Origin of the sequence: Serratia sp. J2, assembly GCF_046269175.1 — a bacterium.
GTDB lineage: Bacteria > Pseudomonadota > Gammaproteobacteria > Enterobacterales > Enterobacteriaceae > Chania > Chania fonticola_C.
Genome location: NZ_JBKABN010000011.1, coordinates 1 through 115343, shown reverse-complemented (window position 1 = coordinate 115343; position 115343 = coordinate 1). Strand labels below are relative to the sequence as shown.

Annotated in this window: 99 protein-coding genes, 5 tRNA genes and 2 pseudogenes; 71 read left to right on the top strand and 35 right to left on the bottom strand. The window is 55.5% G+C overall.

Annotated elements, in window-relative coordinates; genetic code table 11:
• Nucleotides 1-123: 123 nt before the first annotated feature.
• Together eptB and ACKWMY_RS13520 are read left to right on the top strand one after the other, a co-directional pair.
• The gene (eptB, locus tag ACKWMY_RS13525) at nt 124-1818 is read left to right on the top strand and encodes a kdo(2)-lipid A phosphoethanolamine 7''-transferase (RefSeq protein WP_024527770.1); all 1695 of its coding nucleotides are present in this window, start codon (nt 124-126) and stop codon (nt 1816-1818) included.
• 125 nt (nt 1819-1943) lie between these two features.
• A tRNA-Pro gene (locus ACKWMY_RS13520) sits at nt 1944-2020 on the top strand.
• Between the two features lie 291 nt (nt 2021-2311).
• Here ACKWMY_RS13520 and ACKWMY_RS13515 read toward each other — a convergent pair.
• The 4 genes from ACKWMY_RS13515 to ACKWMY_RS13500 all read right to left on the bottom strand — a co-directional run bounded on the left by ACKWMY_RS13515 (nt 2312) and on the right by ACKWMY_RS13500 (nt 4399).
• The gene (locus tag ACKWMY_RS13515) at nt 2312-2659 is read right to left on the bottom strand and encodes a glycosyl transferase family 1 (protein ID WP_024484222.1); all 348 of its coding nucleotides are present in this window, start codon (nt 2657-2659) and stop codon (nt 2312-2314) included.
• A 2-nt stretch (nt 2660-2661) separates the two neighbouring features.
• Entirely contained in the window at nt 2662-2952 is a 291-nt protein-coding gene (locus ACKWMY_RS13510; protein WP_233169418.1) for a DUF6516 family protein, read from the bottom strand.
• Between the two features lie 243 nt (nt 2953-3195).
• Complete coding sequence (locus ACKWMY_RS13505; RefSeq protein WP_211135689.1) at nt 3196-3660, bottom strand: hypothetical protein; 465 nt, start codon at nt 3658-3660, stop codon at nt 3196-3198.
• A gap of 1 nt (nt 3661) precedes the next feature.
• Nucleotides 3662-4399 carry a winged helix-turn-helix domain-containing protein gene (locus tag ACKWMY_RS13500; RefSeq protein WP_309047676.1) on the bottom strand — a complete coding sequence of 246 codons (738 nt, stop codon included), beginning with the start codon at nt 4397-4399 and terminating at the stop codon, nt 3662-3664.
• A 382-nt stretch (nt 4400-4781) separates the two neighbouring features.
• On the opposite strand from ACKWMY_RS13500, the gene ACKWMY_RS13495 reads away from it, so the two are divergent.
• The 14 genes from ACKWMY_RS13495 (at nt 4782) to dppF (ending at nt 20139) form a co-directional block, all read left to right on the top strand.
• Entirely contained in the window at nt 4782-5309 is a 528-nt protein-coding gene (locus ACKWMY_RS13495) for a fimbrial protein (protein ID WP_202671632.1), read from the top strand.
• A 91-nt stretch (nt 5310-5400) separates the two neighbouring features.
• On the top strand, nt 5401-5943 hold the full coding sequence (locus ACKWMY_RS13490; RefSeq protein WP_024527775.1) for a fimbrial protein: 543 nt from the start codon (nt 5401-5403) through the stop codon (nt 5941-5943).
• Nucleotides 5944-5996: 53 nt separating this feature from the next.
• On the top strand, nt 5997-8525 hold the full coding sequence (locus ACKWMY_RS13485) for an outer membrane usher protein (protein ID WP_409486427.1): 2529 nt from the start codon (nt 5997-5999) through the stop codon (nt 8523-8525).
• Between the two features lie 54 nt (nt 8526-8579).
• Nucleotides 8580-9347, top strand: a complete 768-nt coding sequence (locus ACKWMY_RS13480) for a fimbria/pilus periplasmic chaperone (RefSeq protein ID WP_409486426.1) — start codon at nt 8580-8582, stop codon at nt 9345-9347.
• Between the two features lie 177 nt (nt 9348-9524).
• Entirely contained in the window at nt 9525-10025 is a 501-nt protein-coding gene (locus tag ACKWMY_RS13475; RefSeq protein WP_024527778.1) for a fimbrial protein, read from the top strand.
• Nucleotides 10026-10037: 12 nt separating this feature from the next.
• Nucleotides 10038-10538 carry a fimbrial protein gene (locus ACKWMY_RS13470; protein ID WP_024527779.1) on the top strand — a complete coding sequence of 167 codons (501 nt, stop codon included), beginning with the start codon at nt 10038-10040 and terminating at the stop codon, nt 10536-10538.
• A 55-nt stretch (nt 10539-10593) separates the two neighbouring features.
• A complete protein-coding gene (locus ACKWMY_RS13465) occupies nt 10594-11112 on the top strand; it encodes a fimbrial protein (RefSeq protein ID WP_409486455.1) in 519 nt (172 codons plus the stop codon).
• Complete coding sequence (locus ACKWMY_RS13460; RefSeq protein WP_024527781.1) at nt 11105-11479, top strand: hypothetical protein; 375 nt, start codon at nt 11105-11107, stop codon at nt 11477-11479. The genes ACKWMY_RS13465 and ACKWMY_RS13460 overlap by 8 nt, the downstream gene beginning before the upstream one ends.
• A 1803-nt stretch (nt 11480-13282) precedes the next feature.
• Nucleotides 13283-13885 (top strand): response regulator transcription factor, encoded by a 603-nt coding sequence (locus tag ACKWMY_RS13455; protein WP_074030052.1) that lies wholly within the window; start codon nt 13283-13285, stop codon nt 13883-13885.
• Nucleotides 13886-14454: 569 nt separating this feature from the next.
• Complete coding sequence (dppA, locus tag ACKWMY_RS13450; RefSeq protein WP_024527785.1) at nt 14455-16062, top strand: dipeptide ABC transporter periplasmic-binding protein DppA; 1608 nt, start codon at nt 14455-14457, stop codon at nt 16060-16062.
• A gap of 162 nt (nt 16063-16224) precedes the next feature.
• Nucleotides 16225-17244 (top strand): dipeptide ABC transporter permease DppB, encoded by a 1020-nt coding sequence (gene dppB, locus ACKWMY_RS13445; protein WP_024527786.1) that lies wholly within the window; start codon nt 16225-16227, stop codon nt 17242-17244.
• Nucleotides 17245-17255: 11 nt separating this feature from the next.
• The gene (gene dppC / locus ACKWMY_RS13440) at nt 17256-18158 is read left to right on the top strand and encodes a dipeptide ABC transporter permease DppC (protein WP_074030054.1); all 903 of its coding nucleotides are present in this window, start codon (nt 17256-17258) and stop codon (nt 18156-18158) included.
• Between the two features lie 14 nt (nt 18159-18172).
• The gene (gene dppD / locus ACKWMY_RS13435) at nt 18173-19153 is read left to right on the top strand and encodes a dipeptide ABC transporter ATP-binding protein (protein ID WP_409486425.1); all 981 of its coding nucleotides are present in this window, start codon (nt 18173-18175) and stop codon (nt 19151-19153) included.
• Nucleotides 19150-20139 (top strand): dipeptide ABC transporter ATP-binding subunit DppF, encoded by a 990-nt coding sequence (dppF, locus tag ACKWMY_RS13430; protein ID WP_021181580.1) that lies wholly within the window; start codon nt 19150-19152, stop codon nt 20137-20139. The genes dppD and dppF overlap by 4 nt, the downstream gene beginning before the upstream one ends.
• Nucleotides 20140-20297: 158 nt before the next feature.
• Here the strand turns inward: dppF and bcsG are convergent, their stop codons facing one another.
• The 3 genes from bcsG to bcsE are packed head-to-tail and all read right to left on the bottom strand — an operon-like array spanning nt 20298 to nt 23715.
• A complete protein-coding gene (gene bcsG, locus ACKWMY_RS13425) occupies nt 20298-21953 on the bottom strand; it encodes a cellulose biosynthesis protein BcsG (RefSeq protein WP_409486424.1) in 1656 nt (551 codons plus the stop codon).
• Between the two features lie 2 nt (nt 21954-21955).
• Nucleotides 21956-22153, bottom strand: coding sequence for a cellulose biosynthesis protein BcsF (gene bcsF / locus ACKWMY_RS13420; protein ID WP_199061551.1), 198 nt, complete (start codon nt 22151-22153; stop codon nt 21956-21958).
• Nucleotides 22150-23715, bottom strand: coding sequence for a cellulose biosynthesis protein BcsE (gene bcsE, locus ACKWMY_RS13415; protein WP_409486423.1), 1566 nt, complete (start codon nt 23713-23715; stop codon nt 22150-22152). The genes bcsF and bcsE overlap by 4 nt, the downstream gene beginning before the upstream one ends.
• Before the next feature lie 194 nt (nt 23716-23909).
• Here bcsE and bcsR point away from each other — a divergent pair, with 194 nt between their 5' ends.
• The 9 genes from bcsR (at nt 23910) to ACKWMY_RS13370 (ending at nt 40149) form a co-directional block, all read left to right on the top strand.
• Nucleotides 23910-24104 (top strand): cellulose biosynthesis protein BcsR, encoded by a 195-nt coding sequence (bcsR, locus tag ACKWMY_RS13410; protein ID WP_024527790.1) that lies wholly within the window; start codon nt 23910-23912, stop codon nt 24102-24104.
• A gap of 3 nt (nt 24105-24107) precedes the next feature.
• Nucleotides 24108-24845, top strand: a complete 738-nt coding sequence (bcsQ, locus tag ACKWMY_RS13405) for a cellulose biosynthesis protein BcsQ (protein WP_409486422.1) — start codon at nt 24108-24110, stop codon at nt 24843-24845.
• A complete protein-coding gene (bcsA, locus tag ACKWMY_RS13400) occupies nt 24842-27445 on the top strand; it encodes a UDP-forming cellulose synthase catalytic subunit (protein WP_024527792.1) in 2604 nt (867 codons plus the stop codon). Before bcsQ ends, bcsA begins: the two co-directional genes overlap by 4 nt.
• A gap of 64 nt (nt 27446-27509) precedes the next feature.
• Entirely contained in the window at nt 27510-29819 is a 2310-nt protein-coding gene (bcsB, locus tag ACKWMY_RS13395; RefSeq protein ID WP_409486421.1) for a cellulose biosynthesis cyclic di-GMP-binding regulatory protein BcsB, read from the top strand.
• A gap of 8 nt (nt 29820-29827) precedes the next feature.
• Nucleotides 29828-30940, top strand: coding sequence for a cellulose synthase complex periplasmic endoglucanase BcsZ (bcsZ, locus tag ACKWMY_RS13390; protein ID WP_409486454.1), 1113 nt, complete (start codon nt 29828-29830; stop codon nt 30938-30940).
• Nucleotides 30922-34395, top strand: coding sequence for a cellulose synthase complex outer membrane protein BcsC (bcsC, locus tag ACKWMY_RS13385; RefSeq protein WP_409486420.1), 3474 nt, complete (start codon nt 30922-30924; stop codon nt 34393-34395). The genes bcsZ and bcsC overlap by 19 nt, the downstream gene beginning before the upstream one ends.
• Before the next feature lie 318 nt (nt 34396-34713).
• Nucleotides 34714-36726 carry a biofilm formation regulator HmsP gene (hmsP, locus tag ACKWMY_RS13380; RefSeq protein WP_261161895.1) on the top strand — a complete coding sequence of 671 codons (2013 nt, stop codon included), beginning with the start codon at nt 34714-34716 and terminating at the stop codon, nt 36724-36726.
• Nucleotides 36727-37040: 314 nt separating this feature from the next.
• Nucleotides 37041-38333: a dicarboxylate/amino acid:cation symporter gene (locus ACKWMY_RS13375; RefSeq protein ID WP_024527797.1), complete on the top strand. Its 1293-nt coding sequence runs from the start codon at nt 37041-37043 to the stop codon at nt 38331-38333.
• 319 nt (nt 38334-38652) lie between these two features.
• Entirely contained in the window at nt 38653-40149 is a 1497-nt protein-coding gene (locus ACKWMY_RS13370) for a M16 family metallopeptidase (RefSeq protein WP_024527798.1), read from the top strand.
• 191 nt (nt 40150-40340) lie between these two features.
• On the opposite strand, the gene ppiC is transcribed toward ACKWMY_RS13370, so the two are convergent.
• The gene (ppiC, locus tag ACKWMY_RS13365; RefSeq protein ID WP_021181563.1) at nt 40341-40622 is read right to left on the bottom strand and encodes a peptidylprolyl isomerase PpiC; all 282 of its coding nucleotides are present in this window, start codon (nt 40620-40622) and stop codon (nt 40341-40343) included.
• A gap of 114 nt (nt 40623-40736) precedes the next feature.
• Here ppiC and rep point away from each other — a divergent pair, with 114 nt between their 5' ends.
• Nucleotides 40737-42761, top strand: coding sequence for a DNA helicase Rep (gene rep, locus ACKWMY_RS13360; RefSeq protein ID WP_409486419.1), 2025 nt, complete (start codon nt 40737-40739; stop codon nt 42759-42761).
• Nucleotides 42762-42839: 78 nt separating this feature from the next.
• Here the strand turns inward: rep and ppx are convergent, their stop codons facing one another.
• Both ppx and rhlB read right to left on the bottom strand, forming a co-directional pair.
• Entirely contained in the window at nt 42840-44333 is a 1494-nt protein-coding gene (ppx, locus tag ACKWMY_RS13355) for an exopolyphosphatase (protein ID WP_065684894.1), read from the bottom strand.
• 9 nt (nt 44334-44342) lie between these two features.
• Nucleotides 44343-45632, bottom strand: coding sequence for an ATP-dependent RNA helicase RhlB (gene rhlB / locus ACKWMY_RS13350; protein WP_024484189.1), 1290 nt, complete (start codon nt 45630-45632; stop codon nt 44343-44345).
• A 131-nt stretch (nt 45633-45763) separates the two neighbouring features.
• Here rhlB and trxA point away from each other — a divergent pair, with 131 nt between their 5' ends.
• From trxA to ACKWMY_RS13255, 19 genes are all read left to right on the top strand, one after another.
• Nucleotides 45764-46090, top strand: coding sequence for a thioredoxin TrxA (gene trxA, locus ACKWMY_RS13345; RefSeq protein WP_024484188.1), 327 nt, complete (start codon nt 45764-45766; stop codon nt 46088-46090).
• Between the two features lie 447 nt (nt 46091-46537).
• The gene (rho, locus tag ACKWMY_RS13340; protein WP_021181558.1) at nt 46538-47797 is read left to right on the top strand and encodes a transcription termination factor Rho; all 1260 of its coding nucleotides are present in this window, start codon (nt 46538-46540) and stop codon (nt 47795-47797) included.
• A 278-nt stretch (nt 47798-48075) separates the two neighbouring features.
• On the top strand, nt 48076-49173 hold the full coding sequence (gene wecA / locus ACKWMY_RS13335; protein WP_024527801.1) for a UDP-N-acetylglucosamine--undecaprenyl-phosphate N-acetylglucosaminephosphotransferase: 1098 nt from the start codon (nt 48076-48078) through the stop codon (nt 49171-49173).
• A 20-nt stretch (nt 49174-49193) separates the two neighbouring features.
• Entirely contained in the window at nt 49194-50246 is a 1053-nt protein-coding gene (gene wzzE / locus ACKWMY_RS13330; RefSeq protein WP_021181556.1) for an ECA polysaccharide chain length modulation protein, read from the top strand.
• A gap of 86 nt (nt 50247-50332) precedes the next feature.
• Entirely contained in the window at nt 50333-51463 is a 1131-nt protein-coding gene (wecB, locus tag ACKWMY_RS13325) for a non-hydrolyzing UDP-N-acetylglucosamine 2-epimerase (RefSeq protein ID WP_024527803.1), read from the top strand.
• Nucleotides 51460-52722 (top strand): UDP-N-acetyl-D-mannosamine dehydrogenase, encoded by a 1263-nt coding sequence (gene wecC / locus ACKWMY_RS13320; RefSeq protein ID WP_024484184.1) that lies wholly within the window; start codon nt 51460-51462, stop codon nt 52720-52722. The genes wecB and wecC overlap by 4 nt, the downstream gene beginning before the upstream one ends.
• On the top strand, nt 52719-53786 hold the full coding sequence (rffG, locus tag ACKWMY_RS13315; RefSeq protein ID WP_037434473.1) for a dTDP-glucose 4,6-dehydratase: 1068 nt from the start codon (nt 52719-52721) through the stop codon (nt 53784-53786). Before wecC ends, rffG begins: the two co-directional genes overlap by 4 nt.
• 117 nt (nt 53787-53903) lie before the next feature.
• Entirely contained in the window at nt 53904-54785 is an 882-nt protein-coding gene (rfbA, locus tag ACKWMY_RS13310) for a glucose-1-phosphate thymidylyltransferase RfbA (protein ID WP_024527805.1), read from the top strand.
• The gene (rffC, locus tag ACKWMY_RS13305) at nt 54763-55482 is read left to right on the top strand and encodes a dTDP-4-amino-4,6-dideoxy-D-galactose acyltransferase (RefSeq protein ID WP_065684893.1); all 720 of its coding nucleotides are present in this window, start codon (nt 54763-54765) and stop codon (nt 55480-55482) included. Before rfbA ends, rffC begins: the two co-directional genes overlap by 23 nt.
• Entirely contained in the window at nt 55469-56599 is a 1131-nt protein-coding gene (rffA, locus tag ACKWMY_RS13300; protein WP_024484180.1) for a dTDP-4-amino-4,6-dideoxygalactose transaminase, read from the top strand. Before rffC ends, rffA begins: the two co-directional genes overlap by 14 nt.
• Before the next feature lies 1 nt (nt 56600).
• Nucleotides 56601-57851 (top strand): lipid III flippase WzxE, encoded by a 1251-nt coding sequence (gene wzxE / locus ACKWMY_RS13295; RefSeq protein ID WP_059199111.1) that lies wholly within the window; start codon nt 56601-56603, stop codon nt 57849-57851.
• Nucleotides 57848-58933, top strand: a complete 1086-nt coding sequence (locus ACKWMY_RS13290; RefSeq protein ID WP_074030090.1) for a TDP-N-acetylfucosamine:lipid II N-acetylfucosaminyltransferase — start codon at nt 57848-57850, stop codon at nt 58931-58933. Before wzxE ends, ACKWMY_RS13290 begins: the two co-directional genes overlap by 4 nt.
• Nucleotides 58930-60297 (top strand): ECA oligosaccharide polymerase, encoded by a 1368-nt coding sequence (wzyE, locus tag ACKWMY_RS13285; protein ID WP_024527809.1) that lies wholly within the window; start codon nt 58930-58932, stop codon nt 60295-60297. The genes ACKWMY_RS13290 and wzyE overlap by 4 nt, the downstream gene beginning before the upstream one ends.
• A gap of 8 nt (nt 60298-60305) precedes the next feature.
• On the top strand, nt 60306-61046 hold the full coding sequence (gene wecG, locus ACKWMY_RS13280) for a lipopolysaccharide N-acetylmannosaminouronosyltransferase (protein ID WP_024527810.1): 741 nt from the start codon (nt 60306-60308) through the stop codon (nt 61044-61046).
• 346 nt (nt 61047-61392) lie between these two features.
• Nucleotides 61393-62796, top strand: coding sequence for a bifunctional threonine/serine APC transporter ThrP (gene thrP, locus ACKWMY_RS13275; RefSeq protein ID WP_024527811.1), 1404 nt, complete (start codon nt 61393-61395; stop codon nt 62794-62796).
• A 135-nt stretch (nt 62797-62931) separates the two neighbouring features.
• Nucleotides 62932-63008 (top strand) — tRNA-Arg (locus ACKWMY_RS13270).
• Between the two features lie 70 nt (nt 63009-63078).
• A tRNA-His gene (locus tag ACKWMY_RS13265) sits at nt 63079-63154 on the top strand.
• Between the two features lie 47 nt (nt 63155-63201).
• Nucleotides 63202-63288, top strand: a tRNA-Leu gene (locus ACKWMY_RS13260).
• A gap of 76 nt (nt 63289-63364) precedes the next feature.
• A tRNA-Pro gene (locus ACKWMY_RS13255) sits at nt 63365-63441 on the top strand.
• A gap of 782 nt (nt 63442-64223) precedes the next feature.
• On the opposite strand, the gene ACKWMY_RS13250 is transcribed toward ACKWMY_RS13255, so the two are convergent.
• The 5 genes from ACKWMY_RS13250 to hemC all read right to left on the bottom strand — a co-directional run bounded on the left by ACKWMY_RS13250 (nt 64224) and on the right by hemC (nt 68774).
• A complete protein-coding gene (locus ACKWMY_RS13250; RefSeq protein WP_409486418.1) occupies nt 64224-64469 on the bottom strand; it encodes a hypothetical protein in 246 nt (81 codons plus the stop codon).
• A gap of 282 nt (nt 64470-64751) precedes the next feature.
• The gene (hemY, locus tag ACKWMY_RS13245; RefSeq protein ID WP_199061528.1) at nt 64752-65945 is read right to left on the bottom strand and encodes a protoheme IX biogenesis protein HemY; all 1194 of its coding nucleotides are present in this window, start codon (nt 65943-65945) and stop codon (nt 64752-64754) included.
• Nucleotides 65946-65948: 3 nt separating this feature from the next.
• Nucleotides 65949-67073: a uroporphyrinogen-III C-methyltransferase gene (gene hemX, locus ACKWMY_RS13240; RefSeq protein WP_024529530.1), complete on the bottom strand. Its 1125-nt coding sequence runs from the start codon at nt 67071-67073 to the stop codon at nt 65949-65951.
• Nucleotides 67074-67095: 22 nt separating this feature from the next.
• Nucleotides 67096-67836: a uroporphyrinogen-III synthase gene (hemD, locus tag ACKWMY_RS13235; RefSeq protein WP_024529531.1), complete on the bottom strand. Its 741-nt coding sequence runs from the start codon at nt 67834-67836 to the stop codon at nt 67096-67098.
• Complete coding sequence (hemC, locus tag ACKWMY_RS13230; protein WP_021807759.1) at nt 67833-68774, bottom strand: hydroxymethylbilane synthase; 942 nt, start codon at nt 68772-68774, stop codon at nt 67833-67835. Before hemC ends, hemD begins: the two co-directional genes overlap by 4 nt.
• 314 nt (nt 68775-69088) lie before the next feature.
• Here hemC and ACKWMY_RS13225 point away from each other — a divergent pair, with 314 nt between their 5' ends.
• Nucleotides 69089-71647 (top strand): class I adenylate cyclase, encoded by a 2559-nt coding sequence (locus ACKWMY_RS13225; RefSeq protein WP_024529532.1) that lies wholly within the window; start codon nt 69089-69091, stop codon nt 71645-71647.
• Between the two features lie 37 nt (nt 71648-71684).
• On the opposite strand, the gene cyaY is transcribed toward ACKWMY_RS13225, so the two are convergent.
• Nucleotides 71685-72005: an iron donor protein CyaY gene (gene cyaY / locus ACKWMY_RS13220; RefSeq protein WP_024529533.1), complete on the bottom strand. Its 321-nt coding sequence runs from the start codon at nt 72003-72005 to the stop codon at nt 71685-71687.
• A 78-nt stretch (nt 72006-72083) separates the two neighbouring features.
• Between cyaY and lptM the strand changes: the two genes are divergently transcribed.
• The 6 genes from lptM (at nt 72084) to uvrD (ending at nt 77737) form a co-directional block, all read left to right on the top strand.
• The gene (gene lptM, locus ACKWMY_RS13215) at nt 72084-72278 is read left to right on the top strand and encodes an LPS translocon maturation chaperone LptM (protein ID WP_282440812.1); all 195 of its coding nucleotides are present in this window, start codon (nt 72084-72086) and stop codon (nt 72276-72278) included.
• 69 nt (nt 72279-72347) lie between these two features.
• Nucleotides 72348-73172, top strand: a complete 825-nt coding sequence (gene dapF, locus ACKWMY_RS13210; protein ID WP_021181537.1) for a diaminopimelate epimerase — start codon at nt 72348-72350, stop codon at nt 73170-73172.
• A complete protein-coding gene (locus ACKWMY_RS13205) occupies nt 73169-73873 on the top strand; it encodes a DUF484 domain-containing protein (protein ID WP_024529535.1) in 705 nt (234 codons plus the stop codon). The genes dapF and ACKWMY_RS13205 overlap by 4 nt, the downstream gene beginning before the upstream one ends.
• A complete protein-coding gene (gene xerC / locus ACKWMY_RS13200; RefSeq protein WP_409486417.1) occupies nt 73870-74781 on the top strand; it encodes a tyrosine recombinase XerC in 912 nt (303 codons plus the stop codon). Before ACKWMY_RS13205 ends, xerC begins: the two co-directional genes overlap by 4 nt.
• Nucleotides 74781-75497: a 5-amino-6-(5-phospho-D-ribitylamino)uracil phosphatase YigB gene (yigB, locus tag ACKWMY_RS13195; RefSeq protein ID WP_409486416.1), complete on the top strand. Its 717-nt coding sequence runs from the start codon at nt 74781-74783 to the stop codon at nt 75495-75497. Before xerC ends, yigB begins: the two co-directional genes overlap by 1 nt.
• A 77-nt stretch (nt 75498-75574) precedes the next feature.
• Entirely contained in the window at nt 75575-77737 is a 2163-nt protein-coding gene (gene uvrD / locus ACKWMY_RS13190) for a DNA helicase II (RefSeq protein WP_021181533.1), read from the top strand.
• 194 nt (nt 77738-77931) lie between these two features.
• Here uvrD and ACKWMY_RS13185 read toward each other — a convergent pair whose 3' ends face one another.
• The gene (locus tag ACKWMY_RS13185) at nt 77932-78405 is read right to left on the bottom strand and encodes a WbuC family cupin fold metalloprotein (protein WP_024529537.1); all 474 of its coding nucleotides are present in this window, start codon (nt 78403-78405) and stop codon (nt 77932-77934) included.
• A gap of 190 nt (nt 78406-78595) precedes the next feature.
• Here ACKWMY_RS13185 and ysgD point away from each other — a divergent pair, with 190 nt between their 5' ends.
• The 3 genes from ysgD to ACKWMY_RS13170 all read left to right on the top strand — a co-directional run bounded on the left by ysgD (nt 78596) and on the right by ACKWMY_RS13170 (nt 80997).
• Nucleotides 78596-78685, top strand: a complete 90-nt coding sequence (ysgD, locus tag ACKWMY_RS13180; RefSeq protein ID WP_367651464.1) for a YsgD/CorL family protein — start codon at nt 78596-78598, stop codon at nt 78683-78685.
• A gap of 167 nt (nt 78686-78852) precedes the next feature.
• On the top strand, nt 78853-79803 hold the full coding sequence (gene corA, locus ACKWMY_RS13175; RefSeq protein WP_024529538.1) for a magnesium/cobalt transporter CorA: 951 nt from the start codon (nt 78853-78855) through the stop codon (nt 79801-79803).
• Between the two features lie 132 nt (nt 79804-79935).
• Nucleotides 79936-80997 carry an AbrB family transcriptional regulator gene (locus ACKWMY_RS13170; RefSeq protein ID WP_074030106.1) on the top strand — a complete coding sequence of 354 codons (1062 nt, stop codon included), beginning with the start codon at nt 79936-79938 and terminating at the stop codon, nt 80995-80997.
• Here ACKWMY_RS13170 and rarD read toward each other — a convergent pair.
• Nucleotides 80989-81876, bottom strand: coding sequence for an EamA family transporter RarD (gene rarD, locus ACKWMY_RS13165; protein WP_021807769.1), 888 nt, complete (start codon nt 81874-81876; stop codon nt 80989-80991). The genes ACKWMY_RS13170 and rarD overlap by 9 nt on opposite strands.
• A gap of 92 nt (nt 81877-81968) precedes the next feature.
• On the bottom strand, nt 81969-82439 hold the full coding sequence (locus ACKWMY_RS13160; protein WP_074030108.1) for a thioesterase family protein: 471 nt from the start codon (nt 82437-82439) through the stop codon (nt 81969-81971).
• A gap of 202 nt (nt 82440-82641) precedes the next feature.
• On the opposite strand from ACKWMY_RS13160, the gene pldA reads away from it, so the two are divergent.
• Genes pldA through rhtC form a run of 3 tightly spaced genes read left to right on the top strand, consistent with a single transcriptional unit; the run spans nt 82642 to nt 86052 of the window.
• The gene (gene pldA, locus ACKWMY_RS13155) at nt 82642-83520 is read left to right on the top strand and encodes a phospholipase A (RefSeq protein ID WP_024529541.1); all 879 of its coding nucleotides are present in this window, start codon (nt 82642-82644) and stop codon (nt 83518-83520) included.
• A 60-nt stretch (nt 83521-83580) separates the two neighbouring features.
• Entirely contained in the window at nt 83581-85413 is a 1833-nt protein-coding gene (gene recQ / locus ACKWMY_RS13150; RefSeq protein ID WP_024529542.1) for an ATP-dependent DNA helicase RecQ, read from the top strand.
• A gap of 12 nt (nt 85414-85425) precedes the next feature.
• Nucleotides 85426-86052: a threonine export protein RhtC gene (gene rhtC / locus ACKWMY_RS13145; RefSeq protein ID WP_024529543.1), complete on the top strand. Its 627-nt coding sequence runs from the start codon at nt 85426-85428 to the stop codon at nt 86050-86052.
• Nucleotides 86053-86085: 33 nt separating this feature from the next.
• Here rhtC and rhtB read toward each other — a convergent pair whose 3' ends face one another.
• Nucleotides 86086-86706: a homoserine/homoserine lactone efflux protein gene (rhtB, locus tag ACKWMY_RS13140; RefSeq protein ID WP_021181524.1), complete on the bottom strand. Its 621-nt coding sequence runs from the start codon at nt 86704-86706 to the stop codon at nt 86086-86088.
• A 105-nt stretch (nt 86707-86811) separates the two neighbouring features.
• On the opposite strand from rhtB, the gene pldB reads away from it, so the two are divergent.
• The 3 genes and pseudogenes from pldB to ACKWMY_RS13125 form a co-directional block, all read left to right on the top strand.
• On the top strand, nt 86812-87849 hold the full coding sequence (pldB, locus tag ACKWMY_RS13135; protein WP_065684873.1) for a lysophospholipase L2: 1038 nt from the start codon (nt 86812-86814) through the stop codon (nt 87847-87849).
• Nucleotides 87850-87860: 11 nt separating this feature from the next.
• Nucleotides 87861-88661: a sugar/pyridoxal phosphate phosphatase YigL gene (gene yigL / locus ACKWMY_RS13130; protein WP_065684874.1), complete on the top strand. Its 801-nt coding sequence runs from the start codon at nt 87861-87863 to the stop codon at nt 88659-88661.
• Nucleotides 88662-88723: 62 nt separating this feature from the next.
• Nucleotides 88724-88896, top strand: a pseudogene (locus ACKWMY_RS13125) (IS6 family transposase); the annotation flags it as partial.
• A gap of 37 nt (nt 88897-88933) precedes the next feature.
• On the opposite strand, the gene alsS reads toward ACKWMY_RS13125, so the two are convergent.
• Both alsS and budA read right to left on the bottom strand, forming a co-directional pair.
• Nucleotides 88934-90613, bottom strand: a complete 1680-nt coding sequence (gene alsS / locus ACKWMY_RS13120; protein ID WP_199061518.1) for an acetolactate synthase AlsS — start codon at nt 90611-90613, stop codon at nt 88934-88936.
• A 28-nt stretch (nt 90614-90641) separates the two neighbouring features.
• A complete protein-coding gene (gene budA, locus ACKWMY_RS13115; protein WP_409486415.1) occupies nt 90642-91421 on the bottom strand; it encodes an acetolactate decarboxylase in 780 nt (259 codons plus the stop codon).
• A 430-nt stretch (nt 91422-91851) separates the two neighbouring features.
• Between budA and ACKWMY_RS13110 the strand changes: the two genes are divergently transcribed.
• Nucleotides 91852-92754 carry a LysR family transcriptional regulator gene (locus tag ACKWMY_RS13110; protein WP_074030112.1) on the top strand — a complete coding sequence of 301 codons (903 nt, stop codon included), beginning with the start codon at nt 91852-91854 and terminating at the stop codon, nt 92752-92754.
• A gap of 123 nt (nt 92755-92877) precedes the next feature.
• Here ACKWMY_RS13110 and glpQ read toward each other — a convergent pair whose 3' ends face one another.
• Nucleotides 92878-93957, bottom strand: coding sequence for a glycerophosphodiester phosphodiesterase (gene glpQ / locus ACKWMY_RS13105; RefSeq protein WP_024529558.1), 1080 nt, complete (start codon nt 93955-93957; stop codon nt 92878-92880).
• A 104-nt stretch (nt 93958-94061) separates the two neighbouring features.
• Nucleotides 94062-95414 carry a glycerol-3-phosphate transporter gene (glpT, locus tag ACKWMY_RS13100; RefSeq protein ID WP_021181519.1) on the bottom strand — a complete coding sequence of 451 codons (1353 nt, stop codon included), beginning with the start codon at nt 95412-95414 and terminating at the stop codon, nt 94062-94064.
• 361 nt (nt 95415-95775) lie between these two features.
• On the opposite strand from glpT, the gene glpA reads away from it, so the two are divergent.
• From glpA to glpC, 3 genes are read left to right on the top strand one after another with little or no spacing between them, the layout of a single operon-like run.
• On the top strand, nt 95776-97425 hold the full coding sequence (gene glpA, locus ACKWMY_RS13095) for an anaerobic glycerol-3-phosphate dehydrogenase subunit A (RefSeq protein WP_409486414.1): 1650 nt from the start codon (nt 95776-95778) through the stop codon (nt 97423-97425).
• Nucleotides 97415-98686, top strand: coding sequence for a glycerol-3-phosphate dehydrogenase subunit GlpB (gene glpB, locus ACKWMY_RS13090; protein ID WP_409486453.1), 1272 nt, complete (start codon nt 97415-97417; stop codon nt 98684-98686). The genes glpA and glpB overlap by 11 nt, the downstream gene beginning before the upstream one ends.
• On the top strand, nt 98683-99882 hold the full coding sequence (glpC, locus tag ACKWMY_RS13085; protein WP_024529561.1) for an anaerobic glycerol-3-phosphate dehydrogenase subunit GlpC: 1200 nt from the start codon (nt 98683-98685) through the stop codon (nt 99880-99882). The genes glpB and glpC overlap by 4 nt, the downstream gene beginning before the upstream one ends.
• A gap of 36 nt (nt 99883-99918) precedes the next feature.
• On the opposite strand, the gene ACKWMY_RS13080 is transcribed toward glpC, so the two are convergent.
• From ACKWMY_RS13080 to ACKWMY_RS13070, 3 genes and pseudogenes are all read right to left on the bottom strand, one after another.
• A complete protein-coding gene (locus ACKWMY_RS13080; protein ID WP_024529562.1) occupies nt 99919-100485 on the bottom strand; it encodes a DcrB family lipoprotein in 567 nt (188 codons plus the stop codon).
• Between the two features lie 46 nt (nt 100486-100531).
• Nucleotides 100532-100639 (bottom strand): annotated as a pseudogene (locus ACKWMY_RS13075) (GNAT family N-acetyltransferase); the annotation flags it as partial.
• 64 nt (nt 100640-100703) lie between these two features.
• A complete protein-coding gene (locus ACKWMY_RS13070; protein ID WP_024529563.1) occupies nt 100704-101369 on the bottom strand; it encodes a 7-cyano-7-deazaguanine/7-aminomethyl-7-deazaguanine transporter in 666 nt (221 codons plus the stop codon).
• A 198-nt stretch (nt 101370-101567) separates the two neighbouring features.
• Between ACKWMY_RS13070 and tusA the strand changes: the two genes are divergently transcribed.
• Entirely contained in the window at nt 101568-101819 is a 252-nt protein-coding gene (tusA, locus tag ACKWMY_RS13065; protein ID WP_074030134.1) for a sulfurtransferase TusA, read from the top strand.
• Between the two features lie 15 nt (nt 101820-101834).
• Here tusA and ACKWMY_RS13060 read toward each other — a convergent pair whose 3' ends face one another.
• The 5 genes from ACKWMY_RS13060 to ACKWMY_RS13040 all read right to left on the bottom strand — a co-directional run bounded on the left by ACKWMY_RS13060 (nt 101835) and on the right by ACKWMY_RS13040 (nt 108431).
• Nucleotides 101835-102953, bottom strand: a complete 1119-nt coding sequence (locus tag ACKWMY_RS13060; RefSeq protein WP_409486413.1) for a DUF4056 domain-containing protein — start codon at nt 102951-102953, stop codon at nt 101835-101837.
• Nucleotides 102953-104089 (bottom strand): BamA/TamA family outer membrane protein, encoded by a 1137-nt coding sequence (locus ACKWMY_RS13055; RefSeq protein WP_024529566.1) that lies wholly within the window; start codon nt 104087-104089, stop codon nt 102953-102955. The genes ACKWMY_RS13060 and ACKWMY_RS13055 overlap by 1 nt, the downstream gene beginning before the upstream one ends.
• Entirely contained in the window at nt 104089-105006 is a 918-nt protein-coding gene (locus ACKWMY_RS13050; protein WP_308871993.1) for a hypothetical protein, read from the bottom strand. Before ACKWMY_RS13050 ends, ACKWMY_RS13055 begins: the two co-directional genes overlap by 1 nt.
• A gap of 320 nt (nt 105007-105326) precedes the next feature.
• Complete coding sequence (locus ACKWMY_RS13045; protein ID WP_409486412.1) at nt 105327-107663, bottom strand: zinc/cadmium/mercury/lead-transporting ATPase; 2337 nt, start codon at nt 107661-107663, stop codon at nt 105327-105329.
• Nucleotides 107664-107804: 141 nt separating this feature from the next.
• Nucleotides 107805-108431, bottom strand: coding sequence for a lysoplasmalogenase (locus ACKWMY_RS13040; RefSeq protein WP_409486411.1), 627 nt, complete (start codon nt 108429-108431; stop codon nt 107805-107807).
• A 164-nt stretch (nt 108432-108595) separates the two neighbouring features.
• Here ACKWMY_RS13040 and ACKWMY_RS13035 point away from each other — a divergent pair, with 164 nt between their 5' ends.
• Entirely contained in the window at nt 108596-108955 is a 360-nt protein-coding gene (locus ACKWMY_RS13035; RefSeq protein WP_021181509.1) for a DUF2500 domain-containing protein, read from the top strand.
• A gap of 5 nt (nt 108956-108960) precedes the next feature.
• On the opposite strand, the gene ACKWMY_RS13030 is transcribed toward ACKWMY_RS13035, so the two are convergent.
• From ACKWMY_RS13030 to rsmD, 3 genes are all read right to left on the bottom strand, one after another.
• A complete protein-coding gene (locus ACKWMY_RS13030; protein WP_029711276.1) occupies nt 108961-109566 on the bottom strand; it encodes a hypothetical protein in 606 nt (201 codons plus the stop codon).
• A 67-nt stretch (nt 109567-109633) separates the two neighbouring features.
• Entirely contained in the window at nt 109634-109906 is a 273-nt protein-coding gene (locus tag ACKWMY_RS13025; RefSeq protein WP_261161087.1) for a DUF1145 family protein, read from the bottom strand.
• Nucleotides 109896-110519: a 16S rRNA (guanine(966)-N(2))-methyltransferase gene (gene rsmD, locus ACKWMY_RS13020; protein WP_202671667.1), complete on the bottom strand. Its 624-nt coding sequence runs from the start codon at nt 110517-110519 to the stop codon at nt 109896-109898. Before rsmD ends, ACKWMY_RS13025 begins: the two co-directional genes overlap by 11 nt.
• 228 nt (nt 110520-110747) lie before the next feature.
• On the opposite strand from rsmD, the gene ftsY reads away from it, so the two are divergent.
• The 4 genes from ftsY to rpoH all read left to right on the top strand — a co-directional run bounded on the left by ftsY (nt 110748) and on the right by rpoH (nt 115100).
• Nucleotides 110748-112307: a signal recognition particle-docking protein FtsY gene (gene ftsY / locus ACKWMY_RS13015; protein ID WP_409486410.1), complete on the top strand. Its 1560-nt coding sequence runs from the start codon at nt 110748-110750 to the stop codon at nt 112305-112307.
• Nucleotides 112308-112312: 5 nt separating this feature from the next.
• Nucleotides 112313-112984 (top strand): cell division ATP-binding protein FtsE, encoded by a 672-nt coding sequence (ftsE, locus tag ACKWMY_RS13010; RefSeq protein WP_024529572.1) that lies wholly within the window; start codon nt 112313-112315, stop codon nt 112982-112984.
• Nucleotides 112974-113927, top strand: coding sequence for a permease-like cell division protein FtsX (gene ftsX, locus ACKWMY_RS13005; protein WP_024484638.1), 954 nt, complete (start codon nt 112974-112976; stop codon nt 113925-113927). Before ftsE ends, ftsX begins: the two co-directional genes overlap by 11 nt.
• Before the next feature lie 315 nt (nt 113928-114242).
• Nucleotides 114243-115100, top strand: coding sequence for an RNA polymerase sigma factor RpoH (rpoH, locus tag ACKWMY_RS13000; RefSeq protein WP_021181503.1), 858 nt, complete (start codon nt 114243-114245; stop codon nt 115098-115100).
• The last annotated feature ends 243 nt before the right edge of the window (nt 115101-115343 follow it).

Below are 115343 nucleotides of genomic sequence, written 5' to 3'. Positions count from 1 at the left end.
CGTTTGATGAGATTTTTCTTGATTCTGTTCTGCAGAATAGTGCTTATTGCCCATCGGCTGAACCTGAGGGCATATCGACTGTCTGATGGTTTCAGAACTTGAAGCCCGGAGCCACTGCGTTACATGAACAAAGTTAAATCGCTATCACAGCAGAATTTATCGTTATTGTTAGCGATCTATATCGGCATCTTTTTAAACCTTTCCGTTTTCTATCGTCGTTTTGATTCTTTTGCGCACGGCATCCAGGGGATCAAGGTGGTTTCTGCGGTGACAGAAGTCATCGCCATTGTCCTGTTCACCTTCTTTATCATGCGGCTGGTATCCTTGGGGGGCCGGCTGTTTTACCGTATCGTCGCCTCTTTGCTGGTGCTGATCTCCGTTGCAGCCAGTTACTACATGACGTTCTTCAACGTGGTGATTGGCTATGGGATTATCGTTTCGGTGATGACGACCGATATCGATCTCTCGAAAGAGGTGATTGGGCTGAACTTTGTGCTGTGGATGATCGTGGTCAGCGCTTTGCCGTTGCTATGTATCTGGAGCAATAACCTGCGCTACACCCTCATTGAACAGATGAAAACCCCAGGACAGCGCCTTAAGCCACTGTTGATCATGTTGGCGGTGGTCGCACTGGTGTGGTTGCCGCTGCGTACTCTGGACAAAGAACAAAACGCCCAGGAAAAGATCACCAATATCGATCTGCCGAGCTACGGTGGGGTAGTTGCGCACTCTTATCTGCCTTCCAACTGGCTTTCGGCTCTGGGGCTGTTTGCCTACACCCGTTACGATGAAAGCTCGGACGCAGCCAACATGTTCGATCCCAGCAAGAACTTTACCTATGTTGCCCCTGAGGGCATCGATGATACCTATGTGGTGTTTATCATTGGTGAAACGACTCGCTGGGACCATATGGGTATTCTGGGCTATGAGCGTGATACCACGCCTAAGCTGTCGCAGGAGAAAAACCTGGTGGCGTTCCGGGGGGAGTCTTGCGATACCTCCACCAAGCTTTCGTTACGCTGCATGTTTGTGCGTGAGCATGGCACTTCGGATAACCCGCAGCGAACCCTGAAAGAGCAGAATATCTTTGCCGTACTGAAAGCGTTGGGCTTCAGTTCCGAGCTGTTCGCAATGCAGAGCGAGGTGTGGTTCTACAACAATACCGATGTGGATAATTACTCATTCCGTGAAATGATCGCCTCAGAGAAGCGTAACGACGGTAAATCGGTGGACGATATGCTGTTGGTGGATGAGATGAAAGAGTCGCTGGCTCGCCATCCCAACGGCAAGCATCTGGTGATCCTGCATACCAAAGGCTCGCATTACCTCTATTCACAGCGCTACCCGCGTAGCTTTGCTCGTTATCAGCCGGAATGTATGGGCGTAGATGAGTTCTGCTCCAAGGAGCGCTTGATTAACGCCTATGACAACTCGGTGCTGTACACCGATACCTTTATCGACAGCGTCATCGACCAGGTGCGCGATAAGAAGGCTATCGTGTTCTACGCGGCCGACCATGGCGAGTCCATTGGCGAAAACTCGCATCTGCATGGTACGCCGCGTGAAATGGCCCCACCTGAGCAGTTCCGTGTGCCGATGATCGTCTGGGCTTCCGATAAATACCTCGAAGACCCGCAGCATAAGAGTGCGTTTGAGCAGTTGCAGGCTCAACAGCGGGTTGGTCAACCGCACCGCCACGTAGAGCTGTTTGACTCTATCCTCGGCTGCCTGGGTTACACCTCGCCAGACGGTGGTATTGTTGAGAGTAATAACTGGTGCCGCCTCCCGCAGAGCAAAGCGGACGCCAAAGCGCTGTAAACCGAGCCAGAAAGGCCGTATCCGCTCAGATACTGGCCTGTTTGGCGCTTTTAGCGCCACTTGGTATGAGGTGGTGAAAAAGAGATTGACGCGTATACGGCCCAGCAGTAAGATGCGCCCCGCATCGGCGAGTAGCGCAGCTTGGTAGCGCAACTGGTTTGGGACCAGTGGGTCGGAGGTTCGAATCCTCTCTCGCCGACCAATTTCAAAGAAACCTGCTTTTTTAAGCAGGTTTTTTTACGTCTGAAGTTTATGAGGATGAGAACCTCCGAAGGAGGTCGACAAATCTGTCGGGAACAGATTTGCATATCGCGTCTGCGATACCCCGAAGGGGCGAGTATCATGGACGATACGAGTGAATCCTCTCTCGCCGACCACATTCAAGAAAGCCCGCTTTTTCAAGCGGGCTTTTTTACGTCTGGCGTTTATGAGGATGAGGCGCAGCATGCAGCGCCCCTACATGGTGAGCCGGAGGAGATTTGTCAGTAGTTTTTTAGGCTGCCTTGCCAATGACAAAATCGAAATGGATTTGGTCGTAGGGGAATATCACCCCGGCTGTACCCTTATCAACGATGCCGCAAGCCAACAACGCCTGAAGATCCGTATGCACAGCTTTAACATCCCGCTCAACGCGACGAGCAACCTCTCTGATTGAGAGTTCCCCGGCCCCGGTCATGCAGTGCAAGATATGCATTTTTTTGGGCGAGAGTGTCTTCCATAACGAATCCCAATCCAGAAAAGTAATGTAACTCCCCTGGTACTGTTTATCGCCTTCCAAGGCGGCTTCCATAGAGCGTTGCGCTTCCTCAAGAGAAGCGACTCGGATGGTGACTGTATTCAACTTTAGTCTCCTCTTAGCTGTGCAACCTCATCGAAGAAACTGCGTATCAGCGCTTTTGGGCTGGTGAAATGGATGGGATGTTGTTTTTCATCCAGATGTTTATGATCGCCTTTGCCTGCCTCGTTGTCATAGCGTAAGCGGCAGATGCCGTCTTTCACATAGGCGAATCGGTACTTATAGTGATGAGCACTGGCTCTGACTGCGGGTTCGACAAACCAAATAACCATCTGCACAAACTCGGTTTCCGTCAGCGCGATCCTGTCCTGAAAGATGAGTTGAGAAGGCAATTTCATCTCCCTCCTGTTGTTCAAAATAACAACACCCTCAGGTGTTGTCAACGATAACAACACTTGGGCATATGACAAAGATGTTGTCCATATCTAGCTAGGTATCAATAGTGTTAGGGCCAGCAGAGCCTGGCAAGAGGGCTAGTTTGATGGTGCGAGTTCTCTCGCAAAGTCGGGGCTAGCAACGAGAAAATGCAGTGAATAGTTCCCCGCCACCTAGGGCTTTGGGGGGCGGCGGGGATAAACCAGTTATTGGGTGCAAAGAAACATTGGGAACCCACGCCCTCTGATTAGAAAAACATCGTCATCGAGCTTATGGAAAGTCATGTAATAGACAGAGGTTCTATTCCGAAGGTCACCCCATGAGTTATCCGGTGTGTTGTCATTAAATTTTTTTACTGTTTTATTATACTCGACCGTATAGGTTCCATTTTTGTCTGTTTCATTATAAATAAAAAAGTTATCATTATCGATGGTGTGTTTTTCCCCCTCTATCTCCATTTTTCCAAAAGCGCTTTGAAATCCTGAGTTATCATCATAAAAGAAAACATTAACTTGTTGAAATATACTGGTTTTTACTGATTTTAAATGCAACTGAATGCTGTAATCACACGAGAATAGTAACTCCCTATCCTTTGTTTTTTTCTCATGGATATAAATGAAAATCGCTAGGGTTAATATGATTATGGCTATTAATAGGATGTTTTTTTTCATGTTAGTCATACCTGATGCTGAAGCATTTTGTTTTTTTGTCATCCTGGGATTTAAGACATGCGCCAATAAAAACATAGTCATCTATTGATTTTAAATCGCTGTAATATATATTGTAGTCCTTAGTTTTGCACTCCTCCTTAAAGTTTGCTCGCTCAAGCACATCATCCAGTATTTTATCTCTAATATGTAATAGTGGGTTATCCAATGAGTAAATATGGCATTTCTCAAAAACCTCCACTAAGGAAGGAGTGGACTTTTTCATTTTTATCTCCTTCGACTCCATAATTGAATAATAAAGAATTACAAGCACTGTTATGCAGAATGCAAAAAACAAACTGATTGATTGATTGTATTTTACTGGTTTTAAGTTTTTTTCCTCGCTTTCTTTTTGTGATGCATTTTTTTCTGTGGGTAAAAAATCAATACTGCAATTAAATTTGAATCCTACTTTGGGGATGGTAATGATAAATTTCTCCGTGATGCCAAGGCTTGCTATAGCTCTCCTTAACTCACTCACCGCGCTATAAAGGTTGTTGTTTGATGGTGTGAGCCCAAAATCCTCCCAAGTATGTTTCAGCAAGTAATCGCGGCTTAAGTCATTACCTGCGTTTTTTATCAACTCCATTAATAGGCGTGAGGCCTGATTAGACAAAACCAATGAGTTTTGCTCCTCTTGAACCAGTGATAGCTCTTTTAATTTTGGTGAATATTGAATCACCCCATTGATGATGTAAAGCATAAAAAATACCCGTTAAGTATGCGAGAAAGGTTTTTTATAGGTAATTCATACGCCAGTCAAACTATTAAGAATACTCCGTATTTATAGATGGAATACTTAAATCTAGTAATGTTTGTTAACCCTTGGTTTTTTGATAATTAAGTGTGAATAACTCTTACTGTTGGAAATAAAAATCTAAATAATTGAAAATTTTTAATACAAATATCTAATTTTTGTTTTGATGATAGATTTATCCACATCGGCAGGCTTGAGGCTGCTTGTGTTTTACTGGCCTTGCCAAAGACACGAAGAAAGCTGTTTTAGGGGGCTGGCGATAAACACATGGATCTCGCATCCATTGAAAACTGAAATTTATGGAATTTTCATTTTAAGGATTTTTTGCATGAAACTGAACAAGATCATGATGGTAGCAGTAGTGGCTTTGGGTATGTCTTCTTTGGCGCATGCCGCAGTGAAAGACCAGGGGCACGGTAAAATCACCTTTAACGGTTCAATTATTGATGCTCCATGCTCCATCACCCAAAAGTCTGCCGAACAGACGATTGAACTGGGTCAGATTTCTAAAGTTGCCCTGAAGGACGGCGGCAAATCAAGTTCGCATGATTTCACCATTGATCTGGAGAATTGCGAAATCGGTACCGGGCCTGATGCCAAGAACAAAGTGAGCGTGTCCTTCAATGGTAACGTCGGCTCGGTCAAAAACCGTCTGGGTACTGGGCGTGGTGCCAGCATCGTTATTGAAGATGTTAACGGCCCGATTGAGCTGACTAAGGCAACAGCTCTCCAGGAACTGCAAAATGGCGATAATACCCTGAACTTCAGTGCTTACCTGCAGGGTGATGGGGCTTCTGCCGCGGTTACCGAAGGCAAATTCGAGACGGTTGCCAACTTCACTTTAGCCTACCAGTAATCGGCTACGTCATTATAGGCATAATCTGTTTGGGCATGTGGAGGGATCCGCATGCCTTTTTGGAGGACGATAGCGTCAAGGATAGTTTGCCATGTGGAATGTAACCCCTATTATCGCCGTGTTTTCTTACCTATTTATTACGGCATCTTTCTCTTCTTTGGCCGCACATGCTGCCTTGGGATGGGGACGTGTAAATATGCAAGGATCCATTATTGATACTGCCTGTGCTATTGCCGTAGAGAGCCAAGACCAAACCGTTGAGATTGATGCGATCTCTATAGAGGATATTGTTCGTGATGGTCAGGGCCGGGGTAAAAATTTTTTCATTAAATTGAGTGATTGTGAGTTGGAGCGCTTTGGCCGTCAATTACCTGACTGGAAGAATTTTCAGGTGACCTTTGATGGAGATAGCGAAGGGGGGCTATTTACCGTGCAAGGCACGGCATCCGGTGTGGCGCTGAAAATTAGTGATCTTGGTGGCAATATTGCCCGGCCGGGCAAACCCTTGCCATTGGAAACGATTAATCCTCAGAACATGGTGTTGAGTTATGCCGTAAATCTGGTGGCCAATAACCATGTTTTAAAGTCCGGTGAATACGTCTCTTCCATTCGTTTTAAATTGGATTATTTCTAAACGCTATTAAGACATTGCCACAGGAATAAGGCATTAATAAAAAGGTTAGGGATATGGGATTGTCACCTGTAGAGAAGCTGACACGTCTTCAGGCACTCAGCGTCTGTATTTCTTTGGCGTTGAGCACGGCGTCGACCGTGGTGTACGCCGCCGAGGAAATTCAGTTCAATACGGATGTACTGGATGTGCATGACCGCAAAAATATCGATCTGAGCCACTTCTCCCGCGGCGGTTACATCATGCCGGGTACCTACGGCATGTCCGTACATATCAATAAAAACGATCTGCCGGAACAAGCGATATCGTTTTACCCGCCGGAAGGGGAACCGAATGACAGCCGGGCCTGTGTCGGTAAAGCTTTGGTGGCGCAGTTAGGGTTGAAAGAGGGCGCGGCCAAGGATTTGCGCTGGTGGCATCAGGGGGAGTGTCTGGATGAATCCAGTCTGAAAGGTATGGAAGTGCGTGGCGATTTATCCACCTCAACCCTGTATCTGAATATCCCTCAGGCCTATCTGGAGTATACCGCCGATAACTGGGATCCGCCGTCACGCTGGGAAGAAGGGCTACCAGGTCTCTTGCTGGATTATAACCTCAATACGCAGACGCAAAGGCAGCTTAAGCAAGGGACGAGCAGCTACAGCCTGAGCGGTAATGGTATTGCCGGGGCCAACCTGGGGTCCTGGCGTTTACGGGCAGACTGGCAGACTAACCTTACTCATCAGGCGGGGTCTGGCCGCCCTACGAACAGGCAGTTCGACTGGAGCCGTTATTACGCCTACCGCGCCATTTCAGCATTGCGCTCGAAGTTGACGATGGGGGAGAACTACCTGGATTCAGGCCTGTTCGACAGCTTTCGCTTTAGCGGCGTAAGCCTGGTGTCGGATGACAACATGCTGCCGCCAAACCTGCGGGGTTACGCGCCAGAAGTGGTTGGGGTCGCCAGAACCAATGCCAAGGTCACTATCCGTCAGCAGGAGCGAGTCCTGTACGAAACCCAGGTGGCTGCGGGGCCATTCCGTATCCAGGATGTCAACGATGCGGTAACCGGAGAGCTGAACGTGCGGGTGGAAGAGCAGGACGGCAGCGTGCAGGAGTTTGTTCTGAACACCGCCAGTATCCCATATCTGACGCGCCCGGGGGCAATACGGTTCAAATTGGCGGCCGGCAAACCGTCGGGCTGGCAACACCGTTTGCGTGGTCCTCTGTTTGGTACCGGGGAGTTTTCCTGGGGGGTGAGTAATGGTTGGTCGCTGTATGGCGGAGCACTGGCTGGCGGGGATTATAACGCACTGTCGGTAGGCATCGGTCGTGACTTAATGGCATTCGGGGCATTGTCGTTTGATGCAACCCAATCAAGGGCGCGTCTGCCTCAACAAGGCGGTACGTTCAGTGGTGGATCTTACCGCCTGAGCTATTCGAAGAGCTTCGACGAGTACGACAGCCAGATTGCCTTTGCCGGCTACCGCTTCTCTGAGCAGGACTTTATGAGCATGAGCGAGTACCTGGACGCGCGTGACTATGGTCAACGTACCCGCAACGGCAAGGAGATGTACACCATCACCTTCAACAAGCAGTTCCGTGAATGGGGGCTGAGCAGCTATCTCAACTACAACCACGAAACCTATTGGGATCGGCCTGCTAACGATAGGTACAGCCTGTCGCTATCGCGTTATTTCGATATTGGCAAGCTGCGTAATGTCAGCCTGTCACTCACGGCGTATCGCAATCAATACAATGGTTCCAATGATGATGGTGCCTATTTATCGCTGTCACTGCCGTGGGGCAACGGCTCGACGTTGAGTTACAACACGACGGTGAGTCGCGATGAGTCCACGCATCGGGTGGGATATTACGAGCGGCTGGATGAACACAATAACTACCAATTGAATATGGGTGCTTCGCGCAGTGGGGCCTCCCTTAGCGGCTACTACAACCGTGAGGGGGATATTGCCCGCATGAGTGCCAATGCCAGTTATCAGCAGGATAACTTCAGCGCTTTCGGCATGACGATGCAGGGCGGGATGACAATGACGGCCGAGGGCGGTGCGCTACACCGCGCCGGGAGGCAGGGAGGGACACGGATGCTGATTGACGCCAACGGCGTGGCGGGTGTGCCGGTGCGCGGCTATGGCAGCACCAGCCGGACCAACCTCTGGGGTAAGGCGGTGATAGGCGATGTGAATAGTTACTACCGCAACAAGGCCAGCATCGACCTGAACCAACTGGGTGATAACGCGGAAGCGACGACGTCGGTGGTACAGGCAACGCTGACCGAAGGGGCGATTGGCTATCGTCGGTTTGATGTGATTGCTGGCGAAAAAGCGATGGCGATACTCAAACTGGCTGATGGGAGCGAACCGCCGTTTGGGGCCACGGTGATGAACGCACGGCGGCAAGAAACCGGGATAGTCAACGATGGCGGCAGCGTCTACCTGAGTGGAATCAACGCCGGGGAAAGCATGACGGTGCACTGGGGCGGGGAGCTACAGTGCGAGGTGCAGATGCCTGCCCTGCTGCCTGCCGATATGTTGATGAACACCTTGCTACTGCCTTGCCGCCCGGTCAGTTCGTCAGCAGATTAAGGGGCGTTCCCCTTGTAACCTTTTAACAAGGCCGCTAAGGCTGGGAAACAGATAATGCAAAGTAAGCAAACGATGAAACGGTCTCTTGGCCTTACGCTCAAGAGTGCTGTCCTGTTGGGGGCGCTGGTCACACAGCAGGCCCAGGCGGCTATCGCGCTTGATCGCACGCGGGTGATTTTTGACGGCGGCCAGAAGTCGGTGAGCCTGAATGTCAGTAACCAGAACAAGCAGTTGCCGTATCTGGCGCAGGGCTGGATTGAGGATGAGCAGGGCAACAAAATCCAGAGCCCACTCACGGTGCTGCCTCCGGTACAACGCATCGAGCCAGGCAAGCCGAGCCAGGTTAAAATCCAGGCGCTGCCAGCGGCCAAGTTGCTGGCACAGGACAAGGAAACCCTTTACTACTTCAACCTGCGTGAAATCCCGCCGAGGAGCAGCAAAGCGAACACGTTGCAGATTGCGCTGCAGACGCGCATCAAGCTGTTCTACCGCCCGGCGGGAATTACGATGGACACAAACGCCGCACCGCCGCAGGAGCAGATGACGCTGAGCAAACAGGGTGACAAGTATATGGTCAACAACCCGACGCCGTATTACGTCACGATCGTGGATGCCAACAGCAAAAAAGCTGGGGCCGGGGTAAAAGGCTTCGAGCCAATGATGGTGCCGCCAAAGAGCAGCCTGCCGTTGACGGTGAGCGCGGCGGCGGTGGGCAACAGCCCGGTACTGACCTACGTCAACGACTACGGTGGCCGGCCGCAGCTGAGTTTTAGCTGTAACGGCAGCAGTTGCACCGTGGTACCGGAGAAGAAAGGCGGTTGAGTTGCGCTCTTACCACCATGATGGGCAGGAGGAGAGACGGGAGGGGACATGAATGGAAAGGGCAAGAACAACGAGTGCCAACGCCGTCACCTCTGAACGTACGCCAGCCGCTTTGGTAACGGGCAGTAACTTGGCAGTGGTGGATTTTCATCTGAGTGATGACTGATGGAGCGAGTCATGGATAACAGGAGCTTTGTGCGTTGGAAGAGGCTCGTTGGTCTTAGTGGTTTGCTGATGGCTATGCCGTTGATGCTCTGCGCGACGACCAGTACGGTGACGATTAAGGTGACGGTGTTGGCACCTCCCTCCTGCACCATTAACGATAACCGACCCATTGAGGTGGAATTCGGTGACGTGATGACGACCAGGGTGGACGGCGATCACTACCGTATGCCGGTGAATTATACGCTGGGCTGTAAGGATGCTACTTCCAATGCGATGAAACTGCAGTTACAGGGAAGTGGGGCCAGCTTTGACGGCACGGTGCTGAAAACCACCAAGACGGGGCTGGGGATCAAGCTGCAACGGGGTAGCAATAAACTGGCAATCAACAGCTGGCTGAACTTCACCTACCCTAACCAACCGGAACTATGGGCCATTCCGGTCAAGCAGAGTGGGGCTACCTTGACGGGGGGCGAATTCACGGCGGGTGCGACGATGAAAGTGGATTACCAGTAACGGGAGCAGAGTATGAGCATAACGATAAGAGCCCTGTTACTGACCTGCGGCCTGATGGGCGTTGTCGTTACGGCACAGGCGAAGGATAACGGGGCTGACATGACGTTCCACGGCACGCTGATAACACCGCCGCCGTGCACCATCAACGACGACAACCGGATAGAGGTAAACTTCGGCGAACGGGTGGGTATCAACAAGGTGGATGGAGTGAACTACCGCCAGATGATGAACTACCAGATAACCTGCCTGGAGGCTGCCATTGGTAACGGGGCGCTGACGCTGAGTCTGAGCGGCAGTGTGGCGGGGTTCGATAGTGAGGCGCTGCTGACGGACAAGGCGAACCTGGGCATCCGGGTCTACCAGAATGACCAGCCGTTTACGCCAAACAGCACGCTGAAGATAGATTTGGCTAACCCGCCGCGTCTGGAGGCGGTGCCGGTGAAGAATGCGAGGGCCACCTTGACGGAAGGAGCATTTGAGTCCTGGGCAACGCTACGAGCCGACTACCAATAAGGAGCCCGAAATGGAACGCAAGACAGGCCGTTATTTTGACCGTGCCGTAGTGGGGATGGAGTTAGTTCTCTTGCTTGCCGCGCTGACGGCCAACCCGACGTTGGCGGCCGGAGAAAAAAACGTACGTCTGTACGGTGCCTTGGTGACGGAGCCGTGCGTGATACTGCCGGGTGACGAAGATATCCAGCTGGATTTTGGTACGGTTATCGACAAGTATCTGTACCTGAACACGCGTACGCTGGGGCAGTCGTTCGAGATACACCTGGTGGAATGTGACCTGACGCTGGGCAAGACGGTGAGAGTGACCTTTACCGGCACCGAAAACAGCGCCTTGCCGGGACTGCTGGCTATCGACGGCAGCAGTGAGGCCATGGGGATAGCGATAGGGTTGGAGACAGCGCAGGCCAAACCGCTGCCGCTTAATAAGGCGAGCGATAAACTCCTGCTACAGGAGGGGAGCAACATTATTGCGCTGAAAGCCTATGTGCAGGGCGAGCCGGATGCCATCAGGAACCACAGTATCGAACGCGGGCCGTTCAGTGCGGTGGCGACCTTCAATCTGGAATATGAGTAAGAGCAGTCAAATAGGAAGTGACAGACAAGGTGAGAGAAGAAAACGCGGTGGTTTAACGGTGTACTGGCCGGAGGGTATCGGCTCTCACCCATGGCGTCATGTCTACCGCACGGATATCCGGGGCTATTACCGGCATATTTTAAAGCATCAGGTGGCTGGGCAACTGAAATGGCATATAGAGGATACAGTCTGCAGAGACCTGTGCCTGCAATGGCTTCATTACAGCATTGAGGATGGCGGTGAGATAGTTACGCCGGAAAAAGAAATTTGTCGTGACAGTGCGCTGATCCCGCTTATTGGCGGCAGTTTATTGCGACATGTTGACAGTTATTTTTCGACGCGTGAGGAGATATTTTATGCCCGGTAATGGATGACTTTATTTTCTTCACTAAAACGCGTTGGCATTTACGCAAAGCAATCAAGCGACTTCATGAATTTTTTGATTTGGGTGGGTTTGAAACACACCTGGATAAAACGCAACTGGGGAGAATTGAACGTGGCTTCTACTGGCTGGGATTATGGTATTCCCCGCTGGGGCCCAGAATAGCCCCGAGAGCAACAGAGAACCACCGGGAACGTATTACGCGGCTGTATGAATAAGGTCATGGCCGGAAACTATCGAAGGCAGAGACCGAGATACGGGGGCGTGAATATGAGGCCCGATGGATGAATTGGGCAAACCACCGCTTACAGAGCGTGAGGTGATTGTCTGCCATTAACTAACAAGGGAACGCCCACGAGCTGGAGGCTCCGGTTTGACGTTGCGCTGTGCCTCCGGCCGCGGCCCCTAGCACCACCATCACCAAAAAGGACCAATATGCCTATTCGCTGTGAACGTCATCATTTAATTCTTCTTCTGGCCATTAGTGTGTCGAGCGCTACCACTCACGCGTACACCGCCAGTGGCGGCCCCCACTCGCTAGTACCTAACCCCACTGGTACATCAATGGGGTTCGAATACGACTGGTCAATCAATGGTGGCCCCGGGGGAAACACGGGAACCATAACGTGTCTGGGTACTACACGATGTCAAGTATCCTTCTTCCCCTACACAGGGCTCGGACCGGTCAGTGGTCAGAACGAAGCACTATGTGACAGTGGGGGTTATTGTGGGAGTGCGAACTATTGGCCTGACAAGATAACCGTGGATAACGGGACGACGTGGGCGCAGGCCTATGATTGGTACATCGCTCAACATGGCCGGTCTGGGCACATCCGTATATTGCACGTCTTTTCGACAACCACCACGTGGTACGACCGTATCGCGTGGGACAAGATTTGTATTACGTTTGGGGCGAAGAGCCACCTATGGACCCCTGTCGTTCCTGCACCCGGTGCGGTATGTCAAGGCGGGGGAAGTGAGCCCGAGCTTTCGTGTATCGTCAACCTTCCCCGAACGCTTGATCTCGGTTCCGTGAACACAGGGACTTCCTACGCTTCGGGTACCGCCTACGGTGATGTGCAATGCTCTCGAGCCGCCGACGTGACCGCCAGTCTTTTGAATCGTCCCAAGATCGATGGGAATGATGTGGCGATAGACATCAATGACCTATCTATGGGAAGTTCGGTCTTTGTTGTCGGCTCGGGGGTGAGTGTACCTCTAATGATCAAGGCGACGATAATCGGCACGCTGCGTAACGCCGGGAGCTACTCATCTGATGCGGTACTACAAATCTCATATCAGTAAATTTGGCCTAAACATCGATGTGAACAATGGTCGAGGGCGGTCACGGACGTAGGACTAACGGGAGGGACAAAATGTGCCCCGTGATTGCCACTGGCACGAAATGGGCAGTTTCAGAGTGATGACGATAAGACATGTGGGTCTTGTATCCATTAAAAATGGCAGGTGTAGGATTGTATTTTAAGGGTTTCTCTGCATGGCATGAAACTGAAAAAATCATGCTGTCCTCTGTCAATGTCGAAATTATAGATAACAATCAGTTTTTATGCGGAAATTTATGCGGCTAATATGTTTACGTTCAGCGGTTCACGTAGTATTGGATAAACTAATAATAACGCTGTTTTTGTCTCTGTCGCTTTATTCCTATTGCTGAGCTGGTTGAGGTTTTATCGCGCCTAGGCGTTATTATTACCGCTGCTTAAAGTATATGTATTAACCCGACGCCTGAAATAACCCTGTTTATGTCTCAAATTATAAGGAAATAAAATGAAGCCACGTATTGTTATCGCTATTCAGGATAGCAACCGTTATTTTGCACAGGGTATCCAGCATATTTTGCAGGACTATTTTCTGGCGAAAGGCTATACGTGGCGTTTTGTACCGGTGACGCCAGGGATAGCGATCGACCTGATGGTCTGTGCCAAACCCTTTGGCGGGGCGGCGAGGCTCAATGCTTGCAGGGAAAACCCGGGGGAGCGGCTAATCGGGACGATTTTTATCCGGGATACGGCGGCTGAGAATGTAAGAAACCAGCCCCAAGACGCGGTATTAAGCCGCCAGGCAAGGCCTGATGCCGTGTTGCGCTTGGTCGAGGAAATGTTTGAACAGGCAAGTCAGTCGTCTTTGATCGCCAATTCGAAAAGAGCATGTCGCAGTTTGCACCTGACCCCACGCGAGCGTGAGGTTCTGCAAGGGATCTCATGGGAATTAACCCCTGAGAAGATCGCCAACAAACTCTCACTTAGCGTCAAAACCGTCAGCACCCATAAACTCACGGCGATGCGCAAGCTGGGTTTCAGGCGCAACAGTGAATTGTATGACTGGCTACGCAATGGCGGCCTGGAATTTAACCCGCGGACTCTATTTTGACGATAACTCAAACCGGCAACAGTGGCGTCTGGAGGGGGAAAACCTGGTGGCAAACCCCCTACGCACCGCCCCCTCAACCCAGCTCCCCCTTTCGGGGAGTGTTCCAGCATTTCCTCCTGTCTTTTACCGGGATCACAAAGATAACCGCTCAGATATTCATCATTCAGCAATAATCTTTTTTGGTTTTTTATTGGAGGTTAATGCTGGATTGGTCATGAACATTGGTTCATGACGCCAAGATTTAACCCGTAGCACAATTTTTAATGCTGTAAATGTTGCTGAAAGGTTTTTTTTATGTTTGCTTGCTGTTTCTCACAGTCTAGGTAAATCCCTACTGGTTATATTGACGGCACCCCAAACAGTTGGCAATTTGGTACCCTCAGGGATAAGAGTGAGAGGTGTATGAGTGAAATTCACTCGCTCAAACGCCCTGCCGTGATGCGTTCCATCCGGCATTCTCGCGCTTTTTATTCCTCCTGCCTTCGGGCACTGACCGCACAGGCCGCGTAACAAAAAATATTAGGCTCTGGCGGTAATACACACACCACATCACATACGGAGCACTAGCGATGACAAGTTCCTTGGGTAAATCAGGGATTCTGAAATTCGGTATCGGCCTGATTGCGCTGACCGTTGCGGCCAGCGTGCAGGCAAAGACGCTGGTTTACTGTTCTGAGGGTTCTCCTGAAGGGTTCAACCCGCAGTTGTTCACCTCCGGCACCACCTATGATGCCAGCTCAGTGCCAATCTATAACCGTCTGGTTGAGTTCAAACTGGGCACCACCGAACTGGAACCCGGCCTGGCAGAGAAGTGGGACGTCAGCGAAGACGGTAAAACCTATACCTTCCACCTGCGCAAAGGCGTGAAGTGGCAGGACAGCAAAGATTTCAAACCTACCCGTGAACTGAATGCCGACGACGTGGTGTTCTCCTTCATGCGTCAGCTTGATCCAAACCACCCTTACCACAAGGTTTCTGGCGGCAGCTATGAATACTTCCAGGGTATGGGCATGCAGGATCTGATCAGCAAAGTCGAGAAAGTAGACGACAACACCGTTCGCTTTACGCTGACCCGTCCAGAAGCGCCATTCCTGGCTGACCTGGGCATGGACTTCGCTTCCATCCTGTCTGCTGAATATGCCGACAAGATGATGAAAGCCGGTACGCCAGAGAAAGTGGACCTGAACCCAGTGGGTACCGGGCCGTTCCAACTGCTGCAGTACCAGAAAGACTCCAAAATCCTCTACAAGGCCTTTGACGGTTTCTGGGGCACCAAGCCGAAGATCGATCGCCTGGTGTTCTCCATCACGCCAGATGCCTCTGTGCGTTACGCCAAGCTGCAGAAAAACGAGTGCCAGGTCATGCCGTACCCGAACCCGGCAGACATCGCTCGCATGAAGCAGGACAAAACCATCAACCTGATGGAACAGCCTGGCCTGAACGTCGGCTACCTGTCGTTCAACACCGAGAAGAAGCCGCTGGATAACGTGAAGGTGCGTCAGGCTCTGACCATGGCGGTGAACAAGCAGGCCATCGTGGATGCGGTGTATCAGGGGGCGGGTCAACCTGCCAAGAACCTGATCCCACCAACCATGTGGGGCTATAACGACGAGGTCAAAGACTACGCTTACGATCCGGTCAAGGCCAAAGAGCTGCTGAAAGAAGCAGGCATGCCAGATGGCTTCTCCATCGATCTGTGGGCGATGCCAGTACAACGTCCGTATAACCCGAACGCACGTCGTATGGCAGAGATGATCCAGTCCGACTGGGCGAAGATTGGCGTCAATGCCAAGATCGTCACCTACGAGTGGGGCGAATACCTCAAGCGTGCCAAAGACGGTGAGCATCAGACCGTGATGATGGGCTGGACCGGTGACAATGGGGATCCAGACAACTTCTTCGCCACGCTGTTCAGCTGTGCGGCCGCTAAAGATGGTTCCAACTATTCCCGTTGGTGCTACAAGCCGTTTGAGGATCTGATCCAACCGGCCCGTGCCGAAGCGGACCACGACAAACGCGTCGCACTCTACAAGCAGGCTCAGGTAGTCATGCACGATCAGGCTCCGGCGCTGATTGTTGCCCACTCCACCGTTTACGAGCCAGTGCGTAAAGAAGTGAAGGGCTATGTGGTCGACCCGCTTGGTAAACATCACTTTGAGAACGTTTCTCTGGACTAAGCCTACCAAGGCGGGTTGAAGGACTGGGATACTTAATCTGCAGGGGCGCAATACGTTGCGCCCCTGCATTCCCGTCCCCAGAAGAATGTCGTGAAGCGTGTGAGTTTTAATAAGCCTGGCGGACGATGAGCTGCCGGGCACTTTATACAGAGAGTTCGGGATATGTTGCAGTTCATACTCCGACGTTTGGGGTTAGTTATCCCAACGTTTATCGGCATAACGTTGCTGACTTTTGCATTCGTCCATATGATCCCCGGCGATCCGGTGACCATTATGGCCGGGGAACGCGGGATCTCCGCAGAGCGCCATGCACAACTCATGGCAGAGATGGGGCTGGATAAACCGCTCTATCAACAATACTTCCATTACGTCACCAACGTGCTGCATGGCGATTTGGGGACGTCCCTCAAAAGCCGCATCTCCGTGTGGGAAGAGTTTGTGCCGCGCTTTAAGGCCACCCTGGAACTGGGCCTGTGCGCGATGCTCTTCGCGGTGATTGTCGGTATCCCGGTGGGGGTGCTGGCGGCCGTCAGGCGAGGTTCGGTGTTTGATCATACCGCCGTGGGTATCTCCCTGACCGGTTATTCAATGCCGATCTTCTGGTGGGGCATGATGCTGATCATGCTGGTTTCGGTACAGCTCAACCTCACGCCCGTATCGGGGCGAATAAGCGATACGGTCTTCCTCGATGACAGCCTGCCGCTAACCGGCTTTATGCTGATCGACACCCTGATCTGGGGTGAGCCGGGTGATTTCATCGACGCCGTGATGCATATGATCCTGCCCGCCATCGTATTGGGCACCATCCCGCTGGCGGTTATCGTGCGTATGACCCGCTCCTCCATGCTGGAAGTGCTGGGTGAAGATTATATCCGTACCGCGCGCGCCAAGGGTGTGAGCCGTATGCGGGTGATCGTGGTGCATGCATTGCGTAACGCCTTGCTGCCGGTGGTGACGGTGATCGGCCTACAGGTCGGTACCCTGCTGGCCGGGGCGATCCTGACCGAAACCATCTTCTCCTGGCCGGGGCTGGGCCGCTGGCTGATGGATGCATTGCAACGCCGTGATTATCCGGTTGTTCAGGGCGGCGTATTGCTGGTCGCCTGTATGATTATTCTGGTTAACCTGCTGGTAGACGTGCTCTACGGCGTGGTCAACCCGCGTATTCGCCACAAGAAATAAGGGGCGCTCTGATGTCTCAAATTACCGAGTCTGTAGTGAAAGGTGCGCCGAAGCCAATGACCCCGTTCCAGGAGTTTTGGCACTATTTCAAGCGCAACAAAGGGGCCGTGGTTGGCCTGGCTTATATCGTTATCATGCTGGTGGTTGCCGTGGGGGCCGGGTTCCTGGCTCCACATGCGCCTGCCGAACAGTTCCGTGATGCCCTGCTTAGGCCCCCGGTCTGGGAGACTGGCGGAAGCTGGAAGTTTATTCTGGGTACCGACGATGTCGGCCGTGATGTGTTGTCGCGCCTGATGTACGGTGCCAGGCTCTCGCTGTTGGTAGGCTGCCTGGTGGTGGTGCTTTCGCTGGTGATGGGCGTGGTATTCGGCCTGTTGGCCGGTTATTTCGGCGGCGTAGTCGATGCCATCATCATGCGCGTGGTCGATATCATGCTGGCACTGCCAAGCCTGCTGTTGGCGTTGGTGCTGGTGGCGGTGTTTGGGCCCTCGATCGTTAACGCCTCGCTGGCGCTGACCTTCGTTGCTTTGCCGCACTATGTTCGCTTGACTCGTGCTGCGGTGCTGGTGGAGGTAAACCGCGATTACGTTACTGCTTCCCGCGTGGCGGGTGCTGGCGCGGCGCGTCAGATGTTCGTCAATATCTTGCCAAACTGCCTGGCACCGCTAATCGTGCAGGCTTCTCTCGGTTTCTCGAACGCCATTCTGGATATGGCCGCTCTCGGCTTCCTGGGTATGGGTGCGCAGCCGCCAACGCCGGAGTGGGGCACCATGCTCTCTGACGTACTGCAGTTCGCGCAAAGTGCCTGGTGGGTTGTGACCTTCCCAGGGGTGGCAATTCTGCTGACGGTTTTGGCCTTTAACCTGATGGGGGACGGCTTGCGTGATGCTCTCGACCCCAAACTCAAGCAGTAACAGAGGAAGAGAGAATGGCGTTATTAAATGTAGACAAGCTTTCGGTACACTTCGGTGACGAAGGTGCGCCGTTCCGCGCGGTAGACCGAATCAGCTACAGCGTAGAACAGGGGCAGGTGGTTGGCATCGTCGGCGAATCCGGCTCCGGTAAATCCGTCAGTTCGCTGGCGGTCATGGGGTTGATCGATTTCCCTGGCAAGGTGATGGCTGACAAGCTGGAGTTCAACGGCCAGGACCTGCGGAAAATCTCGGAGAAAGAGCGCCGCCAGCTGGTGGGCTCCGAAGTAGCGATGATCTTCCAGGATCCGATGACCAGCCTGAACCCGTGCTATACCGTCGGTTTCCAGATTATGGAAGCGCTGAAGGTGCATCAGGGCGGTAACCGCCGCACCCGTCGCCAACGCGCTATCGATCTGCTCAATCAGGTAGGCATTCCCGATCCGGCCTCGCGGCTAGACGTTTACCCTCATCAGCTTTCCGGCGGGATGAGCCAGCGTGTGATGATCGCCATGGCGATCGCCTGCCGGCCCAAGCTGCTGATTGCGGATGAACCGACGACCGCGCTCGACGTGACCATCCAGGCCCAGATCATTGAGCTGCTGCTCGAGCTGCAACAGCGCGAAAATATGGCGCTGCTGCTGATCACCCACGATCTGGCGCTGGTGGCGGAAGCGGCACACCACATCATCGTGATGTATGCCGGGCAGGTAGTGGAATCCGGTAAGGCGGTAGAAATTTTCCGTTCGCCGCGCCACCCGTACACCCAGGCGCTGCTGCGCGCATTGCCAGAGTTTGCTACCGACAAGGCGCGTTTAGCTTCGTTGCCTGGCGTGGTACCGGGCAAGTACGATCGGCCACAAGGCTGCTTGCTGAACCCGCGTTGCCCGTATGCAACCCAACACTGTCGCGAAGAAGAGCCGGAACTGCGCAACATTCCCGGCCGTCAGGTTAAATGTCACACACCGCTGGATGATGCGGGGAGGCCGACCGTATGAGCCAGAACCACCCTTTATTGCAGGCCATTGACCTGAAAAAACACTACCCGGTCAAGAAGGGGCTGTTTGCCCCGGAACGGCTGGTAAAAGCGCTGGACGGGGTTTCCTTTACCCTTGAACGCGGTAAAACCCTGGCGGTGGTTGGGGAGTCTGGCTGTGGCAAGTCCACGCTGGGCCGCCTGCTGACCATGATCGAAATCCCTACCGGTGGTGAGCTGTACTATCAGGGGCAAGATCTGCTTAAGCCGGATGTGACGGCAGAGAAGCTGCGCCGCCAGAAGATCCAGATCGTGTTCCAGAATCCTTACGGATCGCTTAACCCCCGTAAGAAGGTGGGGCAGATCCTTGAGGAGCCGTTGCTGATCAACACCTCGTTGAGCAGCGCAGAACGGCGTGAGAAAGCGCTGGAGATGATGGCGAAGGTCGGCCTGAAAACCGAACATTATGACCGTTACCCGCATATGTTCTCCGGCGGCCAGCGGCAGCGTATCGCCATTGCGCGTGGGCTGATGCTCAACCCGGACGTGGTGATTGCCGATGAGCCTGTCTCTGCGCTGGACGTGTCCGTGCGTGCGCAGGTGCTGAACCTGATGATGGACCTGCAACAGGATCTGGGGCTGTCTTACGTGTTCATCTCCCACGATCTGTCGGTGGTGGAGCACATCGCTGATGAAGTGATGGTGATGTACCTCGGCCGCTGCGTGGAGAAGGGCAGTAAAGACGCCATCTTCAATAACCCGCGCCATCCGTACACTCAGGCACTGCTTTCTGCTACGCCGCGCCTGAATCCGGATATGCGCCGGGAGCGCATCAAGTTGACCGGTGAACTGCCAAGCCCGATGAACCCACCGCCGGGCTGTGCATTCAACGCCCGCTGCCGCCGTGCCTTTGGCACCTGCACCCAGCTGCAACCGCAGCTCAAGCAGTATGGCGATCAGATGGTGGCCTGCTTTGCCGTTGACCAGGATGAAGCCGCAGGGTCTTGATATTTCCTCACCGGGCTCGCAACGTAGAGACTCTGCATGCGAGCCCGGTTACATCCGCGACATTGCCACTCTATCTTCAATCAGACGCCGGTAGCGATACCGGCATTTTTTATGAGTGCGATGCAGAAACTTACTAGCCGCCAAACGCCCCTCACCGCTTACTGGGGATAAGGCACCCAATCCCCGCCATTAAGGCGAATATACGCCTTGCCCTGATACTGCATCACGATGGCATTGTCATTCTCAGAGATCACCGCCGTTTGCGGCAGGTTCTGCGTCAGCACTTGCCAGTCGACGCTTGGCGCAGTAAACACCTTGCCGTCCACCAACCGCGAGACCAACTCGGACAGCGCCAGGTAGCTGCTCGGCGTTTTAATCTCCACCGGGTTGCCCTGATGCGGGGCCTGCATACCAACCAGTTTGATACCAACCGGCGTATGGGTAATGTTCAGGCTTGGGATATCACGCAGGCCGGACATCTGCATTTTGTCGCCCGTCAGCGCTGCACCGTGCTCCGGCACGATCACCACCATCACCTTGCGCCCGGATTTCTGTAGCTCATCAAGGAAAGTGTTCAACTGATCGAAGAGTTGCTGCGCTCGGGGCTGGTAATCGGCGGTCTGTTTACCCCCAATAAAGCGGTTACCATCATGCAATGGGATCAGGTTGAAGAAGGTGGCGGTGCGAGCATCGCCCCCCTTTTTCTGCTGATCGAGCCAGCGGTTGAGCAGTTGCAGATCGTTATAGATCGGTTCGCCGTCGAACGACGCCAACTCATTGCCGATCCCGGCTTGTGACATCAGCGGAGCCTGCATATCACCTTGCTCACGCAATTCTTTCAGGAAGTTACCGAACACGCCGGAGTGATCCAGCATCAGCTGTTGTTTAAAGCCCAGCTTGGCCAGGTTATCAAACAGGTAGCACTGCTGATTGGCGGGCTGATACAAATCGTGATGCGAAGGCTGGCCGCAGCTGGCGCGTAACAGGCGGATAGCGGCTGGGCCGCTGTACGCGGTGGCCGAGTTGAAGTTGGTGAACATAATATCCATCTTGGCCCATAGCGGATGGTTGCGCAGGTTGACGGCGTCCAGATCGGCCCAGGCCAGCGAACAGATGTTGATGATCAGCACGTCAAACGGCTGGGCATCGGCAGGCAAGGCGGCCGGGAAGGTGGTCGCTCGGGCTTTTTCCTGCTGGTAGAACTGCTCCAGGTAGGCCGTAAGGTTGGCATTGGTCGGTGGGCCGTTGGCCGCAGGCAGATTGCCACCTGGCGCCGTCGCCGTGGCCGGTGTCGACGGGGTATTCGTCACCGTTGCGGTGTTGGTGGCAGGCAGCAAGGACACCGCCGGACCTGCAATATTGACCACGTTCAACCATACCAATGCCGCCACGGTAAACACCGTGATGCGTATCCATTGGGCCAGGAACAGGTAGGCAATCAGCAGTACGAAGGCGGCGCCAATCATCTGCCAGTTGATAAAGCGGTTGGCCAGCTCCAGCAGGTAATCCACGCTGAAACCGGTGAGCTGCGAGCCTTGGCTAAGGATGCTGTTAATCCCCGGCAGCCAGGTGTCGTGGTAGAACAAACCGATACCGATAGGAATGGCGATCAGGTGACGCCAGCGGTGCAAACGTGGCGACGGGATCGGCATCAGTAAAAAGGCCATAAACACCAGGTTGGGCAGCGTATGGAAGTTCAGATAGCCGAACCACAACAGGCCGAACTTGGCCAGGAAATAGAAGTTCCAGCCGCCAAGGCCGCGCCAGTATCGCCATAAGGTATTGTCAGGTTGCGTTATTTTATCGTCACTCATGGTTATTTTTTACGCTTGATTTGAGAGGTGGAACCTGTGCGCACCCATAGCCCTGCCGACTTTAAATAGCGCGGTGATAACAACAAATTCTGCCAAGATCGGCGCCAGTTGGGGAAACGGCGATGCAGCAGGTATCCCATAGGGATAAACACTATTGCGCACAGGATCACCAGTTGCACGATATCGTCAAGTGCGTTCATGGCTGTTCCCCCTGCCCGAGGCTCATCAGGGTGAAGGGAATGGGTTCCCGGCGTTCGGTCTGGTGTTCCGTTTCTACGGCGTGGGTTGTTGTGGCAGCGGCCGATTGCAGCTTGCTGGCGGGGAGCGAAAACTCGATATGCTGCCGCAACAGCCTGATTTTATCGGTAATATCCACATCCAGATGCCACACTACCCGATTACTGAACGCCTCGCTCACTGGCAGGCGGAAGACGAATTTCAGTGCGGTATCCAGATCGTTAATCCGGCAGGTGGAAAGGAACAGGAACAGCCGATTCTGCGCCACGGTCATGATGTCGCCAAAACGCCGCAAATGGCACAGCGTCATCGACTGGCGAGCGCTCAACCCTGGTGCTGGGCGTAGGGCGACCATCACCCCTTTTCCATCTTCCGGCAACAGGGTATTTTCCATCAGTGATGTCACCGCCCGGTTGAATTCTTCTAGCGGCAGGTAGCCTTTCAGTTTCATTGGGCGCAGCCCGGCGAGCAGCTTGTCAATATCCGCCGGAATATGGCGCGACAGGCGTTGCCCCTGAATACCTTCCAACATGGTCAAAAAACTGGAAAGCGGTGCCACGTGGGGCACGATCAGATTGGCACCGCAGGCCAGCAGCAGGCGTTCGTCGCTGTAGCGCAGGCTGGCGCTCATCTCGCGCACGACAATCTTCAGCCCGTCGCCCCTGCTGCGGCGCAGGCTATGGATCTCATGGGCCAACTCGTCAATTTCGTCACTTTGATACAGGGCGAAGATCAGCGTGGCGGCGATGGTCAACATGCCACGCTGCATCAACTTGGTATTGCTCTCAAACAGTTGCCAACTGGCCGATAGCGGTGGGGCGCCCTCGAGAATGCGTTGTTCCGCCAGGCACAGGCTCTCGTCATTGCGTTCCGGGGTAGGGGAGGGCTGGTTGCTGTCGTCCGCACCTTCCCAGCCTTCCGGGCCTTCGGTCAGAGTGAACAGCTGGTTGGCATTGATGCCGTTTGCCGTGCTCCACCAGTGCACCAGATACTGGGCACTGCCTTGCAGCCCCTGCAGGCTGGCCAGGCCGTTGAGAATGCGGTGTTCGGCGGCTAGCTGGCCTTTGAGTTTACTCACGCCGCTACCGTGGCTGAGTATCACCAGTGTGCACTGCTGCTGGTGTAACCATTGGCCGAGTTGAGCGGCCCATTTGCGCAATTCATCGTTGGTAAAGGTTTGCCACAGGCTGGCGTGGGCCAACAGGATCAGTAAGCGGTTGCTGGGTTTTAGCTCACGCATCAGATCGTCGGCCAAATGCAACAGCGCCGCTTTTTTTTCTGGCAGGCTATATAAAGGGAGTTTTTTTATCGCAGAGGAAAGAGGCGTTGCCAATAAGGTGTCCGCCTGATTGCCGCTACAAATCAGTGCCAACGGGCTATTTTCTTCCTGGGCGGCGATGATCTGCCGGCAAAACAGGTTGGCATCGCTCTGGCGATCGATATTCACCCAGTAAAAGCCTGGGGATTGCATAGCCGACAATTCTTGCCAAATCCGTCGGATACCTAATGAAAAAGAGTGCGCCATAGATTTATTCTACTTTCGTTGAAAGTGGCGTAGACCAAACCCGAGCTGGTCACATTAAAAGCGTAATGTCTGAGTTAGCATAGCAAATCTAGCCATAATAGGGATATTATCCGTTAAGATTCATCTTATTGGCCCAATTTTTTCCGAACGTTGCTATAGTCATTTAACATTAGCCTATTTTATGAGGCGGCAAGATGAATAATGATGCGTTAAGAAGGCTTCGGGAGAAAGCACCAGTAGAACTTCAGGACGATTTGCAGGCCTTGAGCCGTGCTTTTTCGTTGCCCAAGTTAAACTACATCGATATTTCACGCCAGGAACGGCTAGCACAAATGATGGTCCGCTGGCCGCTGCTGGCGGAGCTGGCCAACAAGACGGGGAGTGCTTGATCCATGCCGGTCATTGCACTGCAAGGGATTCGGGGCGGTATTGGCACCACGTCAATCACTGCGGCGTTAGCCTGGGCGTTACAGCAACTGGGCGAGTCGGTACTGGCGATTGACCTGTCACCGGACAACCTGCTGCGATTACACTTTAATATGCCCTTCGAACTGAACCGGGGCTGGGCTCGTGCAGAGCTGGATGGCAGCGGTTGGCAGCAAGGGGCAATGCGTTACGGCAAAAAACTCGATTTTCTGCCGTTTGGCCGCTTAAGCGCAGCCGAACGGGTAAAAGTACTGCAGCAACAGAGTGATACCCCACAACGTTGGCATGATTTTCTGACTCAGCTGCGTGCTTCAGGGCTGTATCGCTGGATCCTGCTGGATATTCCGGCGGGTGACGGTCCCCAGATTGAACAGCAGTTGGCACTGGCCAACCAGGTTTTCCTGTTGCTCGGCCCCGATGCCAACTGCCATGCGCGCCTGCATCAGCAACCTTTGCCTACGGGGTGCCACCTGCTGATTAATCACTACTCCTCGGCCAGCCCGTTGCAGCAAGATCTGCATCAGCTGTGGTTACAAACGCTGGCAGGTCTGTTGCCACTGGTGATCCATCGAGATGAAGCGCTGGCGGAAGCGATGGCGGTCAAGCAGCCGCTCGGAGAGTATCGACCGGAAAGCCTGGCGGCCGACGAAGTGCTGACGCTGGCCAACTGGTGTCTGCTCAACCTGCAGGACGCCGAGGTATGAGCAGGGTATTGAGCCTGCTGCTGGTGCCTCCCGTTCACCGGGCGGTGCAACAACGCTATCGTGCTTATCGCCACGCGGGGGCCCCGGCATTTACCGCTGGCCTCACGACCCTGATAGTGGCCATCGGCTGGCTGTTGCTGCGGTTTGAGTCCCCTGGCTGGCAAAAGGTGCAGGCAGGCCAAAGCTATTGGTTCCCCCATATTTCCACCCATCGTCCACGCCCGGCAGATGCGCTGCGTTATTTGTTGCAGGGGTTTTGGCTGCTGGTGACCCACAGTGTCCCGGCCCCGATGGGGCGCTCCTACTTTGCCGGTTGGCACCGTTTGCAACTGCGTTACGCCAACTGGTTGCAAAGCTTGCCGCAGCGCTTGCAGGGGGCTGGTATGGAGGAGCGTACGGTAGAGCGCCTTAACCGGATGAATCACCGGGTGCGCCGGGTGCTGTTTATCATTGCTGGCCTATTGGCCGGGTTGCTGGCTCTGCTGTGTATTTCCCAGCCCTTTGAACTGCCCGCCCAGTTTATTTTTGTGCTGCTGCTGTGGTGTATCGCCATGGTGGTGCGGCGTATTCCTGGCCGGTTACCCGGCCTGATGCTGATTGTGCTGTCGCTGACCGTTTCCTGCCGTTATTTATGGTGGCGCTATACCTCAACGCTGAACTGGGACGATCCGCTCAGCCTGACCTGCGGCCTGCTGTTGCTGGCGGCGGAAACCTATGCCTGGGTAGTGCTGGTGCTGGGCTACTTCCAAACCGTGTGGCCGTTGAATCGCCAGCCGGTGCCGATGCCTGCCGACAGCAACACCTGGCCGACCGTCGATCTGCTGGTGCCGACCTACAACGAAGATCTGGGCGTGGTGAAGCCCACCGTCTATGCGGCCCTGGGGATTGACTGGCCGAAAGATAAAATCAACATCTATATTCTCGACGACGGTAACCGGCCAGAGTTCAAAGCCTTTGCCGCAGAGGTCGGGGTGAAATACATCGCCCGGCCGACCCATGAACACGCCAAAGCGGGCAATATCAACAATGCGCTCAAGTATGCTAGCGGTGATTTTGTTGCCATTTTCGACTGCGATCACGTCCCCACGCGTTCTTTCCTGCAACTGACCATGGGCTGGTTCTTTAAAGACAAGAAGCTGGCGATGTTGCAAACGCCGCACCATTTCTTCTCGCCCGATCCGTTTGAGCGCAACCTGGGGCGTTTTCGCCAGACGCCAAATGAAGGTACCCTGTTCTACGGGCTGGTACAGGACGGTAATGATATGTGGGATGCCACCTTCTTCTGCGGCTCCTGCGCCATCTTGCGCCGTACGGCATTAGATGAAATCGGCGGTATCGCGGTGGAAACGGTGACTGAAGATGCCCATACTTCGCTGCGTCTGCACCGCCTTGGCCACACCTCGGCCTATATCCGCATTCCGCAGGCCGCCGGGCTGGCAACGGAAAGCCTGTCTGCCCATATCGGCCAGCGTATTCGTTGGGCGCGCGGCATGGTGCAGATCTTCCGGTTGGATAACCCGTTACTGGGCAAAGGGCTGAAGTTTGCCCAGCGCCTGTGCTATGCCAACGCCATGCTGCACTTCCTGTCCGGTATTCCGCGCCTGATCTTCCTGACCGCGCCGCTGGCATTTTTGTTGATGCATGCTTACATCATCTTCGCGCCAGCCTTGGCGATTGCGCTGTATGTGCTGCCCCACATGATCCACGCCAGCCTGACCAACTCACGTATTCAAGGCAAATACCGCCACTCCTTCTGGAGTGAAATCTACGAAACCGTGCTGGCCTGGTATATCGCCCGGCCAACGACCGTGGCCTTGTTCAATCCGCATAAAGGCAAGTTCAACGTCACCGCCAAAGGCGGGCTGGTTACGCAAGAGCACGTCGATTGGGTGATCACCCGGCCTTACCTGCTGTTGGTGACACTCAATCTGGCAGGCCTGGGTTTTGGCGTGTGGCGCTTTTTCTACGGCCCGCCAGACGAGATGATGACGGTGGTTATCAGCCTGATTTGGGTGATCTATAACATGACCATCCTCGGTGGAGCGGTGGCCGTGGCGGTGGAGGCCAGGCAGGTACGGCAGTCGCATCGCGTGGAGATCGCCATGCCTGCGGCGGTAGCCCGGGCCGACGGACATCTGTTCCCCTGTACGTTGCGTGATTACTCCGACGGTGGTGTAGGTATCGAAATGCGCGTGCCGGATCAGTTGCAAGAGCATGACCAGATTGCGCTGCTGCTTAAACGTGGCCAGCAGGAGTTCAGCTTCCCTTGCGTGGTGACGCGCTCCCATGGCCGCTCGGTGGGGGTCCGCTTGGTCGAACTCTCGACACGCCAACATATCGAATTTATTCAATGCACTTTTGCCCGGGCCGATACCTGGGCACTGTGGCAAGACGCATTCCCGGAAGACCGGCCGGTGGACAGCCTGCGGGACGTACTGATGCTAGGTTTTCACGGCTACCGGCGCATGGCGGACTATGCGCCGCCAACGATGCGCAAGATCCTGGTCGGCCTGACCTCGCTGGCCACCTGGATCCTGTCATTTATTCCGCATGGCGTAGGCAGAGACCGTGCTCCTACGGCCCCAGAGACTGTGGCATAGGCTGTGTATCGTAACTGCCCGTTCGCAAGCCCGGCGAACCGGCCCCAACATTGATGATGATACGATGACGAGAAAAATAAACTGGTTTACCGCGCTGGCCTTAGGCATTAGTAGCTTATCTCAGGCGGAAACGGCCCCCACACCAGCGGCCGGCGTGACTCCGCCTGCGAGCACTGTGGCAGAAGCTCCGGCCGCCGTACCTATGGGAATGGTAGCGCCGCAAGCACCCGATGCACCGGTGCGCGATGTAAAACTGCCGTTTACCGAGGTGGCACCGCCGCCCGGCACCTTTATCTTGCGTGGCACCCGCCCAGAAGGCCAGATTGAGTTTGGCGTGCGCAGTGACGAAGTGGTTTCGCAGGCGATGCTGGACCTGGAGTTTACCCCATCACCGTCGCTGATCCCGGTGGAGTCGCACGTCAAGATCTACCTCAACGATGAGCTGATGGGTGTCATCACCATCGCCAAAGAGCAGTTGGGTAAGCCCAATCGTGTCCAGTTGCCGATCGATCCACGCTATATCACCGATTTTAACCGCATTCGCCTGGTGTTTGTCGGCCACTATCAGAACATTTGTGAGAACCCGGCCAACAGCACGCTGTGGCTGGACGTCAGCAAATCCAGTTCGCTGAGCCTGCGTTACCAGACGCTGCCGGTGAAAAATGAGCTTTCCCACTTCCCGGAACCCTTCTTTGACAGTCGAGACGATCGGCCATTAACGCTGCCGATAGTGTTTGCCGGTCAGCCCGATCTTGAACAACAGCGTGCGGCGGGGATCTTGGCCTCGTGGTTCGGCACCCAGGCGCAGTGGCGCGGTCAGTCCTTCCCGACGCTGTTTAACCGCTTGCCAAGCCAGCACGCCATCGTGTTTGCCACCAATAAACAGCGCCCGGATTTCCTGAAGGATTATCCGGCGGTCAACGGGCCGACGGTGGAAATGATCAGCCACCCGGATAACCCCTATGTGAAGCTGTTGTTAGTACAGGGCCGTGATGATAAGGACCTGATCACGGCGGTGAAGGGCATCGCGCAGGGTAATATCCTGTTCCGTGGCCAGACTCTGAGTGTGGATAAGGTTGAGCAGTTGGCCGTTCGCCAGCCGTACGATGCGCCAAACTGGGTGCGTACCGATCGGGCAATGAAGTTCAGTGAATTGCAGCAATATGCCGAGCAGTTACAGACTAACGGCGTCGAACCTGGGCCGATCTCACTGTCGATGAACCTGCCGCCGGATCTGTTCCTGATCCACAGCACCGGCATCGATATGCAGCTGAAATACCGCTATACCTCGCCGCGTATTGAGGATGGTTCACGCTTGAGCATCAGCCTGAACAATCAGTTTGTGCAGTCCTATGCCCTGGTGCCGGAAAATGAGAAGGGCGCTCAGCTGTTGCGTTTGCCGCTGGCTCAGGGGTTGCTCGATTCCGACAAGGCGGTCAATATTCCGGCGCTGAAGTTGGGGGCGACCAACCAGCTGCGCTTTGACTTCGATTACACCACGCTGTTGGCCAGCGGTGCCGAAGGGCGTTGCGAAACCTATTCCTTGGTGCCGAACCATGCGGTGATCGACGGCAACTCCACCATCGATTTCTCCGGCTATCGTCACTTTATCACCATGCCCGACCTACGTTCCTTTGCCAACGCCGGTTTCCCTTTCAGCCGTCTGGCGGATCTGTCGCAAACGCTGGTGCTGGTGAACAAACAGCCGCAACCCGCCCAGGTGAGCGCCTTGCTCAACGCCATGGGTAACATGGGGGCGCAAACCGGCTATCCGGCGCTGGCTTTCTCGTTGTCCGATGACTGGTCACAGGCCAAGGATAAGGACGTCGATATCCTGCTGATCGGCACCATTCCGCCGGAGCTGCGTGATGACAAGAAAATCAACCTGCTGGTAGAGGCGACGTTGAGCTGGGTGAAAATGCCGATGCGCCAACTGCCGCTGCCGAGTATGGAGGTGCAGCAGGATGACGCTAAGCCAGACAGCAAAACTACCATCAGCTCGGAAGGGGCGATGGCGGCGGTGGTTGGCATGCAGTCCCCGTTCTACGATCAGCGCAGCATTGTAGCCCTGCTGGCAGACAGCCCGAGGGGTTATGAATTGTTGAATAATGCGCAGCTAGACAGCGGCAAGCGTGCGGCGATGTTTGGTTCGGTGGCCGTGATCCGTGAGTCCGGCGTCGATAGCCTGCGCGTGGGGGATGTTTACTACGTTGGTCATCTGCCGTGGTGGGAACGTATCTGGTATGCGTTGTCGACACATCCGCTGCTGCTGGGTGCGATAGCCGCGCTGGTGGTGGTGATGGTGGCCTTGTTGCTGCGGCGTGGTCTGAAGGCCTTTAGCCGTCGTCGTCTGTCACCGGAAGATCGGGATTAATTGCCATGATGGAGATCTGTCTGCGCCGTCTGCTGCCTGGCCTGATGCTGCTGTGTGCGTTCAGCACGGCAGCAAGCTGTGATTGGCCAGCCTGGCAGCAGTACCAACAGTTTTATCTCAGCGATGAAGGGCGGGTGATCGATCCCAGCAGCCCGAAGCGCATCACCACGTCCGAAGGGCAGAGCTATGGGATGTTCTTCGCGCTGGTGGCCAACGATCGGCCTGCCTTCGATAAACTGTTGGCGTGGACGGAGAACAATCTCGCCTCTGGTGACCTGAGCGCACATCTGCCCGCCTGGCTGTGGGGGCAGGACGATGCCAAGGCCTGGAAGGTGTTGGACAGCAACTCGGCTGCCGATGCGGATCTATGGATCGCTTACAATCTGCTGGAGGCGGGGCGGCTGTGGCAAAGCCGCCGCTATCAAACATTGGGCACGCTGTTGTTGCAACGGATTGGTCGCGAAGAGGTGGCGAATATCCCCGGTTTGGGGCTGATGCTGCTGCCGGGCAAGGTGGGTTTTGTGGCCGAGGATCGTTGGCGCTTGAACCCTAGCTATTTACCACCACAGTTGTTGGCCCGCTTTGCCCAATTGAACGGGCCGTGGCGAGCGATGCAGAAAACCAGCCAGCGGTTGCTGCTGGAAACGGCTCCGCAAGGATTTTCACCCGACTGGGCCGAGTGGCAATCCGGCAAAGGCTGGCAGCCCGATCCCGTCAAACCCAATATCGGCAGCTATGATGCCATCCGCGTCTATCTCTGGGCTGGGATGTTGGCGGACGACGATCCCCATAAAGCGGCGCTGGTGAAGCAGTTCCAACCGATGGTACGCCTCACCGCTCAGTCTGGTGCAGTGCCAGAGAAGGTCGATACCGCCAGCGGGAAAACCAGCGGTACGGGCCCGGTAGGCTTCTCCGCTGCGCTGTTGCCGCTGCTGGCCGCACAACCCGATGCCCTGGCGGTGCAACGCCAGCGTATTCAGGATAACCCTTTGGGTAATGACGCCTATTTCAGCGCCTCATTGCTGCTGTTTGGCCAGGGATGGGATCAGCAACGTTATCGTTTCAATCGTCAGGGTGAACTTCAACCCGCCTGGGGTAGCCAATGCGCAACTTCACACTAGGCTGGCTAAGCCTGTTTCCTTTAAGCCTGGCTCTGTTGCCGCAGGCGCAGAGTGCCCAGAGCGTTGCCCCGGAGCAATGGCTGCTGGAGCAGGTGCGCATCGGCGAAGCCAGCAACAAAGATGAGCTGGTGCGTCAATCGCTGTATCGCCTTGAGCTGATGGACCCGAATAACCCCGACGTGATAGCGGCGCGTATGCGCCTGGCTCTGCGGCAGGGTAATCAGGTCTTGGCGCAACAACAGTTGGATAAGCTGAAGGGAGTGGCACCGCAATCGCCGGTGTTCCGCCAGGCAGAAATGAATATGCTGCTGACCCAGCCGGAAACCCGTCAGAAGCTGCAACAGGCACGCTTGATGGCGACAGCAGGGCGTTTGCCGGAGGCCAAAGCTCAGTACGATGCGCTGTTCCACGGTAATCTGCCAACGCTCGATCTGGCGGTGGAGTATTGGCGTCTGGTGGCCAGATTACCCGGCCAGGAGCAGGCAGCGATACAGCAACTACAGGCGCTGGATCGGCAATATCCCGGCAACATCACGCTGCGCATGGCGCTGGCGCGGATGCTGTTCAGCCAGGATCGCGACGCTCAGGCCTATGAGCTGTTACAGCAAGTGGCTACCGATCCCGCAGGCCGCGGTTCTGCGGCGGATTTGTGGTTGGAACAGGTCAAAGCGTTGCCGGTCAGCCCGCAGAGCGTGGCGGCGTTGAACCGTTTCCTCGGCGTATTTGAAAGCGGTGAACAGGCGCTTGGCGCACAACAGGAACTGGCCCGCCAGCGAACGCTGTTGGCCGACCCTGCCTATCGCGCGCGCATGACTGGGCTGGCGCAGGTGAATAAAGGCGGCAGCCGTGCGGCAATCCCGGAACTGAAAAAAGCGCTATCGAGTGCGCCTAATGATGCCGAAGTGCTTGGTGCGCTTGGCCTGGCCTATTCTCGCGCCGGTAACCGGCAGCAGGCACTTAGCCTGTTCCAACAGGCGCAGAAGGCGGACAAGGATAACTATGATAGCGGCAAATGGCAGAGCCTGATCAAAACCACCCGCTACTGGCTGGCGATCGATGCGGGCGACAAGGCGTTAAAGGCCAATAACCTGCCGTTGGCTCAGCAAAAATACCAGCAGGCGCGGCAGATTGATAACGGCGACAGCGATGCTTTGGTCGGCCTGGGCGATGTTGCCGTAGCCCGTAAAGATGATGCTGCAGCTGAGCGCTACTATCAGCAGGCTCTGCGCCTGGATCCGGGCAGTGGCAGCGCGGTGCGGGGTTTGGTGAATATCTACCAGCGGCAGTCGCCACAAAAAGCGCTGGCCTATCTCAATAGCCTGCCTCGTGGGCAGCAGAACAAGCTGCACAGCACCCTCAACGGGCTGCAACTGGACATGCTCAAACAGCAGGCTGACGAACTGGCCCAGCGCCAGCAGTGGCCAGAAGCGGCGGAAAAGTACCGGCAGGCACACCAGAAGGATCCTGATGACGTCTGGCTGACCTATCACTATGCGCAAACGCTGCGTCAGGCCGGGCAACCGCAGCAGGCTGACGTGCTGATGCATCAACTGGCCGCGAAGAAGTCAGGCGATCCGCAGCAGGTTTACGCCTATGCGCTGTACCTGGCTGGCAGCGATCGTGACAACCAGGCGTTGGCCCAGTTGAATACATTGCCCAAAGCGCAGTGGAACGACGGGATGCGTGAGATGGCCCAGCGCTTGCAGATGCAGGCCACGCTCGATCATGCCGAACGGCTCCGAACGGCCGGTGATGAACCCGCAGCAATCGCCTATCTGCGCCAGCAGCCCCCGGCAACGCGCATCGACCTGACCTTGGCCGACTGGGCGCTGGAGCGGGGAGAGTATGACGAGGCGCTGGCGGATTATCAGCGGGTGCGTGCACGTGAACCGAATAATCCGGATGCGCGTTTGGGGGAGATTGAAGCCTATGTGGCGCAAGGTCAGCTAAGCGAGGCCCGCCAACGGCTGCAAACGGCACCAGCGCAACCGGACGAGTCGATCAATGGCCAGCGCCGTGTTGCCAATGCCTGGACGGCAGTGGGCGAACCGCAGAAAGCGACCGATATCTTCAAGCAGCTAAAAGTGGCCGCCCAGAAAGAGCCGCCGGGGCAGGCTAAAGCCCTGGTGTATCGGGATGCTGCGAGGCTCGAGCAAAAGCAGTTGCAACCGCAAATGGCGCAGCAGGATTATCGCCAGGCGATGGTGGACAGCGGCATTGCGCCAACGGTGCCCGAGGATAATGACGGTTATACCCGTCTGACCCGCAATAACGCGACGGATGACTGGCTAAAACGCGGCATCCGTTCTGATGCCGCCGATCTCTACCGCCAACAGGATGTCAGGGTCACGCTCGATCACGACTACTGGCGTTCGAGCGGCACCGGTGGCATCTCGGACTATCAGGCGCATGACACCATGTTGCAGGTGGATATGCCGCTGTATGACGGCCGGGCGTTCCTGCGTACCGACACCGTCCAACTGAACGCGGGCAGTTTCTCGACCGATAATAACGGCAAGTACTTCGAAACCTTTGGCACCTGTAACACGCAGGGGTGCCGCGGTGACGAACGGCAAAAAACCACCGGCACCAGCGTGGCGGCCGGTTGGGCTAACGACCATTGGCAAACCGATATCGGCACTACCCCGATGGGATTTGAAGTGGTGGACTGGGCCGGCGGCTTGGCCTATAGCGGTGACTGGAACCATATCGGTTGGACGCTGGGTGCCTCGCGACGGCCTATTACCAGCTCGCTGTTGGCCTTTGGCGGGACTCGCGATCCGAACACCGGCACTACCTGGGGTGGCGTGCGTGCTACCGGTATCAACCTGAGCGCCAGCTACGATCGCGGTGAAGCCAACGGCGTGTGGGCCGATCTCAGTGCTCATCAGCTTACCGGCCAGAATGTCGAGGATAACCAGCGCCAGCGCTTGATGGCCGGTTATTACTATAAGGTGATAAACGAAGATAACCGCCGCGCCACCGTTGGGCTGAGCACCATGCTCTGGCACTATCAGAAAGACTTGAGCGGTTACTCCCTTGGGCAGGGGGGTTATTACAGCCCGCAGCAATATGTTTCGCTGGCGGTGCCGGTGAACTATCGCCAGCGCACGGAAAACTGGTCGTGGGAAGTGGGGGGCTCGGTGTCGATCTCGCACTCGAAAACCAACGATGAAAAACGCTATCCCCTGCAAGGGCTGATCCCAGATTCCCTGCCAGACAGAGACGCGGTGGAAAGCGGTGGCTCCTCCTCCGGCGTGGGCTATACGCTGCGAGCCCTGATCGAACGCCGCCTCAGTTCCCATTGGACGCTTGGGGCCGGCATCGATATTCAACAGGCTAAAGACTATACCCCGAGCCATGCGTTGATTTATCTGCGTTACTCGCTCGCCGGTTGGCAGGGCGATCTCGATCTGCCACCACAGCCGCTAACGCCATACGCCGACTTCAAGTAACGTGATATTGGTCGATTCGTGGTGTCGCCCACAGGGTAGTTTTGTTACCCTGTGGCTATTCCGGCTAGGATAATACCGAAACCCGCGCTTTTCCTGCTGCTACCAGGCGGTTGGTAAGGTAAACAGGTGGGGCAATCGAGTATACTCAAGCCGCTTATCCAGCAAGCAATATTTCCCCTTACCCAGGCCCTCCTTGCAGGAACTGATACGGAGCTGCGGTCAGGCACAAGAGTTAGGTTTTAGCACATTCAACCCCTTCTCCCTTTAGGAGAGGGATAGGGTGAGGGGCGTCATTGATTAATCTAGGAGTGCAGGTTTTTGCGGGTCAGGCGTTCATTAACGATTAAGCAGATGGCGGCGGTGTCTGGTGTGGCACTGGTGACGATCTGTATCTTCATCGTGATCCAGCTATTCCACTTTGTGCAGCAGCGCAGAGATGACTATGCCCAGCAGTTGGAGAATATGGCCCAGGCCGTGCGTCAGCCTCTGGCAGAAGCCGTGCTGCGCATGGATGTGCCGGAAACCAAACGTGTGCTCAACGCTCTGCAGCCTGTGGGGATCCTCACCCGAGCGGATATCGTCCTGCCGAACGAGTTTCAGGCTTTGCATGCCAATTTCCCGCCGGAACGCCCGGTCCCTGCGCTAGTAGCGCGTATCTTTGAGCTGCCGGTACAGATTTCGGTGCCGCTCTATTCGCTTGAACGGGTGCCTGCCAATCCTCAGCCGCTGGCCTATCTGGTGTTGCAGGCTGATTCGTACCGCATGTATCAGTTTATCCTCAGCACGCTATCGACCATGCTGTCGACCTATCTGCTGTTGGCGTTGATCCTGTCGATCGCCGTTAGCTGGTGCATGAACCGGCTGCTGGTTTATCCGTTGCGAGCCATGGCGCGTGAACTGGAAAATATCCCTCAGGAAGATCTCCCTTATCACCAACTGATGTTGCCTGCCCAGCATCAGGACGATGAATTAGGTTTGCTGGTGCGCAATTACAACCGCAACCAGCAAGCGCTGGCCAAGGCGCATACCGCCATGAACCGCCTGAGCACCCATAACGCGATAACCGAATTACCCAATCCGGTGTTGTTTGCCGCGCTGCTTGAACAGCATATTACTGCCAGTATGCGGCCACCGCGCTTTAATCTGCTGGTGGTGGGGATCGAAACCCTGCATGAAGCCTCCGGCGTGCTGAACCCGTCAATGCGTGAAGCGTTGTTGCTGACGCTAGCAAAAAAACTGCGGCAGGTTATCGGTGTGGACTGCGTGCTGGCGCAGCTGAGCAATGCCGAGTTTGCCATCCTGGCGAAAAATATCGAGCAGCCCATTCACGCCATGCAGTTGGCCAGAAGAGTGATGGCGGCCATCAATGCGCCGCTGAACCTGCAACAGAAGATGCCGCTGCGGCCAAGCGCCAGTATCGGTATTGCCCATTATCCCAATCCTGGGGAAAGTGCGGAGCAACTGCTGCGTAGCGCCACCTCGGCCATGATGTCGGCGCATCGTGAGGGTAAAAATCAAATTCTGTTCTTCGAGCCTTGCCTGACCGAAAAAACCCAAAAGCGTCTGACGCAGGAAAGTGAGATCCTGCTGGCCATTGAACAACGTCAGTTTGCACTGTTCCTGCAACCGCAGTGGGATATGCAAACCAATCAGGTGACCGGCGCAGAAGCCCTGCTGCGCTGGCAACTGCCCGACGGCCAGATTATCCTCCCGGCGGATGTGATCCCGCTGGCGGAGGAGTTGGGCGTGATAGTACCCCTAGGGAACTGGGTGCTGGAAGAGTCATGCCGTATTCTGGCCGCGTGGCAATCCCAGGGCATCACGTTGCCGTTGGCGGTAAATATTTCGCCGATCCAGCTGCAGCATAAAGACTTTGTGCCTCAGCTGAAACGGCTGCTGGACGAGCACCAGCTCGACCCGCATAAACTGCTGCTGGAAATCACCGAGACGGTGCGTATCCACGACCTTGATGGGGCGCTGGAATTGCTACGGGAATTGCATGATTTAGGCGTATCGATCGCCTTGGATGACTTTGGTATGGGCTATGCCAGCCTGAATTACCTCAATCGTCTCAAATCCCTGCCGATCGATCTGATTAAAATCGATAAAAGCTTTATTGATGGCCTGCCGGAGGACGATGCGATGGTGCGGATCGTCAGCTCGATTTCCGAGGTGCTTCATTTGCCGGTGATGGCGGAAGGGGTGGAAACGGCGGCGCAGCGAGACTGGTTGTTACAGCACGGCATTCGAACTGGCCAGGGTTTCCTGTTTGCCAAGCCCGTGCCCCGCAAAGAGTTTGAAGCGCAGTTTGCCTCTGTTGCCAAGGCGTGAGTTGGTTTACCTGGCGCTGAATTTTTATCCCCCGCCTGGTACTTTTCGGGCGGGAGTGTCCGCCTAATTTCCCAGTCAAAAAACCGTTTCAAGCGCTACCTATTCTGAGTTAATGCAAAGAAAAGCTTACGTAACGCAGGAACTTGCACACTGACTGACGCGTTTCAGCTCTTAAATTCACACCAATATGCCTGTACAACAGCAACAATTTATTTCCATGTTGTTATGGGGGTGTTATTTTCCGCGCAAGCGATAAACAGGACGGACGATTGATTGCCCGCCTGCCGCGTTGTCTCCCCCCAAAGGATGTGCTAATGAAAACAACTATATTTAAGAGCCTCTATTTTCAGGTGTTAACAGCGATTACGCTGGGGATCCTGCTTGGCCATTTCTACCCTGACCTTGGTGCCCAGATGAAACCCCTGGGTGATGGATTTGTTAAATTAATCAAAATGATTATCGCTCCGGTGATCTTCTGTACCGTGGTGACCGGCATCGCGGGCATGGAGAGCATGAAGGCCGTGGGCCGTACCGGGGCGATTGCCCTGCTGTACTTTGAAATCGTCAGTACCATTGCGTTGCTGATCGGCCTGGTGATCGTTAACGTGGTGCAACCCGGTGCCGGGATGAACGTCGATGCGGGAACGCTGGATGCCAAAGCGGTGGCAGTCTATGCCGAGCAGGCTTCGCAGCAGGGCATCGTGCCTTTCCTGTTGGATATTATCCCGGGTAGCGTGGTCGGAGCCTTTGCCAGCGGCAACATCTTGCAGGTGCTGCTGTTTGCGGTGCTGTTTGGTTTTGCCCTGCATCGCCTGGGTGAGAAAGGCCAGGTGATCTTTAACGTCATTGACAGCTTCTCCCGCGTCATTTTTGGCATCATCAATATGATCATGCGCCTGGCGCCGCTGGGTGCCTTTGGTGCCATGGCGTTCACTATCGGCAAATACGGTGTGGGTACGCTGTTGCAACTGGGCCAGTTGATTGTCTGCTTCTATATCACCTGCGTGCTGTTTGTGGTGGTAGTACTGGGCTCGATTGCCCGTTACAACGGTTTCAACATCTTCAAATTTATTCGCTATATCAAAGAAGAACTGCTGATCGTACTGGGTACTTCGTCTTCCGAATCGGTACTGCCACGCATGCTCGATAAAATGGAAAATCTGGGGTGCAAGAAATCGGTGGTTGGCCTGGTGATCCCGACGGGCTACTCGTTCAACCTTGACGGTACCTCGATCTATCTGACGATGGCGGCGGTATTTATCGCCCAGGCAACCAACACCCATATGGACATCATGCATCAGGTGACCCTGTTGGTGGTGCTGTTGCTCTCCTCGAAAGGGGCGGCAGGGGTGACCGGCAGTGGCTTTATCGTACTGGCAGCAACCATTTCGGCAGTAGGGCATTTACCACTGGCCGGTCTGGCGTTGATCCTCGGTATCGACCGCTTCATGTCCGAAGCCCGCGCCTTGACCAACCTGGTCGGTAACGGTGTGGCGACGGTAGTGGTGGCCAAATGGTGTAACCAACTGGACGAGAAGCAGTTGCAAGACGTACTGAATAACAGAACAGATAAGGTTGTTACTGACAAAAAGCTGCCTTCTGCCTAAGTTTTTTCCTGCTTTCTACATCGGCTGCCATCGCAGCCGATGTCATTTTCCCTTGCTTCTTGTTCATTTTTTCTCCATAACACCCTACAGCTATTATTTTTCACTGTGATGAGTGACATCCGCCAAGGCGCGCGGTCTAACAGAATGGTACACTTTGTGCTTTCCGCCCTACGGTGAAACTCAGGGTGTGATCGTTGCTGTGCCACGCACAGTTCAGGCCGTACTCGTCAACATCGCGGCGGGACGATGCCTTATATTCCAATGAACGGAATATCCGTATTTGCATAAAAAATTGGCTAGTCATTAAGTAGGGGTTCACATGCAGGGCACCAGAATTCGTCTTTTAGTGGGTGGGCTGCTGTTGGTTGCGGCCAACGGCAGCGTGCACGCTGAAGCGCTACAACCTGATCCTGCCTGGCAGCAGGGGCAGCTGAATAACGGTTTTTCTTGGCAGATCCTTGATACACCACAGCGCCCGAGCGATCGCGTTGAGTTAAGGTTGATGGTCAATACCGGATCGCTGGTGGAGTCTGCCCAACAGATCGGTTTTGCCCATCTGCTGCCGCGTATTGCGATTACGCGCAGCGAGAGTTTTACCCAGCCGCAGCTACAGTCGCTGTGGCAACAGAGCGTGGACAGTGAACGGCCATTGCCGCCAGCCATCAGCTCTTATGATTTCACTATCTACAACTTGAGCCTGCCCAATAACCGCCCCGATCTGTTGAAAGAGGCGCTGGCCTGGCTGGCGGATACCACGGGTAAACTGGCTATTGATGAGCCAACGGTAGACGCGGTGATGAACGCCAAGATGGATCCTATCGGTATCTTCCCGCCGGATCCCAAAGACAGCTGGTGGCGTTATCGCCTGAAAGGCTCAACGCTGCTGGCACACGATCCGGGCCAACCGGTCAAACGGCCGGTCAATATCGAGCAACTGCAGAAATTTTACCAGCAGTGGTATACCCCGGACGCCATGACGTTGTACGTCGTGGGTAAAGTTGATAGCCGTAGCCTGAGTGAACAGATCAACAAGGCATTCTCGCCTCTCCAAGGCAAGCGTGAAGCGCCGGCAACCATGCCAACCCTGACTCCGCTTCCGCCGCAGCCTGTCAGTCTGATCAGCGATCAGGTGAAGCAGGATACGCTGTCGATCATGTGGGATACGCCATGGCATCCGATTCGCGATTCGCAAAGCCTGAGCCGTTACTGGCGCAGTGATATGGCCCGTGAAGCCCTGTTCTGGCACATTCAGCAGGTGCTGCAAAAGAGCGAGCAGAAAAACATCAAGCTGGGCTTTGACTGCCGGGTGCAGTATCAACGCGCCCAGTGTGCGATCCATCTGAATTCACCGAATGATAATCTGAACAGCGGCCTGGCCTTTATTGCTCGCGAATTGGCTAATGTGCGTAACAACGGCCTGTCTCAGGATGAGTTCAATGCCTTGCTGGCACAGAAAACCGATCAGTTGAGCAAACTGTTTGCTACCTATGCCCGCACCGACACCGACGTGCTGATGAGCCAGCGTCTGCGTTCACAACAAAGTGGCGTGGTAGATATCGCTCCGGAGCAATACCAGAAGCTGCGTCAGGCTTTCTTGTCGTCGCTGACGCTGGAATCGCTGAATCAGGAACTGAAGCTGCAACTGTCGCAGGATGCCACCTTGGTGCTGTTACAGCCGAAGGGGGAGCCGGAGATGAATATGAAGCAGCTACAGGAAACCTATAACGGCATCATGGCACCAGCACCAGCCGTGGTGAGCGAAGAGCCAAAACCGGCGGACGCGGCTACCGCAGCACCGGAAACCAGCACTCAGTAATCATTGCCCCTCACCCCAACCCTCTCCCACAGGGAGAGGGAGCTGGTCCGGTGTTGTGGTCATGTACTGTGATAGATCTGTTCCCGACACAAAGGGGATCTGATTTGGTGCTGTAGTCAGGTAATTTTCTTTAGCTGATAGCTAGCTCGATCGGTCCCCTCTCCCTGTGGGAGAGGGTTAGGGTGAGGGGCCTAGTTGCGATACAGTACCTTGATGATGTGATAGCCGAACTGGGTTTTCACCGGGCCATAGGGCTTGAGCAACGGGATGCTGAACACCGCCTTATCGAAGGCTGCGACCATAGTCCCCTTGTTGAACTCACCCAGGGAGCCGCCGTTGCGCTTGGACGGGCAGCTCGAGTATTTGCGCGCCAGCGTATCAAAGCTGACGCCGCGCTTGAGTTTAGCCAACAGCTCGTTGGCCAGTGTTTCGTTATCCACCAGAATGTGCAGGGCACTAGCGGTCTTTGCCATCTTGATTTCCAATTAGTCGTGTAGAATTTGCCGCCATTATACCTGTTAAATCTGAGCGGCGCTTTCTGCTACAATCCTTCTCCCCCGCACACCAATATTGAGCAATAAAGCGCCATGCGATTAAACCCCAGCCAACAACAAGCCGTCGAATTCGTTACCGGGCCTTGCCTGGTGCTGGCCGGTGCCGGTTCCGGCAAAACGCGTGTGATCACCAATAAAATTGCCCACCTGATCCACCAATGTGGCTATCAGGCCCGGCATATTGCCGCCGTAACCTTCACCAACAAAGCGGCGCGTGAGATGAAAGAGCGTGTGGCGCAAACCATGGGGCGCAAAGAGTCACGTGGCCTGATGATCTCCACCTTCCATACGCTGGGGCTGGAAGTGATCAAACGCGAATATGCCGCGTTGGGGATGAAGTCCAACTTCTCGCTGTTTGACGATCAAGACCAACTCGCGTTGTTGAAAGAACTGACTGAGAAGTGGCTGGAAAACGACAAGACTCTGGTAGCACAGCTGATCTCGACCATTTCCAACTGGAAGAACGATCTGGTGGATCCGCAGCGGGCAATGGGGCTGGCGCGCTCCGAGCGGGACAAACTGTTCGCCCACTGCTACGGGCTGTATCACGACCACATGAGGGCCTGTAACGTCCTGGATTTTGACGATCTGATCCTGCTGCCCACCTTGTTGCTACAGCGTAATGAGGAGGTGCGTGAGCGCTGGCAGAACCGTATCCGCTACCTGCTGGTTGATGAATATCAGGACACCAACACCAGCCAGTACGAACTGGTGAAACTGCTGGTGGGTAACCGCGCACGCTTTACCGTGGTGGGGGATGACGATCAGTCGATCTACTCCTGGCGTGGAGCACGTCCACAGAACCTGGTACTACTAAAGGAAGATTTCCCGGCGTTACAGGTGATCAAGCTGGAGCAGAACTACCGTTCCAGCGAACGTATTTTGAAGGCCGCCAATATCCTGATTGCCAACAACCCGCACGTCTTTGAAAAACGCCTGTTCTCCGAACTGGGTTACGGCGAAGAGTTGAAGGTGGTCACGGCCAACAATGAAGATCACGAGGCCGAGCGGGTGGTGGGGGAACTGATCGCCCATCACTTTGTGAAGAAAACCAACTACGGCGACTATGCGATCCTCTATCGCGGTAACCACCAGTCGCGGCTGTTTGAAAAAATGCTGATGCAGAACCGCATTCCGTACAAGATTTCTGGCGGCACGTCGTTCTTCTCGCGCCCGGAAATCAAGGATTTGCTGGCTTATCTGCGGGTTTTGACCAACCAGGATGACGACAGTGCCTTCCTGCGTATCGTCAATACGCCGAAGCGGGAAATCGGCCCGGCGACGCTGCAAAAGTTGGGGGAGTGGGCCAATCAGCGTAACAAGAGCCTGTTCCGCGCCAGCTTCGATCTTGGCCTGGGCCAGTATCTGACCGGCCGGGGGCTGGAGTCTTTGCAGCGTTTCACCCACTGGATGGAAGGGATCATCCAGATGGTGGAGCGTGAGCCGGTGGCAGCGGTGCGCGATCTGATCCGCGGCATCGACTATGAAAGCTGGTTGTTTGAAACCTCGCCCAGCCCGAAAGCGGCCGAAATGCGTATGAAAAACGTCAACACGCTGTTTGGCTGGATGACCGAGATGCTGGAAGGCAACGATCTGGACGAACCGATGACGCTGACCCAGGTGGTCACGCGCTTTACGTTGCGTGACATGATGGAGCGCGGCGAAAGCGATGAAGAGTTGGATCAGGTGCAGTTGATGACTTTGCATGCTTCCAAGGGGCTGGAGTTCCCCTATGTGTTCCTGGTGGGGATGGAAGAGGGGTTATTGCCGCATCAGAGCAGCATTGACGAGGATAATGTCGATGAAGAACGGCGTTTGGCCTATGTTGGGATCACTCGAGCCCAGAAAGAGCTGATTTTCACCCTGTGTCGCGAACGTCGCCAATACGGTGAGCTGGTGCGGCCGGAACCCAGCCGTTTCCTGTTGGAACTGCCGCAGGACGATCTGGCCTGGGAGTCGGAACGTAAGGTGGTCAGCCCGCAGGAGCGGATGGAGAAAGGCCAGAGCCATTTGGCCAGCGTGAAGGCGATGTTGGCCAAGGCCAAAGGCGGTAGCTGAGACTAGTTGCGAAGGCGTCTCAGACCGCTAACAAAAGCCTGCACTGGCTTCCTATATAGGGGCGCTGCATGTGCCCTTTTAAGACTGCTCTTCCAAAAACAGCGGCCAGTGGGCATAGCTCTGCCAGTGGCTTTCCTGATCCAACGCCTCTGCGCGCAGCGGATGTCGCTCTAACCAGCCGTGCGGCAAAATCACATGCAACTCTTCATCGTTTGCACGCAGGCGTACTGCGGGCAGGGTATCGTCACGGCGGCGGCTGGCAAAGATGATGGCCAGACGTAACAGACGACACATGCGCTGTGCCACGCGGGGCGGCACGGCGTTTTGTTGGCTCAGCAGCGCCAGATCGAGGGCATTGCTTTGGTTTTGCAGCAGGGTGGCTAACAGTTTTTTCTGTGCCGGGGTAAAGCCGGGTAAATCAAGATGGCTGACCAGATAGGCGGCGTGTTGAGGAGCCTGTTTGAAATCGACGCTCAGGCCGATTTCGTGGATCAGGCAGGCCGCATGCAGTAGCTCACGACATCGCGTATCCAATTGCCATTCATTGGTGGTCTGCAAACAGAAGTTTGCGGCCAACTGGCTGACGCGTTCGGCCTGCTCGATATCCAGCAGGTAACGGCGTTGCAGATTGCGTAACGTGCGGCTGCGGATATCCTGCTCGACCGGCAGATGCAGCATGCCATACACCAGGCCTTCGCGCAGAGCGCCACCGGCCAGCGTCATGCTTTCGATGCCTAACTCCTGGAAAATGGCCAGCAGTATCGACAGGCCGCTTGGGAACACCAAGGCACGTTCCAACGTCAGCCCTTCGATTTCCAACTCTTCCAGTTTGCCACACTGAATGGCGCGTTGTTTCAACTGCCGCAGCTTGGGCAGGGTAATACGTTCATCCATCCCCTGTGCCACCATGATTTCCTGTAGCGCTTGCACGGTACCTGAGGCGCCGACGCAAATCTGCCAGCCATGTTGACGAAGTTGTGGGGCGATTGGCCGCACCATTTCACGCGCTGCCTGTTCGGCGGCTTCGAAGTTATCCCGCTCCAGATTGCGATCGCTGAAGAAGCGTTCGAGCCAGGTGACACAGCCCATCGAAAGGCTATACAGCTGCGCGGCCTGCGCCCCTGTACCTACGACCAACTCCGTGCTGCCACCCCCGATATCGACCACCAGACGCCGATCCGGGCCGCCTGTGGTGTGGGCAACGCCGTGGTAAATCAGGCGGGCTTCTTCTTCGCCGCTGATGACCTGAACGGGGCAGCCAAGGATAGTTTCGGCGGTTTGCAGGAATTCGGCCGCGTTATTGGCCAGGCGCAGCGTTGCGGTGGCGACGACTCGAATTTGATCGCGTGGGATATCCTGCAGGCGTTCCGAGAACAGCCGCAGACATTGCCAGCCGCGCTGCATGGCTTCCTGTGACAGGTGATTGTGCTGATCCAGCCCGGCCGCCAGGCGCACTTTGCGCTTGATGCGAGCCAGCGTCTGGATACTGCCAGCCACCTCACGTACCACCAACATATGGAAACTGTTGGAACCCAGATCGATGGCGGCATAGAGGGTGCTGGAACCTGGCATAGTCGTCTATTAGCCCGAACGTTTACGGTTGTTACGTGGCGCACCACCACGACGTGGCGCGGAAGAGTTACGGCGTGGGCCGTTGTTGCCACGTGGGCGCACCAGGCGCTTCGGTGCAGGCAGATCGCTCAGCAGTGCATCGCTGTTGTACTTGCTCACAGGAATGCTGTGGCCCGTATAGGTTTCGATAGCTGGCAGGTTAAGCGCGTACTCTTCACAGGCCAGGCTGATGGAGTGACCGCTTTCGCCCGCGCGGCCAGTACGGCCAATGCGGTGCACGTAGTCTTCGCAGTCGTCCGGCAGATCGTAGTTGAAGACGTGAGTCACCAACGGGATATGCAGGCCGCGTGCGGCGACATCGGTGGCGACCAGGATATCCAGGTTACCCTTGGTGAAGTCGTCCAGAATACGCAGGCGTTTTTTCTGCGCCACGTCGCCGGTCAGCAAGCCTACGCGGTGACCGTCGGCAGCCAGATGGCCCCAGATGTCTTCACAGCGGTGCTTGGTGTTGGCGAAGATGATGCAGCGATCCGGCCACTCTTCCTCGATCAGCGTTTGCAGCAGGCGCATTTTTTCTTCGTTGGAAGGGTAGAACAGCTCTTCCTGAATGCGGTGGCCGGTTTTCTGTTCCGGTTCAACTTCCACATATTCGGCATTGTTCATCTGCTCAAAGGCCAGCTCGCGTACGCGATAGGACAGGGTGGCAGAGAACAGCATGTTCAGGCGTTGATCGACCGCAGGCATGCGGCGGAAGAGCCAGCGGATATCTTTGATAAAGCCCAGGTCGTACATGCGGTCGGCTTCATCAAGCACCACAACCTGGATCGCACCCAGATCGATATAATTTTGTTTGGCGTAGTCGATTAAACGGCCGGTGGTCCCCACCAGGATATCTACGCCGCTTTCCAGCACTTTCAGCTGTTTGTCATAGCCATCGCCGCCGTAGGCCAGGCCAAGTTTCAACCCGGTAGACTGCGACAGAGCTTCTGCATCGGAATGGATCTGCACTGCCAGTTCACGCGTAGGCGCCATGATCAAGGCGCGCGGCTGGTTGGTCTGGCGACCTTCTTTCGCCGGGTGGGACAGCAAATAGTGAAAAGTAGACGCTAAAAATGCCAGCGTCTTTCCGGTACCGGTTTGCGCCTGACCTGCAACGTCGCGCCCACTGAGGGTGAGCGGCAATGCTAACGCCTGGATGGGCGTGCAGTTGTGAAACCCTTTTTTCTCAAGGGCTTCAAGGACTAACGGGTGCAGGGCGAAGTCGGAAAACTTCTGTTCGGTCAAGTGTGTTTTGCTCATAGTGTGGTAGAATATCAGCTAACTATTGCTTTACGAAAGCATATCCGTTGAAATAAAAGCGGTGAAATAAAATCACCTGAGTTGGTTTGATGCTACACCAACAAGGTAGACCTAATCCTGTGGAGTAGAACATGAGCGATAAAATTATTCACCTGACTGACGACAGCTTCGATTCCGATGTGCTGAAAGCCGAAGGGCCAATCCTGGTCGATTTCTGGGCTGAATGGTGTGGTCCGTGCAAGATGATTGCTCCGATCCTCGACGAGATTGCCGAAGAGTTCGCCGGCAAATTGACCATTACCAAACTGAACATCGATCAAAACCCGGCTACCGCGCCTAAATACGGCATCCGCGGTATCCCGACGCTGTTGTTGTTCAAGAACGGTGAAGTGGCAGCGACCAAGGTCGGCGCGCTGTCCAAGGGCCAGCTCAAAGAGTTCCTGGACGCGAATCTGTAATTAGGGCGGGAAGCCCCGTGACGGGCGTCTGGAGGGGGATTTTCATTCACCGCTAGACGCCTGCCAAGAAGCGTGTTAAGTTTAACCATACTGCATTCTGAACTTGCCATAAGTATTAAATCTAAAGAGTCTGAATCTAAGCATTACTCTACGTTGAACCATCGGCACTAGCATTTTACTGTGAACCGAGCCCGTGTTTTGACGATCAAGCGGTTTTACAAAAAAATCAGTTTTAAGGCACCTTCGATCTTAAACCGTCAGCGTGTGCGCCCCAGCTAAGCCATTTCTTACTGCGGCGGCCCAGCAGCCCGGCGATCGAACGTCCAGTAACAGGCACGCATACCCTATGAATTTCACGTTGTAGCTTGAAAGGTTATGGGTATAACACGCTGCCATACCATTCACGATACTAGTTCGAGACACACCCCGAGTTTAAGAACCCCCACTATGAATCTTACCGAATTAAAGAATACGCCGGTTTCTGAGCTGATTACTCTCGGCGAAAATATGGGGCTGGAAAACCTGGCCCGCCTGCGCAAACAGGACATTATCTTCTCTATACTCAAGCAACATGCGAAAAGCGGAGAAGATATCTTCGGTGATGGCGTGCTGGAGATATTGCAGGATGGATTTGGTTTCCTCCGTTCCGGAGACAGTTCCTACCTCGCAGGCCCCGACGATATCTACGTTTCTCCCAGCCAAATCCGCCGCTTCAACCTCCGCACAGGTGACACCATTTCCGGTAAGATTCGTCCGCCAAAAGAAGGCGAGCGCTATTTTGCCCTGTTGAAAGTTAACGAAGTCAACTACGACAAACCGGAAAACGCCCGTAACAAGATCCTGTTCGAAAACCTGACGCCGCTGCACGCCAACTCACGTTTGCGTATGGAGCGCGGCAACGGCTCTACCGAAGATCTGACGGCTCGCGTACTGGATCTGGCAGCGCCAATCGGTCGTGGCCAGCGTGGCCTGATTGTGGCACCGCCGAAAGCCGGTAAAACCATGCTGCTGCAAAACATTGCGCAGAGCATCGCATACAACCATCCAGACTGCGTGCTGATGGTGCTGTTGATCGACGAACGTCCGGAAGAAGTGACCGAGATGCAACGTCTGGTAAAAGGCGAAGTCATCGCTTCTACCTTTGACGAACCTGCATCCCGCCACGTACAGGTTGCCGAAATGGTGATCGAGAAGGCCAAGCGCCTGGTCGAACACAAAAAAGACGTGATCATCCTGCTGGACTCCATCACCCGTCTGGCGCGTGCCTACAACACCGTAGTACCTGCCTCAGGCAAAGTGCTGACCGGTGGTGTGGATGCCAACGCCCTGCATCGTCCGAAGCGCTTCTTCGGTGCGGCTCGTAACGTTGAGGAAGGCGGCAGCCTGACCATCATCGCTACCGCACTGGTCGATACCGGTTCGAAGATGGACGAAGTGATCTACGAAGAGTTTAAAGGTACGGGTAACATGGAACTGCATCTGGCGCGTAAAATCGCCGAGAAGCGCGTGTTCCCAGCTATCGATTACAACCGTTCCGGTACGCGTAAAGAAGAGTTGCTCACCACCTCTGAAGAACTGCAGAAGATGTGGATCCTGCGCAAGATCATTCACCCAATGGGCGAGATCGATGCGATGGAGTTCCTCATTAACAAGTTGGCGATGACCAAAACCAACGACGAATTCTTCGACATGATGAAACGCTCATAAAGAAGTAAAATATTCGAGGAACGCCACGCCTAGTCGTGGCGTTTTTTGCTTTTGGCGGATACGATAAGTAACAGTAAAGGAAAGTAAGTTATTTTTGTGACTTATTGAGAACTTATCTTATTTACGCCTGTTTTTTGCGTTAATGCGTTGAAGCAAGACACGTTTTGGGCATTGATAAGTGTCTATGTCATAGGAAATGACTGAAAGGTCGCTTGGTCATGTGGCGCGGTTTTTTACCCATGTTAAGCTGCCTCATCTTCTTCAGAGATTTGTTAACCGTGAACTTACTCACCATGAGTACTGAAATTCTTTTTGTTTTTCTATTTTCTCTGGCTTTTATATTTGTTGCTCGCAAGGCAGCAAAACCTATTGGTTTGGTTGATAAGCCTAATTATCGCAAACGTCATCAGGGGCTGATCCCGCTGGTGGGTGGGATTTCTGTTTACGCTGGCATCTGCTTTGCCTTCCTGATCACCGACCAGACGATTGTGCACAGCAAACTCTATCTCACCTGCGCGGGTGTCCTGGTATTTGTCGGGGCGCTGGACGATCGCTTCGATATTAGCGTCAAGATCCGCGCCACCATTCAGGCGCTGGTCGGCATTGCCATGATGGTGTTTGCCGGTCTTTATCTGCGCAGCCTCGGCTATGTGTTTGGTGGCTGGGAAATGCAGTTGGGGCCGTTTGGCTATTTGGTGACGCTGTTTGCCGTTTGGGCGGCGATTAACGCCTTTAACATGGTCGACGGTATCGACGGCCTGCTCGGCGGTCTCTCTTGCGTCTCGTTCGGCGCGATGGGGATCCTGTTGTATCAAGGTGGCCATAGCGACCTTGCCTTCTGGTGCTTCGCCATGCTGGCGGCCATCGTTCCCTATATTCTGCTCAACCTCGGCATCCTTGGCCGTCGCTATAAAGTTTTTATGGGCGACGCCGGCAGTACGCTGATCGGTTTTACCGCCATCTGGCTGCTGGTGCAAAGCTCGCAAGGGCCAAATCATCCGATCAAGCCGGTCACCGCGCTGTGGATTATCGCCATCCCGCTGATGGATATGATTGCCATCATGTACCGCCGTCTGCGTAAGGGCATGAGCCCGTTCTCGCCAGACCGTCAACACATCCACCATTTGATTATGCGCGCGGGCTTTACGCCTCGTCAGGCTTTTGTGCTCATCACCTTGGCCGCAGCGCTGTTGGCGGCGATTGGCGTGATAGGCGAACGCCTGACTTTCATACCTGAATGGTTTATGTTGGCATTATTCTTGCTTGCATTCTTCTTCTATGGCTATTGCATTAAACGTGCATGGCGGGTCGCGCGCTATATCAAACGTCTCAAGCGCCGCCTGCGAAATGCAACGAACAATAAGCAAGTACCTTAACCTGAGGCTTTAGGGCAGTGATGAATCCTGAAACAACGTCTGACAAGAATACCCCGGTGGTCGATAACGAACTCGATATCCGCGGTCTATGCTGCACCCTGTGGCGCGGCAAAAAATGGATTATCGGTTTCGCGGTGTTGTTTGCTGCTGTCGCGCTGATCGTTTCCTACCTGGTGAAACAGGAGTGGAGCGCCACGGCGATCACCGATAAGCCAACGGTGAATGCGCTGGGGGGATATTACTCTCAGCAGCAGTTCCTGCGTAACCTGGATCAGCGCACGCTGCCTGCGGTTGCCAGCGATCAGCCAGGCATCGCCGATGAAGCCTATAATGAATTTATCATGCAGCTCGCCGCCTATGACACGCGTCGTGATTTCTGGCTGCAAAGCGATTACTACAAACAGCGCCAGGAAGGGGATGCCCGTGCCGATGCGGCGTTGCTTGATGACCTGATTAACAATATCCAGTTCACGCCGCGCGACGACAAAAAAGTGCTGAATGACAGCGTGAAACTGACCGCCGAGACCGCGCCAGACTCCAACCATCTGCTGCGTCAGTATGTTGCCTTTGCCAGCCACCGTGCGGCGCAGCATCTGAATGAAGAGATCCAGGGAGCCTGGGCGGCGCGTACCACCTCGATGAGTGCACAGGTCAAACGCCAGGAAGCGGTAGCCGATGCGGTGTATCAGCGTGAGCTCAAGACCGTGCAGCAGGCGCTGAAAATCGCCGAGCAGCAAGGGATTAGCCGTACGCAGACCGATACGCCAGCCGAACAGCTGCCAGACTCCGATCTGTTCCTGTTGGGCAAACCCATGCTGCAGGCGCGCCTGGAAGGTTTACAGGCTTCTGGCCCGGCTTACGATGTGAGTTACGATCAGAATCGGGCCATGCTGGCAACTTTGAACGTCGGCCCGACGTTGGATGCCAAATTCCAGACCTACCGCTATTTACGTACGCCGGAAGAGCCGGTGAAACGTGATAGCCCACGCCGGGTATTCTGGCTGATTATGTGGGGCGCAATCGGTGGCCTGATTGGTGCGGGCGTTGCCTTGGTACGCCGGCCACGTAGTTAATCAATAATATAATAATTTCGCTGTTGGGCACTGAGTGCCCAACTTTGCAGGTTCGCCTGCACTTCACCGACCAAAAGAGATTCGCTGTGAAAGTGTTGACTGTTTTTGGCACCAGACCGGAAGCCATCAAAATGGCACCTCTGGTACATGCTCTGGCTCAGGATGATGCCTTTGAGTCAAGAGTCTGCGTTACGGCACAGCATCGCGAGATGCTGGATCAGGTACTGCGTTTGTTTGAAATCGTACCGGATTACGACCTGAATATTATGAAACCGGGCCAGGGGCTGAGTGAAATCACCTGCCGCATTCTGGAAGGGATCAAAGGCGTACTGGAGGACTTCAAGCCGGACGTGGTGTTGGTTCACGGTGACACGACGACCACCATGGCGACCAGCCTGGCAGCGTTTTATCAGCGTATCCCGGTGGGGCATGTGGAAGCGGGCCTGCGTACCGGTAATCTCTATTCTCCGTGGCCTGAAGAGGCCAACCGCAAGTTGACGGGGCATTTGGCGATGTATCATTTCTCGCCAACCGAAAATTCACGGCAGAACCTGTTACGTGAATCGCTGCGGGACGACCATATTTTCGTCACGGGTAACACCGTGATCGATGCGTTGCTGTGGGTGCGCGACCGCATCATGCACAACCCAGAGCTGCGCAGCAGCCTTGACCAGCGTTATCCTTTCCTGGATGCCAACAAAAAGCTGATCCTGGTGACTGGGCACCGCCGCGAAAGCTTCGGCGGTGGGTTCGAGCGCATCTGTAGCGCCTTGGCCGAGATTGCCCGTCAGCATCCTGATGTGCAGGTGGTGTATCCAGTGCACCTCAATCCGAACGTCAGCGAGCCGGTTAACCGTATTTTGAAGGGGATCGATAACATCATTCTGATCGATCCGCAGGATTACCTGCCGTTTGTCTATCTGATGACGCGATCTTATCTGATCCTGACCGACTCGGGCGGCATTCAGGAAGAGGCGCCATCGCTGGGTAAACCGGTGTTGGTGATGCGTGATACCACCGAGCGGCCAGAAGCGGTAGATGCCGGCACGGTACAGCTGGTGGGAACGGACGTAGCTAAAATTGTTGATGCGGTAACCCGGTTATTGACAGACGAAGGCGAATACCACGCCATGAGCCGGGCGCATAACCCGTACGGTGACGGGCATGCCTGCCAACGTATCCTAGAAGCTTTAAAGAATCATCAGGTGACACTATGAGTTTTAACACTATTTCAGTTATTGGCCTGGGCTATATCGGTTTGCCAACGGCGGCGGCGTTTGCTTCCCGCAAGAAAAAAGTGGTGGGCGTAGATGTTAACCAGCACGCGGTAGATACCATTAACCGCGGTGCCATCCACATCGTCGAACCTGATTTGGATCGCGTGGTAAAAGAAGCGGTAGAAGGCGGTTATCTGCAGGCGGTAACTAAACCGCTGGCGGCCGATGCGTTCCTGATCGCCGTACCCACGCCGTTCAAAGGGGATCACGAACCCGATCTGGCCTATGTTGAAGCCGCTGCCAAGTCATTGGCACCGGTACTGAAAAAAGGCGACCTGGTGATCCTGGAGTCTACTTCACCGGTGGGCGCTACTGAGCAGATGGCACTGTGGCTGGCAGAGGCGCGTAGCGATCTGAGTTTCCCGCAGGATGCCGGTGAGCAGGCCGACGTGAACATTGCCTACTGCCCTGAGCGCGTGCTGCCTGGGCAGGTAATGGTTGAGCTGATCCAGAATGACCGCGTGATTGGCGGGATGACGCCAAAATGCTCCGAGCGCGCCAGCGCGCTGTACAAGATTTTCCTCGAAGGTGAGTGTGTGATCACCAACTCGCGCACCGCCGAGATGTGCAAACTGACGGAAAACAGCTTCCGCGACGTTAACATCGCGTTTGCCAACGAGCTTTCGCTGATCTGTGCCGAACAAGGCATTAACGTATGGGAACTGATCCGCCTGGCCAACCGCCACCCGCGCGTCAACATTCTGCAGCCTGGCCCAGGCGTGGGCGGGCACTGTATCGCCGTTGATCCTTGGTTCATCGTGGCACAGAACCCGCAACAGGCTCGTCTGATCCATACTGCGCGCCTGGTTAACGACGGCAAACCGCTCTGGGTGGTCGATCAAGTCAAGGCAGCCGTGGCAGATTGCCTGGCGGCCACCAACAAGCGCGCTTCTGAAGTGAAAATTGCCTGCTTCGGTTTGGCGTTCAAACCCAATATCGACGACCTGCGTGAAAGCCCGGCGGTTGAAGTGGCTCACCTGATTGCAGATTGGCACGTGGGTGAAACCCTGGCGGTCGAGCCTAACGTTGAGCAACTGCCGAAGTCACTGGCGGGCCACGTTACGCTGAAAAAACTGCCTGAGGCCTTACAGCAGGCGGATGTGATCGTGATGCTGGTCGATCATAAAGAATTCAAGGCCATCAGGCCGGAAGAGATTAAGCAGTCCTGGATCGTGGACACCAAAGGAGTTTGGCGTTGAAACGTATTTTGGTCACTGGCGGTGCCGGATTTATCGGCTCTGCCGTAGTAAGACATATCATCGAGGGGACCCGCGACAGCGTGGTGGTGGTTGATAAGCTCACCTATGCCGGTAACCTGGAGTCGCTGGCGGGTGTGGCGGACAACGAGCGCTATGCTTTCGAGCAGGTAGATATCTGCGACCGTGCCGCACTGGACCGCGTATTTGCGCAGTACCAGCCGGATTTCGTGATGCACCTGGCGGCAGAAAGCCACGTTGACCGCTCGATCGACGGCCCGGCGGCCTTTATCGAAACCAACATCGTGGGCACTTACACCATGCTGGAGGCTGCCCGTCATTATTGGCAGGCGCTGGCGGCAGAGAAAAAGCAGGCTTTCCGTTTCCATCATATCTCTACCGATGAAGTGTACGGCGACCTGCACGGCACCGACGATCTGTTTACCGAAACCACGCCTTACGCGCCAAGCAGCCCGTATTCTGCCTCCAAGGCCTCGAGCGACCACCTGGTGCGCGCTTGGCTGCGTACCTACGGTTTCCCCACCGTCGTGACCAACTGTTCCAACAACTACGGCCCTTACCACTTCCCAGAGAAGCTGGTGCCGCTGGTGATCCTTAATGCCATCTCCGGCAAACCGCTGCCGGTCTACGGCGACGGGGCGCAGGTGCGTGACTGGCTGTTTGTGGAAGACCATGCGCGGGCGTTATATCAGGTGGTGACAGAAGGTGTGATTGGGGAAACCTATAACATCGGTGGCCACAACGAGCGCAAAAACATCGAAGTGGTACAGACCATCTGCGATCTGCTGGAAGAGCTGGCACCGAACAAACCGCAGGGCGTGGCGAAATATCGCGATCTGATCACCTACGTTAAAGATCGCCCTGGCCACGATATGCGCTATGCCATCGACGCGGGCAAAATTGAACGTGAACTGGGTTGGCGCCCACAGGAAACTTTTGAAAGCGGCATCCGCAAGACGGTTTCCTGGTATCTGAACAATGAAACCTGGTGGCGCCGAGTGCAAGACGGGTCTTATGCCGGGGAACGTTTGGGCTTAAGCCAGTAATACCCTTCATCTTTCAGGCCACAGCGTTGTTGGTTGTGACTCGAAATCTATTGGGTATGTTTACTTAACGTATGGCAAAAAGAACTTTCGCGTAACGAAGGTGAGTCAGGAGTGACGATGAAAGGTATTATTCTAGCCGGCGGTTCGGGGACGCGTTTACACCCGATCACCCGCGGCGTCTCCAAGCAGTTGCTGCCTATTTACGATAAACCGATGATTTACTATCCGCTCTCGGTGCTGATGCTGGCCGGGATCCGCGATATTCTGATTATCTCTACGCCAGAAGATCTGCCCTCGTTTCGCCGTTTGCTGGGCAACGGTGAAGAGTTTGGCATCAACCTCAGCTACGCCGAACAACCGAGCCCGGATGGGCTGGCGCAGGCTTTCCTGATTGGTGAAGAGTTTATCGGCGGTGAGCCGTGCTGCCTGGTGCTGGGCGACAATATCTACTTCGGCCAGGGCTTCAGCCCGAAACTGAAGAGCGTGGTCCAGGGGCTGAAAGGCGCTACTGTATTTGGTTACCAGGTCATGGACCCAGAGCGCTTTGGCGTAGTGGAGTTTGACGATAACTTCCGCGCGCTGTCGATTGAAGAAAAGCCGCTGAAGCCAAAGTCCAATTGGGCGGTCACCGGCCTTTATTTCTATGACAACCAGGTGGTGGATTTCGCCAAGCAGGTGAAGCCTTCCGAACGTGGCGAGCTGGAGATCACCAGCATCAACCAGATGTATCTGGAACGTGGCGAATTGAGCGTCGAGCTGCTGGGGCGTGGTTTTGCCTGGCTCGATACCGGCACCCACGACAGCCTGATCGAAGCCAGTACCTTTGTGCAGACGGTAGAGAAACGCCAAGGGTTCAAGATTGCCTGTCTGGAAGAGATCGCCTGGCGTAACGGCTGGCTGGATGATGATGGCGTAAGACGCTCGGCGCAGGCGTTAGCCAAAACCGGCTATGGCAAATACTTACTGGATTTACTGCATGTCCGTCCACGCCAATATTGAGCCTTTGGGTTGGGAAAGCGAGTATTTCCAACTCTCTAGCGCCAAACTGCATTTTGACGATGCGGCTCCCGCGCTGACGGCAACTGAACTGGATGCGTTTGCGCTGGTTCAGGCCAAGATCCCGGCTCAGCGCCTGGACTTGGCCGATGGTTTGGCTGGCGTAGGGTTTCGGCTGGTAGAGGGCGAAGTGGACTTTGCCCTGGCAATTGGCACAGATTGTGCATTGAATTTACCGGCTATCCGCATCGCCCAGCCTGAAGATATTCCACTGTTGCGTTCGGTGGCGGCCAAGGTTTTTGCCGCCAGCCGTTTTCGCGCGCCTTGGTATCAGCCGCAGGACAGCGGGCGTTTTTACGCCACCTGGATTGAAAAAGCGGTGCTGGGGACGTTTGACCATCAGTGCCTGCTTGTGCTGGGCAGCGATGGGGAGCCAGAAGGGTTTGTCAGCCTGCGTGATATCGGCCAGCAAGAGGCACGTATCGGCCTGCTGGCGGCATTCCCAGGTGTACAAGGTAAAGGGACCGGTTCTCGGCTGATGACTGCCGCGATCGCCTGGTGCCAGCAGCAACGGCTGCAGCGCCTGCGGATCGCGACTCAGATAAGTAATATTGCCGCGTTACGGCTCTATCAACGGCACGGTGCCACCCTAGAAAGCACCGCGTATTGGTTCTATAGAGGTTTACATGATCCCATTTAACGCTCCACCGGTTGTTGGCACGGAACTCGATTATATGCAGGCCGCGATGAGCAGCGGCAAACTCTGTGGTGACGGTGGTTTTACCCGTCGCTGCCAGCAGTGGATGGAACAGCATTTCGGCTGCCCGAAAGTGCTGCTGACGCCGTCTTGCACCGCGTCACTGGAAATGGCCGCCATCCTGCTGGATATCCAGCCGGGTGATGAAGTGATCATGCCGAGCTACACCTTCGTATCCACCGCTAACGCCTTTGTGCTGCGCGGGGCGGTGATGGTGTTTGTCGATCTGCGTCCAGACACCATGAACATCGATGAAACCAAGATTGAAGCGGCGATCACCGATAAAACCCGTGCCATCGTGCCGGTGCATTACGCTGGCGTGGCCTGCGAAATGGACACCATCATGGCGTTGGCGAAGAAGTACAACCTGATGGTGGTAGAAGATGCTGCGCAGGGCGTGATGTCGACCTATAAAGGCAAAGCCTTGGGGACCATCGGTCATATCGGCTGCTTCAGCTTCCATGAGACTAAAAACTACACCGCTGGCGGTGAAGGTGGCGCGACGCTGATTAACGACCCGGCCCTGATCGATCGTGCCGAAGTGATCCGTGAAAAAGGCACCAACCGCAGCCAGTTCTTCCGTGGTCAGGTGGACAAATATACCTGGCGCGATATTGGTTCCAGCTATCTGATGTCAGATCTGCAAGCCGCTTATCTGTGGGCGCAGCTGGAAGCCGCCGAGACAATCAACCAGCGCCGCCTGAAGCTGTGGCAGAACTATTACGATGCCTTGAAACCGTTGGCGGCTGCGGGGCGTATCGCCTTGCCGGTCATTCCGGCCAACTGCGTGCATAACGCCCATATGTTCTACATCAAGCTGAAAGACGTGCAGGATCGCACCGCGTTTATCGACTACCTGAAAGAAGCCGAAATCATGTCGGTATTCCATTACATCCCACTGCACGCCTGCCCGGCGGGTGAGAAGTTTGGCCGTTTCTCCGGCGAGGACCGCTTCACCACCAAAGAGAGCGAGCGCCTGGTGCGTCTGCCGCTGTTCTTTAACATGTCAGACGTCAATCAACGTACGGTGATCAATACCATCCTGAGCTTCCTCGCCTGATATGTCGCTGGCAAAAGCATCGATTTGGACCGCAGGCTCCACGCTGATCAAGATCGGCGTGGGGTTGCTGGTGGTAAAAATGTTGGCGGTGGCCTTCGGCCCCAGCGGTGTTGGGCAGGCGGGTAACTTCCGTCAGTTGATCACCGTGCTGGGCGTGCTGTCGGGTGCCGGTATTTTTAACGGTATCACCAAGTATGTGGCGGAATACCATCAGGATCCGCAGCGGTTGCGGATGGCGGTGGGTACCGCATCCAGCATCGTGCTGGGTTTCTCAACCCTGCTGGCGCTGGTGTTCCTGTTTGCTGCCGAGCCGATCAGCCGTGGGCTGTTTGGCCATGGCGACTATGTGAACGTGGTGCGGGCGGTGGCGTTTATCCAGATGGGGATTGCCTACGCCAACCTGTTCCTGGCGATCCTCAAAGGTTATCGCGATGCGATGGGTAACGCGCTGGCGGTGATCGCTGGCAGCCTGATCGGTGTGGTTGCCTTTACGCTATGCTTTAAGCTGGGCGGTTATGAAGGCGCACTGGCCGGTTTGGCTCTGGTTCCTGCCCTGGTGGTGTTGCCTGCCGGTTTCATGCTGTGGCGGCGCAAGGCGCTGCCGCTGCGCTATCTGGCGCTGGCCTGGGATAAGGCGCTGGCCAGCCATCTCGGTAAGTTTACCCTGATGGCGCTCATCACCTCCGTGACCTTGCCGGTCGCCTATGTAATGATGCGTAACCTGTTGGCGGAACATTACGGCTGGGACGAAGTGGGGATCTGGCAAGGGGTGAGCAGTATCTCCGATGCCTACCTGCAGTTTATTACCGCTTCTTTCACCGTTTACCTGCTGCCAACGTTGTCGCGCCTGCAAGAGAAAAGCGCTATTTCGCGGGAGATCGTGCGCTCGCTGAAGTTTGTGCTGCCTGCGGTCGCCGCTGCCAGCTTTACCGTCTGGCTGCTGCGTGACTTCGCCATCTGGCTGCTGTTCTCAGAGAAATTTGTTGCCATGCGCGATCTGTTTGCCTGGCAACTGGTGGGGGACGTGCTGAAAGTCGGGGCCTACGTCTTTGGTTACCTGGTGATCGCCAAGGCGTCGCTACGTTTTTATATTCTGACAGAGGTCAGCCAGTTTGCCTTGCTGACGCTGTTCTCGCACTGGCTGATCCCACTGCACGGCGCATTAGGGGCAGCACAGGCCTATATGGCAACCTACATCGTGTATTTTGCGCTCTGTAGCTGCGTATTTATTCTTTATCGTAGACGAGTATGACCATACTAATCCACGTACTGGGATCTGATATCCCGCATCATAATCAGACGGTGTTGCGCTTCTTTAATGACGTGCTGGCCGAACGCTTGCCCGCAGAACAAGTGTGTCACTTCATGGTGGCAGCCAAAGACGTGGCCGCGTTGGGCCACTTTCCCAAACTGACCATCGAGGCTTTCCCCGGCAAAAAGAGCCTGGCAGAGGCAGTGATTGCCCGTGCCAAGGCCAACCGTGACAACCGCCTGTTCCTGCATGGCCAGTTTAACGCGACGCTGTGGCTGGCCTTGCTGAGCGGTAAAATCAAGCCGCGCCAGGTGAGCTGGCATATCTGGGGGGCCGATCTGTATGAAAACGCCACCAGTTGGAAATACCGCCTGTTCTACGTGCTGCGCCGCATTGCCCAAGGGCGGGTGGGCCACGTGTTTGCTACCCGAGGCGACCTGATCCACTACCAGCAGCGGCACGCGCGCGTTCCGGCCTCGCTGCTGTATTTCCCGACGCGGATGGACCCAGCGTTGACAGGCATCGAAGTCGAAAAGAACCTGGCCGGGCCGATGACCATCCTGGTGGGCAACTCTGGTGATACCACCAACCGCCATATCGAGGCGTTACAGGCTATCCATCAGCAATTTGGTGACAAGGTGCGGGTGATTTTGCCGATGGGCTATCCGGCCAATAACGATGCCTATATTGCCCAGGTGCGTGCGGCGGGCCTGAAGCTGTTCTCCGAGCAGAACCTGCAACTGCTGACCCAGCAGGTGGCGTTTGACGATTATCTCAATATCCTGCGTGAATGCGATCTCGGCTACTTTATTTTCGACCGTCAGCAGGGGATCGGTACGCTGTGCCTGTTGATCCAGTTTGGCGTGCCTTTTGTCCTGAGCCGCAAGAACCCGTTCTGGCAGGACCTGGCCGAGCAGCATCTGCCGGTGCTGTTCTATGGCGATTCTCTGGATGAAGCCGTGGTGCGCGAATCACAGCGCCAGCTGGCAACGCTGGATAAGCGATCCATTGCCTTTTTCAATCCGAACTACGTGGATGGCTGGCAGCAGGCATTGGCGCTGGCGGCGGGGGAAAACCCATGACGCTGGCACAGTTTGGCGGGCTGTTTGTCGTCTATCTGATCGGGGCGCTGTTTGTGCTCACCCTGACCTATCAGGAGTTTCGGCGCGTCCGCTTCAACTTTAACGTCTTCTTTTCCTTGCTCTATCTGCTGACGTTTTACTTTGGCTTCCCGCTGACCTGCTTACTGGTGTTCCAGTTTGACGTGGCCGTGGTGCCGGTAGAGTTCCTGCTGTACGCCATTCTCTCCGCCACCGCCTTCTACGCCATTTACTACGTCAGCTACAAGACGCGGTTGCGTAAACGCACTGGTCAGCCGCATAAGCCGGTGTTCACCATGAACCGGGTTGAGACGCATATCACCTGGATACTGCTGGCGCTGGTGGCGATCGGCACCGTGGGCATCTTCTTTATGCAGAACGGCTTCCTGCTGTTCAAGCTCAACTCCTACAGCCAAATCTTCTCCAGCGATGTGTCAGGGGTGGCGCTCAAGCGCTTCTTCTATTTCTTCATCCCAGCGATGCTGGTGGTTTATTTCCTGAAGCAGGATCTGCGCGCCTGGTTCTTCTTCCTGGCGGCCACGGTGGCGTTTGGCATTCTGACCTACGTGATCGTGGGCGGTACCCGTGCCAACATCATCATCGCGTTCGCTCTATTCCTGTTTATTGGCATTGTGCGTGGCTGGATCTCGCTGTGGATGTTGGTAGCCGCCGGGGTGTTTGGCATTGTCGGCATGTTCTGGCTGGCGTTAAAACGCTATAGCCTGGATGTCAGCGGCCCGGAAGCGTTCTACACTTTCCTGTATCTGACGCGTGATACCTTCTCGCCGTGGGAGAACCTGGGGCTGCTGCTGCAAAATTACGACAAGATCGATTTCCAGGGGCTGGCCCCGATCGTGCGTGATTTCTATGTCTTTATCCCTGCCTGGTTGTGGCCGGGACGGCCTGATCTGGTGCTGAATACCGCCAACTACTTTACCTGGGAAGTGCTGGACAACCATTCCGGGCTGGCGATTTCCCCGACGCTGATTGGTTCGCTGGTAGTGATGGGCGGGGTGTTGTTTATTCCGTTGGGCGCTATTGTGGTGGGCCTGATCATCAAGTGGTTCGACTGGCTGTATGAACTGGGCAAAAGCGAGCAGAACCGCTTTAAGGCGGCGATTTTGCAAGGGTTCTGTTTTGGCGCGGTGTTTAATATCATCGTGCTGGCGCGTGAGGGGGTAGATTCCTTTGTCTCACGCGTGGTGTTCTTCTGCATCATTTTTGGTGCCTGCCTGGTATTGGCAAAATTACTGTACTGGCTGTTTGATGCTGCCGGGCTTATCAAGACTCGAATTATGCGCAAGCGCGCGTTGGCTCCCGTGGCCAACTCTCTTGTGCCAAGGTAATAGTGACAATGGAAGCAAACATTTCGGTTCCCAAGTATGAGCTGCGCGGTTTCAGCCTGTGGGGCTTTCGCAACATGGCGCAGTGTATGGATTTTCTGTTCGATGGTGGCAGGGTCAAGCAAGGCACCCTGGTGGCGATGAACGCCGAGAAAATCCTCAATGCGGAAACCGATCCGGCGCTGCATGCCCTGCTGGATGAGGCTGAGTACAAATATGCCGATGGCATCAGCATGGTGCGCTCCATCCGCCGCAAGTATCCTGGCGCTGAGGTGTCGCGCGTGGCCGGGGCCGATCTGTGGGAAGCCATGATGCAGCGCGCCGGGCAGGAAGGCACGCCGGTGTTTCTGGTTGGCGGCAAGCCTTCTGTGCTGGCAGAGACTGAGCAGAAGCTGCGCAGCCAGTGGAATGTGAATCTGGTAGGCAGTCAGGATGGCTACTTCAAGCCGGAACAGCGGGATGCCTTGTTTGCACGCATTAGAGCAAGCGGCGCGGCTATCGTGACCGTGGCAATGGGATCGCCCAAGCAGGAAATCCTGATGCGGGATTGCCGCAAGGTGCATCCACAGGCGTTGTATATGGGGGTTGGCGGCACCTATGACGTGTTTACCGGCCATGTGAAGCGCGCGCCCAAGGTGTGGCAGAATCTGGGCCTGGAGTGGCTCTACCGCCTGCTCAGCCAGCCGAGCCGTATTCGCCGCCAGCTTCGACTACTCAAGTTCGTCGGCTATTACTACACCGGCAAGATGTGATCCTTCGGCTGGAGCAGCCTCTCCGTTGCTCCAGCGTCTGTTTTGCTCAAATAATCTCCCTATCGGCCATAACGTGGTCAAAGCTATAACCTCGGTCAATCATTCCCTCGTCACTTATTCCATAAGGTTTTAATTCGCGGTTTGCTTATAGCGGCAAAATGCGAAACCATAGCGCCCGAAAATTTCCCCAGGCTGCAGCGGCACTTCCCCGCAATTAAATTGTGCGGATGACTCCTTAAGTTCCGTTTTGCCCGGCGGGGGATGAATTACACTCAACTTGTCTAAAACAATAATGACCGGCACCGATCTGCAGGCAAAACAGCATCAAAAATATGACTGAGGATGTATGGCAAGCAAAGAAAAACCACAAGGTTTACATCGCGGGTTAGAAGCGCGACATATAGAGCTGATCGCCCTGGGTGGCACGATCGGCGTGGGTCTGTTTATGGGGTCAGCCAGTACGTTGAAATGGGCCGGGCCTTCAGTGCTGCTGGCCTATATCATCGCTGGCCTGTTTGTGTTCTTCATTATGCGCTCAATGGGCGAGATGTTGTTCCTCGAGCCGGTGGCGGGCTCTTTCGCCGTCTATGCGCACAAATACATGAATCCCTTTTTCGGCTATCTCACCGCCTGGGGCTACTGGTTTATGTGGCTTGCCGTGGGGATATCGGAAATCACGGCTATCGGCGTCTATGTGCAGTTCTGGTTCCCAGAGATACCGCAGTGGCTGCCTGCGTTGATTGCGGTTGCTATGGTCGCGTTAGCCAACCTGGCGGCGGTGCGCCTGTACGGTGAGCTGGAGTTCTGGTTTGCCATGATCAAGGTCACCACCATTATCGTGATGATCCTGGTGGGCCTGGGGGTGATCTTCTTCGGCTTTGGTAACGGCGGGCAACCGACGGGCTTTGCCAACCTGACGGCTCACGGCGGTTTCTTTGCCGGTGGCTGGAAAGGCTTCCTGTTTGCCCTGTGTATCGTGGTGGCTTCTTACCAGGGCGTTGAGCTGGTCGGCATTACCGCCGGGGAAGCCAAGAACCCGCAGGTAACGCTCAAACGGGCGATCAACAACATCCTGTGGCGCATCCTGATTTTCTATGTTGGTGCCATCTTCGTGATTGTCACCATCTTCCCGTGGAACGGTATCGGCACCGCTGGCAGCCCGTTTGTGCTGACCTTTGCCAAGATTGGTATTGTTGCCGCAGCCGGTATCATCAACTTTGTCGTGCTGACCGCCGCGCTCTCCGGCTGCAACAGCGGCATGTATAGCGGCGGCCGGATGCTCTATGCCCTGGCCAAGAACCGCCAACTGCCTGCGGCATTGACCAGGCTTTCTGCCAGCGGTGTGCCGGTCAACTGTATTGCCATTACCATTATCTGCCTGCTGGTGGGGTCTGCGCTGAACTACGTTATCCCCAATCCTCAACAGGTGTTCGTCTATGTCTATAGCGCCAGCGTGCTGCCGGGCATGATGCCGTGGTTCGTGGTGCTGATCAGCCAGATCTATTTCCGCCGTGCTCATAAAGAAGCGATGAAGACTCACAGCTTCAAGTCATTTATGTTCCCTTACATGAACTACCTGACCATCGCTTTCCTGATTTGTGTGCTGGTTGGCATGGGGATCAATCCGGATACGCGGATTTCGTTGGTGGTGGGGATGATTTTCCTGGCTGCGGTGAGCCTGTGCTACTTTGTATTCGGTATGCATAAAGTCCATCATCAGCCTGAAAAGCGGACAGAAAGTCAGCGCTAAGCTTAAGAAAAGGGCCTTGCCGGGCCCTTTCTGCTGCAAGAGTGAGCAAAGGGTCAGCGAACTCAACATTTCTGAGAAAAAGCACTAGACAGGATGGGCATAAAACCGTAGTATCCCCACCCGCAACGGCGCTACGCGCCCGTAGCTCAGCTGGATAGAGCGCTGCCCTCCGGAGGCAGAGGTCTCAGGTTCGAATCCTGTCGGGCGCGCCATTAATTTTGTGCGCAGGAGCTGCGGTGGTATGATTACCGCGTGAAGTAAGCAGTAGATAAAGTAGTTATGGTGGCTATAGCTCAGTTGGTAGAGCCCTGGATTGTGATTCCAGTTGTCGTGGGTTCGAGCCCCATTAGCCACCCCACTTTACCTAGGGTAAAGTAAAAGAATTGAAAGCTGTTTTGTGACAGTGCGAAGGTGGCGGAATTGGTAGACGCGCTAGCTTCAGGTGTTAGTGTTCTTACGGACGTGAGGGTTCAAGTCCCTCTCTTCGCACCACACACAAAATGTCTGATAAATTTAATATTTACATAGACATAGGCTGGAAAGTTCGGTAGTATCAGCAACAAGAAATCGGCGAGTAGCGCAGCTTGGTAGCGCAACTGGTTTGGGACCAGTGGGTCGGAGGTTCGAATCCTCTCTCGCCGACCAATTTCAAAGAAACCTGCTTTTTAAGCAGGTTTTTTTACGTCTGGAATTTGTGTAGCCCGTTCAGCGATGAGCGGGTTTTTTGCTTTTTATACTGAGTGACATTGTGGGCGTCCGATACCTGAGATATCGTGCTGGCCCCTCACCCTAACCCTCTCCCACAGGGAGAGGGGACCGATCGAGCTCGTTGATTTCTCTGCGTATTACCCGGACTTTCTTCTTACTGATAACTTTCCGAAGCGGTACGAGCTAATCAAGGACTCAGGGCAGCCCCCTCGCCCTTTGGGAGAGGGTTGGGGTGAGGGGAAACAGACGACTTTAGAGCCGGCCTTACAAGGGAATGATCAGAAGGAAGCAGAGATAAGCGCTGGAAAAATGGCAGGGTGCAAAATGGAGGATAAACAGCGCAACGACTTCTGGAGCATATCGGCATCATGCCATTCTTGCCCCAGATAACAGTCGTTTTATTTCAGGCAGGTGTTACGTCGGCAATCAGAGATTAATCGTGCCGAATGAGAAGTCTACATTATTGAAAACGGTGATGATTTTGTTGATTAGTTTCATAGTGGCAGTCCCCAGAGAGTCATTGATAGTGTGATTCATGTCACACAAATAGGCTACACTCGGCCGCCAAATCGATCAAGTATTTTGTGATGTATCTCACAAAAATATTAAACCGATGTTTTATTTTAGCGTGAGTCGTTTTATCGAGCGGCTTTATCTTGGCAAACCCTACGAAATTTCAACCTGTCTCCTTTTGTCCTTTATGGGCATGCCTGTTGTCGTCAGTTTGAGACATTTAACCTGTTGATTTTAATCAATAAAAAAGACTTTTCATTAACCCGTCGTTTTAAGGCGACAGGATCCGTAGAGGGGCAAATCGCAGCGAGCAGGCGGGAAAAATCAGTGGGGTTAATAGAGAGAATATTAAATCGTTTAAATTCAAAATGATGAGTTAAATTTTTGCCTAATGGCACTCGGCAATTAAAAGTTGGCACGCCAAGTGCAATATCTCTATCGTAGATGCTCATTCCACTTCTTATGTTCGCCTTAGGCCTCATAAACCCAGGAATGATGCAGAGCCGATTTTAGGGTGCCTATTGCCCACCTGAACGATGAAAGGGTTGCTTGCAACGGCTTCATCACACTCCGGGCAAAACGTTGAGTGAGGCACCACCCAGTTGTCCTAGACCTGATTGCTTCTTTTATACACTTGTCTCGCGGCAAGTGTTTTTTTTTGCCCCAAGGAAAGTTTCAGGCAAAAAAAAGGGCCCAGCACGGCATGCTGAGCCCTGACAAGCCAACCGGGGAAGTTACTCGCCGTTTTGCTTGAGCGTTAACATCAGCCCTTCACGGCGCATCTGTGTGGCTTCGTCGCTGCGGTGCAGCTTATCCAACGCATCTGCCAGCCAGGCGTAGTCATACGCATCTGGCCGCTGTTGCAGTGCTGCATGGAACGCATCACTGGCTTGCTGCCATTCACCGTGCTTCATCAGTAACTGACCCAGTGTGCTGTTAAGCAACGGCGTCGCACCATGCTGCTTGATCTGTTGGCGTAACGCTTTCTCCAACTGCTCCGGGTTGCCAGACTTGATACGTGGGATCAACAACACCAACCGCTCATCGTATTGGCGCTTCAGACTATCCAGCACAATGCTTTGTGCCAGTTCATGGTCATTACACTCAATAAGATGTTCCACCATCGCGACCTGTAGCGGGATTTCGTGGCGAATTTTACGGCTTTGATCTTTCCACCAGCGCTTCAACCCTTCACTGCCTTCATCGGCCATGGCCTGATTCATCAGGCCGATATAGGCCTGCTGCTGTAAAGCTTGCAGCTCTTCTTCGCTGTGCAGGTTGATTTTGCTCATCGAAGGCAGAATTTCCAGCAGTGAGGCATACGCTCCGGTGCGCAGATAAGCCTGCTCCGCCAGCCGCAGCACTTCCGGATGACGCGGTGCCTGGTTCAGCAAGCGATCGACGCCGTGCCGTGCTGCATGGGCCTCACCCTGCGCCAACTGAATACGCACGCGGGTAATGTCTACCGGCAACTGATCGGTATCGGCAGCTTCGGCGGCACGCTCCAGATACTGGTTGGTGCGGAAGCCATCGCCACGTTGCTGCGCAGCTTCTGCTGCCAGCAGGTAGTTCACCACCGGTTGCTCGGCATGATCGGCATTGCGGGTCAGCAGTTTCTCTACCTGCTTGTAATCCCCTTCCGCCAGTTTGATCAGCGCCTCTTTGGTTTGCTTACGGGCGCGGCTACGTTTGCGGCCAAGGAACCAGCCACGGGTGCGCGCGCCAGTGCGGAAGACGCGGCGCAGGATCCATTCGATGACAAACAGCACCAGGAACAGCAGTACTGCCATAATCACCAGACCGGTCACGCTGGTTTCGACGTTGTAATTGTCGGTCTGGATCAGCACATAGCCTTGGTGCCCGGCCAGCATCGGCCCCAGCACCAGGCTGGCAATCAGCACCAGAAACAGGAATAACACGCGTAACATGGCTTATCCCTCCTGGTGAGTGGCAGGGGCCTGGGCCAACAGATTACGCACCCGGGTCTGCATCAGTTTTTCCAGCATCGGCTGGCTTTTCAGCTGGCCCGGTACATCCATGGAAATCGATTGCTGGCTCAGGTTGTCCAATTCTTCCAGGAACGCCTTGGTAGCCGGATCGGTGGTATCGAAGTAGGCGCGTACCCAGGTCGATACCGTTTCCAGCGACTGTTTATACACTTCGTTCTGATGACGAGGGATCGCCTGTGCGGCAACCAGCAGGCGCGAACGGATATTCTCACGCAGGTAGACATCCTGATTCGGCGCCAGCAGCGGTTCGGCACTGCTATCGCGACGGCGGACGGTAATAAAGTCCGCCATAAAGTTGTGCCAGCTCTTGGTCAGGTTTTGACGCCATTCGCTCAACGAACTGGACAGTTCGCCGTCGTCTTCATCCATCGGCCGTTCGTCACGGTTGTTATCCGCCAGACGCAGGTCGTCGACCTGATTGGACAGCTGGTTGACCTTCAGAATGATGCCGTCAAAATCTATCTGCGCCACGGCGGAGAGGGTGCCGACATCTTCGGTGATGGCGCGACGAATATCGATCAGGCTCGGATCGTTCATCTCTGCCAGGCTGGCGTCGGCGCTTTTCAGCAGCGCAGCCGCGGTGGTGACATCCTGATCGCTCCACAGCTTGCGGCCTGCCATTTTCACCAGAAAGTCCGCCTGTGCCAGCAGCCAGGTTTTGGCATCGCTGCCGGAAATGGTGGCAACCTTATCTTGCAGTTCATTGAGCTGACGCACCAGCGAGGTTTGCTCGCGATCGGTGGCCTCCAGAGTTTTACCCTGCTGTTGCAGCAAGCCTTCCAGCGCGCTCTTTTCCTGCTGTTGGCTCTGCTTCAGCTCTGCCAACTGTTGCTGCAAGGCCTGGTTGGCGGCGATCAATGTCTGCGCCTGCTGGTGCGTGTGATAATAGCCGCCAGCACCCAGAGCGATGACCAGCACGATGGCAATCGCACCCAATACCGGGCCGGTGTTCTTACCTTTCCGGTGGTCAGCGGCTGGCTGCTGGGGGCTCTCAACCGCTGGGTTTGATTCTTCAACCGCGGCGGATGGAGTGTTTTGTTCCGTCATAGTGGCACATCCCATAGTCAGGTTATTGTAGCGCGCGGATCAGCGCGTCATTATCTGCGTTTTCAGCTACCCGAATCGTGCTCCAACCCAGCTCCTGGGCAAGGGTAGCAAGACGTTCACTGACGACTATCAGGCGGCAACGTAACAGCCACGAAGAGCGATAGTAATCAGGAACTAAAGTATAGAGCTGTTGTAACATTTCGCCGCTGGTCACTACCAGCGTATTGATACCGGCACGTTGCCAGTGGGCGCTTTGCTCACTGCCATCATAGTGCACCGGGCTGCGTTGATAACATTCATAATAGCTTACCACTGCACCCCGCTCAGCCAGCGTCTCGCCTAGCAGTTCGCGGCCGCCGTTGCCCCGCATGATCAACGCCCGTTTACCGGTGAGCTGTTGCAACGCGGGCAGCAGCAACAGCATTTCGCTGATTTCACGTTCACGCGGATAGTCTACCGGCAGGCTGCTGATGCGATGCATTGCCAGTGCGGTGGTGCGGCCAATAGCATAATAGGACAACTGGCCAGGCCATTGAAGCCCGGCGCGATTGATGACCGAACTGGCATAGCTGACGGCGTGCTGCGACAGGGCAAACACCAGATCGCCCGCCTGCAACTCTGCCAGCCCCTGAGGTAAGCGGACAAGATCGTTACCGGGGGCGAAGTCGATCAGCGGCGCGTGAAAGGCAACCCGGCCAAGTGCGCGCAGGCGGCTCACCAGTTGTTCCCCGGCGGGAGAAGGGCGGGTTACCAGAATAGTCATGCAGGAGGATTTCCCTGATAAACGTCATGCAGGATCTCACGGGCACCGGCAGCCAACAGTTCTTCTGCCAGTTCTATGCCCATTTGCTCAGCCTGTGCCGACGGGCCACGGCGTTCACCGCAGACCATCTGGCTGCCGTCGGGGGCACCTACCAGCGCACGTAACCACAGCTCATCGCCTGTCAGTTCGGCATAGCTGCCGATGGGAACCTGGCAGCCCCCTTCCAGCCGGGTGTTCATCGCCCGTTCGGCGCGGACACGGATTTCGGTTTCGCGATGGTTGAGAGGGGCCAGCAAAGCGCGGGTGACGTCATCGTCAAGGCGGCATTCGATACCGACCGCACCCTGGCCGACGGCAGGCAAGGATTCTTCGGCGCTTAACGGGCAGCGGATTCGCTGTTCCAGGCCCAGACGTTTTAACCCGGCCACGGCCAGAATAATGGCGTCGTAATCGCCGTTATCCAGCTTACCCAACCTTGTACCGACGTTGCCCCGCAGATCGCGCACGATCAGATCCGGGCGACGGCGACGCAGCTGGCATTGACGGCGCAGGCTGGAGGTACCTACCACGCTGCCTAGCGGCAGTTGATCGAGCGAGGCAAAGTTATTGGAGACGAAAGCGTCACGCGGGTCGTCACGTTCACAGATGGTGACCAGCCCCAAGCCAGCAGGGAAGTCGACGGGGACGTCTTTCATCGAGTGCACGGCAATGTCTGCCCGGCCTTCCAGCAGAGCCAGCTCAAGTTCTTTGACGAACAGGCCCTTACCGCCAACCTTGGCCAGCGGCGTATCCAGAATGATGTCGCCGCGCGTGACCATAGGCACCAGTTCCACCTGCAGGCCTGGATGGCTAGCCATCAGACGCTGCTGAACATAGTGTGCTTGCCATAGGGCAAGTGGGCTCTGACGGGTGGCAATTCGAATAATTTTGTCTAACATGCTGGTTACCGTTTTTATAATTCGCCGTCCATCCTACCACTGAGGATCAAAACTGTCAGTGCAAGAAGCCACAGGCGGAGAAAGGACAACGGAATCAAAGGGGCGTGAGGGAAAGTTGGCGGCAGTTCACACTGCGGGTAAATCATTTATAGAAGCGCTAGGATAAGTGTGTCGCTTTACCTCCTTTACGGTCAATCAGCAAGGTGTTAGATTGATCACGTTTCCAGCAATAAGTCGTCAAAAATTCTTCTAAACTAAAGACGCAGCGGGAATACGGGTTTTTTTCAAGCATCGGGATAATCAGGCGAGACGTCTTGTACCTCTACATCGAGACACTGAAACAAAGACTGGATGCGATCAACCAACTACGTGTCGATCGTGCCCTGGCGGCCATGAAGCCCGCGTTCCAACGGGTCTACAGTCTGCTGCCTACCTTATTGCACCACCATCACCCACTGATGCCGGGCTACCTCAACGGTAACGTTCCCCATGGCATCTGTATCTACACGCCTGATGAAACCCAACAAGCTTATCTCAATGATCTAGAAGACAAATGGGGCAGCCCATTTGAAAAAATGGCCACGGGTGAACTGCCGATTACGGCGCTTTATTCCATGGGCAGCACTTCCTCGATCGGCCAGAGCTGCACCTCTGATCTGGATATCTGGGTCTGCCACCAATCCTGGCTAGACAACGAAGAGCGCAGCCGCCTGCAGCAAAAATGCAGCCTGCTGGAAAAATGGGCGGCCTCGATGGGGGTGGAAGTCAGCTTCTTCCTGATCGACGAAAACCGCTTCCGCCATAACGAAAGTGGCAGCCTGGGCGGTGAAGACTGCGGCTCGACCCAACATATTCTGTTGCTCGATGAGTTCTACCGCACGGCCGTACGCCTGGCAGGGAAACGTATCCTGTGGAACATGGTGCCGGGCGAAGAGGAAGCGCATTACGATGAATATGTGCTTTCGCTCTATTCTCAGGGGGTATTAACCCCGAATGAGTGGCTGGATCTCGGTGGATTGAGCACGCTCTCTGCCGAAGAGTACTTCGGTGCCAGCCTGTGGCAGCTGTATAAGAGCATCGATTCGCCTTACAAGGCGGTGCTGAAAACGCTGCTGCTCGAAGCCTATTCATGGGAATACCCGAAAACTCAGTTGCTGGCGATGGGGATCAAGCATCGTCTGCACCAGGGGGAGATCGTCTGCTTTGGCCTTGATGCGTATTGCATGATGCTGGAGCGCGTCACCCACTACCTGACAGAAATCAACGATACCACCCGCCTTGATCTGGTTCGCCGCTGCTTCTATCTGAAGGTCTGCGAGAAGCTGTCGCAATCCAATAACGCTACTATCGGTTGGCGGCGGGAAATCCTCAGCCAACTGGTCAGTGAGTGGGGCTGGGACGAAGAGCGGTTGGAGATCCTCGATAACCGGGCTAACTGGAAGATCGAACGGGTGCGCGAAGCCCATAACGAACTGCTGGATGCGATGATGCAAAGCTATCGCAACCTGATCCGTTTCGCTCGCCGCAACAATCTCAGCGTCAGTGCCAGCCCGCAGGATATCGGAGTGTTGACCCGTAAACTGTACGCGGCCTTTGAGGCACTGCCGGGTAAGGTGACGCTGGTGAACCCGCAAATTTCACCAGACCTGTCAGAAAACGACCTGACCTTTATTCACGTGCCGATTGGCCGCGCCAACCGCACCGGCTGGTACCTGTATAACCAGGCACCGGAGATGAGCTCGATCGTCAGCCATCAGCCGCTGGAATATAACCGTTATCTTAACAAGCTGGTGGCCTGGGCTTACTTCAACGGCCTGCTCACCTCACGCACCCGCTTGCATATCAAGAGTGGCAATATCTGCGACACCGCCAAACTGCAGGAACTGGTTACCGACGTGTCGCACCATTTCCCGCTGCGCTTGGCCGCTCCGACGCCGAAAGCGCTCTACAGCCCGTGCGAAATCCGCCATCTGGCGATTATCGTCAACCTGGAAAACGACCCGACGGCGGCCTTCCGTAATCAGGTGGTGCATTTCGATTTCCGCAAGCTGGACGTGTTCAGCTTTGGCCAACAGCAGCAATGTCTGGTTGGCAGTATCGATCTGCTGTACCGCAACTCATGGAACGAAGTGCGTACCCTGCATTTCAGCGGTGAGCAGTCGGTGCTTGAAGCCTTGAAGACCATTCTGGGCAAGATGCATCAGGATGCTGCACCGCCGGAATCGGTGGAGGTATTCTGCTACAGCCAGCACCTGCGTGGCCTGATCCGTACCCGCATTCAACAGCTGGTTTCCGAATGTATCGAGCTACGTCTTTCCAGCACTCGCCTGGAGCCGGGCCGGTTTAAAGCGGTGCGTGTGGCCGGGCAAACCTGGGGCCTGTTCTTCGAACGCCTGAGCGTGTCGGTGCAGAAGTTGGAAAACGCCGTGGAGTTCTATGGGGCTATCTCCAACAACAAACTGCATGGTCTGTCGATCAAGGTAGAAACCGATCAGGTGCATTTGCCACCGGTAGTCGATGGTTTTGCCAGTGAGGGGATTATCCAGTTCTTCTTTGAAGACACCACGGATGATAAAGGCTTCAACATTTACATTCTGGATGAGTCGAACCGGGTTGAGGTTTATCACCATTGTGAAGGGAGCAAAGAGGAGTTGGTGCGCGATGTCAGCCGTTTCTATTCCTCCTCACACGATCGCTTTACCTACGGCTCGAGCTTTATCAACTTCAACCTGCCGCAGTTCTATCAGATAGTCCATCTCGATGGGCGCACCCAGGTGATCCCATTCCGCAGCAATGCGTTGTCGAACCTGTGTATCACGGTCGCCGACGGCAATGCCGCACAGCCTCTGAAGCAACAGTTCCAACTGCATTAATGCTTGAGGGCGCAGTATTGCGCCCCATCAGCAGAACTCAGCTAAAGCTGACCGTCTCGCCGGACTGTGTGCTGGCCGCTTCACTCAGTAACTCATAAAATTCCCGGCCGCTGCGATCGCACTGCCAACTCTCGTCACGATAGTTAAAGTGATAGCCACCGGCCTTGGTGGCCAGCCACACCTGATGCAACGGCTCCTGACGGTTGATCACAATCTTGCTGCCGTTTTCGAAGCTTAGCGTCATCACCCCGCCATTGGTTTCGTAGTCGATATCCGCATCACCATCAAAATCGTCCAGGGTCTGTTCAATATTCAGCATCAGTTGGTCGGCCAACTGGTGAAACTCACTATCGTTCATATTCGATTCCTATTGCTTTTCATGATCCACCTGCGATTATAGTGAGCTTGGACGCATGAATTACAGGCATTAATGCAAATGAAAAAACAACTACGCTATGCGCTGATGGCCGTTTTGCTGGCCGGGCTCTCTGGCTGTGGCCTGAAGGGCCCGCTGTATTTTCCACCGAAGGACAAACCGGCAGAGCAACCGGTAACCAGTGCAGGTACCGTTAGCAAAAACCAACAAGAACCCGCTGGCACTCAGCAGCAACCGTCGATGATCAATCAGTAATGAGCCTTTAGGGTGGTTGATGCCACCATAAGTATCAGACGGTACGTCGTCCAGATAGCGGAGTATGATATGCAGTTCTCCAAAATGCACGGTTTAGGCAACGACTTTATGGTGGTCGATGCGGTTACACAGAACGTCTACTTTTCACCTGAGCTGATCCGCCGTCTGGCCGACCGGCATCTGGGCGTGGGTTTTGACCAGATGCTGGTGGTAGAACCGCCGTACGATCCTGAACTCGATTTCCATTACCGCATTTTCAATGCTGACGGCAGTGAAGTGGCCCAGTGCGGTAACGGCGCCCGCTGCTTTGCCCGCTTTGTGCGCTTGAAAGGCTTGACCAACAAGCGTGATATCCGCGTCAGCACCCAGACCGGGCGCATGATCCTGAGCGTCACCGATGATGACCTGGTGTGCGTCAATATGGGCGAGCCGAATTTCGATCCGCAGATTGTGCCGTTTCGCGCCACCAAAGCGGAAAAGACCTACATTATGCGCGCGGCGGAACATACAGTGCTGTGCGGCGTAGTCTCAATGGGTAACCCACACTGTGTGTTGCAGGTGGACGACGTGAAAACTGCCAAGGTGGAGCTGTTGGGACCGGTGCTGGAAGGACACGATCGCTTCCCGGAACGTGCCAACATCGGCTTTATGCAGGTGGTGAGCCGTGAGCACATCAAACTGCGGGTTTATGAGCGTGGTGCCGGTGAAACTCAGGCCTGTGGCAGTGGTGCCTGTGCCGCCGTGGCGGTGGGCATTCAGCAAGAGCTGCTGGCGGAAGAGGTGCATGTCGAACTGCCCGGCGGTAGCCTGCATATCCGCTGGAAAGGGCCAGGAGAGCCGTTATTTATGACCGGCCCGGCCACCCATGTTTATGACGGATTTATTCACTTATGAAGCAGGTTGACGATCGGATAGCCACGGGCGTTGAGCTTGATGATGACTCGGTGATGCAATTTCTGATGCAGAATCCGGACTTCTTTATGCGCAATGCGCGGCTGGTTGAACAGATGCGAGTGCCTCACCCGGTGCGGGGCACGGTATCGTTGGTGGAGTGGCATCTGGCGCGCCAGCGCAACCAAATCACCCAGTTGGAAGAAGAGATCACCTTGCTGATGGAGCAGGCCAGCGCTAACGAATCGCTGTTTGGCAGCCTGCTGCATCTACAGGCCGACCTGGCCACCGCCAGCAGCCTGCAGGATATGCTCAACCGCTTACAGCGTTGGGCGCGCGGGTTTGGGTTGGCGGGGGCGAATATCCGCCTGTTTGCCGATCGCTGGAATATTGGCGCACCGTCGGACTTCACCCATCTTGGCCTGGCGCGCTCGGCGTTTGAGCCGCTGCGAATTCAACGCCTGGGGGATCGCTATCACTACCTCGGCAACCTTAATGGCCCCGAACTGCTGCTGCTCTTGCCGCAGGCCAAACAGGTTGGCTCCGTGGCGCTGTCGTTGTTGGGGGAGCAGGGCGATCTCGGCATGGTGATCTTCAGCAGCCGCGATACTCAACATTATCAACAGGGGATGGGCACCGTGATGCTCGGCCAACTGGCGCGTATGTTGCCAAAACTGTTGGAACGCTGGATAGAACGCGCATGACCAGCGTAGCGGCCAACCTGCAACCGCCGGTGGACGCTTTCCTGCGTTATTTAAAGGTGGAGCGGCAACTCAGCCCACTGACTCAGATCAGCTATTCGCGCCAGCTGCAGGCATTGATCGCCATGGCAGGCGAACTGGGCATCAGTGAATGGCCGATGCTGGATGCCGCCAGAGTGCGTCAGTTGGCAGCCCGGAGTAAGCGCGCCGGGTTACAGTCTTCCAGCCTGGCGCTGCGCCTTTCTGCATTACGCAGTTTTCTGGACTGGCTGGTCGGCCAGGGCGTGATAAGCGCCAACCCTGCCAAAGGCATCCGCACACCGCGCAGTGGCCGTCATTTGCCGAAGAATATCGACGTCGATGAAATGAACCAGCTGCTGAACATCGATCTTAACGATCCGCTGGCAGTTCGCGATCGCGCAATGCTGGAAGTGATGTACGGGGCCGGGCTGCGTCTGGCCGAACTGGTGGGGCTGAATTGCCGCCATGTCGATCTGGGCGGCGGTGAAATCTGGGTGCTGGGGAAAGGCAGCAAAGAACGTAAATTGCCGATAGGCCGTACGGCGGTCACCTGGCTGGAACACTGGCTGGCGCTGCGCGATCTGTTCGCGCCGCAGGATGATGCCATGTTCCTCTCCAATCAGGGCAAGCGCATCTCGGCGCGCAACGTACAGAAACGTTTTGCCGAGTGGGGCGTCAAGCAGGGCGTCAACAGCCATATCCATCCGCACAAACTGCGTCACTCCTTTGCCACCCATATGCTGGAATCGAGCGGCGATCTGCGCGCGGTGCAGGAGTTGCTGGGGCACGCCAACCTGACCACCACGCAAATTTATACCCACCTCGACTTTCAACATCTGGCGAACGTGTACGATGCCGCGCATCCACGCGCCAAACGAGGGAAATCCTGATGCACTTTTACCGTCCGTTACGCTCGCTGGCCGCGCTGACTTTCGATCTGGACGATACGCTGTATGACAACCGTCCGGTGATCAAGCAGACCGAGCATGAGTCGGTGGCCTTTTTGCAGAACTACCATCCGGGATTGAGCCACTTCCAGTCGGCGGACTTCCACCGTTTGCGGCAGGAACTGCGTGAACAGGATCCGGAGATTTACCACGACGTTACCCAATGGCGCTGGCGGGCGGTCCACCTGGCGTTGAGCCGTCAGGGGCTGCGCGATGCTGAAGCGTCCATCGGTGCGGATGCCGCCATGCAGAACTTTGCCCTGTGGCGTAGCCGGATCGATGTGCCGGAAGCCACTCACGCTACCTTGCGGGCGCTGGGGCAACGTTATCCGCTGGTGGCGATCACCAATGGCAATGCCGATCCGGCCCAGTGCGGCTTGGAGCAATACTTCCAGTTTGTCCTGCGCTCCGGGCCAGATGGCCGCGCCAAGCCGTATCAGGATATGTATCAACTGGCGGTCGAAAGGTTGGGCGTGGCGCCGGAACAAATCCTGCACGTCGGGGATGACCTGACCACCGACGTTGCCGGGGCGCTGCGTTCGGGCTTGCAGGCCTGCTGGATCAACGACCGTCAGCGCAGCCTGATGCAGGTGGCTGACAGCCGTCTGCTACCACATATTGAGATTTCGCAGTTGGCATCGCTGACAGCATTGTTATAATCCCAGCAGAACTCTGTATAAATTCCCAGTGGAAAGTGCGTGGAAGCGGGCTTTCCCTTTACCAATCAATGGTGCCTATGGACGTTTCCGACCTGCTCGACAGCATGAATGATAAACAACGTGAAGCCGTGGCTGCGCCACGCAGCAACCTGTTGGTGCTGGCCGGTGCAGGCAGCGGCAAGACCCGGGTGCTGGTGCATCGCATTGCCTGGCTACTGGCGGTGGAGAACTGCTCGCCGTACTCCATCATGGCGGTGACTTTCACCAACAAGGCGGCGGCAGAGATGCGCCACCGTATCGAACACCTGATTGGCACCAGCCAGGGCGGCATGTGGATCGGCACCTTCCACGGCTTGGCACACCGCCTGCTGCGCGCTCATCATATGGACGCCAACCTGCCGCAGGACTTCCAGATCCTGGATAGTGAAGATCAGCTGCGCCTGCTGAAACGCATCGTGCGTGCGCTGAACATTGACGAGAAGCAATGGCCGCCGCGCCAGGCGATGTGGTACATCAACGGCAAGAAAGATGATGGCCTGCGCCCGCAGCATATCGAAAGCTACGGTAACCCGGTGGAAGCCACCTGGCTGCGGATCTATCAGGCTTATCAAGAGGCTTGCGATCGTGCAGGGCTGGTCGATTTTGCCGAATTGCTGTTGCGCGCCCATGAGCTGTGGCTGAACAAGCCGCATATCCTCAATCATTATCGTGAGCGCTTCACCAATATCCTGGTGGACGAATTCCAGGACACCAACCGCATCCAGTACGCCTGGATCCACATGCTGGCCGGGGGTAAGGCCAACGTGATGATCGTGGGGGATGATGACCAGTCGATCTACGGCTGGCGTGGTGCGCAGGTGGAAAACATCCAGCGTTTCCTGAAAGATTTTCCCGGTGCGGAAACGGTGCGTCTGGAGCAGAACTACCGCTCGACCAGCACCATCCTGAAGGCTGCCAACACCCTGATCGCCAATAACGACGGGCGCATGGGCAAAAACCTGTGGACTGAAGGGGCCGAAGGCGAGCCGATATCGATTTACTGTGCGTTCAACGAGCTGGATGAAGCCCGCTTTGTGGTTAACCGCATCAAGGCCTGGCAGGACAACGGCGGCGCGCTGAACGACTGTGCCATCCTGTATCGCAGCAACGCCCAATCGCGCGTGCTGGAAGAGGCCTTGCTGCAAACCGCCATGCCATACCGCATTTACGGCGGCATGCGCTTCTTCGAACGTCAGGAGATCAAGGATGCCCTGGCCTATCTGCGACTGATCGCCAACCGTAACGACGATGCGGCCTTTGAGCGCGTTGTGAATACCCCAACGCGCGGCATTGGCGATCGTACCCTCGACGTAGTGCGCCAGGCGGCACGAGACCGCCAACTGACGCTGTGGCAGGCTACGCGTGCGCTGCTGCAAGATAAGGTGCTGGCGGGCCGTGCAGCGTCCTCCCTGCAGCGTTTTCTGGAGCTGGTGGACTCACTGGCTCACGAAACCGCCGAAATGCCGTTGCATGTGCAAACCGATCGGGTGATCCGCGATTCCGGGCTGTTTATCATGTATGAGCAGGAAAAGGGTGAGAAGGGCCAGGCGCGTATCGAAAACCTTGAGGAACTGGTCACGGCTACGCGCCAATACAGCTACCAGGATGAAGATCAGGATCTGATGCCGTTGCAGGCCTTCCTGTCCCATGCCGCACTGGAAGCGGGGGAGGGACAGGCAGATGCCTATCAGGACGCGGTACAGCTGATGACCCTGCACTCGGCAAAAGGGCTGGAGTTCCGCCAGGTGTTTATCGTCGGCATGGAAGAGGGTATGTTCCCAAGCCAGATGTCGCTGGACGAAGGTGGCCGCCTGGAAGAGGAACGCCGTCTGGCCTATGTTGGCCTGACCCGTGCGATGCAAAAATTGACGCTGACCTATGCGGAAACCCGCCGCCTGTATGGCAAAGAGGTGTATCACCGACCATCACGCTTTATCGGTGAGATCCCGGAAGACTGTGTGGAGGAGGTGCGCCTGCGGGCCAGCGTCTCCCGCTCGGTGAGCCACCGCCGGATGGGGACGCCGATCAGTGAAAACGACACTGGTTACAAGCTTGGACAGCGCGTGCGCCATGCCAAGTTTGGCGAAGGCACCATCGTCAACCTGGAAGGCAGCGGTGAACACAGCCGGTTGCAGATCGCGTTTCAGGGTGAAGGCATCAAGTGGCTGGTAGCAGCTTACGCCAAGCTGGAAACGGTGTAACATCCCCTCACCCCAACCCTCTCCCACAGGGAGAGGGAGCTAAAGTCCCTGCTCTGTTGGAAGCAAGAAGATAATCTCAGCAAAAATTGAGTTTATCTTCTCCTAAGGTGAGTCAACAGAAGTCCATGATGTATCACCGTTTTTTCAGGCCAACTCGATCTGCCCCCTGTGGGAGAAGGTGAGGGGGCAATAATTTAGTGAGCGAAACGGTCACCCACCTTTGCAGTGGCATACCAGCGCATCACCGCTTCGATCCCCTCGCCACCTTCCGGTGGAGCCCAACTCATACAGTCGTCTTCACCGAGCGCCTGATAAGGGCCCTGCTTCACTTCAAACACCACGCCACCTGGATCGACAGATAGCACGGCATGCCAGGTAAACGCCGGCATCTCCAGCACCTTGGTTTCTTCACCCAGCAGGGTGCGTTGGGTGACCACGCCTTCGTCATTGAACTGCAACACTACGAAACGGCCACGTAGTGGGGTGAGTAACTCCCAGGTCTGCGGGTGGCGGTGCGGGCGAATATAGGTGCCAGGCTCCATGGCGATCGCCAGGCGTTGCACCGGATCGCTCAACTCTTCATGCAAGGTACGGTGGGCACGCAGGCGTGGCAGTGTGGCAGCCTGTTCGCTCATGGTCGTCAAATCGTGGGCGGTAATCTGTTTCATGTCGTCAATCCGCAATATTTCTGTGTGCTAATCTTAGCAAGATTCCTGGCCGCGGTCAGAGATCGCGACCAGGTTTTCCATCAGGCATGAGCAAGGTTGCAGGTGTGTTACAAACCGGCCGCGAGCGTGATGAATTGTTGCGCGATTATCCGCCCTAACCGGTTGACAGGCTTTTTCTTCTCGGCGTAACATGCGCGCACGAATCTCAATGAGGACACACGCCTTGGACACACCCAGTAGATACTGGCTCACAGACCTGGACACCAGGTACAACTTCTAAGGCTATCCCATTGCGCTGATACCCTTCGTGGTTGTCGGCGACCCTCCCCAGCGTCGCTCCGAGTCAGATCTCTTCATGGTCTGGAACGAGCCGGTATTGCATACTTTCCTCGCTTTCTGTGCTTCAATGCGTTGTCTACCCCCGTTACCATTAGGGAGCTTTGGCACATGCTAAGCGCTTTTAAATTAGATAACAGCCGCTTATCCCGTCTGGAGTTGGATGACTCAGAGGATCTGACCTCGTCGCTGTGGGTTGACCTGGTCGAGCCGGAGGAGGGCGAACGCGAGCGCGTGCAAAGTGAGTTGGGCCAAAGCCTGGCGACACGCCCCGAACTGGATGATATCGAAGCCTCGGCCCGTTTCTTCGAAGACGATGACGGCCTGCATATCCACTCCTTTTTCTACTACGAAGACGCCGAAGATCACGCGGGCAACTCTACCGTGGCATTCACTATCCGCGATGGCCGTCTGTATACCCTGCGTGAACGCGAACTGCCTGCTTTCCGGCTTTACCGGATGCGCGCGCGCAATTTACGAATGGTGGATGGCAACGCCTACGAACTGCTGCTGGATCTGTTTGAAACTAAAATTGAACAGCTGGCCGACGAGATCGAAAACGTCTACAGCGATCTGGAAAAGCTCAGCCGGGTCATTATGGAAGGGCACCAGGGCGACGAATATGATGAAGCGCTGTCCACGCTGGCCGAGCTGGAAGATATCGGCTGGAAGGTGCGCCTGTGTCTGATGGATACCCAACGCGCGCTGAATTTCCTGGTGCGCAAGGCGCGTTTGCCAACCAGCCAACTGGAACAGGCGCGGGAAGTGCTGCGCGATATCGAATCCCTGCTGCCGCATAACGAATCGCTGTTCCAGAAGGTCAACTTCCTGATGCAGGCGGCGATGGGCTTTATCAACATTGAACAGAACCGCATCATCAAGATCTTCTCGGTGGTATCGGTGGTGTTCCTGCCACCGACGCTGGTGGCCTCAAGCTATGGGATGAACTTTGAGTTTATGCCCGAGCTACGTTGGTCGTTTGGCTACCCTGGGGCGATTGCGCTGATGATCGTGGCGGGATTGGCACCTTATCTCTATTTCAAACGCAAGAACTGGCTTTAAATCCGGCTTTCGTTCGCTTCGGGTGGTGGTCTACACCACCGCCCCATTTTATCTTCAATGATCCCCTCTTTCGCCCGTTAAACCGGGGTAGAATATCCCCATTGCTTATCGGCTCGTAAGGCATGCGTCTTAATGGAGAAGTTCCCGCGCGTCATTCAATGGCTGATCCTGCTGCTGGCTTCGCTGGTGTTGGGATTTGGTCTACAGGCCTTTCACGTTCCTGCTGCCTTGCTGCTGGGGCCGATGATTGTCGGCGTCGCGATGGGGCTGCTCGGCGCTTCGGTGCGCATCCCTGGTCCCTTCTTTATTGCGGCACAAGCGATCTTGGGCTGCATGATTGCCCAAAGCCTTTCGCCCAATATTCTTACCCCCTTGTTGGATGACTGGCCGCTGGTGTTGCTGGTGCTGATAGCGACGCTGTTGGCGAGCGGTGTTTCCGGCTGGTGCCTGGTGCGTTTCAGTGGTCTGCCCGGCCCTACCGGTGCCTGGGGATCTTCCCCTGGCGGCGCATCGGCGATGGTAGCGATGGCGGGAGATTTCGGCGCAGATGTGCGGCTGGTGGCGTTTATGCAGTATCTGCGCGTGCTGTTTGTCGCGACGGCAGCAGCGGTCGTGGCGCGTATCGGCCTGGGAGATGAAGCTGGGCATGGGAGCGCCGCTCTGGAGTGGTTCCCCGCCCTCGACTGGCGCTTTGCCGGTACTTTGGCCGTGGCCGTTATCGGCTCCTGGTTAGGACCGCGCCTGCGCATTCCTTCCGGTGCGCTGATGTTGCCAATGATCGCGGGGGCAGCATTACATTCTACCGGCACCATGGCGTTACAGGTGCCCGAATGGCTGCTGGCGCTGGCCTACACGCTGATTGGCTGGAGCGTCGGGCTGCGTTTTACCCGGGCCATCTTCCTGCTGGCGTTGCGCACCTTGCCGCAGATGGTGGTATCGATTGTCGCGCTGATGCTGTTTTGCGGTGGGCTGGGGTGGATGTTGACCCAGTTCCTGCCGGTCGATCTGCTGACGGCCTATCTGGCCACCAGCCCAGGTGGATTGGACACCGTGGCGATCATCGCCGCAGGCAGCCGGGTTGATATGACCTTTGTGATGGCGATGCAGACGCTGCGGCTGTTTACTATTTTGCTGACCGGCCCGGCGATGGCCAGATTCATCTCTAACCACGCCCAGCCAGTGCAATCAACGTAGCTTTCGTTGCTGGTATAAGGCATCCAACAGGAACAACACCAACGCCGCCCAGATGAAGCCAAAGGTCACCAGCTTATCCTGGCCGATGGTCTCACCGTAGAAGGTGACCGCCAGCAGGAACATCAGCGTTGGCCCCAGATATTGGAAGAACCCGAGCGTTGACAGGCGCAGGCGAGTGGCCGCTGCGGTAAAGAACAGCAGTGGAACGGTGGTAACCACCCCGGCGGCAACCAGCAGTAAATTCAGCGACCAGGGGTTGGCGCTCAGATGGCTGGTCGGGCTGTCGGCAATCAGGAATAGGTAGATGGCGGCCACCGGTAGCAGCCACAGGGTTTCGATCAGCATGCCGGTTTGTGCATCAATGGCAATCTTCTTGCGCAGCAGGCCGTAGAAGGCAAAGCTGAAGGCCAGGCCAAGCCCGATGATCGGCAGCGAACCAAACTGCCACAGCTGCACCAAGACTCCGGTAAAGGCCAAGGCTACGGCCACCCACTGCATACGGCGGAAACGCTCACCCAGGAACAGCATCCCCAGCAGCACGTTCACCAGTGGATTGATGAAATAGCCCAGACTGGCCTCCAGCATATGGTGGTTATTCACCGCCCAGATAAACAGCAGCCAGTTCCCTCCCACCAACAGCGCGGTGACGGCCAACAGCAGTAGCCGCTTGCGGTTTTTACAGGCGGCCCGCACCTGCGGCCAGTTGCGGCCCAATGACACCAGCCCCAGCATAAAGAAGAAGGACCAGATCACCCGGTGGGTGAGGATCTCATCGGCAGGGACTTGTTGGATCAGCTTGAAATAGGCGGGGGCGATACCCCAAATAAAATAGGCGGCCAGAGCAAAGAAAATGCCCTGCCGGGTCTGTTGAGCGTCCATGACGATTACCGGGTGGGAAAAGGAGATACGGTGATTTTACTGAAGATAACCGGCTGTGTCTTACAATTGTGTGGCACAACCGGTTGGCACCCCTAGCCTACCAGGTAGGTGGCGGTGGCGCTGGCGATGTGTAAGCCATCGTGGTTGTGCAGCTCGACGCGGGCTACTGCCACTTTATTGCCACTGCGCAGTACGCTGGCGGACGCGACAAAATGCTCACCACGGCCTGGGCGAAGATAGTCGACGCGCAGATCGATTGTTCCCATGCGCGATAAACGTGACGCCAGCTCTTCTTCGATCAGCGGATCCTGACGCATCAGCACGCTGCCTACGCACGCTAGCCCGGCGGCAACATCCAGTACGGAAGCGATCACGCCGCCATGCAGGATTTTCTGGGCGGCATTGCCCACCAGCTTAGGCTGGTTGGTAAAGCTCAATTCAACGAAGTCGTCCTCAAAGCGGCGTAGCTCCAGTCCCAATTCACGGTTAAACGGCATGTGATAGACGAAGATTTCGCCTATCTTCTGGCGGGCGGCCTCGAGGGTCAAAGTTGTGTGTGACATAGTTCCTTTCTTCATTTGAGTTTTGCCAGCCGATGTACTGGTCAGTCCAGGTTAATGACTTGTGGATTTTATGCTTATCTTTTGTTGCTTTCCAGAGCCACCAGATAAATGTATTCACTAGTGCGGTAAATCCTGCAATGTGTGTAAAATGACCTGCTTTTATTTCTGGGTTTTTCCTTATCTTTCGAGAGTGAACTAAATTATGCGCGTTCTGTCTGGGATTGTGATGGCGATGCTGTTTACGCCAGTAGTGGTGCAGGCCAATGAGGCCACTGAGCAAAAGAATCTGAATAAACCGGCAGTTCGTGGCAGCATCATCGGCAACATGCTGCAAAACTACGATAACCCGTTCACACTCTATCCGTATGAAACCAACTACCTGCTTTACACCGATACCAGCGATCTGAACAAAGAAGCGATCAAGTCCTACAACTGGGCGGAGAACGCGCGCAAAGATGAGGTGAAGTTCCAGCTTAGTCTGGCATTCCCGATCTGGCGTGGCATTGCCGGGGAAAACTCGGTTTTGGGGGCATCTTACACCCAACGTTCCTGGTGGCAGTTTTCTAACCACGACGAATCCTCACCGTTCCGTGAAACCAACTACGAACCGCAAATTTTTGTCGGCTGGGCCACGGCGTATAAGTTTGCCGGCTGGACGCTGCGTGATATCGAAGTGGGTTTGAACCATGAATCCAACGGCCGTGAAGATCCTACCTCGCGTAGCTGGAACCGTGGCTATGCGCGTCTGATGGCGCAGAACGGCGACTGGCAGGTCGAGGTCAAACCCTGGTTCCGCTTCTCGGAAAGCGATAGCAACGACGATAACCCGGATATCACCAAGTACATGGGCTATTACCGCCTGACGGTGGGCTATGCCTTGGGGGAAAGCGTGTTCAGTGCCGAAGGCCAATACAACTGGAATAGCGGGTATGGCGGCGCGCAGTTGGGCTGGAGCTACCCAATTACCAGCCATGTGCGTTTTTATACCCAGGTGTTCAGCGGCTACGGTGAATCGATGATTGATTACAACTTCAAGCAGACACGGCTGGGTGTTGGTGTCATGCTTAACGATATTATGTAATTTGCCGTCCAGATAGCGGTGCCCAGATTGGCGCCGCCGTAAAGAAAAATGGGGAAGTGTGTGTCAACCGCAGCAGTGATAAACAGAGAGTTGCTGGCAGAGCAGGTATTACGCGATACCTTCGGCTACCAGCAGTTCCGTCCGGGCCAACAAACGATTATCAACGCAATTATCGGCGGCCAGGATTGCCTGGTGGTGATGCCGACCGGCGGAGGTAAATCGCTGTGCTATCAAATCCCGGCGCTGGTGATGGATGGACTGACGCTGGTGGTATCCCCACTGATTTCGTTGATGAAAGATCAGGTCGATCAGCTCTTGGCCTATGGTGTTTCCGCCGCCTGCTATAACTCGACGCAAACGCGGGAGCAGCAGTTGGAGGTAATGGCGGGTTGCCGCAGCGGCCAGATCAAAATGCTGTATATCGCCCCCGAACGGCTGATGATGGACAGCTTCCTCGAACTGTTGGATCACTGTCCGCCGGTGATGCTGGCGGTGGATGAGGCGCACTGTATTTCCCAGTGGGGCCATGACTTCCGCCCGGAATACCGTGCGCTGGGCCAACTGAAGCAACGCTTCCCGACCATGCCGGTAGTGGCATTGACGGCCACCGCTGATGAAGCCACGCGGGGGGATATCGTTCGCCTGTTGGCGCTAGACGATCCGCTGATCCAGATCAGCAGCTTCGATCGCCCAAATATCCGCTACACGCTGGTGGAGAAGTTCAAACCGCTCGATCAACTTTGGCGCTTCGTGCAGGACCAGCGCGGTAAAAGCGGCATTATTTACTGCAACAGCCGCGCCAAGGTGGAAGACACCACCGCACGTTTGCAAAGCCGTGGGTTGAGCGTTGGGGCTTATCACGCCGGGCTGGACAACGAACGCCGCTCCCAAGTGCAGGAAGCCTTCCAGCGTGATGACTTGCAGGTGGTGGTCGCCACCGTGGCCTTCGGCATGGGCATCAACAAACCCAACGTGCGTTTTGTGGTGCACTTCGATATTCCGCGCAACATCGAGTCCTATTATCAGGAGACTGGTCGTGCAGGGCGTGATGGCCTGCCAGCGGAAGCGATCTTGCTGTATGACCCGGCGGATATGGCCTGGTTACGCCGTTGCCTGGAAGAAAAACCGGCGGGGCAGCAGTTGGATATCGAACGTCATAAGCTCAACGCCATGGGGGCATTTGCCGAAGCACAAACCTGCCGCCGTCTGGTGCTGCTGAACTACTTCGGTGAAGGCAAACAGCAGGCCTGTGGCAACTGCGATATCTGCCTTGACCCGCCCAAGCGTTATGACGGCCTGGAGGATGCCCGCAAGGCACTGTCGGCGATTGGTCGCGTTGGGCAACGTTTCGGCATTGGCTATGTGGTGGAGGTGCTACGCGGCTCCAATAACCAGCGTATCCGGGAGTTTGGTCACGAAAAGCTGCCGGTGTACGGCATTGGCCGCGATCAGACCACCGAACACTGGACCAGCGTGCTGCGCCAACTGATCCATCTGGGCTTTATCACCCAGAACATTGCGATGCATTCGGCGCTGCAACTGACCGAGGCCGCGCGCCCGGTGCTGCGTGGTGAAGTAGTGCTACAACTGGCGGTGCCGCGTATTCAAAGCTTCAAGGTACGCAGCAGCGCCAACCAGAAATCCTACGGCGGCAATTACGATCGCAAGCTGTTTGCCAAACTGCGCAAGCTGCGTAAATCGATTGCCGACGAAGAGAACATCCCCCCGTACGTGGTGTTCAACGACGCAACGCTGCTTGAGATGGCCGAACAGATGCCGATCAGGGCCAGCGAGCTGTTGAGCGTCAACGGCGTGGGGCAGCGTAAGCTGGAACGTTTTGGTGCGCCATTTATGGCGATGATCCGCGCTCACCTCGACGGTGACGACGAATAAGGATAATCACTCATGCTGATGTTGTTTTTAACGGTGGCGATGGTGCATTTGATTGCACTGATGAGCCCAGGGCCGGACTTCTTTTTTGTTTCGCAAACCGCAGCCAGTCGTTCCCGTCGCGAGGCGATGATGGGCGTGGTGGGGATCTCCCTCGGCGTCATGGTCTGGGCCGGTGTGGCGCTGCTGGGGCTGAACCTGATCCTGCAAAAGATGGCCTGGCTGCACCAGATCATCATGGTGGGCGGTGGCCTGTATCTGTGCTGGATGGGCTGGCAACTGCTGCGTTCCGCCCGTAGCCAGAATGCGCAAACTGCTCCGGCAGAAGAGGTGAAGGTGGCGTTACCCAAGCCGGGCCGCAGCTTTATCCGTGGCTTGCTCACCAACCTTTCCAACCCGAAGGCTGTCATTTACTTTGGTAGCGTATTCTCGCTGTTTGTCGGTGAGGATGTAGGGGCCGGAGCGCGTTGGGGATTATTCGCTCTGATCACCGGTGAAACCTTTATCTGGTTCACCCTGGTGGCGATCATCTTCGCGTTACCCGCCATGCGCCGGGGTTATCAGCGGATGGCGAAATGGATCGACGGCTTGGCCGGGGTGTTGTTCACCGGTTTTGGCCTGCATCTGATTTTTACCCGTTAATGATCGTCGGGCCGAACGCTTCGGCCCAATCGATCATGCCTTTCTTGCCGTTGCCAGTAATCCCGCCACCAGAATAAACAGCGAGCCAAAAATCCGGTTCAGCAGCTGCATTTGGCGCGGGGTCTTTAACCAACCGGCAATGCGCGTGGCCAGCGTGGCGTAACCAATCATCACCAGGATATCGATCACCACCGTGGTGACGCCGAGAATGACATACTGCTCGGCCTGGGGCTGGTTGGGCATGATGAACTGCGGGAACAGAGCTGCCAGAAACACGATGCTCTTGGGGTTGGTCAGATTCACCAGGACGGCTCGGCGAAACAGACGGCGCCGTGGCATGGTGCCTGCCAGAGTGTGCAGATCCAACGCGCCTGCGGCGCGCCACTGCTGGATACCCAGCCATACCAGATAGGCCGCACCAAACCATTTCAGTAGTTCAAAGGCCAGCAGCGATTGGGAGACCACCGCGCCGAGGCCAATCCCCACCAGCACAATATGGATACTCAGGCCTACCTGCAGACCCGCAATCGACGCTGCCGCTCCGCGATAGCCGTGGCTGATGCCGGTACTCATGGTGTTGATGGCACCGGAACCGGGGGAAAGACTGAGGATAAGGGTTGTCAGCAGATAGGTTAACCACCAGTCTAAGGTCATCGCAATGCTCCCTGAATACACCAATTTGTGCCACAATACGCTAGTATGATTTCCCGTGCCAGAGATCACATTTACCTCTCTGAACATCCCGTTAAAAGGTAGGCCATGTCGTCATTCACCCTTGATCCCGCGCAATGGTTAAACCGTGAAAAGCAGTTCTCTGCCTTCGCGACTGGGCCACTGCTGGATTTTTGGCGGCGACGTGAGGAAGGGGAGTTCACCGGCGTCGGGGGCGTACCGATCCGCTTTGTGCGTTTTGCTTCCCCGCTGCACCAGCGGGTAGTGGTGATCAGCCCGGGGCGCATCGAAAGCTATATCAAGTACCCGGAAGTGGCGTACGATCTGTTTCACAGCGGTTATGACGTGATGATCATCGATCATCGTGGTCAAGGGTTGTCCGGGCGGATGCTGGCAGATACGCACCGCGGGCATGTGGTAAACTTTGCCGACTACGTGGACGATTTTGCCCAGTTTTACCATCAGCAGGTCAAACCCTTGGGTTACCGGCAGCACGTCGCGCTGGCACACTCTATGGGGGGCGCGATACTGGCGCAGTTCCTGGCGCGTGAGCCACAGGCGTTTTCCGCCGTTGCACTCTGCGCACCGATGTTGGGCATTTATCTGCCGATGCCGGGCTGGATGGCCAACGGTATTTTGAACTGGACGGAAAAGCGCCCAGGGCTGCGTGACTATTACGCGGTTGGTACCGGGCATTGGCGGCCCTTGCCCTTTGTGGTCAATACGCTGACCCACAGCCGCGAGCGTTATCGCCGCAACCTGCGTTATTACGCCGATCATCCCGAGCTGCGGGTAGGCGGGCCAACCTATCACTGGGTCAAGGAAAGTATTCAGGCCGGGCAGCAGATCATCGCCCAGGCTGCTAACATCACTACGCCGATTTTATTATTGCAGGCCGGTGAGGATCGGGTGGTAGACAACCGTTCCCAGCGCGCTTTTTGTCAGGCACTGTCAGACGCGGGGCACCCTTGTGAAGGGGGAAAACCGTGGGTTATCAAAGGCGCTCGCCATGAGATCCTGTTCGAACGGGACGCGATGCGCGCCGAGGCACTGAACGCAATCCTGCGATTCTTTGCTCAGCACTTAGGCGGTACTGCTGCCGCCGAAAATTCCACTAGAGGTTAGAACATATCGCTATGTATCACGTCGTTGCTTCCGATTTAGATGGCACTCTGCTGTCCCCTGAGCACACCCTGACACCGTACGCCAAAGAAACGCTGCAGCTGCTGACGCAGCAGGGCGTGCACTTTGTTTTTGCTACCGGCCGCCACCATATCGACGTTTCCCAGATCCGCGATAATCTCGGCATCAGTGCTTTTATGATCACCTCCAACGGTGCGCGGGTACATAACACCGCCGGTGAGCTGATCTTCAGCCACAACCTGGATGAAGATATCGCCCGCGATCTGTACAACATGATGCACGATAACCAGGAAATCCTGACCAACGTCTACCGCAACGACGATTGGTTCATGAACCGTGAAAGCCCGGAGCAGGAAGAATTTTTCCAGGAATCGATCTTTAAATATGAGCTGTTTGAGCCGGGCTTGCTGGAAACCGATGGCGTGTGCAAGGTGTACTTCACCTGCGACGATCATGAAAAACTGCTGCCGCTGGAAGATGCCATCAACGCGCGCTGGGGCGATCGGGTCAACGTCAGCTTCTCGTTCCCAACCTGTCTGGAGGTGATGGCCGGTGGCGTCTCGAAAGGCCATGCGTTGGAAGAAGTCGCCAAGATCATCGGCTATTCGCTTAAAGAGTGCATCGCCTTTGGCGACGGCATGAACGATCTGGAAATGCTGTCGATGGCGGGGAAAGGCTGCATCATGCAGGATGCCCAGCAACGTCTGAAAGACAAGTTGCCGGAGCTGGAAGTGATTGGCTCCAACGTTGACGACGCCGTGCCTCATTACCTGCGTAAAATGTACTCGATTTAACTGATTGGGGCGCAGTCTTTACCGGCTGCGCCACCGAGCGACCTGGCTCACATTCCATCAACAATAACATGATTGAATGTGACCACGGTAAGCTGAAACGGATAATCAACCCGATGTTAGGCTTCAAGTCCATGAAGACGGCTTATAGCGGTCATGCGTGTGTTACGTAAAGGCCAGGCTGAACCTTGGTCCCCAAGGGAAAGGGCGTCTGGTGAACGACGTTTTCAGTCTCTAAGGAGAGTAGCTGAAGGGAACGTTTTCCCTAGCCCGAATCAAATCATCTGGCTGAAGTTCATTTGAGCCATCAGTTTGTAATTGTCAGCATAATCTACCGGGATTGCCACCACCACCGGCCCCTGAATTTCCATAGCCTTACGCAACATAGGCCGCAACTCCTCCACTGATTGCACCGCAAACCCGACTGCACCGCATGCCTCTGCATAGGCTTTGAAATCAATCGGGCCAAACTCTACACCAGACTTGCGTTGATATTTACTCACCTCCTGCATTTCCACCATGTTGTAGGCATTATCTACCCAAATCACATGCACAATATTGGCTTTCAGCCGCACCGCGGTTTCCAACTCCATGCTCGACTGCATAAATCCTCCATCGCCGGAGATGGATAACACTTTGTCTCCCGGCCGGACCAGCGCCGCACCAATGGCCCACGGCAGGGCAACCCCCATGGTCTGCTGGCCATTGGAGATCAGGAGTTGGCGGGCGCGGAAGCTATACAAATAGCGAGCGATCCAGATATGGAAGCTCCCCATATCCACACATAGCGTCACGTCATCGCTGACGATATCCTGCAGTTCCTTGACGATGCGCAATGGATGAATCGGCATACCGCCACGGCGTGCAGCACGCTCTGCCAGCTCCGCGCGCTGCAGGCCGAGATCGGATAAGATCAGTTCCACCTCGGCAGGCATCCCGATCACATTGCTGAAACCTTCGGTCAGCAAATTGATAGTGGCGTTGATATTACCGACCAGCTCCACATCTGGGCGGTAACAGGTATCAATTTCGGCCGGTTGTACATCGATATGTACCAGCATCAACCGCCTTTGGCTGTTCCACATGCAGGGATCGTATTCGATCGGGCTATAGCCCACACTGACCACCAGATCGGCTTTTTGCAACAGTTGGTCGGCAGGCTGATTGTTAAATAACCCGACGCGGCCAGCAAAGCGGGAAAAATCATTTGCATCAATCACTCCGGCGGCCTGATAGGTTCCTACCACCGGCATATGCGTACGCTGTAATAAATGGCGTATTGCGGCACTATTTTCCGGGCGGCTGGCTTGCAGCCCCAGCAACAGTACCGGACATTTCGCCTGCTGGATCAGTTTAAGCGCTTCGTGAATGTCCTCAGTTGAAGCGGCCCCCAGACGGGGTGAGCGGCCTCCGGTCAGCACCGGTGCCGTAACCGGTTCATTGATGATATCCATCGGCAAGCTGATAAACGCAGCCCCAGGACGGCCAAATTCAGCACTGCGGAACGCATTGGCCATCACTTCTGAAATGGCGGAACCGGTATGTACCTCGGCACAATATTTGGTTACTGGCCGGAACATGCTGACGGTATCCATGCTCTGGTGTGTTTGCTTAAGGTTGTCAGCACGTTTCACCGCCCCGCCCAAGGCCACCACCGCATCCCCTTCGGAGGTCGCGGTGGCCAGCCCGGTGATCAGGTTAGAGCTGCCAGGCCCGGAGGTCACCAGTGCGACTCCTGCCTTGCCGGTCAAGCGGCCAACTGCTGCCGCCATAAATGCCGCGTTGGCTTCGTGACGTACCACCACGGTTTTTATCTCAGGTTCATCTTCCAACGCATCGAACACGCGATCTATTTTCGCACCGGGAATACCAAATACTTGTTTCACGCCCTGCGCGTGCAGATTTTTAACCACCAAATCTGCACCACACCGCCAGTGATTGTCTGAACCAACCATAATCCACCTCCTGAAAAAACGACGCCGATTAACCCTCGGCAGAACGAATGGCGCAATCCAAATCCTCTGGACAGAGGTCGGCGCACAGGAAATCCGCATCGTGCGGCAATTGAAGATTGAGACGAGCGATCACGCCAAACTGCAGACGGCCATGATCGAGCTGATAATCCAGGACATGACCCCCACCGATGCGATCGTCAGTGATAAAGTGTTCGTGGTAACCCGCAACACTGATGCCCTGCATATAATCAGGTGAGCGGAATCCCACCAATGTGCCGCTGCGTTGCTGAAATGCAAAGGTCGGCTGCGCTTCGATCGCTTCCAGCATCGGTTTGTAGGGCCGCTCTTGCCGCGGTACGGTCCGGGTTTCCACATGGCTGAACAGACCATCAACCCGTAACGCACAGAACAGATTAGGTGAAGCTACCTGCTGGTCGATGCACCGGTGCAGGTCGGCTTTGCAGATCGGTTTTTCAATCTTTAGCGTCACACTCGGCTGAAAAAAAGTGACCACCGCGAATGGCGTTCTTTGTTGCAGACTGGCCGCACGGGCGCTGCCATCTGCACGCAACTGATGAACTTCCCGATCAAAAGCGATCAGTTCTCCATCAAGATGGTTGAAGGTCCCCAAGCCGAAGTTACCGTGCTTGAGCAACTCGGCGATAGTGATATCCCCTTCGTAAACACCATCAAGCAAGGCGCTCATCAATGAGGTCTGATAAATTTCCCCCTGACCACAATCCAGCGCTTGCTTGGCAAAACCTTGCGCCAGCTGCTGCGCACATGAACAGCCATGATTTTCATTCATTACCACCTCCTCCACCCGCACGGCACCTAAGGTGCGATGCGTTTAAATGCTCAAGAACATGAGCAAACCTGCCGCTGCTAAAGTGCTCACTGAGACCCCTTCAGCTGGCAACGGCAAAAAACAGTGATACAAACAGGCAACGCGCCGGACTCAACCAGAGTCTAGATAAAACAAAGACCTGCTAATGATTTTAACCGCGCCACACCACGTTTACGATTAATGTGGTATTGATTTTAAAATGCATGAAGCAGATGAATTAACTATCTAATTTCAAATTTTAAGTTTTATAAAGATAAATTAAGGTTTTTTATATTGATAATTGAATATGATTAGCACGATATCGCTGACTCACTCTGGAAGTAGAGTAGCGCTAACTCAGCCGGTAGAGAACCGAGTATTCATAAGTAATGCTTTTGCATATAATGCAAAGATGAATGACGCACGCTATGCCGAACATTTGCCGATCTTTCTCGATGTTGCCCAATTGGGTAGTTTCTCTGCCGCCGCACGCAAACTGGGTATGGTGCCTTCTTCATTGGTGCGGCATATCGATACGCTGGAAGGTGAGCTTGGGGTCATGCTGTTTGTGCGCTCAACTCGCGGCCTGGTGCTGACCGATGCTGGTGAAATGCTGAAAAAGCGTGCCACACTGTTGCTGACGCAAATCATCGACATCCGCGCCGAACTGGCAGCACAAAACGAGACTCCGCAAGGCGTGCTGCGTATCAGTTGCTTGCCCACCTTCGGTAAAACCTATCTGTTGCCGCTGTTGCCGGTGCTAATCCAGCGTTATCCAAGGCTGGCAGTTGAGTTGGATCTCACCGAGCGCCAGACCGATCCGAAACAAGAATTGCTGGACGCCGCCATCCGTATCGGCGAGCAGAAAGACAGTTCACTGTACGCAACCCGCATCGCCACCCAGCGCTGGTTCATGTGTGCCAGCCCGGACTATATCGTTCACAATGGGATACCGGCCAACCTACAGGAGTTACGTGATCATCAGTTGATCGCTCGCTATCACAAACAGCAACCCGCTTGCTGGGCGCAAATCCTCAGTGAACCTCTGATGAATCAGTGCAAGATGGTGCTGCGCTGTGATGATTTTTCGGCACAGCGGCAAGCGGCATTACTCGGATTAGGCATCGCTTTCTTGCCTAACTGGGTGGTAGGACCGGATATTCAGGCAGGAAGTTTGTTGCCTCTGCTGGCAGATCCACGCGGCGAGGAACAAGGGATCTATCTGTTGCGCCCAGTAGCCAGAATCTCGGCCAAATTGAGCGTTTTTATAAGTTTGCTTACTGAGCGTATTGGTCAACCTCCAAGCTGGCAATGACGTGGCTCAATCGAGCTTTTCAATCCCGGTTCAGCCTCTGGTATCGGCATTTATGTGGTTGCTTTGCTGTTACGGCAGGCTTGGTTCTGATCCCCACCGGGGTAACCCGGTGGGGAGTCGTCGTTACTTATGTTGCCCTTGCTTTTGCAGGAACTGTACGCCCTTGTCCGGGAAGTCGGTAAACACGCCGTCAACGCCCGCCTGATTGTAAATCGCGTCGAACAGTTGGTTCACGTCGGTGACGTATTTCGGCAGCTTATCGGCACGAATAGTGTAAGGGTGCACCGCCATATTGCTGGCATGAGCGTCCTTGACCATATCGGTCAACACAATCTGGTTCGGTTTGGATTTTTCTTCGACGATCAGCATATGATAGTCAGGCCCGATGCCGTCGGCATACTGGGCGATCTTTTTCATCGCGCCCGGTTTGAACATCCAGTCGTAGTCATAGTTGACCCACTTGCCGTCGGCCTTCTGCTCGTAGGTTTCGTTCCAGTCGGTGTAGGCAATCAGCTGCACCAGCTTCAGATCCATCCCCATCTTGGGTTCCAGCTGATCCTTGATGCGTTTCAGCTCGTTGGCATCAAAACACTGCAGATAGACGTTGTCGCTCTTGCTGGTGTAGCCGTATTGCTTAAGGACTTCCAGCACCCTGGTGGAGATGTCTTTTCCTTCCTGCTGATGGAACCAGGGGGCCTTGATTTCCGGGTAAAGGCCGATGTTCTTGCCGGTTGAATGGTTGAGACCCTGTACGAACTCGATCTCTTCCTGGAAGGTGTGGACGCGGAAGTCGGATTTGCCCATCGGGAAGCGGCCAGGGTAGCTTTGCACCTGCTTACCGTCTTTGATATCAAAGCCTTCGGTGAACTTCAGCGATTTGATCTCAGGCAGCGTAAAGTCGATGGCGTAGTAGCGGCCATCTTTACGCGCCCTGTCCGGGAAGCGCTCGGCAACGTCGGTGACGCGATCCAGATAGTGGTCGTGCAACACCACCAGCTCGTTGTCTTTGGTCATCACCAGATCTTGCTCAAGGAAGTCGGCACCCTGCGCGTAGGCCATCGCCTTGGCCGGTAACGTATGCTCCGGCAGATAGCCACTGGCACCGCGGTGAGCGATAACCACTTTATCTGCAGCCTGGGCGGCACTGAGCATTGAAGTGGCAAGAATGATCCCTGTCAGCAGGGCTTTGGTTTGAGTCCGCATTCTGTGTTGCTCCATGTTGTAGAGGTAAGAAAAAGGCCGCAGCGCGGCCTTAGATTGACGATAAAGGGTAGGTAGGGGCGCTGCATGCTGCGCCCGCTTAGCTTTTAACCGCGTTTGGCCGCGATTTCTGCGTGGTGTTTCTTCTCGCTGATCATGGTCAGCACCAGCAGGATCACCGCACCGATGCTGCCGCCGATCATCACCATAAAGCCGCCGTCCCAACCGAAGTAGTCAACGGTATAGCCGACGATGGCGCTGGCTGCGACCGAACCGCCCAGGTAACCGAACAGGCCGGTAAAGCCTGCGGCGGTACCTGCCGCTTTCTTCGGTGCCAGTTCCAGCGCGTGCAGGCCGATCAGCATGACTGGGCCATAGATCAGGAAGCCGATGGTGATCATACAGGCCATATCGATGCCTGGGTTACCCACTGGGTTCAGCCAGTAAACGATAGTGGCGATGGTCACCAGAACCATGAAGAACACCCCGGTGGCGCCACGGTTGCCTTTAAACACCTTGTCCGACATCCAGCCGCACAGCAGGGTGCCTGGGATACCGGCGTATTCGTACAGGAAGTAGGCCCAGGAGGACTTATCCAGCGCGAAGTGTTTCACTTCTTTCAGGTAGGTTGGTGACCAGTCCAGGATGCCGTAGCGCAGCAGATACACGAACACGTTGGCGATCGCGATATACCACAGCAGTTTGTTTGGCAGCACGTACTGCATGAAGATCTGCTTGGCAGTCAGCTCTTCTTCAGCCTCTTCGGTGTAATCATCCGGGTAGTCGTTTTTGTATTCTTCAATCGGCGGCAAACCAACAGATTGCGGGGTGTCACGCATCAAGGCGAAGGCGATCAGGGCCACCAGGATCGCACCGAAGGCAGGCATATACAGGGCCGCATGCCAGTCGTTAAACCAGGCCATACCCAGCAGGAACAGCAGTGGAGGCAGGCCACCACCGACGTTGTGCGCACAGTTCCATACCGAAACAATACCGCCACGCTCTTTCTGTGACCACCAGTGCACCATGGTACGGCCACAAGGCGGCCAACCCATACCCTGGAACCAACCACACAGGAACAGCAGCACGAACATCACGGCAATGCTGGAGGTAGCCCAAGGCACAAAGCCCATAAACAGCATGACGGCAGCAGCCAGGATCAGGCCGGCGGGTAGGAATACACGCGGGTTGGAACGGTCAGAAACCGACCCCATGATGAACTTGGAGAAACCGTAGGCGATGGAAATCCCTGACAGCGCAAAGCCCAGGTCACCACGGCTGAAGCCCTGATCGATCAGATACGGCATCGCCAGGGTGAAGTTTTTACGCACCAGATAGTAGGCGGCGTAACCGAAAAAGATCCCCATAAAAATCTGCCAGCGCAGCTTACGGTAGAGCGGGTCTACCTTGTCGACTGGCACACGAGAAATGTGTGCAGCTGGCTTAAAAATACTCAACATGAGCGCCTCCGATGGCTTTATCTGTTTATTGCCTCAACAGGAAACGGCTGTCCTGAAGATGAGCTTGCGGATACCTGAAGTGTTGTTAAATGTTCCATAACGAGCGCAATGCTAGAGAAAACCCCCCGGTCACACCGTGATGGATGGCTCATTTGTTACACTTTTATGAAACTGTGGCGAATTTTGAGTGATCGGTTAACATTTTGGAATGGCTAAATAGCACAAATACGTGATGTTTGTCACATTCATGGCTTTTTATGGCCATATTATTTTCGTTTTCTGTTCGTTATTGTTCCTTATCAAACAAAAACCCTACTGACTGTGGCTAAATAAACGCATAACTACAGGCTCAGGGGGCGTGATGAGCAACAACTCACCAATCACCGAAACGGACGTGATCATCATTGGCGGCGGCGCTACCGGCGCGGGGATTGCCCGTGACTGCGCGCGGCGCGGTCTGCGTTGCGTTTTACTGGAAAGGCATGACATCGCCACTGGCGCGACTGGCCGCAACCACGGGTTGTTGCACAGCGGGGCGCGCTATTCGGTCACCGACGGCGAATCGGCACGCGAGTGTATTGAAGAAAACCGCATCCTCAAGCGCATTGCACACCACTGCATCGAACGTACCGACGGCCTGTTCATTACCTTGCCGCAGGACTCATTGGCCTTTCAGCAGCAGTTTATTACCGCCTGTCGCAGCGCTGGCATTGAGGCCGAAGCCATTGACCCTGCGCTGGCATTATGCCTGGAGCCTGCGGCTAACCCGGGGCTGATCGGCGCGGTACGAGTGCCGGATGGCACCGTCGATCCTTTCCGCTTAACGGCGGCCAACATGCTTGATGCGCGTGAACATGGCGCAAAAATCCTAACCTATCATCAGGTTACCGGTTTGTTGCGTACTGGCGATCGCGTGACGGGCGTGCGCGTTTTCGATCATCAGGTTGCACAGCAGTACGATATTCATGCTCAGGTGGTGGTCAATGCCGCCGGGATCTGGGGCCAGCAAATTGCCGAGTATGCCGATCTGCGCATCCGCATGTTCCCTGCCAAAGGGGCGTTGCTGATCCTGGGCCATCGCATCAATAACATGGTGATTAACCGCTGCCGTAAACCGGCGGATGCCGACATTCTGGTACCTGGCGATACCATCTCGCTGATTGGTACCACCTCCACTCATATCGAGTACGACCAGATTGACAACATGGTGGTGACGCCACAGGAAGTGGATATATTAATCCGCGAAGGCACGCTGCTGGCCCCGAAACTGGCGCAAACGCGCATTCTGCGTGCCTATGCGGGCGTGCGGCCACTGGTCGCCAGCGACGACGACCCTTCTGGGCGCAACGTCAGCCGCGGCATCGTGCTGCTCGACCATGCGGCGCGCGATGGGTTGGAGGGTTTTATCACCATTACCGGCGGCAAGCTGATGACTTACCGGCTGATGGCCGAATGGGCCACCGATTTGGTCTGCACCAAGCTGGGCATCGACAGCCCTTGCACCACGGCGGAAGTGGCGTTGCCCGGCTCCCGCCAGAGCGCCGAAGAGACGGTGCGCAGCGTGGTTTCACTGCCTGCCAGCATCCGGGGCTCGGCGGTGTACCGTCATGGCGATCGTGCCAGCCTGGTCCCTTCTGGCAACCGGCTGGACAACAGCCTGGTGTGTGAGTGTGAAGCGGTGACTGCCGGTGAGGTGCGTTATGCGGTGGATTCTCTGACCGTCAACAATCTGGTCGATCTGCGCCGCCGCACCCGCGTTGGGATGGGGACCTGCCAGGGTGAGCTGTGTGCCTGCCGTGCCGCAGGTTTGTTGACGCGGTTTAACGTGGTGACGCCGCAGCAATCCATCACCCAACTGTCCCATTTCCTCAATGAACGCTGGAAAGGCGTGCGGCCTATCGCCTGGGGCGATGCCCTGCGGGAGAGCGAATTCACCAGTTGGGTATATCAAGGGTTATGCGGGTTAGATGCGCAGGGTGACGCTAAGCAGGAGGCGGATGATGCAATTTGATGCGGTGGTGATTGGTGGTGGTTTGGCCGGGTTGAGCTGTGCTATCCGTTTAGCCGAGCATGGCAAACGCTGCGCAGTAGTCAGTTCTGGCCAAAGCGCGCTCTATTTTTCTTCCGGCTCGCTCGATCTGCTGGCCCATCTGCCCGATGGGACGCCGGTGGCGTCGCCTCTGTCTGCCTTGCACGAACTGGCGCAACAGGCTCCACAGCATCCATATAGCCTGATGGGGGCCACACAGGTGGCCGCGCTGGCAACGCAAGCCGAGCAATTGCTACAGCGTTGCGGGTGGCAGATGCAGGGCGATAGCAGCCAAAACCATCTACGCGTGACCCCCCTCGGGACCCGCCGTGGCACCTGGCTCAGCCCCCTGGCGATCCCTGTCTCTCCCTTGGATGGGAAGTTGCCGTGGCGGAATATCGCCGTACTGGGGATTGAAGGCTTTCTGGATTTCCAACCGCAGATGGCGGCCAGCTCATTGATTCAGGAGCAGGGCCTCAAGGCAGAAGTGGCATTTTTGCATCTGCCAGTGTTGGATCGCTTACGTAATAACCCTAGCGAGTTCCGCGCGGTGAATATTGCCCGCGTACTGGATCTGCCAGAACATCTAGCCCTGCTGGCGGAAGAGATTACACGCCAGGCAGGTGAGGCAGAGGCCATCTTGCTGCCAGCCTGCCTGGGGTTAGAGGATGATGAACCCTTGATGACGTTGCGCCGGTTGGTCGGTAAGCCCGTTTATCTGTTACCCACGCTGCCACCTTCCGTGCTTGGTATGCGGCTGCATCAGGCATTGCGCCAGCGCTTGCAGCAACTGGGTGGGGTGTTTATGCCGGGGGATAGCGTGTTGCGTGCCAGCTTCGACGGGCAGCGTGTCACCGGTCTGTATACCCGCAATCACACCGACATTCCGCTGCGGGCGCAGCAGGTGATACTGGCCAGCGGCAGCTTCTTCAGCAACGGCCTGGTGGCCGCTTTTGACGGCATTCGTGAGCCAGTATTTGGCCTCGACGTGTACAGCAAAGCCGAACGCGCCGACTGGAGCGATGCCAATCTGTTTGCTCCGCAGCCGTACCTGCAATTTGGGGTTCAGACCGATGCCGCGCTGCGGGCGTTAAAACAGGGGGAGGCGATGACCAATCTGTATGCTATCGGTGCCGTGGTTGGCGGTTACGATCCGTTGCAGCAGGGCTGTGGTGCCGGGGTTTCGCTGCTCGGTGCGCTGCACGTTGCCCAACAGATCCTGTCACAGGAGGTTTCAGCATGAGCCTGTTACCAGACAACAGCTTCGAGAGCTGCATCAAATGCACCGTCTGCACCACCTATTGCCCGGTCGCCAAGGCTAACCCGCTCTATCCAGGGCCAAAACAGGCCGGGCCGGATGGGGAACGCCTGCGGCTGAAAGATCCGGCGCTTTACGACGAAGCGTTGAAGTATTGTACCAACTGCAAGCGCTGTGAGGTGGCTTGCCCTTCCGACGTTAAAATCGGCGATATTATCCAACGTGCCCGGGCCAATTTCAGCCAAAGCAAACCGACGCTGCGCGATGCCATCCTCAGTCATACCGACATCATGGGCACCCTATCGACGCCGTTTGCGCCGATCGTTAACGCGACTACCGGCCTGAAGCCGGTGCGCAAGCTGTTGGATAAGGCGCTGAAGATCGACCATCGGCGTGAACTGCCGAAATACTCGTTTGGCACCTTCCGCCGTTGGTATCGCCAGCAGGCGGAACAGCAGCAGCGCTATGCCGAACAAGTGGCGTTTTTCCACGGTTGCTTTGTTAATTACAACCATCCGCAGCTTGGTAAAGACCTGATCAAGGTGTTTAACGCCATGGATATCGGCGTGCAACTGCTCAAGCGTGAGAAATGCTGTGGCGTACCGCTGATCGCCAACGGCTTTATTGCGCAGGCGAAGAAGCAGGCCAAAGTGAATGCGGAATCACTGCATGATGCGGTCCTGACCAAAGGTATACCGGTGGTGGCTACTTCGTCGAGCTGCACGTTTACCCTGCGTGATGAGTACCCGCATTTGTTGGAGGTGGACACCTCGGCGGTGCGCGAACGGGTTGAGCTGGCTACGCGTTATCTCTATCGTCTGATCAGCCAAGGGCGCACCTTGCCGCTCAAACAGACGCCGCTGCGGGTGGCTTACCACACGCCGTGTCATATGGAGAAAATGGGCTGGACGGCCTATACGCTGGAGCTATTGCGGCAGATCCCAGGGCTGGAGCTGGTGGTGCTGGACTCGCAGTGCTGCGGTATCGCCGGGACTTACGGCTTCAAGTCGGAAAACTATGAAACCTCGCAAGGCATTGGTGCCTCGCTATTTCGCCAGATTGAAGCGAGCGGGGTGGACATGGTGATCACTGACTGTGAAACCTGCAAATGGCAGATCGAGATGTCCACCAGCAAGCGCTGTGAACATCCGATCACCCTGTTAGCACAGGCATTGGTGTAATGCATTAAATCGGGCCAGCATGCTGGCCCACTACGATTACTGCTTGATCTTCACCGTATTGAACACGCCAGCCGCTACGCTTTGAGACTGCTGCTGGTTATCCGCTGGCAGCGTGATTTGCAAGGTCAGTTGCTTACCGTCTGGCAGCATAGCGAGCAGTACGCCAGAGTAGGCTTTCTGGCCAGCCACGGTGATCACGGTATCCAGTTGGCGCATTGGCGTGCCGTTAATTTCAACCGCTTTATTGGTAATGACCTGCAGGTTGGCATCGCGGGAGCGTTGCTGTTCTTCCAGATGCGTGGTCAGGGTTTCCAGATCGTCTGCTGCCTTGTCCGCGACGATCGCGATCACCGTACGCTGGCCGGTGCTGTCGGCATAGATGCGCGCGTTAGTTGGCTGGTTGGTCAGCTTATCGCTCTGATCGGCCAAACCGTTTGGCAGGGTAAAGGTCAGCTTGCCATCCAATAAACTCACCTGTTGTCCGCTTGGGATGCTGGCTGCTGCGCTGCCTGCGGGGGCATTAGTGTCTTTGGTGGCGTTATCACAGGCCGCCAGGCCAAGCACTAACAGGCCGATACCCATCAATTTTGTTACTTTACGCATCTGGTGTTCCTTATTCCTTTGCACAGAGAGTTGGTTGACCGTATGGCTAGATGTCACAGGTTTTTTTAAGTAATAGACGATACTCGTCTACTTCGCCTTTCTTTTCTAGAGCGAAAATCCGATATTCGTGGCTAATGAGCATTTTTAGCATGGCGAGTGGTTAAGCGCATGGGCAGCCGCCATAAAGTCAGGCTGCCCAGTATAAACCAGAAGGCGGGTTAACTCAGTTGCAACCGGCTGGTGGGTTGGCGCTCTGCCAGGCGTTTGAGCAGCATATTGAGCAGTACCCCGTACATCGGCAGGAAGAACACCAGACAGATCAGCACCTTGAAGCTGTAATCCACCAGTGCGATCTCCACCCAGTTGGCGGCCATAAAGGGATCGCTGCTTTTGTAGAAGGCGATAAAGAAGAAGGCCAGGGTATCGCTGATATTGCCCAGGAACATGGCCGCGGCGGGAGCAACCCACCAGGCGCTGCGTTGGCGCAGGCGGTTGAACACCTGCACGTCCAGGATCTGGCCCAGCACGTAGGCCATAAAGCTGGCGGCGGCGATACGCGCCACAAACAGGTTGAAGCTGGTTAAGGCGGCAAAGCCCTGCCACTCACCCTGGAAAGTGACGGTAGAGATCACATAGGAGATAAACAGCGCCGGGACCATCACGGCAAGGATAATCCTGCGTGCCAGCGGGGCACCGAAGATCCGCACGGTCAGGTCAGTGGCCAGGAAGATAAACGGAAAAGTGAAGGCACCCCAGGTGGTGTGAAAGCCGAAAATGCTGATCGGCAACTGCACCAGGTAGTTGCTGGAAGTAATGATGGCAATGTGGAATAGCGATAGCCAAACCAACGCGATTAAGCGTTGTCGATCGGTAAACGAATACATAATGTAGCCTTTTTGAGTGTGGGGTGAGGGAACCCATTGTTAACTGCGCGGCGACATGGTACGCGTTTGGGCATTCAATGCAATGGTTAAATTTAACGCAAACGTTAACGTATCTTGCGCAGAAAAACTACCGGCGTAAACTAGCGGGTAATCAGATCCGGCGAGGGTTCGCCGATCGTTTTAGATCGAGAGAGATGTATGACTGACATTTTTGCCCAGGCAGACCAGACGCTAGACGCATTGGGGCTGCGCTGTCCTGAACCGGTCATGATGGTGCGCAAAACCGTGCGCCATATGGATAACGGTAAAACCTTGCTGATCATTGCCGACGATCCGGCCACCACCCGTGACATCCCGGGTTTTTGCCGCTTTATGGAACATACGCTGGTGGCTCAGGAAACCGATCAGGCCCCGTATCGCTATCTGCTGCGCAAAGGACTCGAGAGTTAATCACTGAGCGGTTGCTTAACGTTTCTGCAGTATCTGCTGCGCGTCCTGTGCGCTCGCGTGTAAGGCCAACCCACTAAAATCCTCTGGGCGATAATAATGCGCCGGGACTGGCAAGTTGTGCATGGCATCCCCAGGCCAGAGCTGCAGTTCCGCCAGTTTGGCCAACGTTAATCCCTCAATCTGTAACGGTAACGTCAGGCGTTGCGGAGCGGCATACTCGAAGGGGGGCTGATTGGGCAGACGATTGCTGCTGGTGGTGTAATCCCGTTTTAAGACTAAAAATTTCTCCGGTACTCGGCGGTGGCTGTCCCACCAGTCGCCGTCAATGCCGTCAAACTGCCGCTGGGTTTCGGTAATCGAAACAGCGCCAAGCTGTTGCAATGCCTCGGGTAGCAGTGTCTCCATTGCGCTGTTGTAACTGGTAACGGATACCGCGCGCCCTTGCAAGATAGCGTCGATCGCCAACCTTGCCCCGAGCAGGTTGGAATACAAATCCTCTGGCGTAAATGCAGAAATCTCTTCAGGAAATCCGGGCACCGATTGGTAGCCGTACCACTGTGCCACCTCATGCCATGCCGCCATCTGGAAGGCGAGCTCCCCGGCCAGGTAAGCCGCTAACGTATAGCGTTGAGCAGCCTCTTGCGGTGGGGTGAAGGCGTTCAGCTGTATACGACGCTTTGCTAATTCCGGGCCAAGATCGAGTGTCCATTGCTGGCCCAGCTTAGGCAACAGTTGGCTGAACAGGAACAGGGTGTTGTCGGCGGTATCACGAACGTGAGCGATGTCGATAAATCCCCCACGATAGGTGTAGACCAATCCCAATTGCTCACTGCCCAACCCCATCAAGTTGCGGACGGCATTGAAAGCGCTGTCATTATAGTGATGTGCGCCAAGCCGATCGGCGTCTACGACGTTACCCAATTGATAAAACGGCACCGGGATGCCTAACGCCTGTACTTTGAGGTTATAGCCAAAGGCACAGCAAGGGCGCAAGCCATTCGGTGGCGAGAGTGGCTCAGTCACCGGCCAGGCAAGAGGGCTCTCACGGGTAGGTTGCGAGGTGATCAGCGTTTCCAGGGCCTTGGCGGGCAGTAAGGGGCTAAGCAGCAAAAATATCAGCGCAACAAAACGCATTAAAAAGCTTCTCCTACCTGAAAATAAAACCCGCTGCTTTCACGCCCGACCCCAAAATCGAGCCGTACGTTCATCCGCGGTTTGAATTCAAAACGGTAGCCAACCCCCACCGTCGGCAACCAAGGCCCTTGGCCCAGATCGCCGGTTTTGTGACTTAGGGTTCCGGCTCCTGCCCAAAGAACGTAACCGTGCCGCCAGTTCAATTTGCGGCGATATTCAACCTGGCCGCTGAACGTATTCCTGTCGCGATAACGTCCTTGGTAATAGCCCCGCATCCGTTTGTCGTCCCCCAGTTCGGACAGCCTGTCCCAAGGGACATCGCCAGTGGTCAGACGGCTGTAGACATCGAGTGCCAATACGCTCTTCTCACTCAGACTGTAATAGGCGTTGTATTGGCCTTCAAGGGTATTGAAGCGGCTATCGCCGCCCAATTCTGGCGCGAAATAGGTGTCGCTCAGGCTGAGAAACTGGCCACGGCTGGCATTAGAAACGAAATCGCGCGTATCGTAGCTTAACGAGCCACTGATCCCTGAACTGATCGATGAGGTGCCAGCTGCTTGAGCTTTGAACAGGCTGCTATCTCCCCTATCGGGATCGCTGGCGTGCGTCGAAGAAAAATCCCAGCCAACTCCCGCGTAGGTGGCATTGGCAATACGATACAGCAGCTGTGGCGCTATCTGGAACGATTGCTGGGTGTATTTTTCCTTGTTGCCGTCGTGACGCCCGGCTTGATAACCGGTGCCCCAGAAATAGGTGGGCATATTATTCAAGGAGCCGCTGGCAAAGAAGCGCCATTGGTCGTTAGCGAAAAAGCTGTAGTTTTCAAAGCCAACGCCGAAGGCACCGGTACTGCTGAAAAAGCCCTTCAACGCCAGCGTTGAATTTTGGCTGACGCTATCAAGGCTGTCTGGACGGTACATGCCCACGACAGCGGTGCCGATGCCAAGACCGAGTTCTGGGGTATAAAACGGGCCGGGCAACACACCCCAATCGATGGTTTTACTGCTGTCGAAATGATTATCTGAACCCAGAGGGGCTAGCATTTCATCAACTTGTTGACGCGACAGCAAAGCCGCATGGGCACAGGGCATCAGAACGAGCAGGGTCAGCGCCAGACTGCGGAGCGGCATCGCCATCAGAAGCGATATTCACCCGAGACCATAAAGCTGTTGCGTTGGCTAAAGCCAAATTCGGTCAACAGGTTGAAATGCTGCGTAACCTCATATTGTGCGCCAAGCAGCATATTCCAAGGTGATTGTAGATGCTGCTTCACGTCGAAACGGCCTTCTCCTTTCTGGTTGGCGATGGCGATCAGGGGCTGAAGCGCTGCGGGCATCTGCAAATCAGACAGGCTGCCTCTGAACTCCTGCTGCACATCCTGGTACATGCTGCCGACCCACAGGTTCAGATTGCTTTGCCCTTGGATACCGGGTACCTGGAAGCGGTAGCCGACACGGGGTGTCACCGTCAGCGCGGAAATTTGGCCGTCAAGGATATTGAAGCTGGTGCGGGTATAGTTGGTATCGAGCGTGGTGAACCAGTTCTCATAACCCCCGGCTAGCGTGACGCCTGCGCCGTAAGTCGTGCCTTTAAAATCGAGCTTGAAGTCGAGATCGCGCAGTTGCCCGCTTTGGTTCAGACTGTGCACGGCAGACGCGATGATACGATCCAATCCTTTGTATTTACTGGGATCGGCGTCCACAGAGACCTGAGACAACGAGCTGCCTTTGGTATGGCCAACAATGCCGTAAACGTTGAGGAATGGGAGCAGCCAGGTGTCCAGACGCATGGTTTCCGTTTTGCTCTGTTCGCGGGTTTTGCCAACGCCGATGTTGAACAAATCCGACGGAATGGCGAGCGATCCCAGGCCTAGTCCGGAAAAATTGATACTGTCGACATTGATATTCTGCCGCATGTTCATGTAGTTGACGCCAATACCGAATGGCTCTGGCAGCTCATAGCCGCGGGCTCGAGCCTCATCCCCCCAAATCGGCAACATACGATGTTCTGGCTGTGGCGCGGTCATTGGTGCGTTGTGTTGGGCGGTTGGCATCGCCGCACCTTGGGTGAATGGTGGACGTTTTGCTTCATCAATGAGCTGTGCGGTAGAAGTGGCATCAGGCTGTTGCGCCAGAGCGAGGGAAGGAATGCAGGTAATAACGATCAGATTCAGGATTTTATAATGTTGTGGTTTCATTCATTCGACCATTACCCTGATAAATTCATAGAATTTATAGGTATGTAGTGTAAAGGTGCTTGGAGGGTATAATAAAATCCTGTGGTTTGTAGGGGCATTAAGTGCGTCTTGGCCGTGCTATTTTTCAGGTAAGAGCGTCAGGGCACAGTGGATTGCGCCCTGACGATAGAATGGACTTACGGGCGTTTTTTCAGCAGCCGTAAGGCGTTGGCGGTCACCAGCGCGGTTGCCCCAGAGTCTGCCAATACGGCCAGCCACAGGCCGGTCATTCCCAGCAGGGTGGTGACCAGGAAAATCGCTTTCAGCCCGAGCGCAATGGTAATGTTCTGGCGAATATTGGCGTGCGTAGCGCGGGAGATGCGGATCATCTCGGCAACGCCGGTCAACCGGTTGTGCGTCAGTGCTGCATCCGCCGTTTCCAAAGCCACGTCGGTGCCGCTCCCCATCGCAATGCCAATGTTGGCGGCCTTCATCGCCGGGGCATCGTTGATACCATCGCCGATCATGGCGGTAGGTTGCAACTTGCTCAGCTCGGTTACTGCGTTCACTTTGTCTTCCGGCATTAACCCGGCGCGGTAATCGATCCCCAATTCATTGGCAATAGCGGCCGCAGCGCGCGGGTTGTCGCCGGTGAGCATCACGCCACGCACGCCTAACTGCGCCAACTCGGCAATCGCCTGTTTAGCGTCGCTACGCAAGGTGTCACGCAACGCCAGCAAACCGATAGGCTGCCCGTCCTCTAACACCACCACTGCGGTTTTACCCGCCGTTTCCAGCTTCTCTACCTGGCTGCGCCATTCGCTGGTCAACTGGCTTTCCGTCAACTTGCCCGGTGCGCTGATCAGGATAGTTTTACCGTCAACCTCCCCCTCAACCCCAATACCCGCCAGCGCACGGCGGTTCTCGGCCAGTGGTAACACATCCCCGTTTTGCGCAGCACGGTTGACGATAGCTTGCGCCAAGGGGTGGTGTGAACCCGCCTCGACAGCCGCTGCGATGGCCAGCAGTTGCTGCTCGCTGAGGCCGTCTGCCGGCAGCACGTCGGTCACCGTCGGTTTGCCTTCGGTCAGCGTACCGGTTTTGTCGAACGCGATGGTTTGCACTTGGCCCAACTGTTCTAATGCCGCACCGCCTTTTATCAGCGCGCCCCGGCGTGTAGCCGCCGCAAGGCCAGAAGTGATGGCCGCTGGCGTGGAGATGACCAAGGCGCACGGACAACCGATCAGCAGCAAGGTCAGACCCCGGTAGATCCACATCTCCCAAGGTTCGGCAAACAGCAGCGGTGGCACCAGGATCACCGCCACGGCCAGCAGCATGATCGCCGGAGTGTAGTAACGGCTGAAGCGATCGAGGAAGCGCTCAATTGGTGCGCGGCGCTCTTCGGCCTCTTCAATCAGTTGCAGGATACGGTCGATGGCATTTTTGCCCGGCTCGGAAGTGACTTTCATCTGCGCGGCCTGATCGACGGACAGGCTGCCAGCGGCCACTTTCTGACCCTGTTGGCGTTCTACCGGCACGGATTCACCGGTTAAAGCGCTTTCGTCAAAGCTGGCGAATGGGTTTAGCAACTCGGCATCGGCAGGCAAGCGGCCACCGGGCGCGATCTCTATCACGTCACCAGGGCGCAGGCTGGCCACCGGTACGCGTTTACGTACGCTGCCCTGAATAAGCAGAGCATCTTCCGGCACTAATTCCATCAATGCTTTCACGCCACGGCGTGCACGATTGGCCGCGTAGGATTCCAGCAGTTCCCCCACCATAAACAGCAACAGCACCATGGCCGCTTCGGCGGTGGCACCGATAAACAACGCACCGATGGCGGCAACGCTCATCAGGGTTTCTATGGCAAACGGTGTGCCTGAACGGATCAGGCGCAGGGCTTTGCTGGCAATCGGCACCAGGCCGACCAAGGTGGTAGCGATAAAGGCAATTTCACCCAGACGTGGGTTGAAGAAGTCCAGAACCCAACTGAGCACCATCAGCGCGGAGAGCAGCAGCAGGGGGCCGTACTCACCAAACCGGGAGGCTTTCGGTTCATCACCTATTGCCGCCGGGGTAGTCCCCAGCAGGGTAAAACCAGCCTGTTTTACCGCGTCCTGGATCCGCACGCTGACGTCGGATTGGGCATCCACCACCAGTTTTTCCGTGGCAAACAGCACGCGAGCGCTGTCGACGCCGGGGATCGACGTTACGGCATTTTCGATTTTCTTGGCACAGCTCGGGCAATCCATGCCGGTGACTTTCCAACTGAAACGCTGGCTGCCGGAAGGGGGAACGGCAGCCAGTCTGTCGCTTTCCTCATCCGGGTCGTCGGGGCCATCGCTACTGCAACAGCTGGCGCCGTGCTCATGGGCCGCTTGATGGTCATGTGCAGCAGTTGCTCCCACCGGAGTTTTTTCAGTGCTACAGCCATGTTGGGTTTTGGCATGGTCATGACTACAACCGCAGCCATGATCGTGGGTATGTTCGTGATGCTGATGTTCTGGGTGATTGTGTGATTTATGAGTCTGCATAGCGCCCCCTTCAGGCAATCCAATATCATCTCAACAAGCACTCTACACCTTGGAGCTGACTCCAGAGTCAAGCGCGATATGAGAATTATTGTTAATTGCAGGGGCGCTACGGATCCGGTTGCCCGAACCCGTAGCCTGCCATTACAGATACAGCGAGCGGACGATGAGGAAATGCCCGGAGAAGTAGCAGAAGGCGACCACGGCATCTGCCGCGCGGAAGGTAAAGCGGTAGCGGTTCAGCAGCCAGACGATATTCGCCAACAGCAGTAGCGAGGTACCCGCCAGCAATGAGAAGCCAAAGTCGGTACTGCGCAGGAAATATTGTTCCCCCGCCAGCCACACCATCAGCAGCGTCATGGCAACCAACGTGGCGATTGGCCAGCGCATTTCTTCCAACCGGCTCCAGATGATGGCCAGCAGCAGCGCACCAATCACCAGCAGCACCAGCGGCAAGGGCCAGAACAGGCTGAAGGTCATCTGGCTGGCAAAGCTCAGGGTATACAGCAGGTGTGAGAGGAAGAAAGCGCCGATAGCGTACAGCACCCGCTCACGCGGCAACAGCAGCAAGGCATCACCCGCCAGCGTCGCCAATAGGCCCAGAACGATCAGGTAACCCGCGGGGCCTAATACCGGAGCCTGCCAGGCCAATAACAGCAACAGTAACAAGGTGACTGGTTTAAACACCCAGCGCTGCCAGCGCGGGCCGCGATAGGAGGCATCAATGAACAACCAACCGGAAAAAAATACGGCAAGGAACGGCCAACTCATATGTCTTCCTTATTTATGATGGGAGCCAGGATAACCAACTCCAGGTTGTTACTTTCCCAGTGTAAGCAGCGCGCGTGGGTTCGACAATGCTTTCTTGTGAATGCTATGTTTACGCGGTTTTAGGCATGAATGAAATTCGCCGGATAAAAAGAGGAAAACCGTCAATGAGTAAGCCACCGTTGTTCTTTGTTGCCGTGATCGCGCTGATTGCGGTGCTGGCGACCCGCCAATACCTCAACAAACGCCGCCAGGATGCGGATAACGACCGCCAGCCGGTGCGTACATTGCAGGTGGAAGTCAGCGCCAAGCGGGAGTTCCCCTCGCCGAATCGTCGCTCGCGGCAGCGGGAAAACATCGTGGTGGAAGATATGCGTTACGAAGTGTACTTCCGTCCGTTGACGGGCGGCAGCGAGATCAAAATACCGTTGCCGCAGCAGCAATATAATCAGATAGATAAAGGCGCTCAGGGTACGCTGAGCCTACAGGGCACCCGTTTTATCTCCTTCACGGCGCAGAAATCGTAGGGGCGTTAATTGCTGGTTGCTGACAGCTTGCGTTGCACTGAGAGCAGGGTACGGCGTCTTATCCAGCCGCTAGCGGGCCGAATAAGCGCCCAGTAGCAGGCAAATAGCGCTTTGACCCGTGGCGTAGGGCACCAGACGAAGGTTTCTGTTCGCAGCCGGGTATGTCCAGCGTTGTCTTGTATGACCATAAAACGCAGTACCAGCTTGGCGGCCGCGGGATCGGTAAAATGGTGAAACTCGTCGGCACTTTCCAGCTTGTGCACGCCCAATTCCGGCCGCCAGAATCGACCAGCCAATCCAAAAGAAACTTCATGGCTATTTTGCTGCAGCAGGGTAAAGGTGTCGAAACCAAAGGCTGCCGGGGGAGTTTGCCTGGTGCCGAAGAAGCGTTGGCGTAACCTGCCGGGCAATTGACGCAGCATCAGCAAACGTCGGATGAAGGGATCTTCCTCCATATCCAGAGCGAGCACCGCCTGGATAATGGCTTCAGGCGAGGCATCAATGGGATGAGACTGATGTTTCTCATAAAAGCTGAAGGCGGGAAGATAAGCGGGCGCGCCTTGCCAGCGCCGACACTCCTGTTCATTAACGAATCCCAATAATGCCATCATCCGTTCCTTACGTTTAAAGGATTTCCCGGCTAGCAACGGGACGCGGTAGGCTGCGCCCGCTAAAAGGTTATTTTTTCTTCAGTGGCGGCTGCTTTTTCTGCCAGTCCAACAGCTCAAACACGCCAAAAATAAAGATCTTGGTTTCCAGCCAGCGGTTGATGGGCTGATCTTTCGGCTGGGTGGATTTCAGTAGCACCAGCTGTAGCCCGTGCATCACCACCATAAAGAACAAGGCTACGTTGATGAAGTAGGTCAGTGGTTTGGGGTACGGGTGGAACAGGTTGGTGAGCAGAAAGCCCCACACGCACAGCATCAGCAGACGGCCCAGATTAATCAGCATGTTCGGTTTTCTCTTCAAGGGTACGGAGGTAAAGTCGGTAGGCTACCTGGCCGGCAACCTTCTCGCGGTGCAGCGTCCAGGTCGCAGGAACATCGGTGGCGGCGCTTTCGGCTTCGGCCTCAACGTAAATCCAGGCCTCGTTCGCTAACCAGCCCTGTTTCTCCAACAGCGCGACAGTTTCGGCCAGCAGCCCTTTGCGGAATGGGGGATCGAGAAACACCACGTCAAAAGGTTGCCCGTTGCCTGCCAACCAGGTTAAGGCATTGGTATTAACGACGTTGCCATTGCCTTGCAACAGCGCCAGGTTTTTCCCCAACTGTTGGGCTACTGGCCGCTCGTATTCCAGCAGCGTGGCGCTTTCGGCATAGCGCGACAAGGCTTCCAATCCCAACGCACCGCTACCCGCGAAGCAGTCCAGACAGCGAGCCCCACGGATCACCGGGGCTAACCAGTTGAACAAGGTTTCGCGTACGCGGTCGGTGGTTGGCCGCAGCCCTTCGCTGTTGGGCACCGGCAGTTTGCGCCCGCGCCATTGGCCGCCAATGATGCGGATTTGGCCAGCGGAGGCCGTCTGCGATTTTTTGAGCGCGCCGCGCGGTGGTTGTTTTGCCATAAAGAGTCTTAATCAGTTGCGGGGTTAACGAAAAGTTACCGCTATTCTATACCCAATCGTTAATAAGTTGCAGCCCGGAGGCGATGGGGCGCAGTACAGGCAGAGGGGGCAGTAAAACTACCTCTATGAAAGCATTGCCGATGCGTGTTGCTGTGCCAGGGAAAGTGATAGACTCGGCGAATTAATTTTTCGCATTTGCAAGCCATTGGTACGGAGTAGGGTCAGAACATGGCAAAAGATAAAAAACGTGGGTTTTTCTCCTGGCTGGGCTTCGGCCAGAAGGAAGAAGAGCAGCAACAACCTGAATCTGCCGCAGAACAGGCGGAACAGCAGGCCGCAGAAACCCCGGCTGCCCCCAAACTGGACGATAAGCTTCCTGCCCAGGAATCTGCTCCAGCCGCCACCAAAGATACCCCAGGGGAGTGGGATAGCAGCCTGAGCGGCGAGCCTATCACCGAAAATATCCTGCCGCTGGACGAGCACCACGCTGAGCCGGTGGCGATCGAAGAAGTTACCGTAGCGCAACAGCCTGAGCTGCAAGCAGAAGAACCAGAGGTGATTGAAGCGGTAATCGAAGCGCCTGCTGAAGTTATCAAGCCTGAACCAGAGGTGATTGAAGCGGTAATCGAAGCGCCTGCTGAAGTTATCGAGCCTGAATCAGAGGTGATTGAAGCGGTAATCGAAGCGCCTGCTGAAGTTATCGAGCCTGAGCCAGAGGTGGTTGAAGCGGTAATCGAAGAGCCTGCTGAAATTATCGAACCTGAGCCAGAGCTGATTGAAGAGGTTATCGAGCCAGAACGGGAAGCGGAACCTGAACAGTCTGAACTGCTGGCTCCGGCGGTAACGCAAGAGCAAGAACGCCCAAGCAAAGAAGGCTTCTTCGCACGCCTTAAACGCAGCCTGCTGAAAACCAAGCAGAACCTGGGTTCCGGTTTTATCGGCCTGTTCCGCGGCAAGAAGATCGACGACGATCTGTTCGAAGAGCTGGAAGAACAACTGTTAATCGCCGACGTTGGCGTAGAAACCACTCGTAAAATCATTGAGTCTCTGACTCTGCACGCCAGCCGTAAGCAGCTGAAAGACGCCGAATCGCTGTATGGCAAACTGAAAGAAGAGATGGCGGAAATTCTCGCCAAGGTGGATCAGCCACTGGATGTCGGTGGCAAAACGCCATTCGTGATCCTGATGGTTGGCGTCAACGGCGTGGGTAAAACCACCACCATCGGCAAGCTGGCGCGTCAGTTCCAGGCAGAAGGTAAATCGGTGATGCTGGCCGCAGGCGACACCTTCCGCGCCGCTGCGGTTGAGCAGTTACAGGTTTGGGGTGAGCGTAATCGCATTCCGGTCATCGCTCAGCAAACCGGTGCAGACTCTGCTTCGGTGATCTTCGACGCGGTGCAGGCGGCAAAAGCCCGCAATATCGATGTGCTGATTGCCGACACCGCCGGTCGCCTGCAGAACAAGGCTCACCTGATGGAAGAGCTGAAGAAGATCGTGCGGGTGATGAAAAAACTGGACGAGCAGGCCCCCCATGAGGTTATGCTGACTCTGGATGCCAGCACCGGACAAAATGCGGTTAACCAGGCGAAATTATTTAATGAAGCCGTGGGCCTGACCGGCATAACGCTGACTAAACTGGACGGTACCGCCAAAGGCGGGGTGATCTTCTCCATCGCCGATCAGTTTACTATCCCGATCCGTTACATCGGCGTTGGTGAAGGCATCGAAGATTTGCGGCCGTTTAAGGCTGATGATTTTATTGAGGCACTTTTTGCCCGAGAGGATTGATACGGATGATTCGCTTTGAACAGGTCAGTAAAGCTTATCTGGGCGGACGGCAAGCCCTGCAGGGGGTAGATTTTCATCTACGTCCGGCGGAGATGGCGTTTCTGACCGGCCATTCCGGCGCAGGGAAAAGTACCCTGCTGAAACTGATTTGTGGGATTGAGCGGCCAAGCGCCGGTCATATCTGGTTTAGCGGCCATGACATCAGCCGGTTGAAAAACCGCGAGGTGCCTTTCCTGCGCCGCCAGATCGGCATGATTTTCCAGGATCACCATCTGCTGCTGGATCGTACGGTGTATGACAACGTGGCAATGCCGCTGGTTATCGCCGGAGCCAGTACCGAAGATATCCGTCGCCGCGTTTCGGCTGCGCTGGACAAGGTCGGGCTGCTGGATAAAGCGAAGAACTTCCCCATTCAGCTTTCCGGTGGTGAGCAGCAACGCGTTGGCATTGCCCGCGCGGTGGTGAACAAGCCAGCGGTACTGTTGGCGGACGAACCGACCGGTAACCTGGACGACGCCCTGTCGGAAGGGATCCTGCGCCTGTTTGAAGAATTTAACCGGGTTGGGGTGACGGTGCTGATGGCAACCCACGACACCGGGCTGATCGCCCGTCGCAATTACCGCATCCTGACGCTGAGTCAGGGCCGTATGTTAGGGGGCGCACACCATGGCGAATAATGCAAAAACCGCCAAGAGCAAGGCACTGCGCGGTGGCTGGCGTGAACAGTGGCGCTATGCCTGGATGAACGCCATTGCCGATATGCTGCGCCAACCGCTGGCAACGCTGCTGACCGTGATGGTCATCGCTATCTCCCTGACGCTGCCGAGCGTTTGCTACATCGTCTGGAAGAACGTCAGTACCGCGGCAACACAGTGGTACCCAACGCCACAGCTGACGGTGTATCTGGATAAATCCCTCGACGATGACGCAGCGGTCAAAGTGCTGGATGCCATCAAGGCCGAGGCCGGGGTGGAGAAGGTGAACTACCTGTCGCGTGAAGAGGCGCGGGGCGAGTTCCGCAACTGGTCTGGTTTTGGTGGCGCACTGGATATGCTGGAAGAAAACCCGCTGCCAGCCGTGGCGATCGTCACGCCGCAGATGAGTTTCCAGAGTTCCGATACGCTTACCACCCTGCGCGATCGCGTGGCGGCGGTGCAGGGCGTGGATGAAGTCAGGATGGACGACAGCTGGTTTGCCCGCCTGGCGGCGCTGACCGGGTTGGTGGGCCAGGTGGCCTTGATGATCGGCATACTGATGGTGGTGGCGGTGTTCCTGGTAATTGGTAACAGCGTGCGTCTGAGCATCTTCAGCCGTCGCGATACCATCAACGTGATGAAGCTGATCGGTGCTACCGACGGCTTTATCCTGCGGCCGTTCCTTAATGGTGGTGCAATGCTCGGCTTCTTCGGCGCGCTGTTGTCGCTGGTTCTGTCTGGCGCGCTGGTGTGGAAGCTGGAGTCGGTAGTGACCAACGTGGCGAAGGTATTTGGCACCACCTTTACCCTGCATGGCCTGGGTTGGGATGAGGCGCTGTTGCTGCTGCTGATCTCGGCGATGATTGGCTGGATTGCCGCCTGGTTGGCCACCGTGCAACATTTACGCCGATTTACACCACAATAGTGAATTTTTGGTATACTCTTCTCCTGCTGCGGCCCGGTTGCCGTGCTGCGGGAGAAGAGCTGCCAGACCTCAATATCTCCGATCTCTTCTCAAACGCACAAATTCCCAATCAACCTGAGCTTGCATGACGTATTGTCGTGTGCACTGTGTGTGAAAAACGGTGAACTTTTGGGGTTGAGCACGGTCCAAATCTGCAGCAAATGTTTAGGTGCCCGGCGTGTGGAACCGCTTTTGCAACAGCAACTGCCGTAAGATCACTAACTCCCCCGCCGTGAAATCACCTGCATGACCAGTTTTATCAAGAGAGGGTTTTGAATGACCAAAGAAATGCGCACTTTAGCCTTAGTCCCACAGGGCAGCTTGGAAGCCTACCTGCGGGCAGCCAACACCTATCCGATGCTGACGGCAGAGGAAGAGCGGGAACTGGCTGAACGGCTGCATTATCAGGGCGATCTGGAAGCAGCTAAGCAGCTCATCCTGTCTCACCTGCGCTTTGTCGCTCATATTGCCCGTAACTATTCAGGGTACGGTTTGCCGGTGGCAGATCTTATCCAGGAAGGTAATATCGGCCTGATGAAGGCCGTGCGTCGCTTCAACCCAGAGGTTGGCGTACGTCTGGTGTCCTTTGCGGTGCATTGGATCAAGGCAGAAATTCACGAGTACGTGCTGCGCAACTGGCGTATCGTCAAAGTGGCGACCACCAAGGCACAGCGTAAGCTGTTCTTCAACCTGCGTAAAACCAAGCAGCGTCTGGGCTGGTTCAACCAGGATGAAGTGGAGCTGGTCGCGCGCGAGCTGGGTGTCACCAGCAAAGACGTGCGTGAGATGGAGTCGCGCATGGCGGCACAGGACATGACCTTTGACCCAACGCCGGAAGACGAAGGGCGTGACGGTCATGCCATGGCCCCAATGCTCTATCTGCAAGATAAAAGCTCGGACTTTGCCGAAGGGATCGAAGAAGATAACTGGGAAAGCAACGCCGCAGACAAACTGGCCTATGCGCTGGAAGGTCTGGACGAGCGTAGCCAGCATATCATCCGCGCCCGCTGGTTGGACGACGACAACAAGTCCACCCTGCAAGAGCTGGCCGATCAGTACGGCGTCTCTGCTGAGCGTGTGCGTCAGCTTGAAAAGAACGCCATGAAGAAACTGAAGATGGCGATCGAAGCCTGATACTGATATAGCGCTTAACGCTCGAAAAGCCCGGCTTGCCGGGCTTTTCTGTTTTTATCACACGGCTTACTTACCTGCTCGCTACATAGTTCGGTGGGCTGCATGCTGCGCCCGCTTAGCATTATTACCCTTCACCCTAGCCCTCTCCCTCTGTATGCCTGAGGGCGTTATAAACACTTGTTTGGGGGAGAGGGATCTAGCCCGAAGCCGCAGTTGGATGCAGGGGATAACTTAGGACGCGGA

Bases quoted from the DNA above. Each gene is read 5' to 3' on its own strand.
- eptB (WP_024527770.1), top strand. From the start codon at position 124: ATGAACAAAGTTAAATCGCTATCACAGCAGAATTTATCGTTATTGTTA.
- ACKWMY_RS13510 (WP_233169418.1), bottom strand. From the start codon at position 2,952: ATGAAATTGCCTTCTCAACTCATCTTTCAGGACAGGATCGCGCTGACG.
- ACKWMY_RS13505 (WP_211135689.1), bottom strand. From the start codon at position 3,660: ATGAAAAAAAACATCCTATTAATAGCCATAATCATATTAACCCTAGCG.
- ACKWMY_RS13500 (WP_309047676.1), bottom strand. From the start codon at position 4,399: ATGCTTTACATCATCAATGGGGTGATTCAATATTCACCAAAATTAAAA.
- ACKWMY_RS13495 (WP_202671632.1), top strand. From the start codon at position 4,782: ATGAAACTGAACAAGATCATGATGGTAGCAGTAGTGGCTTTGGGTATG.
- ACKWMY_RS13490 (WP_024527775.1), top strand. From the start codon at position 5,401: ATGTGGAATGTAACCCCTATTATCGCCGTGTTTTCTTACCTATTTATT.
- ACKWMY_RS13485 (WP_409486427.1), top strand. From the start codon at position 5,997: ATGGGATTGTCACCTGTAGAGAAGCTGACACGTCTTCAGGCACTCAGC.
- ACKWMY_RS13480 (WP_409486426.1), top strand. From the start codon at position 8,580: ATGCAAAGTAAGCAAACGATGAAACGGTCTCTTGGCCTTACGCTCAAG.
- ACKWMY_RS13475 (WP_024527778.1), top strand. From the start codon at position 9,525: ATGGATAACAGGAGCTTTGTGCGTTGGAAGAGGCTCGTTGGTCTTAGT.
- ACKWMY_RS13470 (WP_024527779.1), top strand. From the start codon at position 10,038: ATGAGCATAACGATAAGAGCCCTGTTACTGACCTGCGGCCTGATGGGC.
- ACKWMY_RS13465 (WP_409486455.1), top strand. From the start codon at position 10,594: ATGGAGTTAGTTCTCTTGCTTGCCGCGCTGACGGCCAACCCGACGTTG.
- ACKWMY_RS13460 (WP_024527781.1), top strand. From the start codon at position 11,105: ATGAGTAAGAGCAGTCAAATAGGAAGTGACAGACAAGGTGAGAGAAGA.
- ACKWMY_RS13455 (WP_074030052.1), top strand. From the start codon at position 13,283: ATGAAGCCACGTATTGTTATCGCTATTCAGGATAGCAACCGTTATTTT.
- dppA (WP_024527785.1), top strand. From the start codon at position 14,455: ATGACAAGTTCCTTGGGTAAATCAGGGATTCTGAAATTCGGTATCGGC.
- dppB (WP_024527786.1), top strand. From the start codon at position 16,225: ATGTTGCAGTTCATACTCCGACGTTTGGGGTTAGTTATCCCAACGTTT.
- dppC (WP_074030054.1), top strand. From the start codon at position 17,256: ATGTCTCAAATTACCGAGTCTGTAGTGAAAGGTGCGCCGAAGCCAATG.
- dppD (WP_409486425.1), top strand. From the start codon at position 18,173: ATGGCGTTATTAAATGTAGACAAGCTTTCGGTACACTTCGGTGACGAA.
- dppF (WP_021181580.1), top strand. From the start codon at position 19,150: ATGAGCCAGAACCACCCTTTATTGCAGGCCATTGACCTGAAAAAACAC.
- bcsG (WP_409486424.1), bottom strand. From the start codon at position 21,953: ATGAGTGACGATAAAATAACGCAACCTGACAATACCTTATGGCGATAC.
- bcsF (WP_199061551.1), bottom strand. From the start codon at position 22,153: ATGAACGCACTTGACGATATCGTGCAACTGGTGATCCTGTGCGCAATA.
- bcsE (WP_409486423.1), bottom strand. From the start codon at position 23,715: ATGGCGCACTCTTTTTCATTAGGTATCCGACGGATTTGGCAAGAATTG.
- bcsR (WP_024527790.1), top strand. From the start codon at position 23,910: ATGAATAATGATGCGTTAAGAAGGCTTCGGGAGAAAGCACCAGTAGAA.
- bcsQ (WP_409486422.1), top strand. From the start codon at position 24,108: ATGCCGGTCATTGCACTGCAAGGGATTCGGGGCGGTATTGGCACCACG.
- bcsA (WP_024527792.1), top strand. From the start codon at position 24,842: ATGAGCAGGGTATTGAGCCTGCTGCTGGTGCCTCCCGTTCACCGGGCG.
- bcsB (WP_409486421.1), top strand. From the start codon at position 27,510: ATGACGAGAAAAATAAACTGGTTTACCGCGCTGGCCTTAGGCATTAGT.
- bcsZ (WP_409486454.1), top strand. From the start codon at position 29,828: ATGGAGATCTGTCTGCGCCGTCTGCTGCCTGGCCTGATGCTGCTGTGT.
- bcsC (WP_409486420.1), top strand. From the start codon at position 30,922: ATGCGCAACTTCACACTAGGCTGGCTAAGCCTGTTTCCTTTAAGCCTG.
- ACKWMY_RS13375 (WP_024527797.1), top strand. From the start codon at position 37,041: ATGAAAACAACTATATTTAAGAGCCTCTATTTTCAGGTGTTAACAGCG.
- ACKWMY_RS13370 (WP_024527798.1), top strand. From the start codon at position 38,653: ATGCAGGGCACCAGAATTCGTCTTTTAGTGGGTGGGCTGCTGTTGGTT.
- ppiC (WP_021181563.1), bottom strand. From the start codon at position 40,622: ATGGCAAAGACCGCTAGTGCCCTGCACATTCTGGTGGATAACGAAACA.
- rep (WP_409486419.1), top strand. From the start codon at position 40,737: ATGCGATTAAACCCCAGCCAACAACAAGCCGTCGAATTCGTTACCGGG.
- ppx (WP_065684894.1), bottom strand. From the start codon at position 44,333: ATGCCAGGTTCCAGCACCCTCTATGCCGCCATCGATCTGGGTTCCAAC.
- rhlB (WP_024484189.1), bottom strand. From the start codon at position 45,632: ATGAGCAAAACACACTTGACCGAACAGAAGTTTTCCGACTTCGCCCTG.
- trxA (WP_024484188.1), top strand. From the start codon at position 45,764: ATGAGCGATAAAATTATTCACCTGACTGACGACAGCTTCGATTCCGAT.
- rho (WP_021181558.1), top strand. From the start codon at position 46,538: ATGAATCTTACCGAATTAAAGAATACGCCGGTTTCTGAGCTGATTACT.
- wzzE (WP_021181556.1), top strand. From the start codon at position 49,194: ATGAATCCTGAAACAACGTCTGACAAGAATACCCCGGTGGTCGATAAC.
- wecC (WP_024484184.1), top strand. From the start codon at position 51,460: ATGAGTTTTAACACTATTTCAGTTATTGGCCTGGGCTATATCGGTTTG.
- rfbA (WP_024527805.1), top strand. From the start codon at position 53,904: ATGAAAGGTATTATTCTAGCCGGCGGTTCGGGGACGCGTTTACACCCG.
- rffC (WP_065684893.1), top strand. From the start codon at position 54,763: ATGTCCGTCCACGCCAATATTGAGCCTTTGGGTTGGGAAAGCGAGTAT.
- rffA (WP_024484180.1), top strand. From the start codon at position 55,469: ATGATCCCATTTAACGCTCCACCGGTTGTTGGCACGGAACTCGATTAT.
- wzxE (WP_059199111.1), top strand. From the start codon at position 56,601: ATGTCGCTGGCAAAAGCATCGATTTGGACCGCAGGCTCCACGCTGATC.
- ACKWMY_RS13290 (WP_074030090.1), top strand. From the start codon at position 57,848: ATGACCATACTAATCCACGTACTGGGATCTGATATCCCGCATCATAAT.
- wzyE (WP_024527809.1), top strand. From the start codon at position 58,930: ATGACGCTGGCACAGTTTGGCGGGCTGTTTGTCGTCTATCTGATCGGG.
- wecG (WP_024527810.1), top strand. From the start codon at position 60,306: ATGGAAGCAAACATTTCGGTTCCCAAGTATGAGCTGCGCGGTTTCAGC.
- thrP (WP_024527811.1), top strand. From the start codon at position 61,393: ATGGCAAGCAAAGAAAAACCACAAGGTTTACATCGCGGGTTAGAAGCG.
- ACKWMY_RS13250 (WP_409486418.1), bottom strand. From the start codon at position 64,469: ATGAGCATCTACGATAGAGATATTGCACTTGGCGTGCCAACTTTTAAT.
- hemY (WP_199061528.1), bottom strand. From the start codon at position 65,945: ATGTTACGCGTGTTATTCCTGTTTCTGGTGCTGATTGCCAGCCTGGTG.
- hemX (WP_024529530.1), bottom strand. From the start codon at position 67,073: ATGACGGAACAAAACACTCCATCCGCCGCGGTTGAAGAATCAAACCCA.
- hemD (WP_024529531.1), bottom strand. From the start codon at position 67,836: ATGACTATTCTGGTAACCCGCCCTTCTCCCGCCGGGGAACAACTGGTG.
- hemC (WP_021807759.1), bottom strand. From the start codon at position 68,774: ATGTTAGACAAAATTATTCGAATTGCCACCCGTCAGAGCCCACTTGCC.
- cyaY (WP_024529533.1), bottom strand. From the start codon at position 72,005: ATGAACGATAGTGAGTTTCACCAGTTGGCCGACCAACTGATGCTGAAT.
- lptM (WP_282440812.1), top strand. From the start codon at position 72,084: ATGAAAAAACAACTACGCTATGCGCTGATGGCCGTTTTGCTGGCCGGG.
- dapF (WP_021181537.1), top strand. From the start codon at position 72,348: ATGCAGTTCTCCAAAATGCACGGTTTAGGCAACGACTTTATGGTGGTC.
- ACKWMY_RS13205 (WP_024529535.1), top strand. From the start codon at position 73,169: ATGAAGCAGGTTGACGATCGGATAGCCACGGGCGTTGAGCTTGATGAT.
- xerC (WP_409486417.1), top strand. From the start codon at position 73,870: ATGACCAGCGTAGCGGCCAACCTGCAACCGCCGGTGGACGCTTTCCTG.
- yigB (WP_409486416.1), top strand. From the start codon at position 74,781: ATGCACTTTTACCGTCCGTTACGCTCGCTGGCCGCGCTGACTTTCGAT.
- uvrD (WP_021181533.1), top strand. From the start codon at position 75,575: ATGGACGTTTCCGACCTGCTCGACAGCATGAATGATAAACAACGTGAA.
- ACKWMY_RS13185 (WP_024529537.1), bottom strand. From the start codon at position 78,405: ATGAAACAGATTACCGCCCACGATTTGACGACCATGAGCGAACAGGCT.
- ysgD (WP_367651464.1), top strand. From the start codon at position 78,596: ATGCGCGCACGAATCTCAATGAGGACACACGCCTTGGACACACCCAGT.
- corA (WP_024529538.1), top strand. From the start codon at position 78,853: ATGCTAAGCGCTTTTAAATTAGATAACAGCCGCTTATCCCGTCTGGAG.
- ACKWMY_RS13170 (WP_074030106.1), top strand. From the start codon at position 79,936: ATGGAGAAGTTCCCGCGCGTCATTCAATGGCTGATCCTGCTGCTGGCT.
- rarD (WP_021807769.1), bottom strand. From the start codon at position 81,876: ATGGACGCTCAACAGACCCGGCAGGGCATTTTCTTTGCTCTGGCCGCC.
- ACKWMY_RS13160 (WP_074030108.1), bottom strand. From the start codon at position 82,439: ATGTCACACACAACTTTGACCCTCGAGGCCGCCCGCCAGAAGATAGGC.
- pldA (WP_024529541.1), top strand. From the start codon at position 82,642: ATGCGCGTTCTGTCTGGGATTGTGATGGCGATGCTGTTTACGCCAGTA.
- rhtC (WP_024529543.1), top strand. From the start codon at position 85,426: ATGCTGATGTTGTTTTTAACGGTGGCGATGGTGCATTTGATTGCACTG.
- rhtB (WP_021181524.1), bottom strand. From the start codon at position 86,706: ATGACCTTAGACTGGTGGTTAACCTATCTGCTGACAACCCTTATCCTC.
- pldB (WP_065684873.1), top strand. From the start codon at position 86,812: ATGTCGTCATTCACCCTTGATCCCGCGCAATGGTTAAACCGTGAAAAG.
- yigL (WP_065684874.1), top strand. From the start codon at position 87,861: ATGTATCACGTCGTTGCTTCCGATTTAGATGGCACTCTGCTGTCCCCT.
- alsS (WP_199061518.1), bottom strand. From the start codon at position 90,613: ATGGTTGGTTCAGACAATCACTGGCGGTGTGGTGCAGATTTGGTGGTT.
- budA (WP_409486415.1), bottom strand. From the start codon at position 91,421: ATGAATGAAAATCATGGCTGTTCATGTGCGCAGCAGCTGGCGCAAGGT.
- ACKWMY_RS13110 (WP_074030112.1), top strand. From the start codon at position 91,852: ATGAATGACGCACGCTATGCCGAACATTTGCCGATCTTTCTCGATGTT.
- glpQ (WP_024529558.1), bottom strand. From the start codon at position 93,957: ATGCGGACTCAAACCAAAGCCCTGCTGACAGGGATCATTCTTGCCACT.
- glpT (WP_021181519.1), bottom strand. From the start codon at position 95,414: ATGTTGAGTATTTTTAAGCCAGCTGCACACATTTCTCGTGTGCCAGTC.
- glpA (WP_409486414.1), top strand. From the start codon at position 95,776: ATGAGCAACAACTCACCAATCACCGAAACGGACGTGATCATCATTGGC.
- glpB (WP_409486453.1), top strand. From the start codon at position 97,415: ATGCAATTTGATGCGGTGGTGATTGGTGGTGGTTTGGCCGGGTTGAGC.
- glpC (WP_024529561.1), top strand. From the start codon at position 98,683: ATGAGCCTGTTACCAGACAACAGCTTCGAGAGCTGCATCAAATGCACC.
- ACKWMY_RS13080 (WP_024529562.1), bottom strand. From the start codon at position 100,485: ATGCGTAAAGTAACAAAATTGATGGGTATCGGCCTGTTAGTGCTTGGC.
- ACKWMY_RS13070 (WP_024529563.1), bottom strand. From the start codon at position 101,369: ATGTATTCGTTTACCGATCGACAACGCTTAATCGCGTTGGTTTGGCTA.
- tusA (WP_074030134.1), top strand. From the start codon at position 101,568: ATGACTGACATTTTTGCCCAGGCAGACCAGACGCTAGACGCATTGGGG.
- ACKWMY_RS13060 (WP_409486413.1), bottom strand. From the start codon at position 102,953: ATGCGTTTTGTTGCGCTGATATTTTTGCTGCTTAGCCCCTTACTGCCC.
- ACKWMY_RS13055 (WP_024529566.1), bottom strand. From the start codon at position 104,089: ATGGCGATGCCGCTCCGCAGTCTGGCGCTGACCCTGCTCGTTCTGATG.
- ACKWMY_RS13050 (WP_308871993.1), bottom strand. From the start codon at position 105,006: ATGCCAACCGCCCAACACAACGCACCAATGACCGCGCCACAGCCAGAA.
- ACKWMY_RS13045 (WP_409486412.1), bottom strand. From the start codon at position 107,663: ATGCAGACTCATAAATCACACAATCACCCAGAACATCAGCATCACGAA.
- ACKWMY_RS13040 (WP_409486411.1), bottom strand. From the start codon at position 108,431: ATGAGTTGGCCGTTCCTTGCCGTATTTTTTTCCGGTTGGTTGTTCATT.
- ACKWMY_RS13035 (WP_021181509.1), top strand. From the start codon at position 108,596: ATGAGTAAGCCACCGTTGTTCTTTGTTGCCGTGATCGCGCTGATTGCG.
- ACKWMY_RS13030 (WP_029711276.1), bottom strand. From the start codon at position 109,566: ATGATGGCATTATTGGGATTCGTTAATGAACAGGAGTGTCGGCGCTGG.
- ACKWMY_RS13025 (WP_261161087.1), bottom strand. From the start codon at position 109,906: ATGCTGATTAATCTGGGCCGTCTGCTGATGCTGTGCGTGTGGGGCTTT.
- rsmD (WP_202671667.1), bottom strand. From the start codon at position 110,519: ATGGCAAAACAACCACCGCGCGGCGCGCTCAAAAAATCGCAGACGGCC.
- ftsY (WP_409486410.1), top strand. From the start codon at position 110,748: ATGGCAAAAGATAAAAAACGTGGGTTTTTCTCCTGGCTGGGCTTCGGC.
- ftsE (WP_024529572.1), top strand. From the start codon at position 112,313: ATGATTCGCTTTGAACAGGTCAGTAAAGCTTATCTGGGCGGACGGCAA.
- ftsX (WP_024484638.1), top strand. From the start codon at position 112,974: ATGGCGAATAATGCAAAAACCGCCAAGAGCAAGGCACTGCGCGGTGGC.
- rpoH (WP_021181503.1), top strand. From the start codon at position 114,243: ATGACCAAAGAAATGCGCACTTTAGCCTTAGTCCCACAGGGCAGCTTG.